The following is a 114,035-nucleotide window of genomic DNA, read 5'->3' on the forward strand; positions in this document are numbered from 1 at the left end:
GCTGAGCGACCGGCTGGACTACGTCGTTGGCGGGAAGGTTGCGGAGCTCTTCGACGAGGTGTTCGGCATCCGGACCGTCGACGACCTGTTGCGCCACTACCCCCGCAGCTACACCGAGGGCGCTAGCCGCTGGGACGCCGACGACGAACGGCCGCCCGCCGGTGAACACGTCACCATCATCGACACGATCGCTGACACCGAGACGTTTCCGATGAAGAAGAACCCGAAAAAGCTGTGTCACCGCATCACCCTCGGTTCCGGCCGCGCCAAGGTGACCGCCACGTTCTTCAACGCGAACTACCTCAAGAAGGACCTCACCAAAGGCACCAAGGTGATGCTCTCGGGCGAGGTCGGGTTCTTCAAGAACGTCATGCAGCTGACGCATCCGGCGTTCCTCCTTCTCGACCGGCAGGACGGGAAGAATCGCGGCACGGCATCGCTCAAGAGCATCGCCGATGCCTCGCATGCCAGCACCGGCGAAGACATCGCGGACGCGTATCAACGCCACTTCTTCCCGATCTATGCCGCCAGCGCCAAGCTGCAGAGCTGGACCATCTTCGCCTCCGTGCGCCAGGTGCTCGATGTGCTCGACCCGGTGCCGGATCCGCTACCGCAGGACCTGCGTGCGAAGTTCGGCCTGGTCTCCGAGGACGAGGCGTTGCGCGACATCCATCTCGCCGAGAGCGAGCCGCGGCGCCAGCGGGCCCGTGAGCGCCTGACCTTCGACGAGGCCGTCGGTCTGCAGTGGGCGCTGGTGGCCCGCCGCCACGGTGAATTGTCGGAGTCGGGACCGCCGGCGCCGCCACGTCCGGACGGTTCGGCCGCAGAACTGTTGGGGCGCTTGCCATTCGAGTTGACCGCGGGGCAGCGTGAAGTGCTCGGCGTGCTGTCCAACGGGCTCGCGGCCACCCGGCCGCTGAATCGTCTGCTGCAGGGCGAGGTGGGCTCCGGTAAGACGATCGTCTCGGTGCTGGCGATGCTGCAGATGGTTGACGCCGGATATCAGTGCGCGCTGCTGGCGCCCACGGAAGTGCTTGCCGCACAACATCTCCGATCGATTCGCGACGTGCTCGGTCCGTTGGCGATGGCGGGCCAGATGGGTGGTGCCGACAACGGCACCCGGCTGGCGCTGCTGAGCGGTTCGATGACCGCTGCACAGAAGAAGCAGATCCGCGCCGAGATCGCCGGCGGTGAGGTCGGTATCGTCGTCGGCACCCACGCGCTGCTGCAGGACGCGGTGGAATTCGACAACCTGGGCATGGTGGTGGTCGACGAACAACACCGCTTCGGTGTCGAGCAGCGAGATCAGTTGCGGGCCAAGGCTCGTCCCGGGGTGACACCGCACCTACTGGTGATGACGGCCACCCCGATACCGCGCACCGTCGCGCTCACCGTGTACGGGGACCTGGAAACCTCCACGCTGCGCGAACTGCCGCGCGGTCGCCAGCCGATCACCAGCAACGTCATCTTCGTCAAGGACAAGCCGGCGTGGCTCGGCCGGGCCTGGCAGCGCATCACCGAGGAGGTCGCCGCCGGCCGCCAGGCCTACGTGGTGGCGCCGCGCATCGACGAAAGCGACGACCCGGGTAATGAGCAGAACGCCAAGGCTCCGGAAACCGCCGAGGGTCTTTACGCCCGGCTGCGCTCCGGCGAGCTGGCGAACCTGCGGCTCGCCCTGATGCACGGGCGGCTGTCCGGCGAGGAGAAGGACGCCGCGATGGCGGGCTTTCGGGCCGGTGAGGTCGATGTGCTGGTGTGCACCACCGTCATTGAGGTGGGCGTCGACGTCCCCAACGCCACCGTCATGCTGGTGATGGACGCCGACCGGTTCGGGATCAGTCAGTTGCATCAGCTGCGCGGCCGGATCGGCCGTGGCCAGCACCCGAGCCTGTGCCTGTTCGCCAGCTGGTCCGCGCCGGACTCGTCGGCCGGCCGTCGTCTGTGCGCGGTGGCCGAGACGCTGGACGGCTTCGCCCTGGCCGATCTCGACCTCAAGGAGCGGCGCGAAGGAGACGTGTTGGGCCGCAACCAGTCCGGCAAGGCGATCACGCTTCGGCTGCTGTCCCTCGCGGACCATCTGGAGTACATCGAGGCCGCCAGGGACTTCTGCGTCCAGGCCTACGCCGACGACCGCGCGAACCCCGGATTGGCGGTGCTGGCCGCACGATTCACCGACACCGACCGCATCGAATACCTGGACAAGTCGTGACCGCCGGCGACGATGCAGAGCGTAGCGGTGAGGAGGAGCGGCGCAGGTGAATCGCAAAGTGCTGCTCTGGTTGGCCGCGGCGGCGGCACTCGCGCTACTGGTGGCCTACCAGACGGTGGGATCCTCAACCGCGCGGCATTCCGCCGAATACGCCGCGCGCGCTGATGTTCCGACGGTGCAGCCCGGCACCGACGTGCTCGCGGGCGTCGCCGTGGTGCCCCTGCGCCGGCACCGCTACGACTACCTGCGGTCGGCATTCGGCGACGCCTGGGACGACGACAACGACGCCCCGATGGGGCACAACGGCTGCGACACCCGCGACGACATCCTCAACCGCGATCTCGTCGACAAGACCTACGTGTCGATCAAGCGGTGCCCGGACGCCGTGGCCACCGGCACGCTGCACGACCCGTACACCAGCAAGACCATCGCCTTCGCGCGCGGCCCCAAGGTCGGCGAATCCGTTCAGATCGACCACATCGTCCCGCTGGCCTATGCGTGGGACATGGGCGCCAACGGCTGGCCCGCTCCCGAGCGGCTGCGGTTCGCCAATGATCCCGCCAACCTGCTGGCCGTCGACGGGCAGGCCAATCAGGACAAAGGCGATTCGCAACCGGCGCAGTGGATGCCGCCGAACGCGGCGTTCGCATGCCAGTACGCCATGCAGTTCATCGCCGTGCTGCGCGGTTACTCGCTGCCGGTGGATTTGGCGTCGACCGGCGTGCTGCGCCAGGCCGCGACGACCTGCCCGACGGGGTAGCCACCGGTTACAAGCCGTTACGCGCCTTCGTAGGTCTCCGGGTCCGGGCGCAGCCGAGTTCCGTCGTTGAGCCCGTTGAGCACGTCCATGTGCTCGTCGGCCAACTCGAAGTCGAACACGTCCATGTTGGAGGCGATGTGCTCGGCGTTGGCCGAGCGGAAGACGACCGCGTTGCCCAACTGCAGGTTCCACCGCAGCAGCACCTGCGCGGCGGTCTTGCCGTATTCGCCGGCAACCGAATTCACCGTCGGGTTGTCGTTCAGCTTGCCCAGCGCCAGCGACGTGTAGGACTGGGTGAGGACGTTGTGCTCGGCGTTGACCTTGCGCAGCGCTTCCTGATTGAGCAGCGGGTGCAGCTCGACCTGGTTGACCGCCGGGGTGACGAACGTGAGGTCGATGACCGTCGTCAGGTACTCCTCGGTGAAGTTGGAGACGCCGATCGAGCGGGCATGACCATTCCCGCGCGACTGGATCAGCCCGCCGAAGGAGTTCACGTAGGCGCCCAGCGCCGCGGCCGGCCAGTGGATCAGGTAGAGGTCGACGTAGTCCAGGCCGAGCCTCTCGAGGCTGGCGCTGCAGGCGTCCATCGCCCCCTTGAAACCCTGGTCGGCGGTTGCCAGCTTGGTGGTGACGAACAGCTCGGCGCGGGGAATGCCCGAGGCGGCGATGGCGCGCCCGACGGCGGCTTCATTCCCGTAGGCAGCCGCGGTGTCGATCAGCCTGCAGCCGATCTCCAGCGCCGCCGACACCGCGCGTTCGGTCTCGTCATCCGACAATTCCGCGACGCCCAGGCCAAGGGCCGGAATCGTGTTTTCGTCGTTGAGAGCAATTGAGGGTGCGGCGGGGCCCGACTCGCCAGTCAATTCATTCACCTGCCTGTGAAATTGAAGGTTCGAGATTGTGCACCGAGCCGTGTTCCGTCATCGAGTTCGCGGCGCTGCGTTCGAAATCGAACACGTCGAAGTCACTCGCAATCTGATGAAGGCTCACCGACCTGGGGACCACGATATTACCGAGCCGATAATCGCAACCAACCAACACCTGGGCAGGTGTCCATCCGCGCCGTCGGCGCCGGGGACGTCACCACGTACAGTGAGTCGCGCGGCGCACCGGGAACGGCAGCCGGTCGGCCGGTCTTCCGCGTGCTGGGATTGGCGGCCTGTTTGGTGGCCCCCGCGACCGGCAAGACTCCGAGACGGTGGGCGGCGGGACCGAATAACCGTTCGTCGGCGAGCATTAGCACGGGTTGTTGTTAAGGGGGGTTGCCCATGACCAGGCCTCTGTCAGGCGCACCGGAGCTCGAGCTGGGAGCCCACCGCGCCTCGGTGTCGCTGGCCAGTCGCATCCAGGGAACCTTCACCAGCGTCGGGGCCAAGGTCATCCCGTGGATCCCGACCGCCATCAGACGAGGGCTGGTCCGCGGCCGTTCCGTCATCATCGACGGCAACACGCTGGATCCCACGTTGCAGCTGATGCTGTCGGGTCTGCGCGCCGTCGGCATCGACGGGCTGGTCGTCGACGACGACCCGCAGGCTTCGCGCGCCCAGATGCGCGAGTCGACGGTGGGATTCCCCGGTCCGCAGATCCACGTCGACGTGGCCGAGCTGTCGCTGCCCGGCCCGGCCGGTGAGATCCCGGCCCGGCACTACCGTCCGGCCGGCGGCGAGGCGGCACCGCTGCTCGTCTTCTACCACGGCGGCGGCTGGTCGATCGGCGATCTGGATACCCACGACAACCTGTGCAGACTGACCTGCCGTGACGCCGGCATCCACGTGTTGTCGATCGACTACCGGCTGGCCCCCGAGCACCCCGCGCCGGCCGCCATCGAGGACGCCTACGCGGCCTTCACCTGGGCCTACGAGCACGCCGGCGAGCTGGGTGCGACGCCAGGGCGGGTCGCGGTCGGCGGGGACAGTGCCGGCGGCAACCTCGCCGCCGTCGTCAGCCAGATCGCGCGCGACGAGGGCGCCGCGGCGCCGGTGCTGCAATGGCTGATCTATCCGCGGACCGACTTCACCGCGCAGACCCGGTCGCTGACCCTGTTCTCGCGCGGCTTCCTGCTGACCAAGCGGGACATCGACTGGTTCGAATCACAGTATCTGCGGCGTTCGAAGCTCGACCGCACCGATCCGCGGGTATCGCCGGCGCTGGCCGAGTCGCTGAGCGAACTGGCGCCCGCGCTGATCGCGGTCGCGGGTTTCGATCCGCTGCGCGACGAAGGCGAGAGCTACGGCGAGGCGCTGCGGGCCGCTGGGGTCGCGGTCGACCTGCGGTACCTGGGTTCGCTGACCCATGGCTTCGCCAATCTGTTCCAGCTGGGCGGCGACAGCATGGTCGCGACCAGCGAGCTGATTTCGGCCCTGCGTGCACACCTGAGCCGGGTCTGATTCCGTGAGCGGTCGGCGCCGGTAACCTAAAGGCGCCTCGTCCGATCGCTTTGTCCCCAAACGGGCAGACCGACACCTCGTACCGAAAGATCAGGGAACCTGTGGCCGACAAACCCAAACGTCCCCCGCGATTCGACATGAAGGCGGCCTCTGGCGGAAAGTCGAACCGACTCGTCCAAATCGGCGGTACCGCCTTCGTGGTGATCTTCGCGGTCGCCCTCGTCTTCTACATCGTGACCTCGCACCACAAGAAGACCGGCCCCACCGGTGCGGGCGATACGGTGCGGGTGACGTCGAGCAAGCTGATCACCCAGCCCGGCAGCAGCAACCCCAAGGCCGTGGTGACCTTCTACGAGGACTTCCTATGCCCGGCCTGCGGTAACTTCGAGCGCACCTTCGGCCCGACGGTGTCCAAGCTCATCGACCTCGGCGCCATTGCGGCCGACTACTCGATGGTGTCGATCCTCGACAGCTCGAGGAACCAGAACTATTCGTCGCGCGCAGGCGCCGCGGCCCTGTGCGTCGCCGACGAATCGCAGGACGCGTTCCGGCGTTTCCACTCCGCGTTGTTCAGCACCGACATTCAGCCGAGTGAAACCGGCAAGACCTTCCCGGACAACGCGCGACTGATCGAACTGGCCCGCGAGGCCGGTGCGGCGGGCAAGGTGCCGGACTGCATCAACAGCGGCAAGTACCTGTCCAAGGTCACCGGCGAAGCGGCGACCGCTCATATCAACGCCACGCCGACCATCAAGATCAACGGCGATGACTACGACCCGTCGACACCCGATGCGCTGGTCAACAAGATCAAAGAAATCGTGGGCAACATCCCGGGCATCGACGGCGCGGTCGCGCCGGCCGCCATGTGACCGGTGCGGTGTCGACGCAAGCCGCCGATCCCACCGGCGACCTGACAGCGGACTCGTCTCCGGCGGCGCGAGTGCCGGCGCTGAGCGCCTGGTGGGTACTGCTCGCCGGTCTGATCGGCCTGGTCGCATCGATGACGCTGACGGTCGAGAAGATCGACATCCTGGAAAACCCGTCGTACGTCCCGTCCTGCAACATCAACCCGATCCTGTCCTGCGGCTCGGTGATGATCACGGCGCAGGCGTCGCTGCTGGGCTTCCCGAACCCATTGTTGGGGCTGGTGGCCTTCACCGTGGTGGTCGTCACCGGGCTGCTGGCGCTGGCGAAAGTGACTTTGCCCCAATGGTATTGGGTGGGACTGACGGTCGGGCTGGTGGTCGGCGCGGTGTTCGTGCACTGGCTGATCTTTCAGAGCCTGTACCGCATCGGCGCCTTGTGCCCGTACTGCATGGCGGTGTGGGTGATCACCGTGTCACTGCTGGTGGTGGTCGCCTCGATCGCTTATCGCCCGGTGCTGCAGCACCGCCACAGCGGTCCGGGGTGGGTGCTTTTCCAATGGCGGTGGTCGATCGCCGCATTGTGGTTCACCGCGCTGTTCCTACTGATCATGGCGCGGTTCTGGGACTACTGGTCGACGCTGCTGTAGGTATCTGCACGTGACCCGGATCATTGGCGGCGCGGCCGGGGGCCGTCGCATCGCGGTCCCGCCGCGCGGCACCAGGCCCACCACCGACCGGGTGCGCGAATCGCTCTTCAACATCCTGACCGCCCGCCTGGACATGACCGGCCTCACCGTGCTGGACCTCTACGCCGGTTCGGGCGCATTGGGATTGGAGGCGCTCTCACGCGGTGCCGCCGCCGCGCTCTTCGTGGAGTCGGACCCTCGCACCGGATCCGTCATCGCGCGCAACATCGAAACCGTGGGTCTGCCCGGCGCGACGCTGCGCCGGGCGGCGGTGGCGAGCGTATTGGCGGCCGGGACCGCGGCCGCGTTCGATCTGGTGCTGGCCGACCCGCCCTACGACGTCGACGCCGCCGAGGTCGAGGCCGTGCTTGCGGCGTTGCCGGCGCATGGCTGGGTGCACCAGGGCAGCGTTGCGGTGGTGGAGCGTGCGGCCGGCAGCTCACCGCTGAATTGGCCGGCCGGTTGGTCCGTGTGGCCGCAGCGGATTTACGGCGACACCCGTCTGGAACTGGCCGAGCGTCATTGAGGCAGGCGTGTACCGTCATTCGTCATGGCGCCGCTTTCAGCATCGCTTCGCTCTGCATCGTCGCGACGCGTGTCATGGCGCCGCTTTTCAGCATTGCTTCACTCTGCATCGTCGCGACGCGTGTCATGGCGTCGCTTTTCAGCATTGCTTCGCTCTGCATCGTCGCGACGCGTGTCATGATCGTTGACGTACGGAGACCACCCGCTGGCATCGGAGCGCCCGCGTGACGGGCGCGGTGTGCCCGGGTTCGTTCGACCCGGTGACGTTGGGCCACATCGACGTCTTTGAGCGCGCGTCGGCTCAGTTCGACGAGGTGGTGGTGGCGATCCTGACCAACCCCGCCAAAAAGGGCATGTTCGACCTCGACGAGCGGATCGCGATGATCAACGAATCGACGGCGCACCTGTCCAATCTGCGGGTGGAAGCCGGACAAGGTCTGGTCGTCGACTTCGTCAGGTCGCGGGGCATGACCGCCATCGTCAAGGGGCTGCGCACCGGCACCGATTTCGAATACGAGCTGCAGATGGCGCAGATGAACAAACACGTCGCCGGTGTGGACACCTTTTTCGTCGCGACCGCCCCGCGCTATTCGTTCGTGTCCTCGTCGCTGGCCAAAGAGGTCGCGATGCTCGGTGGTGACGTGTCCGAACTGCTGCCCGAACCGGTCAACCGTCGCTTGCGCGAAAGGCTTTCGGGCCGGCCCTGAAGGGGCCGATGGGCCGCTGAAACCCTTGCGCGGCAAGCCCTTCGACGAAGCCGGTGCCGACCTGGAGTGAATCCAGTCCACCGGAAATGGTCACGGACGCCCACGCAGAACGTATCTTGAAGATCTGATCTGCAGGAGGGGGTACGCGAGGTCGCCGACGTCGATAGGAGAACGGCAACCATGACGGTAGACAATCTGTTCGACGTACCCGAGGCCGCGGCCGATCTGGTCGCGCTGCTCGCCGACGAGGGGGTCGCGCACTTCTTCATCAACCCCGGAACCGATTCCGCGCCGATCCAGGAGGCGCTGGCGGCGGCGCGCGCCGCCGGCACGCCGAGCCCGCAGGCGGTGTTGTGCGTGCACGAGAGCATCGCCCTGGCGGCGGCCATCGGCCACCACATGGCCAGCGGCCGCCCCCAGGCGGTCATGGTGCACGTCGATGCCGGGACGCTGAACCTGGGCTGCCAACTGCACAACGCGCAGCGCAACGGGACTCCGGTGGTGTTGTTCGCCGGGCGGACGCCTTACAGTTCGGCGGCGCAGGTGCGCGGTCACCGCGATACCTACATCCATTGGCAGCAGGAGCAACTCGACCAGCCGGGCGTGGTGCGCAACTACGCCAAGTGGCACATGGAGGTTCCCCGCGGCCGCGAGCTGGCCCCCATCGTCCGCCGGGCGTTCCAGGTCGCCCAATCCTGCCCGTGCGGCCCCGCCTACGTGATGCTGCCGCGAGAGGCGTTGATGGAGCACGGCGTCGGTGCCCTGCCGCGCAGGCTGCCGCCGGCCATACCGCCCGGTCCCGATCCGGGTGCGCTGGGACGCTTGGCGGGGATCCTGGTGGCGGGCAAGCGGCTTGTCATCGTCACCGCCAGGACCGCTGCCGACCCGGGGACCGCGGCCGTGCTGGGCCGCATCGCGGAGTTGCTCGGTGCGCCGGTGATCGATCAGGGAGACCGCGCCAATTTGCCGTTGGGGCATCCGTTGCACGTGGTGGGCGACGCGGCGCCGCTGGAAAACGCCGACACCGTGCTGCTGTTGGACTCCGAAGTGCCCTGGGTGCCTGCGCAGCTGGCCCCGCCCGCGGATGCGCGCGTGGTGCAGATAGACGGCGATCCGGTCAAACCGAGCATGCCGTTGTGGTCCTATCCGGTCGAGGTCGCGTTGACCGCCGACACCCGCGTGGCGCTGGTGCTGCTCGAGCAGACCCTGTTGCGGCTCGCGACCGACGAGCTACGGGAGAAGTGGGCCGCACGCAGGCAGACGGCCGAGGCCGACATCGCCGGAAGCGACCGGGAAGCGATGCGCCGGGCCGCCTCCGATCGCCCGGCCGACGCACCCGACGCGATGCTGGCCGCGCTCAACCGCGCCTTGCCCGACGACGCGGTGGTGGTTCAGGAGGCCGTGACCAACCGGCCAGCCGTGGCCCGGCAGGTGCGGCGGCCGCCGGGACACTTCTTCGACACGGGCGCACCGGCATTGGGCTGGGCGCTCGGCGGCGCCTTCGGGGTAAAGCTTGCCCGGCCCGACGCGCCCGTCGTCGCCATATGCGGTGACGGATCGTTTCACTTCGGCGTGCCCACCGCCGCGTTGTGGTCGGCGCATCGCCATGGTGCGGCCTTCGTGACGGTCGTCTTGAACAACCAGTCGTATCTGGCCTCCAAGTTGCCGGTCATCGGGTTGTACCCGAATGGAGTGTCGGTGCGGGAGAACGACTTTCCCGAGACACGGCTCACCCCGGACACCGACTACGCCGCCCTGGCCACGGCCTGCGGGGGTAGCGGACGCGCCGTGCACACGCCGGCGGAGATGAGCGAGGCCGTCGAATGGGCGCTCGCCGAGGCCGACCAGGGGCGTTGCGTAGTGCTGGACGTGCGGTTGCCGCAACCCTGAGCCGGGTCAGTGCTGATGCTCGGGTTGGCCGGTGCCGGGGGAGCCGCCCATCATCCGCACCATCGGCAGACCTCCGGACGTGATGAACCGTGCGATCAGGATGGCCGCGAGCACCAGGAAGGCGATATTGAGCCAGGTCGTGTAGTTCCAGGAGATCGACGCCTCGATCACCGTCGCGTTGCGCTGCCTGGGAATGAGACGGGTTGTGCCGAAGATCAATTCGACCAGATACCCGGCGGCGACCATCGCGGCGTAGAAGGTGCCCAGCAACGTCAGCATCATTTTGGTGCCGTAGTACTTGCGGTAGATATTCAGGATCGGAAGGATCAACAGGTCGGCGTAGATGAAGGCGATGACGCCGCCGAAGCTGATGCCTCCGTTCCACAACACCGCGGCCAGCGGGACGTTGCCGATGGAGCACACGAACGACACCATCGCCACGATGGGCCCCACGATCGGTCCCCATAGCGCCGAGAGACCCGCGTGATCGGCCAAAAAGAAGGTCTGCCAAAACTTTTCGGGTACCCATGCGGCGACGGCGCCCGCGATCAACAAGCCCAGGACGAGGTCGCGCAGGATCGCCAACCACTCCATCACGAACACGTGGGAAACCGAGGTGAGGCCCGCCGGGGAGAACAGCCGTCGCCAGAACGAGCCGTCCCCTTGGATGGACATGTCCATGGCGGCATGGCCTTCCATCGAGCCGGCGATGCCCCGCTCGGCCTGCTCGCGGGCGGCGTCGACGAGCCGCGAACGCACGAACAGCCGGAACAAGACGGCCAGCACGATGATCATCAGTGGTCCGCCAACGAATTCGGCGGCGGTGAATTGCCAGCCCATCAACAGCGCCAGGATGATGCCCAATTCCACCACCAGGTTGGTGGAACCGATTTCGAAGGCCATCGCGGCGGTGAAGCTGGCGCCCTTGCGAAACAGCGATCGCGCCAACGCCACCGCGGCGTACGAGCACGACGACGATGCCGCTCCCAGCCCCGCGGAGACCGCCAGGGTGCGCGGGCGATCATCACCCATCAGCGACACGATTGTCGAGCGACGCACCACGGCCTGCACCACCGCCGAGAGGGCGAAGCCCAAGATCAGCGCCCACAAAATTTCCCACGTCATCGATCCCGCGAGCGTCAAAGCGTGCCCGATCGCTGATAGCACCGTCACTGTGTCCTCCTGCGGTAAACCATTCGCTTCGGCGGCGGCTGCGTCCAATCGTGGAGTATACCCCCATGGGGTATAGGGACGGGCGAAGCGTCGCCGCATTTGCAAGACTCCACCCCGCGTGGAGGACGGTCGAGGTAGTGCCTTTACCGCCCGGGACCTAGAATCGCTGGCAAATAGCCGGGCCCCGGCGTGTCGACGCAAACCTCGGGCCCTGCGCCCGTCCCGCACCGGCGGGGCCCCGGCGATGAATATGGATGAACCACCTCGCGCGGCCGTCGCGGTCGCGGTAACAGCGTGAATGGGCGCTTCTGATGACACTGGATTCCAGCGGTCGAGCCGAAAACGGCGCGCCGGGGCCTCTGAGGCGCCTCGAATGGGCAAATACCCGACACACCGGCGTCGCCACCACTGTCACAGGGACAACACCAGGCACACTGGTAACAACAGGATCTTTGCAGACGCCAGGAGGGTGTGGCCGTGTACCGAGTCTTTGAGGCGCTGGACGAACTCAGCGCCATCGTGGAAGAAGCCCGTGGCGTTCCGATGACGGCCGGCTGCGTGGTGCCACGCGGCGACGTGCTGGAACTGGTCGATGACATCAAAGATGCAATTCCGGGTGAACTGGATGACGCGCAGGACGTGCTGGACGCGCGCGATTCCATGCTGCAGGACGCCAAGGCGCACTCCGAGTCCATGGTGTCCTCGGCGACCACCGAGTCGGAGTCGATGCTCAACCACGCCCGCGCGGAGGCTGACCGGCTGCTGTCCGACGCCAAGGCGCAAGCCGACCGGATGGTGAGCGAAGCGCGTCAGCACAGCGAGCGGATGGTCGGGGAGGCCCGCGAAGAGTCGATGCGCATCGCCACGGCGGCCAAGCGCGAGTACGAGGCCAGCGTCGGTCGCGCCCAGGCCGAAGCCGACCGGCTGCTGGAAAACGGCAATATCTCCTACGAGAAAGCCGTGCAAGAGGGCATCAAGGAGCAGCAGCGCCTGGTATCGCAGAACAGCGTGGTGGAGGCGGCCAACGCCGAGGCCACGCGGCTCATCGACTCGGCGCACGCCGAGGCGGATCGGTTGCGCGGCGAGTGCGACATCTACGTCGACAACAAGCTCGCCGAGTTCGAGGAATTCCTCAACGGCACTCTGCGGTCGGTCGGGCGCGGTCGTCATCAATTGCGGACGGCCGCCGGAACCCACGACTACGCGGTGCGCTAGCCCGTCGAGGCTGTTTGCCGGGCGGCCTCGCCTGGAATTATGCGGTCGGCGCCGTAGGATTTCCGATATGACGCGGCAGCACAGCAGATCATCGGCCCGCGGCGCAGCGTCACGGCCTGCTGGGCCGATGGCGTTCGATATCACCAGACTCGGGCGGCGCCCCGGGGCAATGGTGACCCTGCGGAGAACCGTGTCCAGTCCGTCACGCATCGGACTGGACATGGTCGCGATCGAGGCCGGCGCCCCACTCGAGCTGGACTTACAGGTTCAATCGGTATCCGAAGGCGTCCTGGTGACCGGGACGGTGACCGCTCCCACCGCCGGCGAGTGTTCGCGTTGCCTGACTAAGCTCGAGGGCCACGTGCAGGTGCGGCTGACCGAACTGTTCGCCTACCCGGACAGCACCACCGAGGCGACCACCGAGGAAGACGAGGTGGGCCACATCGTCGACGACACCATCGACCTGCAGCAGTCCATCGTCGACGCCGTGGGACTGGAACTTCCGTTCTCGCCCGTGTGCACCCCGGACTGCCCGGGGCTGTGCCCCGAATGCGGTGTAGCGCTGGCGGCCGAGCCTGGCCATCAGCACGATCGCATCGATCCGCGGTGGGCGAAGTTGGCGGGCATCTTCACCGCCGAGTCGGACGAGTCGCGGAGTGAGCGGTGAGCTCACGGCAAGTTCTGCTCGAGGCTCTCGGGGTTGGGCTATCCGACGAAATGCTGTCCCTGGCGCTGACGCATCGCAGCTACGCCTACGAACACGGCGGCCTGCCGACCAATGAACGCCTGGAATTTCTGGGCGACGCCGTGCTGGGGCTGACCATCACCGACGAGCTCTACCACCGCCACCCCGACCGCAGCGAGGGTGACCTCGCCAAGCTGCGGGCCAGTGTGGTCAACACCCAGGCCCTGGCCGACGTCGCGCGCAAGCTGTGCGACGGGGGCCTCGGCGTCCATCTGCTGCTGGGGCGAGGGGAAGCGAACACCGGCGGCGCCGACAAATCGAGCATCCTGGCCGACGGGATGGAATCGCTGCTGGGCGCGATTTACCTCGATCACGGTATCGACGTTGCGCGCGAGGTGATTTTGCGGTTGTTCGGCCCGTTGCTGGACGCCGCGCCGACGCTGGGAGCCGGGCTGGACTGGAAGACCAGCCTGCAGGAACTGACCGCGGCGCGCGGCATGGGTGCGCCGTCCTACGTCGTCAGCTCCACGGGCCCCGATCATGACAAGGAATTCACCGCGGTCGTTGTGGTGGCGGACACCGAATACGGCACGGGCGTAGGCCGCTCCAAGAAGGAAGCCGAGCAGAAGGCCGCGGCGGCGACCTGGAAAACACTCGACGTGCTGGACCCCGCGGGGAAAACGTCCGTCTAATCGATGGTGATGACCCGCTGCGCCCGGCTTCGCCGCGCTTGCGATCATGCCTCAAACTCGATGGTGATGACCCGCTGCGCCCGGCTTCGCCGCGCTTGCGATCATGCCTCAAACTCGATGGTGATGACCCGCTGCGCCCGGCTTCGCCGCGCTTGCGATCATGCCTCAAACTCGATGGTGATGACCCGCTGCGCCCGGCTTCGCCGCGCTTGCGATCATCACTAAATGCCCGAACTGCCCGAAGTCGAGGTGGTGCGCCGCGGCTTGCACGCCCATGTCGTCGGCAAAACGATCACAGCTGTCCGGGTGCATCACCCGCGGGCGGCGCGTCGTCATGAAGCCGGACCCGCCGACCTCACCGCGCGGCTGCTGAATGCGCGGATCACCGGCACCGATCGGCGCGGCAAGTACCTGTGGCTGCTGCTCGACACGGAACCTGCCGGGCACGAATCGGATACGGCGTTGGTGGTCCACCTCGGCATGAGCGGACAGATGCTGCTCGGGGCGGTGCCGCGCGCCGACCACGTCCGGATCTCCGCGCTGCTCGACGACGGGACTGTGCTGAGTTTCGCCGACCAGCGCACCTTCGGTGGATGGATGCTCGCCGATCTGCTCGAGGTGGACGGAAGCGTGGTACCAGAGCCCGTCGCCCATTTGGCTCGCGACCCGCTAGACCCCCGGTTCGATGCGTATGCGGTGGTGAAAGTCTTGCGGCGCAAGCATTCCGAAATCAAGCGGCAGCTTCTCGATCAGCAGGTGGTATCCGGCATCGGCAACATCTACGCCGACGAGGCGCTGTGGAGGGCCAAACTCAACGGCGTCCGTTTGTCTGACACGCTGAACCGCAAGCAGTTGACCGCCGTGCTGGACGCGGCCGCCGCGGTGATGCGCGACGCGCTGGCCAAGGGCGGGACCTCGTTTGATTCGCTGTATGTCAACGTCAACGGCGAATCGGGATACTTCGAGCGGTCGCTGGACGCCTACGGCCGTGAGGGCGAAGCCTGCCGTCGCTGCGGAGCGGTGATGCGCCGGGAGAAGTTCATGAACCGTTCCTCGTTCTACTGCCCAAAATGTCAACCGCGACCGCGAAATTGAGCGGTTGTTCGGCGTCCTTAATCGAAGATGTCGCGGCGCAGCGTCCCAGTGGGCAACGCCGGGTCAACGAACCACTCGTGGCTGAAAAGCGCACCGAACACCTGGGGCGGCAACCGCAGTAGTAGCCCGAACAGCCGCGCGGCCAGACCGGAAGCGCCGATCTGAGACTGGTGCGCGCCGAAGGCGTCTCGTTTCTGGCGCGCAAAGCGAAAGACGTTGACCCGATGGGTGATGGTTGCGCGCGGAGCGTACGCGCCATGGACGATGTCGCGTTCGTACGGTCCCGGAAGCCGCAACAGGTGCGCGACATCGCTGACGCGAAGCAGCATTTCGCGCGGCATCGTCACCTCGAGCACCCGCGGGACGGCGGCGAGTTCGGCGGCCCGCTTGCCGACGTGGTGCACCTGGACGTGGTCGCGGTGGCCGTAGCCGCCGTTGGGCTGGTAGCTGAGCAGCACGTCGGCGTTTTCGTCGCGCAGGATACCGGCCAGCCGCGCAGCCGCCTCGTCGAGATCCGCGCGCCCGAATCGGGTGCGCCCGGGCGGATCCGGGTAGAACAGCGGGCCGTAGCCGCTGTCGGCATAGCCCAGGCACTCCACCCGATGTGCTCCGAGAATTCTTGCGCTCGAATGCAATTCGTCAAGGCGGTAGTCATCGTCCTCGTTGTGAACGCGCCCGTCGGTTGCCGTGACAACGACCACCCGGTGCCCGGCCGCAGCCGCCCGCGCGAGGGTGCCGCCGGTGAGTACGACCTCGTCGTCCGGGTGGGCGTGGAATGCGACGACGGTGGCCATGCAACACAGTATGCCCGTGCCTCAAAGTTGGGACGCCCGGTAGAAATAAGCCATGGCCGAACTATGGGTGGAACGCACCGGAACTCGCCGCTACACCGGATACAGCTCACGCGGAGCGCAGGTGCTGATCGGTTCTGAGGACGTCGACGACGTGTTTACGCCCGGTGAATTGCTCAAGATCGCGCTCGCGGCGTGCAGCGGGATGTCCAGCGATCTGCCGCTGGCCCGCCGGCTGGGCGACGACTACAAGGCGGTCGTCAAGGTCTCCGGCGCCGCCGACCGCGAGCAGGAACGCTATCCGTTGCTCGAGGAGACCCTGGAACTGGACCTATCGGAACTGGCCGACGACGAGAAGGAACGCCTGCTGATCGTGGTCAACCGGGCGATCGACCAGGTCTGCACCGTCGGGCGCACGCTCAAGTCCGGTACCGCCGTCAACTTCGAGGTCACCGATGTCGGAGCCTGACACGCGGCTCACCGCCCGGGTGCACGGGCAGGTCCAGGGGGTCGGTTTCCGCTGGTGGACGCGCTGCCGGGCGCTGGAGCTGGGCCTGACCGGTTACGCGGCCAACCAGGCCGACGGCAGCGTCCTGGTGGTCGCCCAGGGCCCGCGGCCGGCCGGCGAAAAACTGCTGCATCTGCTGGAAGGCGGTGCCGCGTGGCCGTCGCAACCCGGCCATGTCGACAAGGTCGTCGCCGACTGGTCGCAGCCGCAGGAGCGGTTCGAGGGTTTCGCCGAGCGCTGACAGGCTCGCCGCAGCCCGGCCCGGCCCGGCCCGGCGCGGGCCGCCACATCCGTCACAACAGCACCGGCCCGGGCTTCGATCGTCCAGTCCAGAACGTGATAGCGCTGGCGCTAGCACGCTTCGAGAAGCCACATTCACCCTCTCTCCGTGGCTGATGTGACCACTGTGACCAGTGCGTCGACCGCCCGCAGCGCCACCGTATTTCGGGCGAGCCGACACCCCTCGGTGCAGCCGTCCGGGCCGATTCGAGCGGTAGTCTGGCTCGCCGTGTACCTCAAGAGTCTGACGCTGAAGGGCTTCAAGTCCTTTGCTTCGCCGACGACTCTGCGCTTCGAACCGGGCATCACCGCCGTCGTCGGGCCCAACGGCTCGGGCAAATCCAATGTCGTCGACGCGCTGGCCTGGGTCATGGGGGAGCAGGGAGCAAAGACGCTGCGCGGCGGGAAGATGGAAGACGTCATCTTCGCCGGGACCTCGTCGCGGGCCCCGCTGGGCCGCGCCGAAGTCACCGTCACCATCGACAACTCCGACAACGCGCTGCCCATCGAATACTCCGAGGTGTCCATCACGCGGCGGATGTTCCGCGACGGTGCCAGCGAATACGAAATCAACGGCAGCAGTTGCCGTTTGATGGATGTTCAGGAGCTGCTGAGCGACTCCGGGATCGGCCGGGAGATGCACGTCATCGTCGGGCAGGGCAAGCTCGACGAGATTCTGCAGTCGCGCCCCGAAGACCGTCGGGCGTTCATCGAGGAAGCCGCCGGCGTGCTCAAGCACCGCAAGCGCAAGGAAAGAGCCCTCCGCAAACTCGACGCGATGTCGGCGAACCTGGCCCGGCTCACCGACCTGACCACCGAACTGCGCCGCCAACTCAAACCGCTGGGCCGCCAGGCCGAGGTAGCCCGTCGCGCCCAGACCATCCAGGCCGATCTGCGTGACGCCCGGCTGCGGCTGGCCGCCGACGACCTGGTCAATCGGCAAGGCGAGCGCGAGGCGATCTTCGAGGCCGAGGCCGCCATGCGCCGCGACCACGACCAGGCCGCCTCGCGACTGGCCGTGGCGTCCGAGGAGCTGACCGCGCACGAAATGGCGGTCGGTGAACTCTCGAGCCGAGCCGAGTCGGTTCAGCACACCTGGTTCGCGTTGTCCGCACTGGCCGAACGGGTCGCCGCGACCGTGCGCATCGCCAGCGAGCGGGCGCAGCACCTCGATGTGGAGCCGGTCGCCAGCAGCGACACCGACCCCGACGCACTGGAAGCCGAGGCCGAGCAGGTCGCGGTCGCCGAGCGCCAGCTGCTCGCCGAACTCTCCGGCGCGCGCACCCGGCTGGACGGCGCCCGCGCCGAACTGGCCGAGCGCGAGCGCGAAGCCGCCGAGGCCGACCAGGCCCACATGGCGGCCGTGCGTGCGGAGGCCGACCGGCGAGAAGGCCTGGCGCGGTTGACCGGTCAGGTGGAGACGATGCGGGCGCGCGTCGAATCGATCGACGACAGCGTTGCGCGCCTGTCCGAGCGCATCGAACAGGCCGCCGTCCGCGCGCAGCAGGCCAAGGTGGAATTCGAGACCGTCCAGGGGCGGGTCGGTGAACTCGATCAGGGCGAGGTGGGTCTCGACGAACACCACGAGCGCACGGTCGCCGCGTTGCGGCTGGCCGACGAGCGGGTGGCCGAACTGCAGTCCGCCGAGCGGGACGCCGAACGCCAGGTCGCCTCGTTGCGTGCCCGCATTGACGCCCTCGCGATCGGGCTGGAACGCAAGGACGGCGCCGCGTGGCTTACCCAATACCACGGCGGCACAGGGCTTTTGGGCCCCATGGCCAAAATGGTCAAGGTTCGTTCCGGCTATGAGGCGGCGCTGGCCGCGGTGCTGGGATCGGCGGCCGACGCACTGGCCGCCGAAAACTTCGGCGCGGCCCGTTCGGCCGTCGCCGCGCTCAAGGAAGCCGACGGCGGCCGCGCCGCGCTGGTGCTGGGTGACTGGCCCGCCGATCAGCCGCCGCCGCAGGCCGCCCCGACGGGTGCGCTGTGGGCGCTTGACCTGATCGACGTGCCGGCGCGGCTGCGCGGCGCGATCGCGGCCATGCTCTCCGGTGTCGCGGTGGTCGACGACCTGGACCAGGCGCTGGCCCTGGTGGCCGCGCATCCGCAGTTGCGCGCGGTCACGCTCGACGGTGACCTGGTGGGCGGCGGCTGGATAAGCGGCGGCTCGGACCGCAAGCTGTCCACGCTCGAGGTGACCTCGGAAATCGACAAGGCCAGCGGCGAACTGACCGCCGCGGAGGCCCGGGTGGCCCGGCTGAGCGCGGCGCTGTCCGGCGCGCTGGCCGAGCAGGCCGCCCGTCAGGACTCGGCCGAGCAGGCGCTGGCGGCGCTCAACGAATCCGACAGCGAGATCTCGGGGATGTACGAGCAGCTGGGCCGGCTCGGTCAGGACGCCCGGACGTCCGAAGACGAGTGGAGCAGGTTGCTGCGGCAACGCGAGGAACTCGAAGCGGGCCGGACCCAGACCGTCGCCGAAGTCACCGAACTGGAAACCCGGCTGCGCAACGCGCAGGAGACCCAGCAGGCGCCGACGGAAGAACCCGTGAACCGTCAGCAGATCGCCGCGGCCACCGAAACCGCTCGCAGCGTCGAGGTGGAGGCCCGGCTGGCGGTACGAACCGCCGAAGAGCGTGCGAATGCGGTGCGCGGGCGCGCGGATTCGTTGCGCCGCGCGGCCGCCGCCGAACGCGAAGCCCGGTTGCGGGCCCAGCAAGCGCGGGAGGCGCGGCTGCGCGCCGCCGCGGTGGCGGCGGCGGTGGCTGACTCCGGGCGGCGACTGGCGCAACGGTTGGACGGAGTCGTCGCCGACGCGTCCAAGGTCCGCGACGCGCTGGCCGCCGAACGCCAGCAGCGTGCGACCGCCATGGCCGCGGCGCGTGACGAGGTGCACGCGTTGAGCGCCCGAGTGGCCGCCCTGACCGACTCCTTGCACCGCGACGAGGTGGCCAACGCCCAGGCGGCGATGCGGATCGAGCAGCTCGAGCAGATGGTGCTGGAGCAGTTCGGCATGGCGCCGGCCGATCTGATCGCCGAGTACGGTCCGGAGAATCAGCTGCCACCGACCGATCTGGAAATGGCCGAATACGAGCAGGCCAAGGAGCGCGGTGAGCAGGTCTTCGCGCCCGCGCCGATTCCCTACGACCGGGCCACCCAGGAGCGGCGGGCCAAGCGCGCCGAGCGTGAGCTGGCCGAACTGGGCAGGGTCAACCCGCTGGCGCTGGAGGAGTTCGCCGCGCTCGAGGAGCGCTACAACTTCCTGTCCACCCAGCTCGAGGACGTCAAGGCCGCCCGCAAAGACCTGCTCGGTGTGGTCGACGAGGTCGACGCCCGCATCCTGCAGGTGTTCAGCGAGGCCTACACCGACGTCGAACGCGAGTTCTCCGACGTCTTCACCGTGCTGTTCCCGGGTGGTGAGGGGCGGCTGCGGTTGACCGATCCCGACAACATGCTGACCACCGGCATCGAGGTGGAGGCCCGTCCGCCGGGCAAGAAGGTGACCCGGCTCTCGCTGCTGTCCGGTGGCGAGAAGGCGCTGACGGCGGTGGCCATGCTGGTGGCGATCTTCCGGGCCCGCCCGTCGCCGTTCTACATCATGGACGAGGTCGAGGCCGCGCTCGACGACACCAACCTGCGGCGGCTCATCTCACTGTTCGAGCTGTTGCGGGCGCGCTCGCAGCTCATCATCATCACGCATCAGAAGCCGACGATGGAGGTCGCGGACGCGCTCTATGGCGTCACCATGCAGGGCGACGGCATTACCGCTGTCATCTCCCAGCGGATGCGTGGCCAACAGGTGGACCAGCTCGTCACGACCTGATCAACGGCGATCGCAAGCGCGGCGTAGCCGCGCGAAGCGGGTCGGCGTCATCTTGCGCGCGGCGATCGCAAGCGCGGCGTAGCGCGGCGTAGCCGGGCGAAGCGGGTCGCCGTCATCTTGCGAGGGCCGGTGACCAACCGGTAGCGGACCGCTTGAAACAATGTCAGCGTGTCCCAAGGTCTTTGGATCGCCATCGCGGTCGTCGCTGCCCTGGTCGTCATCGCCGCGCTGGTCGCAGGCCTGCTGCGGTATCGCCGGCGCCGCATCAGCTTCTCGACCCGTCCCGAACCCGGGGCGATCGACAGGTCCGGCGGCTACACCGCGTCCTCGGGCATCAGCTTCAGCCAGACCACGACGGCCGATCGGCTCGATACCACCGGGCTGCCCGCGGTAGGCGATGACGCGACCATTCCCCGCGACGCGCCGCGGCGCACCATCTCCGAGGTCGAACTCCCCGAACCCGAACCCGAACCTCCGGCCGCGCCGCCGTCGGACCTGCAGGCCCCTCCCGCGCCGCAGCCCCCTGCGCCGCAAGCTCCGGCACCCGAGACCCCGGCTGCTCCCGGCGCGCCCGAAACCACGGCCGCCCCCGAGATCGAGGAGATCGCACCCACCGAAGGCCGGCTGGAGCGGCTGCGCGGCAGGCTGGCCAGATCGCAGAATGCGCTCGGGCGCAGCGTGCTGGGCCTGATCGGCGGGGGCGACCTGGACGAGGACGCCTGGCAGGACGTCGAGGACACGCTGCTGGTCGCCGACCTGGGCCCGGTGGTCGCCGAATCCGTGATCGCCCAGCTGCGCAGCCGACTGGCCAGCAGCGACGTGCGCTCCGAGGCCGACGCGAAGGCCGTGCTGCGCGACGTGCTGATCAGGGAGTTGCAGCCCGGCATGGACCGGTCCATCCGGGCGCTGCCGCACGCCGACCACCCCTCGGTGCTGCTGGTCGTCGGCGTGAACGGCACCGGAAAAACCACCACCGTCGGCAAGTTGGCCCGGGTCCTGGTCGCCGACGGTCGACGCGTCGTTCTCGGGGCCGCCGACACCTTCCGCGCCGCGGCGGCCGATCAGCTGCAGACCTGGGCGTCGCGGGTGGGCGCGGAGGTGGTGCGCGGGGCCGAAGGCGCCGACCCGGCCTCGGTGGCGTTCGACGCCGTCGACAAGGGCATCGCCGCGGGTGCGGACGTGGTTCTCATCGACACCGCGGGGCGGCTGCACACCAAGGTCGGCCTGATGGATGAGCTCGACAAAGTTAAGCGGGTCGTAACACGGCGCGCCGCGGTCGACGAGGTGTTGCTGGTGCTCGACGCCACCATCGGACAGAACGGGCTGGCCCAGGCCCGGGTATTCGCCGAGGTGGTCGAGATCACCGGCGCCGTGCTGACCAAACTGGACGGAACGGCCAAGGGCGGCATCGTCTTTCGGGTTCAGCAGGAGCTCGGTGTGCCGGTCAAATTGGTTGGACTCGGGGAAGGCCCCGACGATCTGGCGCCGTTCGAACCGGCCGCTTTCGTCGACGCGCTGCTCGGCTGAAACCGCTTACACGACGAGCGGGACGTTAATCCCGCTGAAACACGGTGGCACCATCGCCGAAACAACGATTGCGCAATCTTCTGGTCAGGTCATCAGACGTGTGTCTGGCGGCCAACTGTTGGGCCGACCGGAGGAGATTGCGAGTGACATACCCGATACTGGGCCAGCCCAATACCGGCGATACCGCCTGGATGTTGGCCAGTTCCGCGCTGGTGTTGTTGATGACGCCGGGTCTGGCGTTTTTCTACGGCGGTATGGTGCGCGCCAGAAGCGTGCTGAACATGCTCATGATGAGCATCAGCGCGATGGGCGTGGTCACCGTGCTGTGGGTGCTCTACGGCTATTCGATGGCCTTCGGTGACGACGCCGGCGGCGTCGTCGGAAAGCCCACCTCGTTTTGGGGCCTGAAGGGCCTCATCGGCGTCAACTCGGTGGCCGCCGATCCGAGTAAAGGCGTTGCGGCAACAGACATCCCGCTGGCAGGCACCCTGCCCGCCACCGTGTTCGTGGCGTTCCAGCTGATGTTCGCGATCATCACGGTTGCCCTGATCTCTGGCGCGGTGTCCGACCGGTTGAAGTTCGGCGCGTGGCTGGTGTTCGCCGGTCTGTGGGCGACTTTCGTCTACTTCCCGGTCGCCCACTGGGTTTTCGCGTTCGACGGCTTCGCCTCCGAGAAGGGCGGCTGGATCGCCAACAAGCTGCACGCGATCGACTTCGCGGGCGGGACCGCGGTCCACATCAATTCCGGTATGGCGGGCCTGATGCTGGCGATTGTGTTGGGCAAGCGGCGCGGTTGGCCCACCACGTTGTTCCGGCCGCACAACCTGCCGTTCGTGATGCTCGGTGCCGGATTGCTGTGGTTCGGTTGGTACGGGTTCAACGCCGGATCGGCCACCAGCTCCAACGGTGTCGCCGGGTCGACCTTCATGACCACCACCGTCGCAACGGCCACCGCGATGCTGGGCTGGATGCTCACCGAACGCATCCGTGACGGCAAGGCGACGACGCTGGGCGCGGCGTCTGGCATCGTCGCGGGCCTGGTCGCCATCACGCCGTCCTGCTCCTCGGTCAACGTGCTGGGCGCACTGGTGGTGGGCCTGGTGGCCGGAGTGGTGTGTGCGCTGGCCGTCGGCCTGAAATTCAAGCTGGGCTTCGACGACTCGCTCGACGTGGTCGGGGTGCACCTGGTCGGCGGTCTGGCCGGCACGCTGCTGGTGGGTCTGCTCGCCGCGCCGGAGAGCCCCGCGATCAACGGCGTCACCGGCGTATCCAAGGGATTGTTCTACGGCGGCGGCTGGGATCAGCTCGAGCGGCAGGCAGTCGGCGCGTTCAGTGTCCTCATTTACTCTGGAGTGGTTACGCTGATCCTGGCGTTGATCCTGAAATACACCATGGGGCTTCGTCTCAGCCCAGAGGCGGAAGCCACGGGTATCGACGAGTCCGAGCACGCCGAGAGTGGTTACGATTTCGCCGTGGCTACCGGTTCGGTTCTACCGCCCCGGATCGCTGTGGCGGATACCCGCAACGGCCTGGAGGAGGAGCGAGTGGGCGACAAAGTGGAGGCAGAGCAGTCATGAAGCTGATCACCGCGATCGTAAAGCCGTTCACGCTCGATGACGTGAAGACCAGTCTGGAGGACGCGGGCGTCCTGGGGATGACGGTCAGCGAAATCCAGGGCTACGGGCGGCAGAAGGGTCACACCGAGGTCTACCGGGGCGCCGAATACTCGGTCGACTTCGTGCCCAAGGTGCGCATCGAGGTCGTTGTCGACGACTCCATCGTCGACAAGGTCGTGGACAGCATCGTCCGGGCGGCGCGCACCGGCAAGATCGGTGACGGCAAAGTGTGGGTGAGCCCGGTGGAAACCATTGTGCGGGTGCGCACCGGCGAGCGCGGAACCGATGCGCTGTGACATTCGCCCTCAATTGCTGATTCGACCCGGGTGGGCCGGGAGGGGATGACCCCGAACGACCCCGACTCGTCCGGGCAGCTGGCCGGGACAGGAAGCGCCTGCGGGGCAGTCGATCTGGCTGCCTCGCGGCGCCAACTGCTGTCTGAGGGCAGCAAGCTGCACGCCGCCGAACTGCGGCACGCCTGGCTGGATCTGCACGAATCGTGGTTGATGGCCAAGGCGGCCGAGATCGGGATCGCCGACGACAGTGGCTTCGCGATCGTCGGGATCGGCGGACTGGGCCGCCACGAGCTGTTGCCGTATTCCGATCTTGATCTAATGCTGTTGCACGACAACAAGTCCGATGACGTGCTGGGCAAGGTCGCCGACAAGTTGTGGTATCCGCTGTGGGACGCCAACGTTCGGCTCGACCACAGCGTGCGGACCGTGTCGGGGGCCCTCGGTGTCGCCAATGGCGACATGATCGTGGCGCTGGGCATGCTCGACGCCCGCCACATCGCCGGCGACGCCCGACTGTCCGACGAATTGATCGCCGGCGCACGACGGCAGTGGCGCAGCGCCATTCGCTCGCGGATGAACGAGCTCGTCGAAATGACGCAGGCCCGCTGGGACCGTTGTGGCCGCATCGCGCAGCGGGCCGAACCGGACCTGAAGTCGGGTCGCGGCGGCCTGCGCGATGTGCAACTGCTCGACGCGCTGGGTGTTGCCCAGCTGATCGACCGCCACGGCATGGCCCGTCCCGAATCACCCGGGGGTTCCCTCGACGACGCGCACCTGACGCTGCTCGACGTGCGCACCGAGCTGCACCGGGTGTCGGGACGTGGACGCGATCAGCTGCAGGCCCAATACGCCGACGAGATCAGCGCCGCCCTGCACATCGGGGACCGTTTCGACTTGGCGCGCAAGCTATCTGATGCCGGACGCACCATCGCCTACCACGCCGAGACGGGCATTCGGACCGCCGAGAACGCGCTGCCGCGCCGCGGGGTGACCGCCCTGGTGCGGCGGCCCAAGCGCCGCCCGTTGGACGAGGGCGTCGTCGAATATGCCGGAGAGATCGTGCTCGCCCGCGACGCACGTCCGGACACCGACGTGGGTTTGGTGTTGCGGGTGGCCGCCGCATCGGCCGATACCGGGTTGCCGATCGGTGCCGCCACGCTGAGCCGCCTGGCCGCCAGCGCGCCCGAGATGCCGGTGCCGTGGCCGCGAGAGGCGTTGGACGACTTGCTGGTTGTGCTGTCGGCCGGACCGACCACGGTGGCGACGATCGAGGCGCTGGACCGCACCGGGCTGTGGGGCCGGCTGCTGCCCGAATGGGACGCCATCCGCGACCTGCCGCCCCGCGACGTCGCGCACAAATGGACGGTGGACCGCCACGTCATCGAGACGGCCGTCAACGCCGCACCGCTGTCAACCCGGGTGGCGCGACCCGACCTGCTCGCGCTCGGCGCACTGCTGCACGACATCGGCAAGGGCCGCGGTGTCGACCACAGCGTGCTCGGCGCGGGCCTGGCGCTGGAGATCGGGCCCAGGCTGGGCATCGCACCGGTCGAGGTCGAGCTGCTCGCCCAACTGGTCCGCCACCACCTGCTGCTGCCGGTGGTGGCCACGCGCAGCGACCTGAATGATCCCAAAACCATTGAGCGCGTGGTGAAAGCGTTGCGCGGCGACGCGCTGTTGCTCGAAGTTCTGCATGCGCTGACCGAGGCGGACTCGAAGGCCACCGGTCCCGGTGTGTGGAGCGAATGGAAGGCGTCGCTGATCGAGGACCTGGTCCGGCGCTGCCGGCTGGTGATGGCCGGCGAGCCGCTGCCCGACGTTGAACCGGCTGCGCCGCAATATCTTTCGCTCGCATCCGATCGCGGCGTCCATGTGGACATCAAGCCCAGCGGCGGCGAACGCCTGGATGTGGTGATGGCCGCACCGGATCAGCGGGGGCTGGTATCGAAGGCCGCCGCGGTGCTGGCGCTGAATTCGCTGCGCATCCATTCGGCCTCGGCCAGCACCCACGAGGCCTTCGCGATCGTCGAATTCGTGGTGTCGCCGCTGTTCGGTTCACCACCGGAAGCGGGCCTGCTGCGCCAGCAGTTCACCGGCGCGCTGGCCGGCGACGTCGACGTCCTGGGCACGCTGGAGAAACGCGACAGCGACGCCGTGGGCGCCGCGACCAGCCGGGCCGGCGAGATCCAGGTCGGGGTGCCCGTCACGCGGTCGAGCGCGCCGCCCCGCATCCTATGGGTCGACTCGGCCTCGCCCGAGGTGTTGATCGTCGAAGTCCGCGCCATGGACCGACTCGGGCTGCTCGCGCTGCTGACCCGCGCGCTGGAACGTGCCGGCACCGACATCGTCTGGGCGAAGGTCAACACCTTCGGGTCGACGGCGGCCGACGTCTTCTGCGTGACGGTGTCGGAACAAGCGGTCGAGGCGGCCGGCGACGCCGAGCACGGCGCTCGCGATGGGGTCGAGCAGAGTCTGCTGGCCGTGTTGGGTGGCCCCGCCGTCGAGGTGCTCGAGGAACCCGTCGGCGACTAGGCGTGATGGCGGCGACCCGCTTCGCCCGGCTCCGCCGCGCTCGCGATCGCCACTAGGCCTGATGGCGGCGACCCGCTTCGCCCGGCTCCGCCGCGCTCGCGATCGCCACTAGACGTTGATGAGCGGCGACCCGCTCACGAATGCTCGGCGTTGAGCTGCCGCACGGCATCGATGCGCGCCCGCAGCTGTTCGCGGCTCGCCGCGGCTATCGGGGGGCCACCGCAGCGGCGCCGCAGTTCGTTGTGAATCCAGCCGTGCGGCTTGCCCGTCCGGTGGTGGGCGATCGAGACGAGGGTGTTGAGCTCGCGGCGTAGCTCCCGAAGCTGGCCGTGCACCGTGGCCGACGGGGCGTCGACGGCCGCCGGCGATCCGGCCTCCTTCTGCAATCGGGCCCGCTTCTGCAGCTGTTCGTCCTGACGCTGATGCAGCAGCGCACGCATCTGCTCGGCGTCGAGCAGCCCGGGAATGCCGAGGTAGTCCGCCTCCTCGTCGCTGCCGGCCGGAGTGGCGGTGCCGAACGATGACCCGTCGAAGATGAGCTGATCGAGTTCCGCGTCGGCACCCAACGAGGTGAACCCCTTGTCGAGGTCGCTCTTCTCGTCCTGCGTCTTGGTGGCGGGATCACCCTCGAGCGGGTCGCCCTCGGACGGGCGGTGCGGCTCGCCCAGCACGTGGTTGCGCTGGGCCTCCAGCTCGCTGGCCAGCTGCAGCAGGTTCGGCACCGACGGCACGAAGATGCTTGCGATTTCACCCTGGCGGCGCGACCGGACGAACCGGCCGATGGCCTGAGCGAAGAACAGCGGGGTGGATGCGCTGGTGGCGTAGATCCCGACCGACAGCCGCGGCACGTCGACGCCTTCGGAGACCATGCGCACCGCGACCAGCCAACGGGTGGTGCTCGCGGCGAACTCGCTGATGCGCGCCGACGAGCCGGGGTCGTCGGAGAGCACCAGCGTCGGCGCCTCGGACGTCAGCTTCGTCAGCAGGGTGGCATAGGCGCGCGCCGCGGTCTGATCCGAAGCGATGATCATGCCGCCGGCGTCGGGCACATGCGTGCGCAGCTGTCGCAGTCGTTGATCCGCGGCGGCGATCACCGCGGGCATCCATTCGCCGGCGGGGTCCAGCGCCGTGCGCCAGGCGCGCGCGGTCTGCTCGGCGGACAGCGGCTCGCCCAGTCGGGCCGCGTGCTCCTCGCCGGCACTGTCGCGCCACCGCGCCTCCCCGGAGTAGGCGAGGAAGACCACCGGCCGCACTACGCCGTCGGCGAGGGCGTCGGTGTAGCCGTAGGTGTGATCGGCCCGCGAACGCCGTATCCCGTCGGGACCGGACTCGTAGGTCACGAATGGGATGGGGCTGTCGTCGCTCCGAAAGGGCGTGCCCGTCAGGGCGAGCCGGCGGGTGGCGTCGCTGAAGGCCTCACGGATGGCGTCACCCCAAGTCTTGGCGTCACCCCCGTGGTGGATCTCGTCGAAGATGACCAGGGTCTTGCGCTGCTCGGTGCGTACCCGATGCAACGTCGGATGCGCGGCGACCTGGGCGTAGGTGACCATCACGCCGTGATACTCCGGCGCGATCCGCGCGTTGCTGTTGGAGAACCGCGGGTCCAGGGCCAGGCCGTAGCGCTGCGCGGCCTGCGCCCACTGAACCTTCAGGTGCTCGGTGGGCACCACCACGGTGACGTGGTCGACGGCCCGCTGGCCGAGCAGTTCGGCCGCCACCCGCAGGGCGAAGGTCGTTTTCCCCGAGCCCGGGGTGGCCACCGCCAGGAAATCGCGCGGCTGGCCCGCGAGGTACTTCACCAGCGCTCTGCGCTGCCAGCCGCGAAGCACGCCGGTGCCGCTGGTGTCGCTGGGATCGCTGTCGGCCCGCGCCTGGATGCTGCTGAGCGGCACCGACACAGGCCCCCCGTTCGTTGCTCGTCGACGCGGCTGACTCGATTGAGTCGCGGCTGTGAAATCTAGCACGCCAACGCTTTTCGGCGCAGTAACGACTCGACTGGCTATCGTGTCGGGCTCACCGTTTCGCGGGTCTGCAGCCATTCATGGATGCGTCCGGCAACGTCGGCCCAACCCGGTTCGAGCATCATGTTGTGGCCCATGGGAAAGAATTCCGGTTCGGTCCGGTAGGCGCGCGCCGTGTTGCGCACCTCGCGGACGCTGACGAAGCCGTCGTACTCGGCGCCCAGGACCAAAATCGGCGTGGTCACCCGCTTGGTTCGGACGCGGCGGACCATCGGATCGGTCATGGCGGCGCGAACACTCTCGGCTCCGGCGCGTTGCCGGCAGGATTCGACGACGGCCTCGGGCGTGTCGGGGCAGAACAGGTACTCGCGGGCCAGCGCCGGGGTGGCGAGGAATCTCAGCAGCGTGGGATCGCTCCACGATTCCACCGTCATCGACGGTCGGCGGCGCCAAACCCGCAACGCCAAGGTGAGCACGCCCTGCGGCGGCACGGAGCCCACCAGCACCGCGGCCGGAACGGTGCGATCTTCGAGGTAGCGCTGGATCACGAAGCCGCCCAGGGAGTGGCCGATGAGGATCGGCGCGCCACCCAGGTCGTCGGCGACCGTACGGACGTCGTCGATGTAGTCGGCGATGGACACCTTCGGTAACGGCTTGGGCGTGGGGCTGGCGCCGTGTCCGCGCAGGCTCATCGCGACCGCGCGGTAGCCGGCGTCGGCGAAGTAGTCCAGAAAGTGCTCCCAGCACCACGCGCCATGCCAGCCGCCGTGCACGAAGAGCAGCGGCACCGGGTGCGCTTCGCTGCAGGACCCCTTGTCGATCACCTCGAGCATGAGTCGATCCCTTCGCCATCTTCTTGGCGAAACATAAGCCACGGCGACGCTGCCCGGCGTGTCTTCTCTGTGATTTATGTGTCGCGTCACCCGCGCCCGGCAACCGGCCCGGGAGCGACCACTAGGCCTGATGAGCGGTACCTGCTGCGCCCGGCTTGACTTGGTGGCGCGGTTCCTCCTCGCCCCGCTTCGCGGTGCGCATCGTCACCTGCGCAGCCGCGCTTGCAGTACCACTAGGCTGGCGGGGTGTTTGAATCGCTGTCCGACCGATTGACCGGTGCCCTTCAGGGGCTACGCGGCAAGGGTCGACTGACCGACGCTGATATCGAGGCCACCACCCGCGAAATCCGGCTGGCGCTGCTGGAAGCCGACGTGTCGTTGCCCGTGGTGCGCGCCTTCGTCAACCGGATCAAGGACCGCGCCAAGGGCGCCGAGGTCTCCGGTGCCCTCAACCCGGCGCAGCAGGTCGTCAAGATCGTCAACGAAGAACTCATCGGCATCCTCGGTGGGGAGACCCGTCGGCTGGTGTTCGCCAAGACCCCGCCGACCGTGGTGATGCTCGCCGGTCTGCAGGGTTCCGGTAAGACGTCGCTGGCCGGCAAGTTGGCCGCGTGGCTGCGCGGACAGGGGCACACCCCGCTGCTGGTGGCGTGCGACCTGCAGCGCCCCGCCGCGGTCAACCAGCTGCAAGTCGTCGGTGAGCGCGCCGGGGTACCGGTCTTCGCGCCGCATCCCGGAGCGTCCCCGGAATCCGGGCCCGGCGACCCGGTCGCGGTCGCGGCGGCGGGGCTCGCCGAGGCGCAGGCCAAGCATTTCGACGTCGTCATCGTCGACACCGCCGGTCGGTTGGGTATCGACGACGAGCTGATGGCCCAGGCGGCGGCCATCCGCGACGCCGTCAACCCCGACGAAGTTCTGTTCGTGCTCGACGCCATGATCGGCCAGGACGCCGTCACCACCGCCGAGGCCTTCCGCGAGGGCGTCGGCTTCACCGGTGTGGTGCTGACCAAGCTCGACGGTGACGCCCGCGGCGGCGCGGCGCTCTCGGTGCGCGAGGTGACCGGCGTCCCAATCCTTTTCGCCTCCACCGGCGAGAAGCTGGAGGACTTCGACGTCTTCCACCCCGACCGGATGTCCAGCCGCATCCTGGGCATGGGCGACGTGCTGAGCCTGATCGAACAGGCCGAGCAGGTCTTCGACGCCGAACAGGCCGAGGCCGCCGCCGTCAAGATCGGCAGCGGCGAGCTCACGCTCGAGGATTTCCTGGAACAGATGCTGGCCATCCGCAAGATGGGCCCGATCGGCAATTTGCTGGGCATGCTGCCCGGCGCCGGCCAGATGAAGGACGCGCTGGCCCAGGTCGACGACCGCCAGCTCGACCGCCTGCAAGCCATCATCCGCGGCATGACCCCCGCGGAGCGCGCCGATCCGAAGATCATCAACGCGTCGCGGCGGCTGCGCATCGCCAACGGTTCGGGCGTCACGGTGTCCGAGGTCAACCAGCTGGTGGACCGCTTCTTCGAGGCCCGCAAGATGATGTCGTCCATGCTCGGCGGCATGGGCATCCCCGGTCTGGGCCGCAAGTCGGCGACGCGAAAGTCCAAGGGAGCAAAGGGCAAGGCGGGCAAGAAGGGCAAGAAGGGCGGGCGCGGGCCGACGCCGCCGAAGGCCCGCAACCCGCTGGGCGCCGCCACGCCGGGCATGCCGGGCGGCTTCCCGGACCTGTCGCAGATGCCCGAAGGCCTCAACGAGCTGCCGCCCGGTTTGGCCGACTTCGATCTGTCCAAGCTGAAGTTCCCGGGCAAGCCGTGACGATCGCGAGCGCGGCGGAGCCGGGCGAAGCGGGTCGTCACCATTGGACCGGAAGAAAGTAGCCGCCCGGTGCGCATGCACGTGCGGGGCGTGGGGCTGCCCGACGAGACCGAGATCGAGCTGTGGATCGTCGACGGCCGCATCAGCGCCGAACCGGTCGCCGGCGCCGACACCGTCTTCGACGGCGGCTGGATCGTGCCCGGACTGGTCGATGCCCACTGCCACGTCGGCCTCGGCGATCACGGCGAGATCCCGCTCGACGACGCGATCGCCCAGGCCGAGATCGAACGCGAGGTCGGGGCACTGCTGTTGCGGGACTGCGGCTCGCCCACCGACACCCGCAGCCTCGACGACCGCGACGACCTGCCCCGCATCATCCGGGCCGGAAAGCATCTCGCCCGGCCCAAGCGGTATGCGTCGGGCTTTTCGCGCGAACTGGAAGACGAATGGCAACTGCCGGAGGCGGTGGCGCAGGAGGCCAAGCGCGGCGACGGCTGGGTCAAGCTGGTGGGCGACTGGATCGACCGCAGCGTCGGCGATCTGGCCCCGCTGTGGTCCGACGATGTGCTCAAGGCCGCGATCGAAACCGCGCACGCCCACGGCGCCCGGGTCACCGCGCACGTCTTCAGTGAGGACGCGCTGCCCGGCCTGATCAACGCCGGCATCGACTGCATCGAGCACGGCACCGGCCTGGACGACGACACCATCGAGCTGATGGTCGAGCACGGCACCGTGCTGGTCCCGACGCTGGTCAACATCGTCGAGAACTTCCCCGGGATTGCCGACGCCGCCGCGAAATACCCGGCCTATGCCGCTCACATGCGCGACCTGCACGCTCGTGGGCCGTCCCGGATCGCCGCGGCCCGCGACGCGGGCGTGCCGATCTACGCCGGAAGCGACGCCGGCACCATGGTGGCGCCCGGACGCATCGCCGACGAGGTCCAGGCGCTCAAGAGCATCGGAATGAGCCCGACCGAGGCGCTGGGCGCGGCCTGCTGGGACGCGCGTCGCTGGCTCGGCCGGCCCGCGCTCGATCACGGCGCCTCGGCGGACCTGCTGTGTTACGCGCAAGACCCGCGCTCGGGCCCCGCCGTGCTGAACACTCCCGATCTGATCATGTTGCGCGGCAGAATCTTTCGTTCACCGGCCTAACCGCACGGCGCGCCGCCCTCGCACGGCGGTCCGCATCGCCGCCCGCCGCGCCGAGGTCACCGCCGTTGCGGTCCCAGCGCCGTTCGGCGGCGCACACTGACCACCAGCGCCGAACGCTGCTGTTGTTTCGCCGAGAAAAGATTGCGAGTGCTTGCTATCTATGTTAGCGTTCCGGCCATCAACGACATGGAGGAAACCATGGCCTACGACGTGATCATTCGCGACGGATTGTGGTTCGACGGCACCGGCAGCGCGCCGCTGACGCGCACGCTCGGTATCCGCGACGGCGTCGTGGCCGCGGTCTCCATAGAGCCGCTGGACGAGACCGGTTGCCCGGAGGTGATCGACGCTGCCGGAAAATGGGTGGTGCCCGGCTTCCTGGACGTGCACACCCATTACGACGCCGAGGTGCTGCTGGACCCAGGGCTGCGCGAGTCGGTGCGCCACGGCGTCACCACGGTACTGCTGGGCAACTGCTCGTTGTCGACCGTCTTTGCCGACTCGCAGGACGCCGCCGACCTGTTCAGCCGGGTGGAGGCGGTGCCTCGCGAATACGTCTTGAGCGCGTTGAGCTCCAAGCGGACCTGGTCGACGGCCGCGGAATACGTCAAGGCGATCGACGCCTTGGCGCTGGGTCCCAATGTCGGTTCGCTGCTTGGTCATTCGGACCTGCGGACTGCGGTGCTGGGACTGGATCGGGCCACCGACGCCACGGTTCGACCCACCGATGGTGAGCTGGAGAAGATGGCCGAACTGCTGGACGAGGCCCTCGATGCCGGGGTGCTCGGCATGTCCGGCATGGACGCGGCCATCGACAAGCTCGATGGCGAACGGTTCCGTTCGCGCGCCCTGCCGTCCACCTTCGCAACGTGGCGGGAACGGCGCCGGCTGATCAAGGTCCTGCGCAAGCGCGGCCGAATCCTGCAGAGCGCCCCCAACGTCGCGAAGCCGTCGACCGGGATGCTCTTCTTCCTGGCCAGCAGCCGGATACTCAACTGGGGCAAGGGTGTTCGGATGAGCATGCTGGTATCGGCGGACGCCAAATCGATGCCGCTCTCGGTATACGTGTTCGGCCCGGCGACTCGTCTGCTCAACAAGCTCCTGGGCGCCAGCGTGCGATTCCAGCACCTGCCGGTGCCGTTCGAGTTGTACTCCGACGGAATCGATCTGCCGGTCTTCGAGGAGTTCGGTGCCGGAACGGCCGCCCTGCACCTGCGGGACCAGTTGGAGCGCAACGAGTTACTGGCAGACAAGGAATATCGCCGGAAATTCCGGCGCGAATTCGACCGCATTAAGCTCGGACCGTCGCTGTGGCACCGCGACTTCCACGACGCGGTGATCGTCGAATGCCCGGATAAGTCGTTGGTCGGCAAGAGTTTTGGCGCGATCGCCGACGAGCGCAAGCTGCACCCGCTCGACGCATTCCTGGATGTGCTCGTCGAAAACGGTGAGCGCAATGTCCGGTGGACGACCACGGTGGCCAACCATCGCCCCAAGCTGCTGGACGCGCTCGCCAACGAAGGCAGCGTGCACATGGGCTTCTCCGACGCCGGGGCGCACCTGCGCAACATGGCCTTCTACAACTTCGGACTTCGGATGCTCAAGCGCGCCCGGGACGCCCAGGCGGCCGGTGCGCCCTTCATGTCGATCGAGCACGCCGTGCATCGGCTCACCGGTGAATTGGCGGAGTGGTTCGGCATCGACGCCGGCACGCTGCGCCGCGGCGACCGGGCGGACTTCGTGGTGATCGACCCCGCCGGTCTCAACGAATCCGTCGACGGCTATTACGAGGAAGCGGTGCCGTTCTACGGCGGCCTGCAGCGCATGGTCAACCGCAACGACGACGCCGTCGTCGCCACCGGAGTGGGCGGCGTGGTCGTCTTCCGTAAAGGTGAATTCCGCGACGGCTACGGGCAATCCGTGCGGTCGGGCCGCTACCTGCGGGCGGGGGAGCGCGCCCGTCGGCACCGCAGCGCGCTGAGCGTCACCGCCTGACATGGCCAGAACCCAGCAGCAACGGCGCGAAGAAACCGTCGGACGGCTGCTCGACGCATGCATCGCCACCATCATCGAGGTGGGTTACGCGCGCGCGTCCGCCGCGGTCATCACCAAGCGGGCCGGGGTGTCGGTCGGGGCGCTGTTCCGGCACTTCGACACCATGGGCGATTTCATGGCGGCCACGGCGTCCGAGGTGCTACGTCGCCAGCTGGAGTCGTTCACCAAGCGAGTGGCCGAAATACCCGCCGACCAACCGCCGCTCCAAGCGGCCCTGACCATCCTGCGCGACATCACCGGCGGCCCGGCCAACGCCGTCATCTATGAACTGCTGGTCGCTGCCCGCACCGACGAAAAGCTCAGGGAGACTTTGCAACACGAGCTGGGGCAGTACGCCGCGAAAATCCACGATGCCGCACGCGCGCTACCGGGCGCCGAACGCTTCCCCGAGGACACCTTTCCGGTGTTCGTGGCGCTGATGACCAATGTGTTCGACGGGGCGGCCGTGGTGGAAGGCGTTCTGCCGCAACCCGAAATCGCGGCCCGGCGCATTCCGGTGTTGATGGCGCTGCTGACCGCGGCGCTGCCGGACGCGGACTCCTGACGACGGGTTACAGCGAGCCGATGCCGGACTGCGGGCTTTGGGCGAATCCCCAGTCGAACAACGTCGCCGCCTGATCCCAGTACGTCGGTCCGCCCTCTTTGATCAGCCCGTACATCATGGCGATCACCAGCCGGCGGCCGCCGCGGGCGGCGGCCCCGACGAAGGTCTTGCGGGCGGCGTTGGTGAAGCCGGTCTTGCCGCCGATCGCGCCGGGATAGCGCTGCAACAGCTCGTCCTGGTTGGTGATCGGGTGATCGCCGTTATCGCCGGGGAACATCGCCGACGGCTCGGCGGTGATCTGCGCGAACACCGGGTTGGCCATCGCGGCGCGGAAGATGACCGCCAGGTCGTGCGCCGTCGACGCGCCCGACCCCCCGGGCCCGTCCAGACCCGACGGTGTCGCCGCATGCGTATTGGTGGCCCCCAGCGAGGCCGCCTTGGCGTTCATCTTGGCGACCGTGACGTCCGGGCCGCCCAGCATGTGCGCCAGGGTGTTGGCGGCGTCGTTGCCCGAGACCAGCAGCAGGCCGTCGAGAAGCTGGCGCGCGGTATAGGTGCGGCCCGGTTTGACGCCGACGCAGTTGCACTCCACCTGGGTGTCGGCGACGTCGGCGACGACGGTCGAGTCCAGGCTCACCGAGTCCAGGACCACCTGGGCCAACAGCGTCTTGATGGTGCTGGCCGGCGGGTGGGCGACGTTCTGGTCGCGCCCGGCCAGCACCTGGCCGCTGTCGAGATCGGCGATGATCCAGGTTTGCGCCGGGCCGTCGGGAATGGGGATCGAGCCGACCGGCTGGCTGTTGTCGGCCCACGCGGTGGACATGGTGACGGTGGCGGTGCAGGTACCCAGCGCGAGCAGGGTGACGGCTGCGGCCGTGAGCTTCCGCATGGCCGCAAAGTCTAACTTCCGCCCCTTTTCGGTGCGGATCTTCAGTACCCTCCGATGCATGTTGAGCCTGGCCGAAATCTCCGACCGCCTTGAGATCCAGCAGCTTCTGGTGGACTATTCCACCGCCATTGACCAGCGGCGATTCGACGACCTGGACCAGGTGTTCACGCCCGACGCCTACATCGACTACACGGCGTTGGGCGGCATCGAGGGCAACTATCCGCAGGTGAAGAAGTGGCTGGCCGAGGTGTTGCCCAACTTCCCGGTGTACGCGCACATGCTCGGCAACTTCTCGGTCCGGATCGACGGCGATAAGGCCTCGTCGCGGGTGATTTGCTTCAACCCGATGGTGCTGGGCGGCGACAAGGACCAGGTGCTGTTCTGCGGACTCTGGTACGACGACGAGTTCGTCCGCACCTCAGACGGCTGGCGCATGACGCGGCGATCCGAGACCAAGGTCTTCCAGAAAGTGATGTGAGCGCCGCCGGATCCCGATAGCGGCGACCCGCCGCACGCGATCGCCGCGCGATTTCTGCCGCGCCGCCTCGTTCTGGCACAATGGGCGGCTGTCCGCCGAGCGATCATGCATCGCCGACCGGTCATACACGCGAGGCAAAACCGGATCCGGGCATCGGGCCCCGATCGCTGAATTGCAGCGTGACACACACAGGAGAAATCGCTTAACCATGGCTGTGAAGATCAAGCTGACCCGGCTTGGCAAAATCCGCAATCCCCAGTACCGCATTGCCGTCGCCGACGCACGCACCCGGCGCGACGGTCGCTCCATCGAGGTCATCGGGCGCTACCACCCCAAGGAAGACCCGAGCCTCATCGAGATCAACTCCGAGCGCGCCCAGTACTGGTTATCCGTGGGTGCCCAGCCCACCGAGCCCGTCCTCAAGCTGCTGAAGATCACCGGCGACTGGCAGAAGTTCAAGGGCCTGCCGGGCACCGAAGGCCGCCTGAAGGTCGCGCCGGCCAAGCCCAGCAAGCTGGAGCTGTTCAACGCCGCGCTGGCCGAGGCCGACGGCGGACCGGCCACCGAGGCGGCGAAGCCGAAGAAGAAGGCCCCGGCCAAGAAGGCCGCGAAGGCCGCGGAAGAAACTGCCGAGCCGCGGGCCGCAGCCGAGACCCCGGCGGAGACCGCCGCTGCGGCCGAGGCGCCCGCCGAGGGCGGCGAGCAGGCCGAGCCGACCACCGAAAGCTGACCGCGGCGATGAGTACGGTTGTCGTTGACGCAGTTGAGCACCTGGTTCGCGGGATTGTCGACAACCCCGACGATGTCCGGGTGGACATGGTGACCAGCCGCCGTGGGCGGACGGTCGAGGTCCACGTGCATCCCGACGACTTGGGCAAGGTGATCGGCCGCGGAGGTCGCACGGCGACCGCATTGCGCACGCTGGTGGCCGGTATCGGCGGCCGCGGCATCCGTGTCGACGTGGTGGACACCGACCAGTAGCGGAGCGCTGCTCATGGAACTCCCTTGGAGTTGACCGTCGGGCGTGTGGTGAAAGCCCACGGCATCAGCGGCGAGCTGGTGGTGGAAATCCGCACCGACGATCCCGCCGCCCGATTCTCGCCCGGTAACACGTTGCGCGCCAAGCCCCCTCGTGGCGGCGCGGAACGCAGCTGTGTCATCGAGAGTGCGCGAGAGCACGGCGGGCGCATGCTGGTGCGGCTGGCCGGCGTCACCGACCGTGACGCCGCCGACGCGCTGCGCGGCACGCTGTTCCTCGTCGACTCCGAGGACCTGCCCGACATCGACGAGGCGGACACCTACTACGACCATCAGCTCGAAGGCCTGCGCGTCCGCACCATCGCGGGCGAACAGATCGGTGTCGTCGCCGAGGTGTTGCACACGGCGGCCGGTGAACTGTTGGCCGTGCGGCCCGACGCGGGCGCGACCGGCGGCGAGACGCGGGAAGTGTTGGTGCCGTTCGTGACTGCGATCGTCACGTCGGTGTCGCTGGACGACGGCACCGTCGAGATCGATCCGCCCGAAGGCCTGCTGGATCTGTAGCCGGGAATCTTCAAGATGAGAATCGACGTCGTCACGATCTTTCCGGCCTATCTGGATCCGCTGCGGCAATCGTTGCCGGGCAAGGCGATCCAGTCCGGCCTGGTCGATCTGCAGGTTCATGACCTGCGGCACTGGACCCATGACGTGCACCGCTCGGTCGACGACGCCCCCTACGGCGGTGGCCCGGGCATGGTGATGAAGGCGCCGGTGTGGGGCGAGGCACTCGATGAAGTCACCTCCGGCGACACCCTTTTGGTGGTACCGACGCCGGCCGGTCGATTGTTCACGCAGGCGACGGCCGCGCGCTTCAGCGCCGAGACCCACCTGGTGTTCGCGTGCGGTCGCTACGAGGGCATCGACCAGCGGGTCATCGAGGATGCCGCGCGGCGCATGCGGGTCGAAGAAGTCTCGATCGGCGACTACGTGCTGCCCGGCGGCGAGTCGGCCGCCGTGGTGATGATCGAGGCAGTGCTGCGGCTGCTCGACGGAGTTCTCGGCAATCCCGCCTCGCACCGCGAGGATTCGCACTCGCCGGCACTGGACCGGCGGCTGGAGGGGCCCAGCTACACCCGGCCGCCGACCTGGCGCGGGCTCGACGTCCCCGAGGTGCTGCTGTCGGGTGACCACGCGCGAGTCGCCGCGTGGCGCCGGGAGATCTCGCTGCGGCGCACCCGCGAGCGCCGCCCCGAACTGCTTGAGCCGGGCCATCGGCTGGAGCCCGACGACGACGCGGTCCGTTAGAGCCCGTGCCGCGGGGCCTCGACGCGGCCCTCGGGAAATATCGTCCTGACCGCGCGGGTGATGGTGTCGCGGGCGGTGGCGTCGTCGGCGGGCTGCAGGGATTGGACCACCATGATGTAGCGGCGGTCGGCCCCGATCACCCCGGTCGACAAATGCATCCAATCGTTGCCGATGCAGCACATCCAGCCCTGCTTGACCGCGACCGGTTCGGCGAACAGGCCGTCCGGGATGCCGAATCGCTGCGGGTAGCCGTCGAGCCCGTTGGGGGTGGACTGGGCCAGGTCGTTCACGATGATCTTGGCATCATCGGCCGGCAGGCCCCCGGAGCCGTCCAGCAGCATGTCGTAGTAGCGGATCAGGTCGGTCACCGAGCTCATGGTGTTCCACCAGCGCCCGTCGCTGGGCGGGGTGGTGGAGGCCAGCCCGTAGCGGGCGGCCACCTCGGTGATGATGGCGGCTCCGCCGCCCTGGCCCCAGAACCTTTCGGCCGCCCCGTCGTCCGATGACTGCAGCATGATGTCCAGAGCCTGGCGGTCGTCGGCGCTCAGTGGCGCCTTGCCCTCGGATTCGTGCAGCAGCAGATCGTCGGCGATGAACAGCTTCGCCACCGACGCGGTGCCGATGACCTGGCTGTTCCCGTTGGCGATCAGCTGATGGGTGCTGCGGTCGAGGATGGCCACCGACAGGGCGGCGCCGCTGCCGGCGGCCTCGTCGGCGGCCTGCTGGACGCGGGCCTGCAGCTGGCCAAATCCCGGGCTTGACAGGGCTTGAGACGGCTGCGGCGGGATGGCCGCCTCCAGCATCAGCGTGGCGGACTGCGGGGGAGCCGAGGTGGGTGGCGCGGAGATCACCCGAACGGGCGCGGTGATCGGCAGGCGGTACACCTTTGCCTGGACCAGTGCCTCGGAGCCGGCGGCAACCACCAACGTCACCGCCGCGGTGGCGGTGAACAGCGTCAGCGGACGTACCCGCATTCGTCTCCTCCGGCGTGACTCCGACACAGTGCACGAGAGGGCCCGTCGCGCCACCTGCACCGGCCGTCACGCAATGATGCGGGTAGCGCGTTCTGACCCCCGTCATATGTACCATTTACCAGCGCGTTTGGCGCGTTGTGAACCGCCGAGTTCCTGTGATTTCCGCGGCACGCGCCCTGTCTGGCACAATTGACCAGTTGTCTCCAGCGGTTGCAGGCCGGTTGGGCCGTTTCCCGCCTGCTGCGAGATGCGCCAGAAAGCCCGAAACCATCGGCTTGGCGACCGCCTCACACCTGCGTGGGGTAGCTGCCGTCGGCCGCGACCTCAAGGAAGTGTCTCGCACATGAACCGGCTGGACTTCGTCGATCAGGCGTCGCTGCGCGACGACATCCCGGTTTTCGGCCCGGGCGACACCATCAACGTGCACGTGAAGGTCATCGAGGGCGCCAAGGAGCGTATCCAGGTGTTCAAGGGGGCGGTGATCCGTCGCCAGGGCGGTGGCATCCGTGAGACCTTCACCGTGCGCAAGGAAAGCTATGGCGTCGGCGTGGAGCGGACCTTCCCGGTGCACTCGCCCAACATCGATCACATCGAGGTGGTGACCCGCGGTGACGTCCGCCGCGCGAAGCTGTACTACCTGCGTGAACTGCGCGGCAAGAAGGCCAAGATCAAGGAGAAGCGCTGAGCCGGGACGCCTTGGCGGCACTGCCGATTCGTCCCCGTCATCTCCGGGTGCGGATCGCTCGCCGGTTTAGGCGGCCACAACGTGCGCTGGCTACGCTGATCTCGTGACGGATACCGCGGATTCATCGAAGCCCGAGTCCCACACCGGCGAGTCAGATCCGAAGGTCTCTACCCGCAGCCCTGCGACGCGGCCCGACGACGCCGCGGCGACGACCGGATCGATCCCCGAACCGGGGCCGGTAGCGGAGACGCCCGCCGAAGGCGAATCGGAGGACCCCAAGCGTTCGACGTTGCGCGAATTCGCGCTCCTGGCGGTGATCGCCGTCGTCCTCTACTACGTCATGCTGACCTTCGTGGCCCGGCCCTACCTGATCCCGTCGGAATCCATGGAGCCGACGTTGCACGGGTGCACGGGCTGCGTCGGCGACCGGATCATGGTGGACAAGGTCAGCTACCGCTTCAGCGCGCCGCGCCCCGGTGACGTCATCGTCTTCAAGGGACCGCCGCCGTGGAATCTCGGCTACAAGTCGATCCGGTCCAACAACACCGTGCTGCGCTGGGTGCAAAACGCGCTGTCCTTCATCGGTTTCGTGCCGCCGGACGAGAACGACCTGGTCAAGCGGGTCATCGCGGTGGGTGGACAGACGGTGCAATGCCGGGCCGACACCGGGTTGACGGTCGACGGCAAGCCGCTCAAAGAGCCCTACCTGGATCGCACCACCATGGCCGCCGATCCGTCGGTGTACCCGTGCCTGGGCAGCGAATTCGGGCCGGTGGCCGTCCCGGTGGGGCGGCTGTGGGTGATGGGCGACAATCGGACGCACTCGGCGGACTCGCGCGCCCACTGCACCAGCGTGCCGGCCGAAGCCCTCCGGGGTGTGTTGTGCACCGGCGACCCGACGTCGGGAACCGTGCCGGTGTCCAACGTGATCGGGAAAGCCAGGTTCATCGTGTGGCCGCCATCCCGATGGGGTGGCGTGGGATCGGTGAACCCGCAGCAGAATAAGTAGCCATGGCCACGACGTGGCCGCCGCGGACGGTGATCCGCAAGTCGTCTGGAATGCGCACCCTGGAATCGGCGCTGTACCGCAGCGGGTTGGGGCCGGTGGCCGGCGTGGACGAGGTCGGCCGCGGCGCCTGCGCCGGACCGCTGGTGGTGGCGGCCTGCGTGCTTGGACCGGGGCGAATGGAAAGCCTTGCCGCCCTTGATGATTCCAAGAAGCTCACCGAGGCCGCCCGGGAAAAGCTGTTCCCGCTGATTCGCCGCTACGCGCTGGCCTACCACGTGGTGTTCATCCCGTCGACGGAGGTGGACCGGCGCGGTGTGCACGTCGCCAACATCGAAGGCATGCGCCGTGCCGTCGCCGGATTGTCCGTGCGGCCCGGGTACGTGCTGAGCGACGGTTTCCGGGTGCCCGGGCTGCCCGTCCCGTCGCTGCCGGTCATCGGTGGCGATGCGGTGGCGGCGTGTATCGCGGCGGCCAGCGTGCTGGCGAAGGTCAGCCGGGACCGGTTGATGGTCGCCATGGAGGCCGACCACCCCGGTTACGGCTTCGCGCTGCACAAGGGCTACAGCACGCCGGCGCACAGCACGGCGCTGGCCGAACTGGGCCCCTGCCCCGAACATCGTTATTCGTTCATCAACGTGCGGCGCGTGGCCACCAGGAACGGCAGCCGGGTAGTCGCCGACTGCCGACCGGACCCACCGCTGGAGCACGACGGATATCGGTGAGGAAAGATGGGATCAGGATTCCCACCCCGGCGAACCATGCGGGCAGCTAGCGCCGGGATGCCCGGGGAAAACTGTCTGGGAGAAGGACGTCTGAGCAGATGAGTGCAGAAGATCTCGAAAAGTATGAAACCGAGATGGAGCTCTCGCTGTACCGCGAATACAAGGACATCGTCGGCCAATTCAGCTACGTCGTGGAGACCGAACGGCGCTTCTACCTGGCCAACAGCGTGGAGATGACGCCGCGCAACGCCGACGGCGAGGTCTACTTCGAGCTGCGGCTGTCCGACGCCTGGGTGTGGGACATGTACCGGCCGGCGCGCTTCGTCAAGCAAGTCCGGGTGGTCACCTTCAAGGACGTCAACATCGAAGAGGTCGAGAAGCCGGAGCTGCGGCTTCCCGAATAGCCACCGCTAGGTATTCGGCGGAAGCTGGTTTTCGCCGGGCGCGGGTAACTGGCCGCGCTGCTCGATGACCTCCCGCGCAACGTCGGCCAGCTTGATGTTCAGCGCCTGGGAGTGGCGGCGCAGCAGGTCGAACGCGTCGTCCTCGCTCATTTCGTGCAGCAGCATCAGCATGCCGACGGCCTTGCCGATCTCGCGGTTGCTGAGCAGCCCGCGTCGCAGGCTTGCGGAATCTTCGCCCTTGTTGACCGCGTTGATGGCGACACTGGCGAACGCGGCCAGCACCGCCGCCCGCCCGGCGGACTCGGAGTCGAACATGTTCGGGGTGTCGCTGAACAGATTGAGCGCGGCCCCTTTGCGTTTGTCGACCAGAAGCCGAAACCCCATCGCGCCCCGCACCGGAGTCTCTGCGACCAGAACCTCCGCCAGCTTGGGCCACAGCGACGGCGTCGTCAGGTCCGTGTCGATCTGGGGCGTCTCTTCCTCGATGGCATCGATGCACGGGCCGTCGCCGGCACGCCGCTCGAGGTCGTCGATTGCCAGCGCCAACCGATCACTGGCACCGACCGTGACATATCTGTCGTTCTCGCGTACCAACAGGCTGGCGTGGTCACAGCCGCGGACGGTCAGGGTGGCGGCCACGCAGATGGCGGCATACATCTCGTTGGCATCCGAGCCCTGATAGATGATCTCGGCCAGCGCGGCGAACACCGTCGCGGGGTCGGCCTTCTCCCCGCCGGTCTTCGATTCGTACGCCATGCTGTTGCCTCGTTCCCTGCGGCGGTGCGATCGGCTTCGGATCGCCGTAAATTATGGGTCGCCGAGACCAGCCTTACACGCTGTTTGGTCTGGTTGCGGCCAATCAGGGCATCTTGCCGGTCACCGTCGACCCGCTGACGATGCGGAGTACGCGCACGTCCAACCTCTCGCGAATCGCGAGACATCGGAAAGATGGTTCCATCATGCGCCGAATGCGCGCGCCGGGCGGCCGGTGACGTTTGCACGCGGGGTTTCGGCCGACCGCGTGCAGGGAAGGACGTTCTGAATGGGAGTGACCGTCGCGGTGACCGGACCAACCGGGGAGATCGGCATCTCCGCGGTGACGGCGCTGGAACGCGAGCCCGCTGTCGACGCGATCATCGGGATGGCCCGCCGCCCGTTTGACCCGTCGTCACGAGGGTGGCTCAAGACCACCTATCAGCAAGGCGACATCCTGGACCGCGAGGCCGTCGACGCCCTGGTCGCGCAGGCCGACGTGGTGATCCATCTGGCCTTCATCATCATGGGTTCGCGCGATGAGAGCGCCCGGGTGAACCTTGAAGGCACCCGCAATCTGTTCGAGGCGACGGTGGCCGCCGAGCGGCCCCGGCGGCTGGTGTACACGTCGTCGGTGGCGGCGTACGGCTACCACTCCGACAACCCCGTCCCGCTGACCGAGGACGTGGCCGCCCGGGGGTCCGCCGAGCACTACTATTCCGAGCAGAAGGCGGCTTGCGAGGCGCTGCTCGCCGACATCACCAGGGATTCGCCGCTCGAGGTGTTCGTGCTGCGGCCGTGTGTCGTGGCGGGACCCAAAGCCACCGCCCTGGCCGACGCCATGCCGTGGAATCAACTGCCCGGCCCGATGCGTGCGGTGGTCAAGGCCGTCCCGATTTTGAAGCCGGTGGTGCCGGATCCGGGTTACCCGCTGCAACTGGTCCACCACGACGACGTCGCGACGGCGATCGCGCTGGCGGCCACCGCCCCGGCGCCGCCGGGGGTGTACAACATCGCAGGCGACGGGGTCGTGGCGGTAGCCGACGTGGCCAGGGCGCTGGGCGGCCGCCCGGTGCGGGTTCCCGCCGTCGCCGCCACGGCAGCCTCTGCGGCGATCTCGCGGGTGCCGCGGGTGCCGTCCATGCTGGAATGGCTGCACACCGCGCGGACGTCGATGGTGATGGACACCACCAAGGCCAAGACCCAACTGGGCTGGCGCCCGCTGCACTCCTCGGCAGAGACGTTGGAAGCGCTGGCGTCGGGAGTGTGAGAGCGCTGTTCGCGCTTCCGGTTTGCGGCGGCCGGTCGCCGGCCGGGGTAGTTTGATCCAATGGGTCTTCAGCGTTCCGCCGCTTCTCGCGACGCAGCCGCCGGCGGTGAAATCGCCTAGTGGGGCACGTAACTTCGCGCCGGCGGGTAACGCATCTGACCGCCGAGAAAGCGATCACCCGCCCCGAAACCCTGGTCGTCGAGGAACCGTTGGAGATCCGTGTCGACGGCGCGGCGGTCACCGTGACGATGCGCACGCCGGGATCCGATATTGAACTCGCCCAAGGCTTTCTGCTCACCGAAGGCGTCATCGCGGGCCGCGACGACGTGCACAGCATCCGGTATTGCGCCGGGCGCGACGATGTGGGTGCGAACACCTACAACGTCCTGGACGTGACGCTGGCCGCCGGGGTGGAAAAACCCGACCTCGATGTCACCCGCAACTTCTACACCACCTCGTCGTGCGGGGTCTGCGGCAAGGCGTCGCTGGACGCGGTGCGGCTGAGTAGCCGATTTTCCCCCGGCACCGATCACGCGACCGTCGCGGCGGCCACCCTCAAGGCGATGCCCAACCAATTACGTTCCGCACAAAAGGTTTTCGACAGCACCGGGGGTCTGCACGCCGCGGCGCTGTTCGAGGTGGACGGCGCCATGCTGGTGGTCCGCGAAGACGTCGGCAGACACAACGCGGTCGACAAGGTGATCGGCTGGGCGACCGAACACCAGCGGGTACCGCTGCAGGCCTCGGTGTTGCTGGTCAGCGGGCGCGCATCGTTCGAGTTGACGCAGAAGGCCGTGATGGCCGGGATTCCGGTGCTGGCGGCCGTGTCCGCGCCGTCGTCGCTGGCGGTCTCGCTGGCCGAGGAGGCCGGCATCACGCTGGTGGCGTTTCTGCGGGAGGACTCGATGAACATCTACACCAGGGCGGACCGGATCACCTAGCCGCACCCCCGTGTCACCCCACCGGCTGTGGATGGGCGTCGCACTGGGGATAACCGGCCGTTGCGGGTGGCCGCGGGTCGCGGCGAGGGCCCGTCCCGTCGGGGCCACCGGGCACCGTGACCCGCATGACAACCGAAACGACGATGACCCGGATCCAACTGGGGGCGATGGGTGAGGCGCTCGCCGTGGATCATCTGACGCGGATGGGATTGCGGATCCTGCACCGCAACTGGCGCTGCCGCTACGGCGAACTCGACATCATCGCCCGCGACGACGCCACTTCGACGGTGGTGTTCGTCGAGGTGAAGACCCGCACCGGCGACGGTTACGGGGGACTGGCACATGCCGTCACCCCGCCCAAGGTTCGGCGGTTGCGCAGGCTTGCCGGGCTGTGGCTGGCCGGTCAGGACCAGCACTGGGCGGCCATCCGGATAGACGTGATCGGCGTGCGGATCGGGCGCCGCCGCACCCCCGAGATCACCCACCTGCAAGGGATCGCCTGATGGCGCTGGGACGCGCGTTCTCCGTCGCGGTGCGCGGCGTGGACGGACAGATCGTGGAGATCGAAGCCGACATCACCTCCGGCCTGCCGGGCGTGCACCTGGTGGGCCTGCCCGACGCCGCGCTGCAGGAGTCACGCGACCGGGTCCGGGCGGCGGTCACCAACTGCGGCAACAGCTGGCCGATGGCGCGGCTCACCCTGGCGCTGTCGCCGGCGACGCTCCCCAAAATGGGCTCCGTCTACGACATCGCCCTGGCCGCCTCGGTGCTGTCGGCGCAGCGCAAGAACCCCTGGGACCGGCTGGAGAAAACGGTGCTGCTGGGCGAGCTGTCACTGGACGGCCGCGTGCGGCCGGTGCGCGGGGTGCTGCCCGCCGTGCTGGCCGCCAAACGCGACGGCTGGCCGGCCGTGGTGGTGCCGGTGGACAACCTGGCCGAGGCCAGCCTGGTCGACGGCATCGACGTGTGGGGCGTGCGCACCTTGGGGCAGCTGCAGAAGTGGCTCAGCGGCAGCGGCGTCCTGGACAGCAGGATCGAAGCGGAACCCACGGACGGGGAGCCCACGGCGGATCTGGTCGACGTGGTCGGGCAGACGCAGGCGCGGTTCGCGGTGGAGGTGGCCGCCGCCGGGGCGCACCACCTCATGCTCACCGGCCCGCCGGGAGTAGGCAAAACGATGCTCGCCCAACGTCTTCCGGGGTTGTTGCCGCCATTGACGGATGCCGAATCCCTGGAAGTCACCGCGATTCACTCGGTGGCCGGGTTGCTGTCGGGCAACACACCGCTGATCACCCGACCGCCGTTCGTCGCGCCACATCACAGTTCCAGCGTGGCCGCGCTCGTCGGCGGAGGGTCCGGGATGGCGCGCCCGGGCGCGGTCAGTCGAGCGCATCGCGGGGTGCTCTTCCTCGACGAATGCGCCGAGATCCGGGTCAGCGCGCTGGAAGCCCTGCGAACACCGTTGGAGGACGGCGAGATTCGCCTGGCCCGCCGCGATGGGGTGGCGTGTTATCCCGCCCGATTCCAGCTGGTGCTGGCCGCCAACCTGTGCCCATGCGCCCCGGCCGACCCGCAGGACTGCATCTGCGCGGCGGCGGCCAAACGCCGCTACCTGGGCAAGCTGTCGGGGCCGCTGCTGGATCGGGTGGACCTTCGCGTGCAGATGCATCAGGTGAAGGCCGGGGCGTTCGCGGGTGGAGACGGCGAATCGACGGCCCAGGTTCGCCACCGGGTGGCCCGGGCCCGCGCGGCCGCCGCCGAGCGCTGGCTACCCCACGGATTCCGTACCAATGGCGAGGTCAGCGGGACGCTGCTGCGCCGAAAATTCCGTCCCAGCAACGCGGCGATGGAGCCGCTGCAAAGGGCACTGGACCGCGGGCTGCTCAGTATCCGTGGCCTCGACCGCACGTTGCGGGTCGCCTGGAGCCTGGCCGACCTGGCGGGCCGCACCACACCCGGGACCGACGAAGTCGCTGCCGCACTCAGCTTCCGCCAACCCGGGGCGCAACGATGAGCGCCGCGACAACCAACCGGCCGGGCGCGTTACCAGCGTGCCATCGTCAGCCAATCGGTGTGCCCACCCCGCAGCGCTATCGCGACAGTCACCAGAATCGCGAACGCGCGGGCGAATTGGGCCATCGCACGGCCGCTTTCACCCCGCTGGTCCATCTCGCGCAACGCGATGCAGGCAAGACCAAAGCTGATGATGGGGATGGGAAAACCGATCCAGCTGACCAGGCTGAGCGCGAACGCCGCGACGGCCCAGGGGTTTTTCGGATGCTCGGACACGCGGTACACCATCGGCAGGTCGAGGATCATGGGTCGTTCCGTTCGTTGCGGGCCGGCGTGCGGCGACGGGCGGCTGACAACACCACGTTCGCGCGCGGGGCTCAAGGGATTCTTGGCGGATCCTTGGAGCGGGTGGCGAACCGATGACGACGGCGCTCGACGACCCCGCGAAGCGCGCCTGGGCCTATTTGTCCCGGGTGGCCGAGCCGCCCTGCGCCGAACTCGCCGCCCTGGTGCAGCGCGTCGGGCCGGTGGAGGCGGCCGAACGGGTCCGGCGTGGACTGGTCGACGATCACCTGGCCCGCCGCACCGCGGTCCGACGCGAAATCGACCGCAGCACGGCGGATCTCGAGATGCTCGCCCGGCGCGGCGGGCGGTTGATCACCCCCGACGACGACGAGTGGCCGGTGCTCGCGTTCACCGCATTCCGCGGTGCCGCACCGCGATCAGGCGGCGCGCCGATAGTTGCGCCGACGGTGTTGTGGGCGCTGGGACCGGTCCGGCTCGACGAGGTGGCGCACCGGGCGGCCGCCGTGGTCGGGACGCGCGCTTCGACCACCTACGGCGAGCACGTCGCCGGCGAATTGGCCGCCGGGTTGGCGCAGCGCGACGTGGCCGTCGTTTCGGGCGGCGCCTACGGCATCGATGGCGCGGCGCACCGCGCCGCGCTGGACTGTGACGGCATCACCGTGGCCGTGCTGGCCGGCGGGCTCGACGTTCCCTACCCGAGCGGTCACACGGCGCTGCTGCACCGCATCGGCCAGCATGGGCTGCTGTTCAGCGAATACGCGCCCGGTATCCGCCCGGCCCGCTACCGCTTCCTGACCCGCAATCGTCTGGTGGCCGCCGTGGTGGGCGCCGCTGTGGTGGTGGAGGCCGGGCTGCGCAGCGGCGCGGCCAACACCGCGGCCTGGGCGCGGGCGTTGGGGCGAGTGGTGGCCGCGGTGCCCGGACCCGTCACGTCCTCGGCGTCGGCGGGCTGCCATGCGCTGCTGCGCAACGGCGCCGAGCTGGTCACCCGGGCCGACCACGTCGTCGAGCTCATCGGCCACATCGGCGAACTGGCGGCCGACGAGCCGCACCCGGCGACGCCACTCGACGGCCTCAGCGACGCCGAGGGCCGGGTCTACGAGGCATTGCCGGGCCGGGGCGCCGCCACCGTCGACGAGATCGCGGTCGCTTCGGGAATGGTGCCCGAGTTGGTGCTGGGACCGCTGGCGATGCTCGAGCTGGCCGGGTTGGTGCAGCGCCAGGACGGGCGGTGGCGAATCGTCCGGGCGTCCGCAGGCCAAGCTGCATCAACGACGCGACTCGTATAGTCGACCGGGGGTCGGGGTTTGAATAGGAGGACAAGTGGCAGGTCGACCACTGCAATGCTTCGAAGTTGTCGGTACCGAACAACTCACACCGCACATGGTGCGGATAGTGCTCGGGAGCAAGGATTTTGACGCTTTCGTGCCCAGCAAGTTCACCGACTCCTACGTCAAGCTGGTGTTCGTCGCCGACGACGTGGACGTGGCCGGCTTGCCCGAGCCGCTGACCCTCGACAGCTTCGCCGACCTGCCCCCGGAGAAGAAACCTTCGGTGCGGACCCTCACCGTCCGCCGGGTCGAGGTCGAGAAGCGCCAAATCACGCTGGACATCGTCGTGCACGGCGAGCACGGCATGGCGGGCCAATGGGCGTCCACGGCCCAGCCGGGCCAGCCCATCTACCTGATGGGCCCCGGCGGCGCGTACACACCGGACCCGGCCGCCGACTGGCACCTGCTGGCCGGCGACGAATCGGCGCTGCCGGCCATCGCCGCTGCGCTGGAGGCGTTGCCGCCCAGCGCAGTCGGCAAGGCGTTCATCGAGGTCGCGGGCCAAGAGGACGAGATCCCGTTGACCGCACCGGACGGCGTCGAGGTGCATTGGGTCTACCGCGGCGGGCGTGCCGACTTGGTTCCGGAGGACCGCGCCGGCGATCACGCGCCGCTGATCGAAGCTGTCACCAGCGCCCCGTGGCCGCCGGGACAGGTGCACGTCTTCATCCACGGCGAGGCCCAGGCCGTCATGCACAATCTGCGGCCCTACATCCGCAAAGAGCGTGGCGTGGACGCCAAATGGGCGTCGATCTCGGGGTACTGGCGCCGCGGCCGCACCGAAGAGACGTTCCGGCAATGGAAGAAGGAACTGGCGCAGGCGGAATCCGGGGCCTCGTAGGGGCTCGTCAGCCTCCAGCGCCGAGCTGGCATCCTCTACCGCATGGCATTCGGCGACTACCAGAACGAGATTTACTTCCAGGGCCTGGGCGGGGTGGCACCCGCGCTGCCGATGGTCTTCGCGGAATTGGAGGCCCGGGCCGAGAAGGCCATGTCACCGTCGGTGTGGTCCTACGTCAGCGGTGGCGCCGGCGACGAACGCACGCAGCGGGCCAACCGGGAGGCGTTCGATCGCTGGGGCCTGATGCCACGCATGTTCGTCGGCGCCGCCGATCGCGACCTGTCGGTTCAGATGTTCGGCCTGACCTTGCCGTCGCCGGTGTTCATGGCGCCGATCGGTGTCATCGGTATCTGCGCGCAAGACGGCCACGGCGACCTGGCCACGGCACACGCGGCCGCCCGCACCGGTGTCCCGATGGTCGTTTCCACCCTGACCGCCGATCCGATGGAAGACGTCGCCGCGCAGTTCGGTGACACCCCCGGCTTCTTCCAGCTGTACACGCCGAAGGATCGTGAGCTGGCCGCCAGCCTGGTGCAGCGGGCCGAAGCGGCCGGCTTCAAGGGCATCATCGTCACCCTGGACACCTGGGTTCCGGGGTGGCGCCCGCGCGACCTCACCACGGCCAATTTCCCCCAGTTGCGGGGGCTTTGCCTGAGCAACTACACCAGCGATCCGGTCTTCCGCGCCAGCCTGCGGCGCCCGCCCGAGGAGGATCCGCAAGGCACTGTGCTGCAGTGGATTCAGACCTTCGGAAATCCCTTGACGTGGGACGACCTCGGCTGGCTGCGGTCGCTGACCGACCTGCCGCTCATCGTCAAGGGCATCTGCCACCCCGACGACGCGCGGCGCGCCAGGGACGGCGGCGTCGACGGCATCTACTGCTCCACCCACGGCGGGCGCCAGGCCAACGGGGGCCTGCCCGCCCTCGCCTGCCTGCCGGGGGTCGTCGAGGCGGCCGACGGGTTGCCGGTGCTCTTCGATTCGGGGATCCGCAGCGGCGCCGACGTCGTCAAGGCCCTGGCATTGGGCGCCGCGGCCGTGGGCATCGGCCGGCCATACGCCTACGGCCTGGCGCTCGGCGGCGTCGACGGCATCGTGCACGTGCTGCGCTCGATCCTGGCCGAAGCGGACCTCGTCATGGCCGTCGACGGCTATCCGACGCGCAAAGATCTCACCCCGGACACGCTTCGGCGCGTCGACTAACCAGCGGCGGGCCGGGGCTGCGACCGTGGGGGAGTGCAGGCGATTCTCGACGAGTTCGACGAGTACCTGGATTTGCAATGCGGCCGCTCGGCGCACACCCGTCGCGCCTATCTCGGCGACCTGCGCTCGCTGCTCGCCTTCATCGGCGACCGCGGCGCCGATCTGGACGGGCTGAGCCTGCCCCTGCTGCGCTCCTGGTTGTCCGCCGCGGCCGCGGCCGGTGTCGCCCGCACGACGCTCGCCCGGCGCACCTCGGCGGTGAAGGCCTTCACCGCGTGGGCCGTGCGGCGCGGCCTGCTGACGGTGGATCCGGCCGCCCGGCTGCAGGTCCCCAAGGCGCACCGCAACCTGCCCGCGGTGCTGCGCCAGGATCAAGCAGCCGACGCCATGGCCGCCGCCAAAGCCGGTGCGCAGCAAGGTGATCCGATGGCTTTGCGCGACCGGCTGATCGTCGAGATGCTGTACGCCACCGGGATCCGGGTCAGCGAGCTGTGCGGCCTGGACGTCGACGACGTCGACACCCACCATCGGCTGCTGCGCGTGCTCGGCAAGGGTGACAAGCAGCGCAGCGTGCCGTTCGGCAGGCCCGCCGGCGAGGCGCTCGACGCGTGGCTGACCGAGGGGCGCCCCGCCCTGGTCAGCGCGGAGTCGGGCCCGGCGCTGCTGCTGGGCGCGCGGGGGCGCCGGCTGGACGTTCGCCAGGCGCGCACGGTGGTGCACCAGACCGTCGGCGCGGTGGACGGCGCGCCGGACATGGGGCCGCACGGCCTGCGGCACAGCGCGGCCACGCACCTGCTCGAAGGCGGGGCTGACCTGCGCGTTGTCCAGGAGTTGCTCGGCCATACGAGCCTGGCGACCACCCAGCTCTACACCCACGTCGCGGTGTCCCGATTGCGCGCGGTGCACGATCAGGCCCATCCCCGAGCGTGACGCGCGGCGCGCTCAGCGATTCAGCGGTTTGAGCCGGATCGGCGTGGACTTCAGCAGGCCCAGCGGATCGACATAGCGGGCGCCCGACGCCGGCCCCCACATCGCCCCCCAATGCAGACATGCCGCGACCGGGCAGCCGGCGTGCCCGGCCGCCAACTCGCCGATCACGGTCGCGGCCGTCACCTGCTGGCCGACCCGCACCGCCGCCCGGACCGGTTCGTAACTGGTGTGCAATCCACCGGGATGGGCCAGCGACACCACCGGCCGTCCGGCCAGCAGCCCGGCGAACACCACCGTCGCGGCCCCCGCGGCGTACACCGGCTGACCGGCGCCACCGGCCAGGTCCACGCCCCGGTGACCGGGATGCCAGTCTTGGGCCGGGGCGTCGAACCCCCGGGCGACGGCCGGCGGTGGGCGCAACGGCCACTCCAGGCGGTCTTCGGCGGCAACCGCCGGCACCGCGCTGACCAGGCCCGCACATAACAGCAGCGCTCTCCACCGCATCCAGCCAGTTCAACGCGGCGCCGCCGCCCGGGCCACCCGGCGTCGCCGGTCTTGTGGACCAGCGGCCCGGTTGGGGAAGCGTGGCAAAACCACCTGCTGAGTCGGTGTAAACTGCTGGTCGCAGCTCGTTCGCGGGCTGACTTCGCGCGTCTGCATCGCGTCTCTGGTTCCACTAGGAGAACGCAATCGCATGCCGGGCGGTCCCGACCGGGTTTTCCGGCTGGGTCCGGCATCGCAGCAGCCGCCAGGGCCCGGCCTCACCCGATGCCAGGCGACAACCGACACAAGTAAGGCACAACCATGGCCGTCGTAACCATGAAGCAGCTGCTGGACAGCGGCACCCACTTCGGGCATCAGACCCGTCGCTGGAATCCCAAGATGAAGCGGTTCATCTTCACCGACCGCAACGGCATCTACATCATCGACCTGCAGCAGACGCTGACCTTCATCGACCAGGCGTACGAATTCGTCAAAGAGACCGTCGCCCACGGCGGCAGTGTGCTGTTCGTCGGCACCAAGAAGCAAGCGCAGGAATCGGTTGCCGCCGAGGCGACCCGCGTCGGAATGCCGTACGTGAACCAGCGCTGGCTGGGCGGCATGCTGACCAACTTCTCCACCGTGCACAAGCGGCTGCAGCGCCTCAAGGAACTCGAGGCGATGGAGCAGACCGGCGGATTCGAGGGCCGCACCAAGAAGGAAATCTTGATGCTGACCCGCGAGAAGAACAAGCTGGAGCGCAGCCTCGGCGGTATCCGCGACATGGCCAAGGTGCCGTCGGCCATCTGGGTCGTCGACACCAATAAGGAGCACCTCGCGGTCGCGGAGGCTCGCAAGCTGAACATCCCGATCATCGCGATCCTGGACACCAACTGCGACCCCGACGAGGTCGACTACCCGATCCCCGGCAACGACGACGCTATCCGTTCGGCCGCGTTGCTGACCAAGGTGATCGCCTCCGCCGTCGCCGAGGGCCTGCAGGCCCGCGCCGGCGTCGGCCGTGGCGACGGCAAGCCCGAGGCCGAGGCCGCCGAGCCGCTCGCCGAATGGGAGCAGGAGCTGCTGGCCTCCGCTACCGCCACCGCCCCCACCGACGCCGCTGCGGGCACCCCCGAACCAACCACTGACCCCTCATAGGAAGGCTGATATGGCGAACTTCACCGCTGCCGACGTCAAGCGGCTTCGGGAACTCACCGGCGCCGGCATGCTCGACTGCAAGAACGCGCTGGCCGAAAACGGCGGCGATTTCGACAAGGCCGTCGAGGCGCTGCGGATCAAGGGCGCCAAAGACGTCGGCAAGCGCGCCGAGCGTGCGACGGCCGAAGGTTTGGTCGCGGCGCAGGGCGGCGCGCTGATCGAGCTGAACAGCGAGACCGACTTCGTCGCCAAGAACGCGGAGTTCCAGGCGCTGGCCGACCAGATCGTGGCGGCGGCCGTGTCGTCGAAGGCCAAGGACGTCGACGAGCTCAAGGCCGCCGGCATCGGTAACAAGACCGTCGAGCAGGCAATTGCGGAGCTGTCGGCCAAGATTGGCGAGAAGTTGGAGTTGCGCCGCGTCGCGAACTTCGACGGCACCGTCGAGACCTACCTGCACCGGCGGGCGGCCGACCTGCCGCCCGCGGTCGGCGTGCTGGTCGAATACTCGGGCGGCGGAACCCCCGCGGATAAAGACGCCGCACACGCCGTCGCTCTGCAGATCGCCGCGCTCAAGGCCCGCTACCTGTCCCGCGACGACGTGCCCGAGGACGTGGTGGCCAGTGAGCGTCGTATCGCCGAGGAAACCGCCAAGGCGGAGGGCAAGCCGGAGCAGGCCCTGCCCAAGATCGTCGAGGGCCGGCTGACTGGCTTCTTCAAGGACGCGGTGCTGTTCGAGCAGCCGTCGGTGTCCGACAGCAAGAAGACCGTCAAGGCGCTGCTCGACGACGCCGGTGTCACGGTGACGCGGTTCGTCCGCTTCGAGGTGGGCCAGGCCTAACCCGCCCCGCATCGACCCGTCCGGGCCGCGGACAAGCCGGGAAACCTCCCGGTGGCGCGGGTGCGCGGGTTAGCGTCAGTGCTATGCGACACGTGCACGCGTTCGGCGACGATGCCCTTGGCGATCTGGACGCGACCGGCCTCGCCGATGCCCTTCGGTGCGGCCGGGTGGGCAGGGCCGAGGTCGTCGAGGCCGCAATCGCCCGCACCGAGGCCGTCGACCCGCTGCTAAACGGGTTGGCGTACGCGGCTTTTGAGCAAGCGCGGGCGGCGGCAGCGGACCCTTTGAGCGGTTACTTCGGCGGCGTCCCGACATTCATCAAGGACAACGTCGACGTCGCCGGACAGCCCACGATGCACGGCACCGACGCGTGGACGCGCTGGAATGCAGTCGCCGACAGCGTGTTCACCCGGCTGTACCTGGCCACCGGGCTGACCTCGGTGGGCAAGACGCAGTTGTCCGAATTCGGGTTCAGCGCGGCGGCCGAACACCCGCGGCTGGGCCCGGTCCGCAACCCGTGGGACACCGAATACACGGCCGGGGCGTCGTCGTCGGGTTCGGGCGCGTTCGTCGCCGCCGGTGTGGTGCCCATGGCGCACGCCAACGACGGCGGCGGCTCGATCCGGATTCCCGCCGCATGCAACGGATTGGTCGGACTCAAACCATCGCGCGGGCGATTGCCCTTGGACGTGACGCTGCGCCGGATGCCGGTCGGTGTCGTCGTCAACGGCGTGGTGACCCGTTCGGTCCGCGACACAGCGGCCTTTTACCGCGAGGCCGAGCGGATCTGGCGTAACCCCAAGCTGGCACCGGTCGGGGACGTTACCGCGCCCGGTCGCCAGCGGCTGCGGATCGCGGTGCTGACCCGTTCGGTGCAGCGCGAGTGCAGTCCCCAGGTGCGGGAGCTGACCCTGAAGTCCGCCGGCCTGCTCGAGGAGCTGGGCCACCGTGTCGAACACGTCGACGAGCCTCCTGTCGCGGCCAGTTTCGTCGACGACTTCGTGATGTATTGGGGGTTTTTGGCGCTGGCCCAGGTACGCGGAGGGCGCCACATGTTCGGCGAGACCTTCGATCGCAGCAAGTTGGACAGCCTGACGCTGGGTCTTCTGCGGCACACCAGCCGCAACCTGCACCGCCTTCCGATGGCGATCGTGCGGCTGCGCCGGGCGCGCAGGCGCACCGCGCAGTTCTTCCGTACCTACGACGCGGTGCTCACACCGACCCTCGCCGACGAGACGCCCCGCATCGGATTCCTGGCGCCGACCGATTACCAGCAGGTGATCAGCCGCCTGATCGATTGGGTCTCGTTCACCCCGCTGCACAACGTCACCGGTGAACCCGCGATCTCACTGCCGTTGGCCCGGTCCGCTCACGGCATGCCGGTGGGCATGATGTTGTCGGCCGACATGGGGCAGGAAGCGCTGCTGCTCGAATTGGCCTATGAGCTCGAAGAGGCGCAGCCGTGGGCGCGCATCCACGCCGCCGCGTAGTCCGACCCGCTCGCGATCGCCGCTAGTCCGAGCCGAGTTTCTCGAGCATCCTTTTGAATTCGCGCTGCTGAGTTTCGGTGAGCTTGCCCAGGATGCGGGCGTCGGCGCCGCGGACCGCTCCTTCGGCGCGCTTGAGCAGGGCGCGGCCCTGGCCGGTCAGGTTGGCCGGGAGCGCGCGTCCCGAGGACACCGATGACGGGCGCGCCACCGCCCCGACTTCTTCCAGCTTGCGCAGCACCGTGTTCATCGCCTGCGGGGTGACGTTGGTGTGGCGGGACAACTCGGCGCTCGACATTCCCGGGAACATCGAAAGGATGCGCAGGCAAACGAATTCGGGCAGGGTCAGGCCGAGCGGACCCAACACGGCGGCAACCTCGGGTCGCAGCACCGCTCCCACCCGGTAGAGCAGGTAACCCAGCGGAGCATCGTCGGCCTGAATCATGTCAACGATATTGACATATTTCTACCGGTCCGATGCGCACATTGTTCAGACCGTGATTGTCCGCGCCGCAACGGGGTAACCGACCGGTTACCTGAAGCGCTTGTGGCACACGGGGAGGTTCGATGCCGAAGACGACAAAAGGCGGCGCTGCCAAAAAGAGCGAATTGCCCAGCACTTTGCAACGTTCCAGCGCCAAGGCGCAGCGTACGTTTGCGAAAACCCACGATGCGGCAGCCGACGAGTACGGCAGCGAGGAGCGCGCCCACCGGGTGGCCTACTCCGCTGTCAAGCACAGTTTCGAAAAGGTCGGCGATCACTGGGAGTCCAAAGACGAGAAGGGCCCATCCGACGATCGGGCCAAGAGCGGTGGCCCGCGGCCAACCGGTCAGTCGGCCGAGGGCGTCGACGCCAACGCCAGCAAAAAGCACCTGCTCGACGTGGCCCGCCGCCTCGACATCGCCGGCCGGTCCACCATGAACAAATCGGAGTTGGTCGACGCGATCAAGAAGCACAACCGCCGGGTCCGGGGCCGCTGAGCCGGCGGCGCGTCGCACCCACACGCGGCCCCGCCGGGCCGGCAACTTGGAGGCCATCGCCACACGCAGTCCGATGGCCAACGAACCGGGTGGAAACCGAGTCCGTCGGAGTTTCCGTGGAAAGTGCTGCGATGCAACGTCTTTCGCTAGAGAATCGGTCGCCCCCCGGTCACGGCCACCCGCGCCCCGGAGATGTAACTGGCGTCATCGGAGGCCAACAACACGTAGATCGGCGCGAGTTCGGCGGGCTGTCCGGCGCGGCCCAGCGGTACGTTGTCGCCGAAAGATTCCACGCTGTCCGGCGGCATGGTCGACGGGATCAACGGTGTCCAGATCGGCCCGGGCGCCACGCTGTTCACTCGAATTCCTTTGTCGCCCAAGAGCTGGGCCAGGCTGGCGGAGAAATTCGCGATGGCCGCCTTCGTCGCCGCGTAGGGCGCCAGAGTGGGATTGGGTGTGTCGGAATTGACCGACGAGCTGCCGATAATCGACGAGCCGGGGCCCATGTGCGGCACCGCAGCCTTCGCGAGGTAAAAATACGCACCGATGTTGAGCCTGAAGGTGTACTCCCACTCCTCGTCGCTGATCTCGTCGAGGCTCTTGCGCATCATCTGGTAGGCGGAGTTGTTGACCAGGATGTCCACGCCGCCCAATTCCTGCACCGCCCGGTCCACGACGGCGCGGCAGTGTGCAGCATCTGAGAGATCGCCGGGCACCAGCACGCATTTGCGCCCGGCATCGGTGACGTAACGGGCGACGTCACGCGCGTCGTCGTCCTCATTGAGGTAGGCGATCAATACGTCAGCACCTTCGCGCGCGAAGGCGATCGCGACAGCCCGCCCGATGCCGCTATCGCCGCCGGTGATGATCGCCTTTTTGCCCTGCAATTTTCCCGAACCCTGGTAACTGTTTTCCCCACAGTCGGGAATGGGTTCCATCTGCGCCTGTACGCCGGGAACTGATTGTTGTTGCGCCACAAAGCCCATGCGATTTCCTTACCGATTCAAGATTGGTGTGTGATTCATGATCCGGACAACCAGGGGAGTCGTCGGCACTAACCAGGGACTGCTTTACGATTCGCGCGGCACCGGACCGACCGTAGGAACATCCGGGTCGTCGTCGGCGGGGGGCTCCGGATCGCGCCATTCCTCGCTACGACTGGATCGGTTGCCTCGAATCGTGCCCTCCAGTTCCTCCTTCAGCGCATCGTCCTCGCGTGAACTGTGTTTGGAGTTTCCGCGTTGCACCTCCGGCGCCCCCTTCGCGATCTGTCTCGATTGCCGCCCTGCCACGGGGCCCGGGACACGACGATTGCCATGTGCAGGCCTCAGCGCACCGACTACCCGTCAGTGCACGACCTACCCGTCAGTGCACGACCTAATCGCTGCCGCCCGGTGTGAGTGTTGATGCAGTTGTTATGAACTGATGCCAAAGACGCTGTCCAAGAATGCAACATCTTTTCGCGGTTAACCGGCCAGTATGTGCGAATACGCAGGCGCAGATGTTTAGAGCGGAAACCAGCGGGCTATTTGCTGCTTATATCTCTATGCCCTTCCGGGGGGCAATTGTTCGACACGAAAGGAATGGACAGTGAAGGTCACCAAGACTGCCGTTGCGACAGCTGCCACTGCCGGTGGGATAGCGCTGGCAAGTATTTTCGCGGCGACTCCCGCTTCTGCTGCGCCCAACATTCAGGGGTTCGGCACCAGCGAACAACTCGTGGACGGGCCGCTGATCACCAATTACACGGTGAGCAACCTGCAGCCCAGTAATGTCACCATTCCCGGCTACACGCCCAAGGGGACGCTCTACCAGGCCGACATCAGCGCCAGGTCGGACGGCGGGCTGGTCACCCCGATGGTCAACGACTTCATCGCCCGTGGGCCCAACGGCCAGAACTACCGGGTGATCGACAAGGTGGGGACCCCGAACGGGCTCAACCCGGCGCCGATCTCACCGGGCAATGAGTCGACCGGCACGCTGTACTTCGACGTGACCGGGGCACCCCCGAACGGCGTCGTCTACAACGACGGAACGCAAGACATTCTGATCTGGACGTCCAACGTGGAGGGTGGCTCGGCGCCCGGCGCGCCGAACAGCCCGGCACCGGGTGCTCCGCCTGCGCCCGCACCGCCGGCACACACTTAAGCCGCTTGTGAAATCTCCCCGCGCCACGCCAGGTGGCGCGGGGAGATTTGCATACGGGGGAATCGTGGGCGCCCGAACCGGGTACTCGACTACTCATGAGTAACCCGGATCACAGGCCGGCGCAGGTACGTGCCCAAGCGCAGCAGCACGCCGAGCAAGCCCGCGAGGCAATGGAAGAACGACGCAGCAAACAAAGTGGCGGTCTAAGCGGCTGGGTGGCCGAGCGCGCGGCCAGATGGGATCTTTCCGGCCAGGACGAGATCACCCTGCAGCGTCAGAAGTATCTGTGGAACGTCCTGGTGGACTATTGGTTCCGCATGGAGATCGACGGCTGGGAGAACCTTCCCGAGTCACCACCGGCGCTGTTGGTGGGGATTCACTCCGGCGCGCCGTTCGTGTGGGATGCGTGGACCGTCGGCCTGCAATGGTGGCGGCGATTCGGACAGGATCGCCCCCTGCACGGCACCGCGCATGACGCATTGATGGCAATTCCCTTGTTCGGGCGTTATTTCCGGTCCATGGGGGTGCTGCCGGCCGCCCCGGACGCGATTGCCACCGCATTGGCGGAAGGGCGTGACGTGGCGCTGTGGCCCGGCGGCGAGGTGGACTCGCTACGCCCGTGGACCGAGCGCGATCAGGCCAACCTCGCGGGACGGACCGGCTTCGTCAAGATGGCCATTCGTGCCGGCGTGCCGATCGTGCCCATCGCCACCGTCGGCGGCGCCGACGCGATGCCGGTGCTGATCCGCGGCGACCGGTTGTCGAAAGCGCTGCGCTTGGACCGGATCTTGCGGCTGAAGGTGTTCCCAGTGGCCGTCTCGTTGCCATGGGGGATCGCGCCGGCGGCGCTTCCGCAGCTGCCCCTGCCGGCCAAGATCAGAACCCGGTTCATGCCCGCGGTGGAACTCGACAACGATCCCGAGCGCGCGCAGGACGACGAATACGTCGAACGCAAATACCATGAGGTCCAAGACGCCATTCAGGAAGGGATGGATGCGCTGGCGCGCAAGCGCGCATTCCCGTTGTTCGGCTGACTGAGCACCAAAGGCGTTGTGGCCGAGGGACTTAGGCCTCCCACGCATCCGGGTTCAGCCGATCCGCGGCGGGCGTTGTGGTCCGCATCGGCGTCAGCATCGAGTCGGCGACGACCCATTCGGGTTGCGGTGGTGTCGCCGCCCGGTAGCCGACTCCCCGCACGGTGTCGACCATGAATTGGTGCCGGGTGCCGAGCTTGGCGCGCAGCCGTCGAATGTGAACATCGACGGTACGCACCTTGCCGGTACTGTCGTGGCCCCACGCCTCCTGCATCAGCCGGGTTCGGGTAAATGCCTGACCGGCATGCTGCACAAGGAAATTCAGCAATTTGAACTCGGTGAGCGTCAGCCCCAGGTCGTTGCCGCCCAGCGATGCGGTGAAACTGGCCGGATGCAGAAGAAGGTCGCCGAACTTCAGCGTGCCGTCGACCGCGCTGCGCCGGCGGCCGATCGCAAGCCGCAGCCGTGCCTGCAACTCTTCGGCGCCGGTACCGGGCAGCATCACGTCATCGAAGTTGCAGTCGACGTCGACCGCCGCGCAATCCGCCGGTGCCACCAGGGCCACCACCGCGGTGCCGGGGTTGTCGGTCGTCAGTCGATGGCTGACAGCCTGGGCCACCGCCATGTTGCTGCGCGCATCCACGATCGCGACGTCGGCCGCGGCGTAATGCCCGTCGGTCTCGGCCGTCAAGGTGACGCGGCGCATCGGCTGCGCGAACGTGGCCAACTCCGGTAGGGCTGATTCGAAATCATCCTCATCGGTGAGCACTACCACGTCCAACAACATCTCCAAACCTCGGTCCCGGCTTCCCCCCCGGTCCGTAGGCACCTCCGCGGAGATGTCTTACAGCGCTACGCCCGCATACCCGGCCAGCTGAAAACTATGCAACTCAAGGCGCCCACTCAGCTCAAAGAAAGACGATGGGCCCGGCCCGTATCAACGGACCAGGCCCATCGTTCAGCCTGCTACTGGTTCGACTTCTGGCGCTCCTCGGCAGCCTCGGCGCCGCCACGCGCGGCTTCAGCTTCGGCTTCCTTCTTTGCCGCGTCGCGCTGCGCTTCGGCCTTGTCCTGCTGCGCCTGGCCCTCGCGGGTGAGGTCATCGCGTCCGGCCACCGCGCCTACTGCCTCTTTGGTCTTTCCCTTGACGTCCTCGACGACGCCCTTGACAGCTTCGGCAGGTCCCGACTTGTTTTCTTCAGCCATGGAAGTGTTCCTCCTCGTTGGCGTACTTTGAGCGATCCACGCTCAGCGGCGATCACGAGCGATCGACCCGGTCATACGGCGAGGCTGGCCCTCATTGCTTAAGACCACCCAATTCTGCCGCGTTGTTGCGGATTCCCAAGGCAACCGTCGCTCAAACGCGAGCCCGAAGAAAGCGCGCCGGTGCCGACATATTCGGTACCGAGAGACTCGAAAATTGGTCCGGCGGGCCAACTACGCGCATAATGCACCCCGCCGCCGCCGCATTGTGCTGCGATGAGGCAGGATGTGAAATGCCGTTCCGGATGGAGATCGTCCGGGATGGCACTCTCATGCGAGGAGTCTGATGACGGAGTCCAGGGAGCCCCAAGTCGCCGGCTCGGCGGCTCCGAGGCCGGAGCCGGCAACCACCAGCAACGGCCCATCGACATCTGCACCGGACAACGGACTGGCTTCCGGCCCGTCGCTGAACCGGGCCAGGTATTCGCGAGTGCTGCTCAAGCTGGGCGGCGAAATGTTCGGCGGCGGCCAGGTCGGCTTGGATCCCGATGTCGTGGCGCGCGTGGCCCGACAGATCGCCGAGGTGGTCCGCGACGGTGTCCAGGTCGCCGTCGTGATCGGCGGTGGCAATTTCTTTCGGGGCGCGCAGCTGCAGCAGCGCGGCATGGAACGCACCCGTTCGGACTACATGGGCATGTTGGGCACCGTCATGAACAGCCTCGCGCTGCAGGACTTCCTGGAGAAGGAAGGCATTGTCACCCGGGTCCAGACCGCGATCACCATGGGACAGGTGGCCGAGCCCTATCTACCGCTGCGCGCTGTACGCCACCTGGAGAAGGGGCGCGTGGTGATCTTCGGAGCCGGCATGGGGCTGCCGTACTTCTCCACCGACACCACGGCCGCGCAGCGCGCCCTGGAGATCGGCGCCGAGGTGGTCTTGATGGCCAAGGCGGTCGACGGCGTGTTTTCTGCCGATCCCCGGCAGTATCCCGATGCCGAATTGATCGCCGCGATCAGTCATCGTGAGGTCATCGACCGCGGGCTACGCGTGGCCGATGCCACCGCCTTCAGCCTCTGCATGGACAATGGCATGCCGATCCTGGTGTTCAACCTGCTGACCAATGGCAATATCGCCCGAGCGGTCGCTGGTGAGAAGATCGGGACTCTGGTCACCACCTGAGGGGAAGACGCGATGATTTGCGCTTGCGAAAATCTGCAGCACAGCAATGAGGAGGAGCGGCGCACATGATCGACGAGGCTCTCTTCGATGCGGAAGAGAAAATGGAGAAGGCCGTAGCGGTTGCGCGCGACGACTTGTCGACCATCCGGACCGGGCGCGCCAACCCGGGCATGTTCTCGCGGATCGTCATCGACTACTACGGCTCGGCCACGCCCATCACCCAACTGGCCAGCATCAACGTGCCCGAGGCGCGCCTTGTCGTCATCAAGCCCTATGAAGCCAGTCAGGTGGGCGCGATCGAGACGGCGATCCGCAACTCCGACCTCGGCGTCAACCCCACCAACGACGGCACCCTGATCCGGGTAGCCGTGCCGCAGCTCACCGAGGAACGCCGGCGAGAGCTGGTCAAACAGGCCAAGGGCAAGGGGGAGGACGCCAAGGTCTCGGTGCGCAATATCCGCCGCAAGGCGATGGAGGAGCTGCACCGGATCCGCAAGGACGGCGAGGCCGGCGAGGACGAGGTCGGCCGGGCCGAAAAGGAACTGGACAAGTCGACCCATCAGTACATCACCCAGATCGAAGAGCTGGTCAAGCACAAAGAAGGCGAACTGCTGGAGGTCTAGCGACCGCCCAGCAGCTAAGTTCATCCAGGCCAGTGGCTACCTCAGATCCCGGCGCAGGCAATCCGCCCGACCAGCCGGCACGCGCCGCCAAGGAGACGATCGAGGAGCCGGGCAAGAAAACGTCCCGCGCCGGACGTGACCTGCGCGCCGCCATCGCCGTGGGCGCCGGTATCGGTGGTGTTCTAGTCGTGACGCTGGTCTTCGCGCCGCGGTTCTGGGTGCCCATCGTCGCGCTCGCCATCGTGGTGGCCACCCACGAAGTGGTTCGGCGATTGCGCGAAGCCGGGTACCTCATACCCGTCATCCCGCTGCTGGCCGGGGGCCAGCTCACGGTCTGGCTGACCTGGCCGTTTCACGCCGCGGGCGCCTTGGCCGGCTTCGGCGTCACCGTGGTGGTCTGCAATGTGTGGCGGCTGTTCATGCAGGACAACAGCAAACGCTCCGAGCCGTTCGACGGTTCGCCGTCGGCCAACTACCTCAGGGACGCCTCGGCCACCGTGTTCCTGGCCGCGTGGGTGCCGCTGTTCGCGTCCTTCGGCGTGCTGCTGGTCTACCCGCACGACGGGGCAGGGCGGGTGTTCTGCCTGATGATCACCGTCGTCGCCTCCGACACCGGCGGATATGCGGTGGGGGCGCTCTTCGGCAAGCACCCGATGGTCCCGGCGATCAGTCCCAAGAAGTCCTGGGAGGGATTCGCCGGATCTCTGGTGCTCGGGATCACCGCGGCGACCCTGACGGCGACCTTCCTGGCTCACAAACCGCCGTGGATCGGTGTGCTGCTGGGCGTTGTCCTGGTGCTGACCAGCACGCTCGGCGATCTGGTGGAATCCCAGGTCAAGCGCGACCTCGGCATCAAGGACATGGGCCGGCTGCTGCCCGGCCACGGCGGCCTGATGGATCGGCTCGATGGGGTCCTGCCTTCGGCGGTCGCGGCCTGGGCGCTGCTGACACTCGTTCCCTAGCCGAACGTGACCGATACTGGACGGGTCATGGTTCAACAACTGGTTTTTTCCGAGCCGCGCCCGGCCAAGCCGCCGCGGCACCTGGCCGATCTCGACGAGGACGGTCGCGCGTCCGCCGTCGCAGAGCTGGGCTTGCCGGCGTTTCGCGCCAAGCAGTTGGCGCATCAGTACTACGGCAGGCTGATCGCCGATCCGCGGCAGATGACCGATCTTCCGGCGGGATTGCGCGACACCATCGCCGAGACGATGTTCCCGATCCTGATCACGGCCGCCTCCGAGGTGACGTGCGATGCCGGCCAGACGCGAAAGACGTTGTGGCGGGCGCTCGATGGGGTCACCGTCGAGTCGGTGCTGATGCGCTATCCGCAACGCAACACGGTGTGCATCTCGTCGCAGGCCGGGTGCGGCATGGCGTGTCCGTTCTGCGCGACCGGTCAGGGGGGGCTGAGTCGCAACCTGTCGACGGCCGAGATCCTCGAGCAGGTGCGCGCCGGCGCTGCGGCCCTGCGCGACGACTTCGGGGACCGGCTGTCCAACGTGGTGTTCATGGGCATGGGGGAGCCGCTGGCCAACTACGCGCGCGTGGTAGCCGCGGTGCGGCGCATCATCGCCGCGCCGCCACACGGCTTCGGCATCTCGGCCCGGTCGGTGACCGTGTCGACGGTGGGTCTGGCCTCCGCCATCCGCAAGCTCGCCGACGAACGGCTCGGTGTCACTTTGGCGCTGTCGCTGCACGCGCCCGACGACGAACTGCGGGACACGCTGGTGCCGGTCAACAACCGGTGGAAGATCACCGAGGCCCTTGACGCCGCGCGGTATTACGCCGACGTCACCGGCCGGCGCGTGTCGGTGGAGTACGCGTTGATTCGCGACGTCAACGACCAGCCTTGGCGCGCAGACCTTTTGGGACAGCGGCTGCACCGCGCGCTCGGGCCGTTGGTGCACGTGAACCTGATTCCGCTCAATCCGACGCCGGGAAGTGAGTGGGACGCCAGCCCCAAGGCGGTCGAGCGGGAGTTCGTCCGGCGGGTGCGCGCCAAGGGGGTTTCGTGCACGGTGCGCGACACCCGCGGCCGCGAGATCAGCGCCGCCTGCGGGCAGCTGGCCTTCGAGAGCAAGTAGCAGGCGGGTAGCTGGATGAACCGAGAGGGCGACGCGCACGTCTTTAAGGCATAACGCCAGCAACCGGGGGTGCGCCTTGATTCGCTTGTTTTCTCCACTCAAACTGTTTGCCGCGGCCGTTTTCGCCGCTGCACTGATATTGGTACTGGGCGGTGCGCCGCGAGCGGCGGCCGCCGACGACCGACTGCAATTCGCCGGGACGACGCTGAGCGGTGCACCGTTCAATGGGGCCAGTTTGCAGGGCAAGCCCGCGGTGCTGTGGTTCTGGGCGCCGTTCTGCCCGTTCTGCAATGCCGAAGCTCCCGGCGTCAGCCAGGTTGCGGCCGCCAATCCCGGTGTCACCTTCGTCGGCATCGCCGGGCACTCGGATGTCGGCGCGGAACAGAACTTCGTCTCCAAGTACGGCCTGCACTTCACCAACCTCAACGACGCCGACGGATCCCTCTGGGCCCGCTACAACGTCCCCTGGCAGCCCGCCTACGTGTTCTACCGCGCGGACGGCAGCTCGACGTTCGTCAACAACCCGACCTCGGCCATGTCGCAGCAGGAGCTCTCCGATCGGGTCTTTGGCCTGAGGTCCTGACTCGGTGGACCGGGGTCTGGTCGGCTTGGCCTTCGCGGCCGGATTGGTGGCCGCGCTGAACCCGTGTGGGTTTGCCATGCTGCCCGCCTATCTACTGCTGGTGGTGCGCGGCCAGCGCCCCGGCGAACACTCGGGCGTGGCCGCCGCCGGGCGTGCCCTGGCGGCCACTGTGGGGATGGCGCTGGGCTTCCTGACGGTGTTCGGCGTGTTCGGCGCGCTGACCGTATCGGCGGGCACAACCGTGCAGCGGTTTTTGCCCTATGCCACCGTGGTGGTCGGCGTGGTGCTGGTCGTGCTCGGGGTCTGGCTGCTGTCGGGCCGAGCGCTGTCGGCCCTGACCCCGCGTCCGCTGGGCCCGCGGTGGGCCCCCACCGCTCGGCTGGGCTCCATGTACGGCTACGGCATCAGTTACGCGATCGCCTCGCTGTCGTGCACCATCGGGCCGTTTCTGGCCGCCACCGCTGCCGGCCTGCGCGGCGGATCGCTCGTCACCGAACTGGCGATCTACCTCGCCTACAGCGCGGGGCTGACCCTCGTCGTGGGTGTGCTCGCGGTCGCGGCGGCGACGGCGAGCTCGGCGATGGTGGACCGGTTGCGCCGGCTCCTGCCGTTCGTCAACCGGGTCGGTGGCGCGCTGCTGGTGCTGGTCGGGCTGTACGTTGCCTATTACGGCGGCTACGAGGTGCGCCTGTTCGGCGCGAACGGCAACCCGCGGGACGCGGTGATCATTGCGGCCGGGCGCCTGCAGGGCGCGGTGGCCGGCTGGGTGCATCAACAGGGCATATGGCCGTGGGTGATGGCCGTGCTCGCGCTGGCGGTCGTCGTGCTCGGTGGTGCCTGGCGTCGCCGGACGCAACGCTAGGGCGCTCCGAACCGGGCTAACTGCTACCTGATCCAGCCGCGGCGGCGGCCCCACAGGTCGCGAATCAGGAAAACGAGGACCAGCGCCGCAAACCCGATCAGGAACCAGTTCTCGATGTGGCCGACGTGGTTGCCGCGCAGCATCGCCAGCAGGAATCCGAAGCCGATCAGGCCGGCAATGTGCCAGGTGCGGTGGTTGATCCTGCTCCACCCCCACGCTGCCGACGGCACCTCGACGGCGTCGACGCCGGTGAAGTGCTCCACCTCGGTACTGGCCACGGCGAATCCCCTTCGGATCGGATTGCTTGTCGAACCCAAATTCTGGCACACCCCCCGTCGGGCCCGCGGGGCATGGCCCCCGCCGGTGCCGGGCGGCGCACAATGAATGAGTGACCAACCCGACGACCGACGGGCAAACGCGGGACCGGCTGCGTGTGCTGGTGCTGGGCAGCACCGGCTCCATCGGCACCCAGGCGCTCGACGTCATCGCGGCCAATCCGGACCGTTTCGAGGTGGTCGGCCTGGCCGCGGGAGGCGCCAACCTGGACACGCTGTTGCGGCAGCGCGCCGCGACCGGTGTGACCAACATCGCGGTCGCCGACGAACGCGCGGCGCAGCGCGCCGGCGACATACCCTTTTTCGGCCCCGACGCGGCGACCCGGCTGGTCCAGGAGACCAACGCCGACGTCGTCCTCAACGCGCTGGTGGGGGCGTTGGGCCTGCGGCCCACGTTGGCCGCGCTGGAGTCGGGCGCCCGGCTGGCGCTGGCCAATAAGGAATCACTGATCGCCGGTGGTCCGCTGGTGCTGCGAGCCGCCAAGCCGGGGCAGATCGTGCCCGTCGATTCCGAACATTCCGCGCTGGCGCAATGCCTGCGTGGCGGGGCCCCCGAAGAAGTCGCCAAGCTGGTGCTGACCGCTTCTGGCGGCCCGTTCCGCGGCTGGACCGCCGCCCAGCTCGAGGACGTCACCCCGGAGCAGGCCGGCGCCCACCCGACGTGGTCGATGGGCCCGATGAACACCCTGAACTCGGCCTCGCTGGTCAACAAGGGTCTGGAGCTCATCGAGACCCACCTGCTGTTCGGCATTCCGTATGACCGCATCGAGGTCGTCGTGCACCCCCAGTCGATTGTTCATTCGATGGTCACCTTCGTCGACGGCTCGACCCTCGCGCAGGCCAGCCCCCCGGACATGCGGCTGCCGATTTCGCTGGCCCTTGGCTGGCCACAGCGCGTCCCCGGCGCGGCGGCCGGCTGCGACTTCAGCAAGGCCTCTAGCTGGGAATTCGAGCCGCTGGACCATGACGTTTTTCCCGCCGTCGAGTTGGCCCGGCATGCCGGACAGGCCGGTGGCTGCATGACGGCCGTCTACAACGCGGCCAACGAGGAGGCGGCGCAGGCCTTCCTCGCGGGCCGGGTCGGTTTCCCCGGGATTGTCAAAACCATCGCCGACGTGCTGCACGCCGCCGACCAATGGGCGCCCAAATTTGGCGAAGTACCCGCTAACGTGGATGAGGTACTCGACGCGCAGCGCTGGGCACGTGAGCGGGCGCAGCGTTCCGTCGCACAAGCCCAGCCCGCCGGCGTGTCAGCAAAAGCCTCCGGAATCGTGTGAGAAAGGTCCTGCAGCGGAGATGATGTTCGCTATCGGCATTGTGCTGTTCGCACTGGCCATCCTGATTTCGGTGGCTCTGCACGAGTGCGGGCACATGTGGGTTGCGCGCGCGACCGGCATGAAGGTGCGACGGTATTTCGTCGGTTTCGGCCCCACGCTGTGGTCGACCCGCCGCGGTGAGATCGAATACGGCGTCAAAGCCATTCCGCTCGGCGGCTTCTGCGATATCGCGGGGATGACCTCGGTGGAGGAACTGGCGCCCGACGAGGCCGACCGCGCCATGTTCAAGCAGGCGGTCTGGAAGCGGGTCGCGGTGCTGTTCGCCGGCCCTGCCGCGAACTTCGTCATCTGCCTGGTGCTGCTCTACGGCATCGCGCTGATCTGGGGGCTGCCCAACCTGCACCCGCCCACCCAGGCGGTCGTCGGCGAAACCGCTTGTGTGGCACCGGAAGTGGCTCCGGGCAAGATCGCGGACTGCGCCGGTCCGGGGCCGGCGGCGCTGGCCGGAATCCGGTCCGGCGACGTCATCGTCAAGGTGGGGGACACCCCGGTGTCCACCTTTGAGGACATGGCCGCCGCCATCCGCAAGGTGCACGGCAACGTCCCGATCGTCGCCGAGCGCAACGGCACTCGGATCACCACGTACGTCGACGTCACGACCACCCAGCGCTACCTGACCAACGGGGCCGGCGGGCAGGGCGGTCAGCCGCAACCCTCGACGGTCGGCGCCATCGGCGTCGGCGCCGTCAAAGTCGCGCCGGCGCACTACGGGGTGTTCAGCGCGATCCCGGCCACCGTCGCGTTCGCCGGCGACCTCACCGGCGAGGTGGGCAAGGCGCTCGTCACGATCCCGACGAAGGTCGGTGCGCTGGTGCACGCCATCGGCGGCGGGCAGCGCGACCCCCAGACGCCGATGAGCGTCGTCGGGGCCAGCATCATTGGCGGCGACACGGTCGACCACGGGTTGTGGGTGGCGTTCTGGTTCTTCCTGGCCCAGCTGAACCTCATCCTGGGCGCGATCAACCTGGTGCCGCTGTTGCCCTTCGACGGCGGTCACATCGCCATCGCGGTGTTCGAGAAGATCCGTAACCTGGTGCGGTCGGCCCGGGGCATGGTCGCGGCCGCCCCGGTGAACTACCTCAAACTCATGCCGGCGACGTACGTCGTGCTGGTGTTCGTGGTCGGCTACATGCTGCTGACCGTGACCGCCGATCTCGTCAACCCGATCAGGCTCTTCCAGTAATGAAACCGAAGGAATCAACACAGTGACCATTGGCCTGGGCATGCCGGAAGCTCCGGCGCCCACGCTTGCCCCTCGACGCACGACGCGCCAGTTGATGGTTCGCGACGTCGGCGTCGGCAGCGACTACCCGATTTCGGTGCAGTCGATGTGCACCACCAAGACGCATGACGTCAACACGACGCTGCAGCAGATCGCCGAGTTGACCGCGGCGGGCTGCGACATCGTCCGGGTGGCCTGCCCGCGTCAGGAGGACGCCGACGCGCTGGGCGAGATCGCCCGGCACAGCCAGATCCCGGTGATCGCCGACATCCACTTTCAGCCGAAGTACATCTTCGCCGCCATCGACGCCGGATGTGCTGCGGTGCGGGTGAATCCGGGCAACATCAAGGAGTTCGACGGCCGCGTGGGCGAGGTCGCCAAGGCCGCCGCCGCGGCGGGCATCCCGATTCGCATCGGCGTCAACGCGGGCTCGCTGGACAAGCGGTTCATGGAGAAGTACGGCAAGGCCACCCCCGAGGCGCTGGTCGAGTCCGCGCTGTGGGAGGCCTCGCTGTTCGAAGACCACGGCTTCGGCGACATCAAGATCAGCGTCAAGCACAACGACCCCGTGGTGATGGTCGCCGCCTACGAGCAACTGGCCGAACAATGCGACTACCCGCTGCACCTGGGCGTCACCGAGGCCGGGCCTGCCTTCCAGGGCACCATCAAGTCGGCGGTGGCCTTCGGCGCGCTGCTGTCGCGCGGGATCGGCGACACCATCAGGGTGTCCCTGTCGGCGCCGCCGGTCGAGGAAGTCAAGGTCGGCATCCAGATCCTCGAATCGCTGAACCTACGCCCGCGCGGGCTGGAGATCGTGTCGTGCCCGTCGTGCGGTCGCGCCCAGGTCGACGTCTACACGCTGGCCAACGAGGTCACCGCCGGACTGGACGGTCTGGACGTGCCGCTGCGCGTCGCCGTGATGGGATGTGTCGTCAACGGTCCGGGCGAGGCCCGCGAGGCCGACCTCGGCGTCGCATCGGGAAATGGCAAGGGCCAGATCTTCGTTCGCGGCGAAGTGATCAAGACCGTGCCCGAAGCCCAGATAGTCGAGACGCTGATCGAAGAGGCAATGCGGCTCGCCGCTGAAATGGGTACGGAGATCAACAGCGATGAGGGACCGGAAGCAACATCCAGCGGTTCACCTGTAGTCACCGTAAGCTGATAAAGGCCAGCGCCCGGTACTGGTCCGAGAGTTCGCACCACAGAGAGTTCGCCATATGTCGGCTCCGCCCCTGTTCCGCCTTGTCGGTGAGCGACGGGTGTCCGTGGTGCGCGACGCGGCCGCTGTGTGGCGGGTGCTCGACGGCGATCCCGTCGCGTCATGCATGGTCGCGGCCCGGGTGGCCGACCACGGAATCGACCCCAATTCGATCGGCGGCGAACTGTGGACGCTGCGCGGCGCTGACGAATCCCTGTGCTTCGCCGGCGCCAACTTGATCCCGCTGCGCGGTTCGCCGGCCGATCTGAGCGCGTTCGCCGACGAGGCCATGCGCGGGACGCGGCGCTGCTCGTCGCTGGTCGGCAGGGCCGACCTGGTGATGCCGATGTGGGAGCGGCTCGAGGCGGCCTGGGGCCCGGCTCGTGACGTGCGCGACCGCCAGCCACTGCTGGCGTTGTCCAACCACCCCAGCTGCGACCTCGACACCGGTGTGCGGCAGGTCCGGCCCGAAGAGCTGGACGCCTACCTGGTGGCCGCCGTCGACATGTTCATCGGCGAAGTGGGTGTTGACCCGCGGCTCGGCGACGGCGGACGCGGCTACCGGCGGCGGGTGGCCAGCTTGATCACGGCCGGGCGCGCCTGGGCGCGGTTCGAACACGGCCAGGTCGTCTTCAAGGCCGAGGTGGGCTCGCAGTCCCCGAGCGTGGGCCAGATCCAGGGGGTGTGGGTGCACCCGGAGTGGCGCGGACTGGGCCTGGGCACCGCCGGTACCGCTACGGTCGCCGCGGTGATCGTCGGCACCGGGCGAACCGCCAGCCTCTACGTCAACGACTTCAACACAGTGGCGCGCGCCGCCTACGCCCGCGTGGGCTTCACCGAGATCGGCACCTTCGCGACGGTGCTACTCGACTAGCGCCGCTGCGTGCGGACCGACCCGCGGGTATGCGGCTGCCCGCACATTCGGCACAAAATGGCCGCGCTAGAGCGCATAACGGTCCGGTCTCGGTGTGTCTGCGCTGCTGTTGATGCTGCAGTTCTTAACATCAGCACCGATGGTAACTACAACAACACTGGCCTCATCCGCCTCCGGGCTGCTTCTGGTCGCGGCCGTCGCCCTGTCCGGATGCACGCCGCGGCCCGATGGCCCGGGCCCGGCCGCGGAGAAGTTCTTCCGCGCCCTGGCCGTCGGCGACACCGCGACCGCCGCGCAGCTCAGCGACAGCCCCAATGAGGCCCGCGAAGCCCTGAACGCGGCGTGGTCCGGTCTGCAGGCATCCCACCTCGACGCGCAACTCCTGAACTCGAAGTACGCCGAGGACAGCGGCACGGTCGGCTACCGCTTCACCTGGCACCTGCCCAAGAACCGGACCTGGACCTACGACGGCCAGCTGAGGATGGCCCGCGACGAGGGGCACTGGGCGGTGCGGTGGACCACCACCGCGCTGCACGCCAAGCTGGGCGAGCACCAGACGTTCGCGTTGCGCGCCGATCGACCGCACCGCGCGTCGGTCAACGAGCTCGGCGGCAGCGACGTGCTGGTGCCGGGTTACCTGTACCACTACACGCTGGACGCCACCCAGGCCGGACCCGCCCTGATCGGGACGGCGCACGCGATCGTCGACGTGCTGCACCCCTTCAACGGGGCCCTCAACGATCCGCAGCTGCTCGCCGAACAAGCCAGCTCGACGCCCCACCCGGTGGATCTGGGGGTGACGCTGCACCCGGACGACAACGACAAAGTCTTCCCGCTGGTCGGGCGGCTACCCGGTGTCGTGGTCACGCCCCAACCCGAAATGCTGCCCACCGACCCGCATTTCGCGCCGGCGGTCATCTCCGCGGTGAAGAAGGCCGTGGTTGACCAACTCGACGGCGAGGCGGGCTGGCGGGTGGTGAGCGTCAACCAGAACGGCGTCGAGGTCGAGGTGCTGCACGAGGTCGAAGGATCGCCGGCGCCGTCGGTGTCGATCACATTGGACCGGGTGGTGCAGAACGCCGCCCAGCGCGCGGTCGACAACAAGGGTGGCAAGGCGATGATCGTCGTGATCAAACCGTCGACCGGAGAGATCCTCGCGATCGCGCAGAACGGCGGGGCTGACGCGGACGGTTTGCCCGCCACCAACGGCCTGTTCCCACCGGGGTCGACGTTCAAGATGATCACCGCGGGCGCTGCCGTCGACCGCGGCATGGTCACGCCCAACTCGATGCTCGGCTGCCCGGGCCACCTCGACATCGGGCACCGCACCATCCCCAACTACGGCGGCTTCGATCTCGGCGTGGTGTCGCTGTCGCGGGCATTCGCCAGCTCGTGCAACACGACGTTCGCGGAGTTGGGCAGCCGGATGCCGCCCCGCGGTCTGACCCAGACGGCCGCCCAATACGGGATCGGCCTCGACTATGCGGTGGACGGCGTCACCACCGTGACGGGGTCGGTGCCGCCGACGGTGGACCTGGCCGAGCGCACCGAGGACGGTTTCGGCCAGGGCAAGGTGCTGGCCAGCCCGTTCGGCATGGCCCTGGTGGCGGCCACGGTCGCCGCAGGCAAGACACCCGTGCCGCAACTCATCGCCGGCCGGCAGACCGCGGTCCAAGGGGACACCACGCCGATCAGCCCGACGATGATCGATGCGCTGCGGCCCATGATGCGGCTGGTGGTGACCAACGGGACCGCCAAGGAGATCGCCGGCTGCGGCGAAATCTATGGGAAGACCGGTGAGGCCGAGTTCCCGGGCGGATCGCACTCCTGGTTCGCCGGCTACCGCGGCGACCTGGCCTTCGCCTCACTGATCGTCGGGGGCGGCAGCTCAGAGTGGGCGGTTCGGATGACGAAATTCATGTTCGAAGCGCTGCCGCCGAACTTCCTGGCTTAGCGCCGGTCGCAAGCGCGCCGAGTACCCCGCGCCGCATCGGCGGTAAATTGCGAACATGACGGATGCCGGCGGCGACATGGTGGCTTTGCGGGTCTCCGACGCCGACCGCAATGGCACGATGCGGCGACTGCACAACGCCGTCGCGCTCGGGCTGATCGATATCGACGAGTTCGAACAGCGCTCGTCGCAGGTGTCCTACGCCCGGACCCGAGGTGAGTTGGACGGTCTGGTCGGCGATCTGCCGGGACCGGGCGCCATCGTCACCTCCGCGGCCGACCGGGTGGAACTGCGGGGATGGGCGGGTTCGCTGAAGCGCCACGGCGAATGGATGGTGCCCAGCCGCCTGGCGCTGGTCCGTCGGCTGGGTTCGGTGGAACTCGACCTGACCAAGGCCCGCTTCGCCGGGCCGGTGGTGGTCATCGAACTCGATATGAGATTCGGCTCGGTGGAGATCCGATTGCCCGACGGCGCCGGCGCGTCGATCGACGACGTCGAGGTCTACGTGGGCAGTGCCAGCGACCGGCGCAAAGACCCACCTGGTGAGGGCAGGCCGCACGTCGTGTTGACCGGGCGGGTGGTGTGCGGCTCGGTGGTCATCCGGGGGCCGCGCCGCTCGTTCTTGCGCCGCCAGCGGCTCTGATCGGGCAGCAGGGCCGCGGTTAAGCTGGTCGCATGCCTGCTCGCACCGCGCTTTCCCCCGGAGAGTTGTCCCCGACTCTGCCGGTGCCCGGCCGTATCCCGCGGCCGGAATACGTCGGCAAGTCCACTGCCCAAGAGGGCAGCGAACCGTGGGTGCAGACACCCGAGGTGATCGAGAAGATGCGCGTCGCCGGCCGGATCGCGGCCGGCGCGCTGGTGGAGGCGGGCAAAGCCGTCGCACCCGGGGTGACCACCGACGAACTGGACCGCATCGCCCACGAGTACATGGTCGACCACGGCGCCTACCCCTCCACGCTGGGCTACAAGGGCTACCCGAAGTCGTGCTGCACGTCGCTCAATGAGGTCATCTGCCACGGGATCCCCGACTCGACGGTGATCGCCGACGGCGACATCGTCAACATCGACGTCACGGCCTACATCGACGGCGTGCACGGCGACACCAACGCGACCTTCCTGGCCGGCGATGTCGCGCAAGAACACCGGCTGCTGGTGGAGCGAACCCGGGAGGCGACGATGCGCGCCATCAACGCCGTCAAGCCCGGTCGTGCGCTCTCGGTGGTCGGCCGCGTCATCGAGTCATACGCAAACCGGTTCGGCTACAACGTCGTTCGTGATTTCACCGGTCACGGTATCGGTACCACCTTCCACAACGGCCTGGTCGTCCTGCACTACGACCAGCCGTCGGTGTCCACCATCATGCAACCGGGGATGACGTTCACCATCGAACCGATGATCAACCTCGGCAGCCTGGACTACGAGATCTGGGATGACGGCTGGACGGTGGTCACCAGGGACCGCAAGTGGACCGCGCAGTTCGAGCACACCCTGCTGGTCACCGACACCGGCGTCGAAATCCTCACCTTGCCATGACGTTTGCCGCGCGTCCGCTCGCCGGATGACCGGAGCCCTGCTGGTCGCGGGCACCAGCTCCGACGCCGGGAAATCGGTGGTGGTGGCGGGCCTGTGCCGGTTGTTGGCCCGGCGCGGGGTCCGGGTCGCCCCGTTCAAGGCGCAGAACATGTCCAACAACTCCGTGGTGACCGTCGAAGGCGGCGAGATCGGCCGCGCCCAGGCGATCCAGGCGCGCGCGGCCGGGCTGGAACCCAGCGTGCGATTCAACCCCATCCTGCTCAAGCCGGGCAGTGACCGCACCTCGCAGCTGGTGATCAAAGGTCAGGTCGCCGACTCAGTCAGCGCGAAAAGCTATGTCCGGCACCGCGATCGGCTCGCATCCCTCGTCCTGGACGAATTGACCTGCCTGCGTGACGAATTCGATGTGGTGATCTGTGAGGGGGCGGGTTCGCCGGCCGAGATCAACCTGCGCGCCACCGACCTGGCCAACATGGGACTGGCCCAGGCCGCGAAGTTGCCGGTGCTCCTGGTCGGCGACATCGACCGCGGCGGCCTGCTGGCGCACCTGTTCGGGACGGTGGCGGTGCTCGAGCCCGACGACCAGGCGCTGATCGCCGGTTTCATCGTCAACAAGTTCCGCGGTGACCCCGCGCTGCTCGAACCCGGGTTGCGCCTGCTGCACGACATGACCGGCCGGCCCACCTACGGTGTGCTGCCGTATGCCGACGAACTGTGGCTGGACGCCGAAGACTCGCTGTCGGTGGTCGCGCACCGCGTCATCGGCACGCCCGCACCCCCGTGCGGCGACGAGTGGCTGCGGGTGGCCGCGGTGCGGCTGCCGCGGATTTCCAACTCCACCGACGTCGAGGCGCTGGCCTGCGAACCGGGTGTGCTGGTGCGCTGGGTGACCGACCCCGCCGACATCACCGACACCGACCTGGTCGTCCTCCCCGGCAGCAAAGCCACCGTCGCCGACCTGTCCTGGCTGCGCGATCACGGCCTGGCCGCCGCGATCACGGCGCACGCCCGTGCCGGCAAGCCGGTGCTGGGAATCTGCGGAGGTTTTCAGATGCTGTGCAGTCGCCTAGACGATCCGGTGGAATCCGGGGCCACGGGAGTGCCCGGGCTGGGGCTGCTCGACGTTGACATCGCGTTCCATCCCGACAAGACCGTGTGCCGCTGGCAGCGGCCGCACGACGGCCCGTTGGCCGGATACGAGATCCATCACGGGCGGGTCACCCGCTGCGGCGAGGAGCGCTGGTTCGACTCCGATGCTGATCCGCAGCCGCAGGGAGTGGTGCGCGGCGCGGTCTTTGGGACCCACTGGCACGGCGTGCTCGACAACGACGAGTTCCGTCGCGCGTGGCTCACCCGGGTCGCCGACGCGGCCGGCCGCGGCGGCTTCATGGTCGGCGACACCAACGTCGCCGCCCGCCGCGATGCCCAACTCGACGTCGCCGCGGATCTGCTGGCGTCCCATCTCGATATCGAGGGTATTCTCAGCCTGCTTGATGGTCCACCGCCACAGCGACCTCATCTTGCAAGTCACTTGCGGCCGTAAGACATTCGCGCCGATCGTGGCGTGAACGTCGCTGTTGACGGTGCGGCCCAAAAACCAGGTCTGCGTACCAGATGCCGAAGAATCGTCGCGCACACCTGCCGTTTGGTTGTAGCGTGCTGGGGTGTCCTCGATGATGACCACTCTGGACGGGTTCCCCGTGCCGGTGGTCGTGGCCGGTCCGGAGAACGGCGTCGTCGTCGTCATACTGGGCGACGAGGACCGCGTCCCGGCGGCGTACGACGCCGTCTGCGAACGCCTGCACACCGCATCGCTTCGGACGGTCGTGGTCGGGTTCGATCCGCGCCTGACTCCCAAGTCGGTCATCGGCATCCTCGACGCGCTGGGCATCGGGTGGGCCGTGGTCATGGGCGACCGGGCCGGCGCCGAGCTCGCCTGGGAATTGACCGCGACGCGGCTGGGCCGGTTCGTCGGATTGGTGGTGATCGACCGCGGCCATCCGCGGGCAGCCGATTACGAAGGCGCCATCACCGACGGACATTGCCCCCCGGTGGAGATCGGCACCACCGTGCTGGTCAGCTCGCCGGCCGCCCGGGCGGTGGCTCAGGCCAGCCAGCGCTACGTCTATTCCGATTACCGGGTGGTGCACCTGGGGCGGCGCAGCGTGCAGGAGTCCACGGCGCAGCTGGCCGCCGAGATCATTTTGCGCACCAGCACCTGGTAGCGCCTGGTTGACTGACGGTCATGGCCTCCGAAGATCGTGCTGTGACCGATCCCGCTGCTGCGATGCTGTCGTTGACCGCACTCGAACGGCTGGTAGGCACCGGCGAGGTGGACACCGTCATCGTGGCGTTCGCCGACATGCAGGGCCGGCTGGCCGGGAAGCGGATCGACGCGCGGTTGTTCGTCGACGAGGTGGCCGCCCACGGCGCCGAGTGCTGCGGATATCTGCTCGCGGTCGACGTCGACATGAACACCGTGAGCGGCTACGCGATGTCGAGCTGGGACACCGGATACGGCGACACAGTGATGACGCCCGACCTGTCCACCCTGCGGCGGATCCCCTGGCTGGCCGGGACGGCGTTGGTGATCGCCGATCTGGGCTGGGCCGACGGCGGCCCGGTCACCGTGTCACCGCGGGCCATCCTGCGCCGCCAGCTCGACCGGTTGGCCGAGCGCGGCCTGGCCGCCGACGTCGCCACCGAGCTGGAATTCATCGTGTTCGACGAGCCCTATCGCCAGGCGTGGGCCGACGGCTACCGCGGGTTGACCCCGGCCAGCGACTACAACATCGACTACGCGATCTCGGCGTCGTCGCGCATGGAACCGCTGCTGCGCGACATCCGGCGGGGAATGATCGGCGCCGGCCTGCACTTCGAAGCCGTCAAGGGCGAATGCAACAGGGGGCAGCAGGAAATCGGTTTCCGGTACGCCGACGCGTTGGTCACCTGCGACAACCACGTCATCTACAAGAACGGCGCCAAAGAGATTGCCGACCAGCACGGCAAGAGCCTGACGTTCATGGCGAAATACGATGAGCGGGAAGGGAACAGCTGTCACGTTCACCTCTCGCTGCGTGACCTGCAGGGCGGTGCGGTGTTCGCCGATCCCAGCCGCCCGCACGGCATGTCGCCGGCATTTTGCAGTTTCCTGGCCGGCCTGCTGGCCACCCTGGGTGACCTCACGCTGTTCTATGCGCCGAACATCAACTCCTACAAGCGATTCGCCGACGGCAGTTTCGCGCCCACCGCGCTGGCATGCGGATTGGACAATCGCACCTGCGCGCTGCGGGTGGTCGGTCATGGTCCCAACATCCGGGTCGAGTGCCGGGTTCCCGGCGGTGACGTCAACCCGTATCTGGCGGTGGCGGCCATCGTCGCCGGCGGGCTGTACGGTATCGAACGGGGCCTGGAATTGCCGGAGCCCTGCACGGGAAATGCCTACCAGGCTCCCGGCGTCGAGCGGCTGCCCGCCACCCTGGCCGAGGCGGCCTCGGTGTTCGAGCAATCGAGGGTCGCGCGGGACGTGTTCGGCGACGACGTCGTTGCCCACTACCTGAACAACGCCCGGGTGGAGTTGGCGGCATTCAACGCGACGGTCACCGATTGGGAGAGGATGCGTGGGTTTGAACGCCTCTAGATCTGATGGTGGCGACCCGCTGCGTCCGGCCGCACCGCGCCCGGTGGTCGGCCTGACGACGTATCTGGAGCGGGTGCAGACCGGCGCCTGGGACATCCGCGCCGGGTACCTGCCCGCCGACTACTTCGAAGGCGTCATCCTGGCCGGCGGAACCGCGGTGTTGCTGCCGCCGCAGCCGGTGGACGCCCAGACCGTCGACTCGGTGCTGGACAGCCTGCACGCGCTGGTGATCACCGGGGGATACGACCTGGACCCCGCCAGCTACGGCCAGCAACCGCACCCGACCACCGACCCGCCCCGCACCGACCGCGACGCGTGGGAGTTCGCGCTGTTGCGGGGCGCGCTGCAGCGGGGACTGCCGGTGCTGGGAATCTGCCGCGGCGCACAGGTGCTCAACGTCGCGCTGGGCGGCACGCTGCATCAGCACCTGCCCGACGTGCTCGGGCACAGCGGGCATCGGGCGGGCAACGGCGTGTTCACCAGATTGCCGGTGCGTACCGTGGCGGGCAGCCGGCTGGCCGCACTGGTCGGGGAGTCCGCCGATGCGCCTAGCTATCACCATCAGGCCATCGACAGGGTGGGGGACGGCCTGGTGGTCAGCGCGTGGGATGCCGACGGCGTCGTCGAGGCGCTGGAGCTGCCCGGGGACAGGTTCGTGCTTGCCGTGCAATGGCATCCGGAACAGTCGCTGGAGGACCTGCGGTTGTTTGCCGCGATCGTGGACGCAGCGCGGTCATACGCGGGACGCGTGAGCTGAGTTGAGCACGGCGCAGCTGATCAACCCGGCGACCGAGGAGGTGCTGCGCTCGGTCGAGCACGCCGACACCGCCGCCGTCGACGACGCGGTGGACCGGGCGCGGGCGGCCCAGCGCAGGTGGGCGCGGTTGGCCCCGGCCGAACGGGCCGCCGGCCTGCGGGCCTTCGCGGCCGCCGTCGACGCGCATCGCGACGAGCTGGCGGCACTCGAAGTCGCCAACTCCGGGCACCCCATCGCGTCGGCCGAGTGGGAGGCCGGCCACGTCCGCGACGTGTTGAACTTCTACGCGGCCAGCCCGGAACGGTTGTCCGGCAAGCAAATTCCCGTGGCCGGCGGGCTGGACGTCACGTTCAACGAACCGATGGGCGTGGTCGGCGTGATCACCCCGTGGAACTTCCCGATGATGATCGCGTCGTGGGGTTTCGCACCGGCCCTGGCCGCCGGCAACGCCGTGCTGGTCAAACCCGCCGAGTGGACCCCACTGACCACGATCCGGCTCGCCGAACTGGCGGCCGAATCGGGACTGGACGCCGACCTGCTGCAGGTGCTGCCCGGCGAGGGCGCGGTGGTGGGGCAGCGGTTCGTCACCAACCCCGGGGTCCGCAAGATTGTGTTCACCGGGTCGACACAGGTCGGCAAAAAAGTGATGGCCGGCGCGGCCGATCAGGTCAAGCGGGTCACGCTGGAGCTCGGCGGCAAGAGCGCCAACATCGTCTTCGCCGACTGCGACCTCGAGCGCGCCGCCGCGAGCGCACCGGCCGGGGTGTTCGACAACGCGGGGCAGGACTGCTGTGCGCGCAGCCGGATCCTGGTGCAGCGCAGCGTCTATGACCGGTTCATGGAGCTGCTCGAGCCCGCCGTCACCCGCGTCGTCGTCGGCGACCCGGCATCCCGGGACACCGAGATGGGTCCGCTGGTGTCGGCGACGCACCGCGACAAGGTCGCGTCGTATGTGCCCGACGGCGCCCCCGTCGCTTTTCGTGGCACCGTGCCGGCCGGCCGCGGATTCTGGTTTCCACCAACGGTTCTCACCCCGCAGCGCACCGATCGCTGCGTCACCGACGAGATCTTCGGCCCGGTCGTCACCGTGCTGGCCTTCGACGACGAACACGATGCCATCACGCTGGCCAACGACACCAGCTACGGGCTGTCCGGATCGATCTGGACCAACGACCTGTCCCGCGCGCTGCGCGTCTGCAGGGCGGTCGAAGCCGGGAACCTGTCGGTGAATTCGCACTCGTCGGTTCGGTTCAACACCCCGTTCGGCGGCTTCAAGCAGTCGGGGCTGGGCCGTGAGCTGGGCCCGGATGCGCCGTTGCACTTCACCGAGACCAAGAACGTGTTCATCGCGATCGGAGAGGAGTAGGTGGTGACGGTCGATCTCACCCAACGATTGGCGGGCCGCGTGGCTGTCGTCACCGGCGCCGGCGGCGGCATCGGGCTGGCCGCGGCGCGACGGATGCGCGCCGAGGGCGCCACCATCGTGGTGGGCGACATCGACGCCGACGCCGGTGGCGCGGCCGCCGACGAACTATCCGGCTTGTTCGTGCCCACCGACGTGTCCGACGAGGGCGCGGTCAACGCCCTGTTCGACACCGCGGCGCAGGCCCACGGGCGCATCGACATCGCGTTCAACAACGCCGGCATCTCACCACCCGAGGACGACCTCATCGAAAACACCGAACTGCCGGCGTGGCAACGCGTCCAGGACGTCAACCTCAAGTCGGTGTACCTGTGCTGCCGGGCTGCCTTGCGGTACATGGTTCCCGCGCAGCAAGGTTCGATCATCAACACGGCGTCGTTCGTCGCCGTCCTGGGGTCGGCGACCTCGCAGATCTCCTACACCGCATCCAAGGGCGGGGTGCTGGCCATGTCACGCGAGCTGGGTGTGCAGTTCGCCCGGCAAGGCATCCGGGTGAACGCGCTGTGCCCCGGGCCGGTCAACACCCCGCTGCTGCAAGAGCTTTTCGCCAACGACCCCGAACGGGCCGCGCGCCGGCTGGTGCACGTGCCGGTGGGCCGCTTCGCCGACCCCGACGAAATCGCCTCAGCGGTAGCGTTTTTGGCCAGCGACGACGCGTCATTCATCACCGCTTCGACGTTCATGGTCGACGGCGGGATCAGCGCGGCCTATGTCACCCCGATTTAGCCACCGTACTCATTGGCCGCCTGTGAGCCGGGCGCCTCGCTGACCGCGACCAGGCGGATGGGCTCGCCAGCCCGGTCCCCGCGCAACCGCTCCATCATCGGGGCGGCGGCCGACCAGGCGCGCGGCACCGACAGCGCGCCGAGCGGTGTCGCGCGGCCGAAGCGCGTGTTCACGCTGTTAGTGCCGGCCGGCTTTGGGAAGAGCGATTGCAGGGCCGCCGTCTTGTTCAAGGAATTCAGGTTGCCGATCGCGAAATCTGACGGCGCGGTCACCGAATTCAATTTCGACAGCGACACGGTCACCGGGGAAAGGGACGCTTCGATCGTTTTCAGTGGCGAAGACGACAGATGTCGGAGAGCGTCGGGTATCGCCGACATCACGTCGCCGCCGGCCGACACGACGTCCGGCGCCGACTGCAGGGCCCAATTAGGTTTGGCCACAACGGTATTGCCGGGCGGAGCGGGGAAGGGAGTGATCGTCGCGGCACCGACCGCTGCCCCGGCGTAGGCGTACATGGCGTCGGCGTTTTGCGCCCACATCGCGTCGTACTCGGCATCGACGTTCGCGATCGTCGTGCTGTTGTGGCCCAGACAATTCGTCGACACCAGCGACCTTCGTTGCGTGCGGTTGGCCGTGATCGCCGATGGCGGCACCGTTGCCGTGAAGGCCGACTGGTGCGCTTCGGCCGCCGCCTCGAGCTGGTAGGCCGTGTGCTCGCTTCGGGCTGCGACGGCGTCGAGCCAGTCAACGTACAGTGCGGCGGCTTCGGTGAGCGGGCTCTCGTGGCCGCACGCCAGCTTTGCCGTCACCGCCCGGTAGTCGGCCGCCGCGGTGAAGAGCCGCGTTGCCAACGTGTCCCACGCCGCGGCGGCGCGCTTCATCGATCCCGGGCCGGGGCCCGAGTACATCAGCCCGGAGTTGATTTCCGGAGGTAGCGTCGCGAAATCCATTACAGCCTCTGCCTGACTGCGGTATGAGTTGTGCCCGAAAACATGAGGAGTCCTCTTTCACGAGATAGCCACGGGGGTTACAAGCCGTTGGGCGATTACGTGTTGCGGAAAACGGGCGCAGCCCTCAGCGGCGGGCGACGCAGATCTGGGTCAAGATATCTCGATCGGACGGAATGGCCGCGGGTGCACGGGATTGGACGCCGCCGGGCGCAAACCCTATCGGGATGAACGACAACGACGCCGGCGTGAGCATCGATTGTGGTGACAAGCGGTTCCACAGCTGGGGCCGTTCCTTCGTCGCCCAGGTGCTGTGGAACGGCTTGTTGTTGGTTTTGTTGGCCGGCGCCGCGGACCGCGAAATCGCCAGGGCGGGCGGGCTACTGGCTGACGGGCGACCGGGCGTCGGCCCGGCGGACGCGCCGATGTTTCCCGCGGACCACGCCGCGGGCTCCGGCAGCGCCGTCGCGGCGAAGCCGGATCGCAGCGCCGAGCCGGTGATCAGGGCGACGAACACCCCCAGCGCTGCGACAGTCGCGATGGCCCGCTGCCATCGCCGAGTGTCGCCAACACCCCGGAACATCACAGTGCACCGAATGTATAACGCCGAACCTGGTGAACGGTTCCAGCGAGCTGTGAACTCAATCCGAGTCTGTTGTGTATTTCCGCACGTAGCGCGCTTGTCGACGGTCAGTGATCGGCAGGACGGGGATCGATGAGCTCGTTGAAGTCGGCGACGGAGTGAATGCCGTGGACATAGCTGAACGACCCTTGATCGAGCACTTCATGTGCGGCACGCACGACGGCGGTCAGCCCGGTGCGGCAAAACGAGGTGCCGATCGACACCCTGCGCACCCCGAAATCCTTGAGCTGGGCGAGGGTGAAGCGGGTCGGCCCGAACCCGGCAACGTAGTTAAACGGTTTGGTGACGCTGCTGCAGGCCAGGCGCAGCGCCGCTTCGTCGGGCAGGCCGGGCGCGTACAGGACATCGGCGCCGGCCGCTTCAAAAGCCTGCAGCCGCGACACCGTGTCGTCGAGGTCGGGCCGCCCGCGGATGAAGTTCTCCGAGCGGGCGGTCAAAGTGAAGGGGTAGGGCAGCGCTCGGGCGGCTTCCACGGCGGCCTGAATGCGCTCGATCGCCAGCTCACGCGCGAAGATCGGCGCGTCGGAGTCATAGGTCGCGTCTTCGATCGAGGCCCCGGCCAGACCGGCCTCACCCGCCCGGCGCACGGTTTCGGCCACCGCCTCGGGGGCCTCGCCGAATCCGTTCTCCAGATCCGCGGTCACCGCAAGGGCTGTCGCCCCGACGATGGTGCGGGCGTGTTCGAGCGCTTCGTCCCTGCTGACCGCGCCGTCACCGTCACGTCTGCCCAATGAGAACGCCAGGCCGGCACTGGTGGTCGCCAGTGCTTGGAACCCGAGGTTCGCGAACAACCGGGCGGTTCCGATGTCCCAGGGATTGGGGAGCACGAGGATCTCGTCGCCGGTGTGGAGGCGACGGAATTGTTCGCCGCGACGGGTCCGTTCGGTGTCATCCATAACCAGTCCGATCTGGGGAGTCTGCCCGCAGGTGTATCACCGGCCACCGACAACCTGCGGGTGCTACGGCCCGAAAACGATGAGCGGAATTGCCATCTCCGCCGCGGTGGCTCCGCCGTGGAAGCCGACCAGACGAGCCGTCTCCGGCGGCTCATGCGCGCTGGCCAGCACCGCCGTGTCGCCAGAACAGATGACCACCACATCGCCGAGCCGCTCCAGATGTTGCTCGGCGACCGGCCCGAACATGCCGGTGGCCACCGCCTGCTCGCGGCGGTACACACTGGCCCGGCCGTCCAGCAGCTCGCCCCAAACGGCTTGCACGTCCGGCGCGGCGCCCGGCTCGGCATGCAGGTACCGCACCCGCGGCTCACCCGCCACCACCCGGATGCCCTCGCCCAGCCGCGGGTCGGTGTCGAGGTCGATACGCGTCTCGGGTGGCACATTGAGGCCGCCATGGTCGGCGGTCACCAGCAGCGCCGCGTTCGACGGCAGCCCGTCCAGCACGCGCGACAACAGTGCATCGACGTTCGCCGCCGCGGCATGCCATTGCGGTGAGCCGATACCGAACACATGGGCGGCGGTGTCGAGTTCGGCGGTGTAGCCGTACACCAGCCCGGGCGCCGCGCGCAGCTCATCGATCACCAGCCGCGCGTAGTCATCGCTGGGTTTGATCGGGTGGAATTCGGCGCCGCGGTACGCGGCTTCGGTCAGTCCGCTGCCGAGGAAGAGCGCCGGCAGCAAGGCGCGAGCGCTGATGCCGGCCGCCTTGAGCCGCTCGAACCAGGTCGGCAGCGGCTGCCACACGGCGGGGGGCGGGTCATCGCGCCACCGGACGTGGTTGAGCACCCGATCGGTGCCGGGCACCCGCAGCGTGAAGCCCAGAATCCCGTGCTCGCCGGGCGGTGCGCCGGTGCCCAGCGACACCAGGCTGGTCGGCGTGGTCGACGGGAAGGTGCAGTCCAGTTGGGTCAGCCGCCCCGTGCCGCTGGTCAGCACCGAGGCGAGCAGGGGCGCACTGCCGGCCAGCTGCGGAAGCAGATGCCATCCCAGCCCGTCGACGAGCACCACCAGCACCCGGTCGATCCGCTCGGTGCCGATGCAGTCCGTCACCGCCAGCTTGTCGACGGCGTCCCGGACTCCTAGCAGGGCGGCCGCGGCGGGAAGGACGTCGCAGAGAGAACCGAGCACCGGGCCAGTCTGGCGTCGAAACTAGGTGCGCGCCAGTCGGTGGCCGGTCACCAGCAGCTGCCGGTTCGTGCTGTCGGTCAGCGCACAAAGCTGGGCCGGCGACAGCCGGCCGCACAACCGGCCCCAGTGCACCGCCACCACATCGCCGACGGCCACATCGGGCACCGCGCTGTACCCGTCGGCCCACACCTCGAGCACCCGCGCCGACGGCTTCGACAGCGTCAGCGCCTGACCGTCCCAGGCCAGTCTCCGGCACAACACCTCGACACGGTCTCCATCGCGGGAAAGCACTGTCCCAGAGGTGATTCGGCAGTTATCCAGCACACTCAGCGGCTGCTCAACCACACCGCGGCCCAAAAAGCGCGTCCACGGATATACCCCGAACACGTGGAAGCAGTGATTGCCGGCGGCCTCGCACGCCAGGTCCGGCGTGAGATGTGACCAGTAACGGCCCGCCTGCGGGCCGATGATCGCCAACAAGGCGTCGAAGAACTTCCGGGACTCCAGCTTCGCCGCCACACCGCCGCCGAGCCAATACGATTCGACCAGCCGGTAATCCAGCGGGTCAGCGATCCCGGTCAACTCCGACAGGACCCGCAGATACGGCCACGCCCCGGAAAATCCGGTCGCCGCCCTACGCACGTCGGCGACCGATCCGTCCCGCAGGGTCGCACCCAGCGGCGGACCGCAATAGCCGAGCGCGTTGGGCGCGTAGGCGTAGCGGGCGAACATCTCCGCGCCGCGGGCATCCGGATCGGCCAAAAATCACCCCCGCCCGGACTGGCCCACCAGCTTGACCGCGTCCCGGTGCATGCGGCCGAAGTTGTAGTAGGCCGCACACGCCCCTTCCGGTGAGACCATGCACGTCCCGATCGGGGTCTCGGGAGTGCAAGCGGTGCCGAAAACCTTGCATTCCCAAGGCTTGAGCACACCCTTGAGCACCTCGCCGCACTGACAGGCCTTCGGGTCGGCGACCCGCACGCCGGGCATCGCGAACCGCAGCTCGGCGTCGAATTCGGCGAAGTCGTCGTGCAGCCGCAGGGCGCTTTGGGAGATGAAACCCAGCCCGCGCCATTCGAAGTGCGGACGCAGCGCAAACACCTTGCCCATCAGCGCCAGTGCCGCGGGGTTGCCGTGCTCGGGTACCACGCGCTTGTATTGGTTCTCCACCTCGCAGCGGCCCTCGCGGATCTGGCGCAGCAGCATCGCGACGGAGGCCAGGATGTCCAGCGGCTCGAAACCGGCCACCACCAACGGCTTTCGATACACCTCGGGAACGAACCGGTAGGGCCGGTTGCCCACCACGGTGGACACGTGCCCGGGGCCGATGAAACCCGACAGCCGCAGGTCCGGTGACTCCAGGATGGCCCTGATGGGCGGCACGATCGTGACGTGGTTGCAGAACACGCTGAAGTTGGGCAGGCCCAGCTCGCGCGCCCGCATGCACGTCACCGCGGTCGACGGCGCGGTCGTCTCGAAACCGATGGCGAAGAACACCACCTGCTTGTCAGGGTTGTCGACCGCGATCTTCAACGCATCCAGCGGCGAATAGACGAAGCGCACGTCGGCTCCGCGGGCCTTGGCGTCCAGCAGGCTGCCGTGCGAGCCGGGCACCCGCATCATGTCCCCGAAGCAGGTGAAGATCACGTCGGGCTGGCCCGCCAGCCACATCGCGTCGTCGATGCGTCCCATCGGGATCACGCAAACCGGGCAGCCCGGGCCGTGCACCAGCTCGACGTTGTCGGGCAGCAGGTGTTCGATGCCGTGCCGGTAGATGGTGTGCGTGTGCCCGCCGCACACCTCCATGAACTTGAACTCCTCACCGCCGGTCCCGGCCAGATGCTCGATGGCCACCAGCAGCTTGCGCGCCGCGGCCGGGTCGCGGAATTCGTCAACGAATTTCATTGCCGCTCCTAGGGTCAGATAATGGCCGACGAGTCGAAGGCTTGCATTTCGACTGCGTAGGTGTCGCCGAGTTTTTTGATGGCGGCCAAGGTCAGCAGCGCCTCGGTTTCGTCGATCTTGGCCATCGCGAACCCGACGTGCACCAGCACCCAGTCGTCCGGTGCGGGCATGTCGTTTTCCAGCAGCCGCACGCTGATGGTCCGCTGCACGCCGCTGACGTCCACCTTCGCCAAACAATTGGCAGCATCGGTGATTTCGACGATCCGGCCCGGAATTCCCAGACACATGAGAGTTATCTCCCCTCTCTCCTCGTGGCCACCCGCTGCGCCCGGCTCCGCCGTGCTCGCGATCGCCACGTCTTCTAACAGATTCGCGGTAACGGATCCCCGACGAGCATGTCGACGATCCGGGTGCCGCCGAAGCCGGTGCGCAGCACGACGGCTTCGGCGGGTTCGGTGACGATTTCCCCGACCTCGGCCGCCTCGGCGCCCAATGGATGTGAGCGCAGCGCGTCCAGCCCGGCCTGGGCCTCCTGTGGCGCGACGACGGCGACGAACTTGCCCTCGTTGGCGACATACAGCGGATCGATGCCGAGCAGCTCGCAGGCGCCATTGACCATGGGCGCCACCGGGAGCCGCGCCTCTTCGAGCAGTACCCCGAGGCCGCAGGCCTGGGCCAACTCGTTGCACACGGTGCCGACTCCGCCGCGCGTCGCATCACGCATCCATCGGGTGGACGGGGCGGCCGCCATCAACAGCTCCACCAACGGGCTCACCGACGCGGTGTCGGAGGCGATGTCGGCCTCGATGGCCAGATCGCCCCTGGCGAGCATCACCGCCATGCCGTGGTCACCCATCGACCCCGACAACAGCACCTTGTCTCCGGCACGCACCGACTGCGCCGACAGCACCCGGCCCGCCGGGATGACACCGGTTCCGGCGGTGGTGATGAACAGTCCGTCGGCCGCGCCCCTGGGTACCACCTTGGTGTCGCCGGTGACGATCTGCACGCCGGCGGCCGTGGCCGCCGCGGCCATGTCGGCGACGATCTCCTTCAATTCGGCGATCGGGAAACCCTCTTCGAGCACGAATGCCGCCGAGATCCAGGACGGGACGGCGCCGGCCACCGCCAGGTCGTTGCAGGTGCCGTGGATGGCGAGTTCACCGATGGACCCCCCGGGGAACCGGCGGGGCTGCACCACAAACGAATCCGTCGACATCGCCACCCGCTCGCCGCTGGGCAAGGCCAGGACGGCGCCGTCGCCCAGCGACTCGAGCAGCGGGTTACGAAACGCCTCCACGAACACGGCGTCCACCAGTGCCGCGGACGCCTTGCCGCCGGCCCCGTGCGCCAGGGTCACATGGTCATCGAGCAGCCGGGGGCGCCGCCGCCGGAACGACTCGATCCGCTCGATCACGTCGCCTTCGCCGAACCGCGGTCCCGACGAAAGGTATTCACCCGCCGGCTTGTTCATGCGGCCCCCAACCCTTCTTGGTCGGCTCCGAGGCATTCGTGGACGGCCGACCACAACTGGTAACCCAGCAGCGCTTGCGATTCCTGAATCCGGTGCACGCTTTGCGAACGAACGACGAAGCAGGCGTCCACATTTCGGTTGTTCACAAAGGCGCCGCCGTCATAGCCGCCGAAACCGATGGTGTACAGGCCGCGCTGGCGTGCCTCGGCCAGTGCGGTCAGCAGGTTGGGTGAATTCCCACTGGTCGACATCGCGATCGCGATGTCGCCCTCCTTCGCGCGGGCGATCAGTTGCCGGGCGAACACGAGCTCGAATCCGACGTCGTTGCCCAGTGCGGTCAGGATCGCCTGATCGGCGGTCAACGACCACGCCGGCAGGGGCTTGCCGAGCGGTGGCCGCGCGAACAACCTCGCCAGCGTGGTGCAGTCGGTGCAGCTGCCGCCGTTGCCGAAGGTGAACATCCGTCCACCGGCGACGAATCGGCGCGCCAGCTCGGAGGCGGCCGTCGCCAGCAGGTCGGCGTTGGCCTCCAGCGTGGAACGCCGCAACGCCAGGCTTTCGGACGCTTTGGCTTGGGCGGACGCGGCCAGGTCGGCGAGCAAGGCCGACGGGTCGTCTTCCTCGGCGTCGATGAACGGGTACAAGAAGTTGGTGGGTTCGTCGCTGGGGCTCATGAAACCCCTCCTCGCTCTTCCTCGTCGTCGATGCGGCTGATCGCCGTGCCGGCATGCACCAGCAGCAGCTCGCCGGACACCACCGGATCGACGAGTGTGGTGATCACGTCCTCGATTCCCCGGGCGGTGCGGACCCTTGCCTGACCGTCGACCGAAGCGCTCACCACTTCGCCCAGCCGACCTTCATCGCTACACGTCACACAGACGGTGTCGTCGTCCTCGCAACGTGCGGGTTTCAGCAATCCGGAGTGCTCGAAACACACGTGGGTCAGTTCCCACAGCAGGTGGTAGAACAGCACGAACCCACCCGTGGCGGGGACGCGCGGATCGGGATCATCGAGCCAGAGCACGTGATCGGCCATGGCGGCCGGGGGCGCGTCGCCGCTGCCGATCCAGATCGTGGTGGCGCCCCAGGCCGGGCCGCGGCGCATCACCGAGCGCACTTGCGGGTCGTCCGCGCCGGAGATCGCGACGACGATGTCGCCGGGCCGCACCGATACCCGCACCAGATCCACCAGATCGGGTCCGGTCAGCGCCACCGCCGGCAGGGCCCGCTTGCCCATGATCACCGGATGCACGAATTCGACCGCGATGTGCAGCGCATGGGGCTCCCACGACGGTGCGATGGACCACATGGTGGCGCCCGCGGCGAATCGCTTGGCCAGCGTCAGTGCGGTGGCAGCGAGGTCTTCGGCCAGTTCGGCGCTCAGCCCGCGATCGATGGCGGTGGTGATCATCGCGTCATCGCCTCCTCCTGTGCGATCAGCACCGACACCGCGGCCTGACCCAGGGCCAGCCCGCCGTCGTTGGGCGGCACGGTGCGATGGGTGAGGACCTCAAATCCGTTCTGCTGCAGCCGGGTACGGCAGGCCCGCAGTAACAGCACGTTCTGGAACACCCCGCCGGTGAGGCCCACCAGTGCAGTGCCGGCCGCCACCTGGGTGACCACCTCGGTGACGGCAACGGCGACGGCCTGGTGAAACGCCGCGGCGAGCAACGCCGGTGATGTCCCGGCGTACAGCGCCGCGACCATGGTCTGCACCATCGGGGCCGGATCGATCACCCCGTCGTGGCGCACCGTCAGCGGCAACGACGGCTGCGTGCACGTCACATCGGCCGACTGCGCCAGCGCCTCGAGCTCGATCGCCGCTTGCCCCTCGTAGTCGATGCGGTGCCGCACCCCGAGCAGGGAGGCCACGGCGTCGAACAGCCGACCCATGCTCGAACACGGCACGCAGCCCGTCCCGGTCTCCAATTGCGAACGGGTGAGCCGCAGTTCGTCGAGGGTCGCTGCGGCGACCGGCGCCAGGTCGGGAGTCCAGTCGATGTCGGCCGTCCACAGCTGGGACAGGGCCATCCGCCATGGATTACGCACCGCGGCGTCGCCGCCGGGCAGCGGCATTGCCAACAGGTGTCCGGCCCGAACGAAACGGTGGCTTCGGGTTCCGAGGGACAGGATCTCACCGCCCCAGATCGTCTCGTCACAGCCGTAACCGGTGCCGTCGAAGGAGACCCCGACCATGGGTTCGCCGAGGCGCCCGTGTTCGGCCAGCAGCGACACCACGTGGGCGTGGTGGTGCTGCACCAGGTCCAGCGGGCGCTCGTCCGCGTGGCGCTCGGCCCAGCTTCGGGTGTGATAGCCGGGATGCAGGTCTGCGGCCAAACGGACCGGCCTGCCACGGATTTCGCTGAGCTGGGCCACCGCGCGCTCGAACGCGCGCAGCGTCTCCCAGGTCGCCATGTCACCGATGTGGCCGGACAGGTAGGCCCGGCTGCCGTCGGTGAGGCAGAAGGTGTTCTTCAATTCCCCGCCCACGGCCAGCACGGCGGGTGCCTCGAGCTTCAAATCGACCGGCAGCGGCGCGTAACCGCGGGACCGCCGTATCGGCAGCTCCTGGGCGCCTTCCTCGTCGTGGACGACGCGCACCACCGAGTCGTCACAGGGCACATGGATTGGCCGGTCATGGTCGAGGACCGCGTCGCACAGCCCCGGAAGTCGTTGCACGGCATCGTCATCGGTGAAGCAGATGGGCTCGTCGGAACGGTTGGCGCTGGTGAGCACCAGCGCGTCGGGCACCGGTGCGGCGCTGCCCGGCACCGGTGCCAGCAGCAGGTGATGAATGGGGGAGTACGGCAGCATCAGCCCCAGCAGCGGGCTGCCGGGGGCGACGCCCTCGGCGACCCGCGCGCCGGGACGCCGCCGCAGCAACACGATCGGACGGGCCGGACCGGACAGCACCGCGGCCTCGCTGTCGTCGACGTAGGCGTAGCGGCGCGCCACGTCGAGATCGCGGACCAGCATGGCAAACGGCTTGGCGCCACGAGCTTTGCGTGCCCGCAATGCGGCGACCGCCGTGGCGTCGTCGACGGCGCAGGCCAGGTGATAACCGCCGATTCCCTTGATGGCCACCACGGCACCGGATGCCAGCGCGATCTGGGTGGCGGTCAGGGCCGCATCCGAGCCGCTCACCTTGCCGGCCGACGATGTGAACCACAGCGTCGGCCCGCAGTCCGGGCAGGCGATCGGCTGGGCGTGGAATCGGCGATCCGCGGGGTCGTGGTATTCGGCGGCGCAGCGCGCACACATGGTGAACGCCGACATTGTGGTGGCCGGCCGGTCATACGGCAGTTCTGTGATGATGGTGAACCGCGGCCCGCAGTTGGTGCAGGTCACGAACGGATGCCGGTAGCGGCGGTCGAGCGGGTCGAACAGTTCGGCGATGCAGTCCTCGCACACCGCGATGTCGGGCGGGATCGGGGTGGTCGTGCCGGAGACTAATTGGCTTGGCACAATTCGGAATTGGGGTGCGCATGCGGGTTCGACCGTGACGTCGACGATGCGGACGTCGGCGATCCGCGCCAGCGGCGGCGCCTCGGCGCGCAGCCGGTGCCCGAACTCCGCCACCCGGGCGGACGGGCCCTGCACCTCGAGGAAGACCGCACCGGAGTTGTTGCCGACGAATCCGGTCAGACCCAGCTCTGTCGCGATCCGATGCACGAACGGACGGAAGCCGACCCCCTGGACCACGCCGGTCACCATGACGTGCTGCCGCACTGGGGTGTCGGACGCGCCGGGCCGCAGCCGCACCGGGGCTTCAACCATGTCGGTCATGTCAACCGGCCTCCGGGCGCAGTGCCGTACCGGTGCGGCCCCGGCCCATCAGTTCCAACCCGGCCATGGCCTGTTCGGCCCCGGCCTGATCCGTCTTCTCGACGACGAAGCCCATGTGAATGATCACCCAGTCACCGGGCGCGAACGTCTCATCCGGCAACATGCCGACGTTGACCTTGCGCTGTTCGCCGGTGACGTTGACCAGTGCGAGCTGTCCCTCGAAACCGTCCAGCATTCCGATGACCTGCCCCGGTATGCCCAAACACATGGCTCAGCACCCCTCTTCGGCTGCCGAAGGTGCGTGCAACGCGGCCACGATCTCTTCCACGGCCCGCGCCGCCCGGGGAACGGCCTGTGCGACCGGTTCGGTCAGGCCGATGCCCTCCTGGACGCTGCCCGCCTCACAACCGACGACCACGGTGTAGGGCGGATGGCCGCCCAGCGCCCGCAGGCTGGCGAAGACCGCGGCCGGATCCATGCTGTGACCGTCCAGGCCGTTCGTCTCGGGCGACGAAGCGTGGTCGGCCTGAAAGACGTGCAATGTGCCGGGACGGCCCTGGCTGGGCACGGCGTCGACCAGAACCAGCGTGTCCCACTCCTCGAGTAGGTCATAGGCCAGGTGCATGCCCCTGATTCCGTAGTCGATGACCTGAACGGTCGGATCGTCTTGGGGCAGTTCGGCATTGCGGACCACTTCCGAGCCGAAGCCGTCGTCTCCGAGGAAGATGTTGCCTATCCCGGCTACCAGGATGCGCGATGTCATGGTGGAACCCGCGTCGGCTACATCCGCCTCAGCTTGAGATAGCGGCGGGCGTCCGGCACGGATATCACGCCGAGTGCCAAGGCGACCGCGACCGCCAGCGCGACGATGGCGATGAAGATCCAACCTAGGATTTCCATGGTGAACTCCTTTCAGGGGTTTGAGCTGTGCTGCGACTGCAGCGGCTCGACTTCGTCGGGGGAGAAGTACAGGTAGCGGCCGTACCAGTCGTGCAGTTCTGCGGCCGGGTCCTCATCGACGACGACGCCGACGTGCTTGTTGCCCTCGACGTCCTCGTGCACCGACGTGACGCGGGCGATCTTGCCGGCGACGAAGATGTCCTGGGCGTCGGCGTTGCGCCGCGGCCGCAGCCGGACCTTGCTACCCCGGGCTATCCGGATGCCGTTCACCAGCACCGCGTCGATCTCGGGGCGTACGGCGTTGTCGGCCAGTGGATCCCACCAATCCACCCCGTCGGGGATCTCCGGTACCAGGCCGGCGGAAGCATTGAGCCCGTGCGGATCGCGTAGCACGCCGTGCAGCCGCGCCATGGCCTCGGGCGACATGGCGTCACATTCGTCGATGATCCGTGCGGCCCGCGGATCGGTTGCCCTCGCTTGTGCCTTCTCGTCGTCCGTCATGGTCATCACGCGCAGGGTGAGGATCTCGTCGATCTCCGTGCAGTCGTACAGGGCGGTGTCGCTCTGGTCGGCGACCTCGGGGTGGTCGTAGAGGATGATCGGTGAGATCAGCAGCACGTCGTCGGTGCCCGGCGGGCCGGCCAGCACCGGGAAGCAGCGATGCTGGGCGCACCGGGATACCGCATCGGTCGCGGTCTGCGGCGGCTCGAGCAGCGAGACGAACCGGCCGCCAAGCACTTCGGCGACGAGGTGTGTTCCGATCATGGATCGCGCGATGGCGTCCACCTTGTCGCGTGCGGGCGCGCCGATGTTGACCACCCGCACCGAGACCCGCCGCAGGTCGCCCTCGGACTCGCTGGTGACCGTCAGCACGCCCCGTATCTCGCGTCGTTCGCGAACCAGCCTGCCGTCGTCGAGGACTTCGATGTCGGTTTCCGCGTCGGCCGTCACCGGTAGCGACCAGGGTTGATCGTCGAACGCAAGGGGCCCGAAAGACATTTCGCATTCCACCGCTTCGTCCCAGGTCAGCCACGACCCGGCCCGGGTCCGCAGCTCGTCGACGGCCTCGAAATTGCCGTCACCGGTGTCCCGTTCGACCCGCCGGTGCTGCAACTGCAGGAAGCGCACCACCAGCGTCAGGGCTCGGGCACCGTCGACCAGGAATTCTGCGGAAAGGGTGTCGTCTTCACCCAGGCCGGCATCGGCCGCGCCGCACGGACCCAAAACACCGAACTGCCAACGTGATTGGTTCTTGCTCGACGTTCCCCGATACGGGTAGAGGAGATAGCCTTCGTAGAGCACCGCATCGGCAACGGCGCGGGCCCGATCCCAGCTCGATGTCATCGCGTCACCTCGTGATCGACGGCGGTGTCCAGCAACGAGGTGACCGCGTGGTCGAAGTCGAGCATTCCGTGGGCCGACTTGTAACCGGCCAGCGCCGCGACGGTCTCGTGGCTCAGCCGAACCCATCCGCTGTTGGGATAGTGCTGTGCGACCAGATCACGCCAGACCGTGACCGGCATCGCGTAACTGTCCTCGCAGTCCCAGGACACCTGCTGGACCGAGAACCCGCGCTCGGAGTTGACGAAAATCGTTCCGCTGAAAAGAAACTGTAGTGGCACCGTCCCATCGCGCAGCGCGTGCAGATACTTGGCGGCGGCGACCTCGAAGTCGTAGGTGCAATCCAGGGACAGGTTCGCGGTCGTGTGACCGGTGAACCCGGGCACCATCGCGGTGCAATGCTGCCACAGGAAGGTGCGCTGGGTGTTCGCCCAGCGTTCGCGGGCGCCGAACAAGTCCGTCAGCCCCGCCGCCTCGTCATCGGAGTAGGAGCGGCGCAGCGGCTCGATGCGGACCTGGCACCGCAGGGCGATGGCATGCACCGGGTCGTCGCCGCCGGCGGTGACGCCGACGCGTGCGGTAAGTACCGGGCTGACGCTGTACGGTTCGGCCATCACATCCAGGACCGCGAAGCTCACAGTCATCGGCGGGCCGTTCATCGCGGTGTCTTTACGGCGCGGGCGGCAAGCCGGTCGAAGAAGCCGTCGATGAATTCGCGGGCCTGCTGGCCGCCGTCGAAGCCGCGCCACAACACGCGCAAGCGTCCGACGAATTCGTAGCATGCATCGATCGGGACCAGATAGGTTTGGGGCTCTGATAATTCGCCATCCTGGGCGCCATCGGCGACCCGCACGAGCAGCGCCTCCACATCGTCGGTCAGCAGGCTCACCCGCGGGTCGGTGCCGCGGATGGTCTCCCAGACCTCCATGTCCAGCTCGGATTCGCATGCCCCGGCGGGTCCCGGGTAGAAGGCGACGGTGTGCCCCAGGGCGGAGTTGGTGAAGAAGAAGGCGACCCCGACCGGGATCTGCAGTGCCTCCCACACCAGGCGATCCAGCGCGAAATCGGGAAACGACAGATACCGGTCCGGCACCGCGCGGTACCGCAGGTCGGCTGCCGAGTCGGTGAACAGCAGATAACAGGCGCGGCAGACGCACATGAGTTGGCGGCCAGCCACATTGACCACGTGCTGATGCTCATCGGCGATCGACTCCGCGCACATCTCACAGCGCTCGCCCGCCGGCTCGGGGGTGCGCCGGTCGCTCCTGATGCGGCTCAGGACCTCGAACGGGCTACTCATGCCCGCGCGCCCATCACGTCGGGCCGCAACGCCAGCGAAAGCAGGCCGTCGCGGGTCAGCAGCGGAATCGGATCGAGGTGGTCCGCCGACCCACCGGCTGGGCCGGCGCCCGCATGGACGACGTCGAAATCCGTCCCACAGCCCGCGCAGCACAGCATTTGGCCGTGCAGTTGCGAACCCGCGAGCGAGTCGTCACACACCGGGCAGTGATCCCGGTAAACGAACGTCTGGTCACCGACCCGGCAGGCCAGCACGGTCACCCCGTCGATCACGTAACCCGCGACTTCGCCGGGCGCCAACTCGGCCAGCTCGGGGGCCGGGTGCCAGGTGGTCGGCCCCGGACCGTCCGAATGCAGGTGCGCCAGTAGCGATTCGGCGGGAATGACGCTCGCCGGAGTGGTTGTGCCCGCGGCGGTCACCACCTCGATCGAGGAGATCTCCGGTGCCGCCGCGCGAACCGCATCCTGCACGGCCAGCTCCAGCGTCACCGCCGACGACGGGCAGCTCTTACAGCTGCCTGCGAAAGCCAGCCGCACGGTGAATTCTTCCGGGCGTCCGCCCGGAACGACCTCGAGCAGGTCGACGTCTCCACCGTGCGAACCCAGGTAGGGCCGCACCCGATCCAGCGCGTCGGAGACCCTGCGGTGCACGCTGTGCGGATGCAGGCCGTGCACCAGGAGCAGGCTGGCCACCAGGTCGTCGGTGGCCAGCCGCTCGACCAGCCCCCCGTCCGGTCCGGGATCGCCGGCCATCCGCATGATCCGCTCCAGCCCGGCGCCGTAAAGCCCGACTATTTCGCGAACCAGTTGCTGCGCACGGTCATACGCGGCGGTCCCACCTGCTGCGCAGGAATCCAGCAGTGTCTGGATCCGATCGCCCGCTGTGCGCCACTGCGTGTCGGTCTCGGGGTTACCCGGGCGATCCGCCATGTGTCACTCCCCGACGGGTGACTGGGTTGGCGTGTGCAGTCTGTCCAGGGACTTGCCCTTCCCCAGGTACATGTGCACGCCACACGGCAGGCATGGGTCGAAGCTGCGCACCGTGCGCATGACGTCGATTCCCTTGAAGTTGTCCCGGCCGTTCTCCTCGAAGATCGGCTGCCCCTGCACCGCATCCTCGTACGGACCCGGTGTGCCATAACTGTCGCGCGGACTCGCGTTCCACGGGGTCGGCGGGTACGGGTGATAGTTGGCGATCTTGCCGTCCCGGATCACCATGTGGTGGCTGAGCACACCGCGCACCGCCTCGGTGAAGCCGCAGCCGATGGCCTCGTCGGGAACGGTGAACTTCTCCCACGTCTTGGTTCGTCCCGCGCGGATTTCCCCCAATGCCTTCTCGGCGAAGTGCAGCGCGCACGCCGCCGCGTAGGCCTGGAAGTAGGTGCGGGCCCGGTCGCGTTCGATCGTGTTGCTGCCGTACGTGGGGATCTTCCATTCCAGTTCGACGGGTCCCTTCAGGACCGTCTTGGGCAGGTTGATCTTGACGCTGCTGCCGGTCGCCTTGACGTAGCCGATGTCGACCAGGCCGGCCAGGGCGGTCGCCCACAGCCGGGCCAGCGGACCACCGCCGGTGTCCAGGGCCAGGTTATCCTTGCCGTCGAACCAGCGTGGCGACATCACCCAGGTGTATTTACCGCCCTCCATGTCCCGCTTCTGCGGGTGCGGGTTGGTGTGCTGGTTCCATGGGTGACGCCGGTCCACCGCGTTGCCCAGCGGATCGGTCTTGACGAACATCTCCTGATCGGTCCAATCGTCGTAATACGAACTGCCCAACAGGATCCGGATGCCGAGGTTGATGTCCACCAGCGAGTGGGTGACCAGCTTGCCGTCGACCACCACGCCCGGGGTGACGAACATCGCGTTACCCCAACGTTCCATGTCCTTGTATTCGAAGTTGCACACCTCGGGGTCCTGGAAGGAACCCCAGCAGCCGAGCAGGGTGCGGCGCAGCCCGACCTTCTCGTAACCGGGCAGCGCCTCGTAGAAAAAGTCGAACAGGTCGTCGTGCATGGGCACGACCTTCTTCATGAACTCGACGTAGCGCATCAAGCGCGTCATGTAGTCGGTCATCAGCTGGATGGTCGCCACGGTGCCGACCCCGCCGGGATACAGGGTGGAGGGGTGCACGTGGCGGCCCTCCATGAGGCAGAACATTTCCCGCGTCGTCCGGCTCACTTGCAGTGCTTCACGGTAGAACTCGCCGCTGAACGGGTTGAGCGAGCGCATGATGTCCGCGATCGTCTTGTACCCGTGGGCGTCTGCGTGCGGGGCCGGTGTCTTCTCGGCCAGCGAGAGCACACTCGGGTTGGTCTCGGCGACCATCTTCTCGCAGAAGTCCACGCCGACCAGGTTCTCCTGAAAGATGTTGTGGTCGAACATATATTCCGCGGCCTCGCCGAGGTTGACGATCCACTCACCCAGATGCGGCGGCTTGACCCCGTAGGCCATGTTCTGCGCGTAGCACGAACAGGTGGCGTGGTTGTCGCCGCAGATGCCGCAGATGCGACTGGTGATGAAGTGGGCGTCGCGGGGATCCTTGCCCTTCATGAAGATCGAGTAGCCACGAAAGATCGACGAGGTGCTGTGACACTCGACGACTTCTCGGTTCTCGAAGTCAATTTTGGTGTAGATGCCCAGGCTGCCCACGATCCGGGTGATGGGATCCCAGGCCATATCGACCAGTTGGCCGGGCTTCCGCTCGGCGTGGGTGGGTTCAGGAACGATGGTTGTCATTGCGCTACTTCTTCCCGCTTTGGCTGCTGTCACCGTTGGCTGATGCGGCGACGGCTCTTCGGCTACGAATTTGAGAAAGAAGCACGCCGACCCGGTAGGAGACCTACCAGGTGCGGCGCGCTCCAGTGGTGAGTTGGTCGCCGTTGTGGCGCCACCGCGGCTCTTTGTCGACGGTGCGTTCCGTGATACCCCTCAGACTGCGAATCACGGCTCCGTACAAACCCGACGCGGTGCTCGACAACTTGCCGCCCGGTGGCTCGTCCATGAATGGCATGAACTTGTCCGGGAACCCCGGCATCGTGCAGCCAATGCAGATGCCGCCGACGTTGGGGCAACCCCCGACGCCGTTGATCCACCCGCGCTTGGGCACATTGCATTTGACAACAGGTCCCCAACAGCCAAGCTTCACAATGCATTTCGGCGATCCGTACTCGGTTGCGAAGTCGCCCTGCTCGTAGTAGCCGGCTCGATCGCAACCCTCGTGCACGGTCTTGCCGAACAACCACTGAGGGCGCAGCGCATCGTCGAGCGGGATCATCGGCGCCTGACCCGTCGCCATGTAGAGCAGGTACGTCAGCGTCTCCGACAGGTTGTCCGGCTGGATCGGGCAGCCGGGCACGCACACGATCGGAATGCCCGCCTTGCTCTTCCAATCCCAGCCGAGGTAATCCGGCACGCCCATCGCGCCCGTCGGGTTACCGGCCATCGCGTGGATTCCCCCGTAGGTGGCGCAGGTCCCGACCGCCACGATGGCGGTGGCCTTGGGCGCCAACCGGTCGAGCCACTCGCTGGTGGTCATCGGCTGCCCGGTGGCCGGGTCATTGCCGAAGCCGCACCAGTAGCCCTCGTCCTTGATCTTCTCGTTCGGGATGGATCCTTCGACAACGAGCACAAAGGGTTCCAACTCCCCGCGGTCGGCTTTGAAGAACCACTCCAGGAAGTCGTCCGCGCCTCCGTTGGGTCCGCATTCGAAGTCGATCAGGGGCCAGTGCACGGCGACCTGGGGGAGCCCCGGCAGGGCCCCCAAGGCGATCTCCTCGACACTGGGCTGGGTGGCAGCAGTCAACGCCACCGAATCACCGTCACAACTAAGGCCCGCGTTGATCCATAGAACATGGATCAATGTTTGTTCTGCCTTGACTGCTGCTTCCGTTGGCATGCTGCAGCTTTCCGGAGCCGGGCTGGGGCTCCTGCGCCGCCGGAGTCGACCATCGGCCCACTTGCGCAGCGCTATTTTTTGGGTCTACTCCCGCTATCGTGCGTTGTCAACGGTTCGACATTACTCATTAGTAGGCACATGTTGCATAGCAACGAAAAGTCATGTCGCGCCTGGGTGATTCGTCGCTTCCGGCTAACCGTCCCGGGGCGGTCATCCTGCGAACGTTTCGCAGGAGCGTTGACCGAGCAGCGCTCGGGCCAGTGCCGTCAGGCGCCGTCTGTGGCGAAGCGCCGCAGCCAGCCGAACCACGCGGCCATACCATCGCCGGTGCGGGCGCTGACCGGCAAGATCGTCGCTGCCGCATTGACTTTGCGAACATGGGCGATGTACGTGTCGACGTCCACGTCAAGGTGGGGCACCAAGTCGATCTTGTTGAGCAGCACCACGTCCACCGACCGGAACATCACCGGATACTTCAGCGGCTTGTCCTCGCCCTCGGTCACCGAATAGACCATGGCCTTGGCGTGCTCGCCGACGTCGAATTCCGCCGGACAGACCAGATTGCCGACGTTCTCGATGACCACCAGGTCCAGCGCGGCGAGGTCGAGGCCGGGCAGCGCGCGGTTGACCATGGGAGCGTCGAGGTGGCATTCGCCGCCAAACCCGTTGCTGGTGTTGAGCAGTGATACCTGGGCGCCGCGGCCGCTGAGCTTGGCCGCGTCCAGGTCCGTGGCGATATCACCCTCGATCACCCCGATTGCCAGTTCGCCGGCGAGTTCGTCGAGGGTTGCCTGCAAGATGGTGGTCTTGCCCGATCCCGGAGAGCTCATCAGGTTGAGGGTGCGCACCCCGTTGCTCTCGAACGCCGCCCGGTTGGCGTCGGCTGACAGGTCGTTCTCGGCGAAGATCGCCTCCAGCACGTCGATGCGCTGACTGCCGGTCTGATAGCGGCTGTGGTCGCCGTGATCGTGGTCGTGCGGAAGGTGATCGTGGGAGTGGGCGTGCACGGTCCCGTCGTCGTGCCGATGAAATCTACCCATTGTCAACGCCTTTCACGACACATCCAATGATGTCACCAAGAATTCGTTGCCGCGCAGCACCTCGACGTCGGAACTGTCGCACCGCGGACACCAGATCGACCACGGCGAGGTGATCTCGGATTGCCCGGCGCATGCACGACACTTGACTTCTGCGCTGACGCATTCGAGTTCAAGTTCGGCATCCGGCATGTCCTCGGCATCGCGGACCAGTGTCCAGCAGAAGGACAGCGACTCCGGCACCACCTGACGAAGCGCGCCGACCCGCACCCGCACCACGTCGACGTGGCGGCCGTCGGCATGATTCTTGACGACACCGGCGATCGCTTCGCACAGCGACAGCTCGTGCACCGCCGGTCACCGCCGATCCGAGAGCTGGGCGCAAGCCAAGGAGCCCATGAGCACTGTTCTACACCCGAACGGCGGTTTGTGGTCAGCCTCTTGGCGGTCGGCTCACGAGGTCCACTTCTCTTCGATGCGTCCGTAGCGCCAGACGAGCAGGGCCACCGCCCACGTGATGACGAACATGGCGACGACGGCGAAGCCGATCGCGTTGAGGTCCAACGCGCCGATCCAGCTCCAGAACGCGCCCCGCCAACCGAACTGGTCGGCGAACAGGACGAGCAGTTCGACGCTGCCGATCAGCAGGGCGACCGCCACCGATAGCGCGGTGATGGTGATGTTGTAGTAGATCTTGCGCACCGGGTTGGAAAAGGCCCAGCCGTAGGCGAAATTCATGAACGAGCCGTCGATGGTGTCCAGCAGGCACATGCCGGCGGTGAACAGCACCGGCAGGCACATGATGGCGTACCAGGGCAGCCCGGCCGCGGCGCTGGTGCCGGCCAGCACCAGTAGCGCGATCTCGGTAGCGGTGTCGAAACCCAGCCCGAACAACAACCCGACGGGATAGCAGTGCCAGGACTTGGTGATCGACTTGGTGAAGCGGCCGAGCAACCGGTTCATCAGTCCGCGACCGTCCAGTTGCCGCTCCAATTCGGCCGCGTCGGTGTCGGGATCGTATTCGCCCCGGCGCAATCGCGCGAAGACTCGCAGGATGCCGACCAGAACGATGATATTGAGCAGGGCGACCGCGTACAGGAACACACCCGAGACGCTGGTGCCGATCAACCCGGTGTAGTGGTGCAGCGTCGACGAGTCGTCTTCGACCGGGCCGACGACCGTCTTCACGCCGCAGGCCAGCAGCAGCGCCAATCCGAAGACCACCGTGGAGTGGCCCAGGGAGAAAAAGAAGCCCACGGCCAGCGGGCGCTGGCGAGAGTTCATCAGCTTGCGGGTGGTGTTGTCGATCGCGGCGATATGGTCGGCGTCAAAGGCGTGCCGCATGCCCAGGGTATAGGCCGTCACTCCGATGCCGACGCCAAAAGCTTTGCCGCCCAAGCTGTATTGCGCCGGCGCCACGAAGAGCACCATGGTGAACCAGCCGAGCAGATGCAGCGCGGCGATCACCGTCAGCATCGCTGCCACTCGCCACCACTCCGCCGGCGTCAGGGCGCCGAGAAGCCTGGTCGTCCATGACGGCCGCCAGTCGATCTCGGTGCTGGCCACTGGGGTCCTTCCGGCGCGCGTCCTTGCGGTATGGGCAAAGAACAACCGGCACGACTGTAAGTTCCTCAACTTGCCAGATGCAAGTGAGTTGCAGGAATCGCGGGCCGCGATCGCGCCGAACACTGGCGATCCCGCCGCTTGGGGGCGACACTGAACCGGTGACGCCTAAGCCGTCGGTACTGGATGCGTCGGTCACCGAGAGGATCGGCGACTTCCTGCGCGCCCGGGGCCTGCGGCGGATGACCTCGCGGATCCAGGTGCTGGCGGTGCTGGAGCCCGTCAGCGGTCACCTGCCGGTCGCCGAGATCTACAAACGGATGCGGGAGTGTCTGCCGCCAGACACCCATGCGCCCGACGTGGCGACCGTCTACCGCACGGTTACCACCCTGGTCGATCAGGGCGTGCTGCACGCGTTGACGCTCGACGGCGGTGTGACGACCTACGGGCTGGCTACCGCGCCGCACCATCACGCGGTATGTACGAAGTGCGGCACCATCATCGAGGTGCCCGCCCGGCAGCTGAGTTCGGCGCTCGAGCACGCGATGGCGGGCAGTTCCTTCGCGCTGTCGGAGGCGGCCGGGCTGACGTTGCACGGTCTGTGCCCGCAGTGCCAGGACGAGCGGCCCGCCGCGCGGCCGCGCCGGCACTGAGGTCAGGCCAGACCCAGTAGCGCGTTCTCCACCACCTCGGGCGGCGCCGGATGGATCCAGTACTGACCACGGGCCATCTGCGGCGCGGTGAGCCCGAAGCTCATCGCCTGGATCAACGGCTGGATGATCGACGAAGCCTGAGGTCCCATGATGTGCGCGCCCAGCAGGCGTCCGGTGCCGTGTTCGGCGATGAGCTTGACGATCCCGGTGGTGTCCTCCGACGCCCAGCCGTAGGCGACGTCACCGTAGTCCTGGATCTTCACCGAGACCTTGAAACCCTCTGCAATGGCCTGGTTTTCGGTCAACCCGACGTAGGCGATCTGGGGATCGGTGAACACCGCCGAGGGCACATAGCGGTGGTCGGTGACGGCCATCGCCTCGGTGTCGTCCCAGTCGCAGAAGAGATTGTGCTGCACGACGCGAGCCTCGTGATTGGCCACGTGCTTGAGCTGATACGGAGACGAGACGTCGCCGAGGGCGAAAACGCCGCGCGCCGTGGTCCTCTGGTACTGGTCGACGGCCACGACGCCGTCTTCGACCGTGACGCCGGCCTGCTCGAGGTCGAGCTGATCGGCGTTGGAGACCCGGCCGGTCGCCACCAGCAGCGCGTTGGCGTGCACGGTGCGACCGTCGTCGAGTTGCACCGCAACGCCCGAACCCTGGTTCTCGGCGCCCACAACATTGCGGTGGGTGTGCAGTTCCCATTTGCTCGACGCGATACGAGTGAAGCGCTCGCCGAGGATGTCGTCGCAATGCCGCAGCAGTGTGGAGCCCCGAATCACCAGGGTGACGCGCGAACCCAGCGAGGAAAAGATATGGGCGAATTCGGCCGCCACGAAGCCACCCCCAACGATCACCAGATGCTCTGGCAGTTCGGGGATTCGCATGATCGTGTCGCTGGTGTAGTACCGGGCGCCGCATTCGAAAATCGCCGGGGGAACCACGGCCCGTGCCCCCGCGGCGATCACTACCTGATCGGCGGTGAACTCGTCGCCGGCATCGGTGCGCAGCAGGTAGCGGCCGTCGGCCTGAACCGCACCAAAACTGGTGTGCTGCTTGTACACATCGATGTTGGGCGCGGCGCTGCGATAATCCTCACCGCCGACCCCGATCGGATCGATGCGCCCGAAGACCCGCGAGACGATGTCGTCCCAGCGCACCCGGTCGATGCGTGCGTCGATACCGAAGCGCGCCGCATCCCGGATCGTCTGGGCGACCTCGGCGGCGTAGACGAACATCTTGGTCGGGATGCACCCGACGTTCAGGCAGGTGCCGCCGAAGGTACCCTGTTCGCAGATCGCCACCCGCTTTTCGGCGAAGCGGTCATCGAGAACGCTGTTGCCCGAACCGGTTCCGATGATCGCGACGTCGTAAGTCTCCAAGCCGTCACCCCTTTCGCAGCGATGCCGAGACGTCATTGTCGGCGCGCAGGTAGCCGTCCAGCCAGAGATCCAGTTCCCGATAGGCGACTTCGCGCGGCCCCCGCAACGACAAGAACACGTCGTGTTTGGCGTCCGCCACCGGAACGACGGTGCTGCGGTTGCCGACACAGCCGGCCCAGCGGGCGATCTGGGTGACGTCGAGAACCGCGTCGCCGCACTGCATGGACACCGAATCGGTGCTTTCCTGCACGCTGTGATCCGATCGCAGGATCAGGTTCGGCACGCCGACGTCGAGACCGCGATGCAGGCGGGCCTGCCCGCGGCGGACGGCGTGCAGCCAACCGAAGGTGATCGGGAAGCCGCCAACGGGTTTCCACTGCAGGTTGTACTCGAATTCCCCGCCATAGTCGCGGTGCAAGCTGGTTCCGTAGCCGCCCTCACTCGGCGACCGGGCCACGCCCTTGGCGCGCACCCGAGACAGGCCGGCGATCAGCGTCACGATCACGGAATGCCGCAGGACGGGTGGGCCGGGCAGCTCCAGAAACGGGCTGTTGAGCACCAGGCCGCCAACGGCGGCGTGGGCGGTCGGGTTTCGCCGGCGCAATCGGTCCAGCCACAACGACGCGATCAGCCCGCCCGCCGAATGCGCGTACACCAGGACCTTCGCCCGATGGCCGGGCTGGCCCGGCGCCGCATCTTCGGCAATGGCGGCCAGCGCCTGATCGAGTTCGGTCTCGTAATTGGTGAGGTCGGTGATGAAGTGCGGTGTCTGGCCGTCGCGCCGCGACCGGCCGCACTTGTGAAGGTCCAGCGCGTAGAACGTAAGGCCGCGAGCCGCGAAATGATCGGCCAGTTCGGTGTGGAAGAAGTAGTCGGTATAGCCGTGCACCGCCAGCACCGCATTTCCGAAGGCCGCCGTCTCGCGCCCCGACTGTTCCGGCTCGGGTCCGCGCCGTATCAGGGTCGCGACGATCTCGCCCTCACCGGCCGGATCGGAGCCGAGCGCGATGGTGCGCTGCCAATAACCGGGGAGGACATCGGGTACCCAGCCGCTCACTTCGCCGGTCACCCTGCCAGTCACGAGGCCAGCTTAGAGCTTTTGCTGGGCACGGGGCGCCGCACGTCGTTCATGGCCACTTTGCCTCGGGATAGCCTGGGGATCGGCCCAGTCGAGGGAAGGACCAGCAAGCCGGTGTCATCGCTAGCCAGAACCACGCGGACGGACGTCGTGCTGGTGGGCGCGGGCATCATGAGTGCGACGCTGGGCGCGTTGCTGCGCCGGCTGCAACCGGACTGGTCGATGACCTTCGTGGAGCGGCTCGATGCCGTCGCCGCCGAGAGCAGCAGCCCGTGGAACAACGCCGGCACCGGGCATTCGGCGCTGTGCGAGTTGAACTACACGCCGCAGCGCGCCGACGGCTCCATCGACATCAGCAAAGCGGTGCGCATCAACGAGCAATTCCAGGTGACCCGCCAGTTCTGGGCCTACGCCGTCGAGACCGGGATCCTGACCGATCGGGGCTTCCTCACCGCGATCCCGCATGCGAGCTTCGTGCGGGGGGCGCAGCGCGTCGACTATCTGCGGCGACGGCAACGGGCCTTGGCGCCCAACCCGCTGTTCGCCGGCATCGAATTGATCGACGACGCGCAAGAGTTCGCCCGCCGATTACCGTTCATGGCGGCCAAACGGGACTTCTCCGAACCCACGGCGCTCAACTGGGCCGCCCACGGCACCGACGTCGACTTCGGCGCCCTGTCGCGACAACTCGTCGGGTTCAGCCTGCGCAGCGGCGCGACCGGCCTGTTCGGCCACGAGGTCCGCAGCCTGTCCCGCCAGTCCGACGGCAGCTGGACGCTGCTGATCCGCAACCGTCGCACCGGCGAAAAGCGCCGTCTGAACGCCAAATTCGTCTTTGTCGGGGCCGGCGGTGACGCGCTGCCGCTGTTGCAGAAGTCCGGCATCGACGAGGTCAAAGGTTTCGCGGGATTCCCGATCGGCGGCCGGTTCCTGCGCGCCGACAACCCGGCGCTCACCGCCGCGCACCGGGCCAAGGTATACGGGGTGCCCGCACCGGGCGCCCCGCCGCTGGGCGCGCTGCATCTAGACCTGCGCTACGTCAACGGCAAGCCGTGGCTGGTGTTCGGCCCGTACGCCGGCTGGTCGCCGAAGTTCTTGAAACATGGGCACTTCACCGATCTGCCCCGCTCGGTGAAGCCGGACAACCTGGCCTCACTGCTCGGTGTCGGCATCACGCAGCTGACGCTGCTGCGATACCTGATCGGCCAGCTGCGGTTGTCCGGACCGGGCCGGCTTCGCATGCTGCGCGAATTCGCCCCCACCGCAGTGGATTCGGACTGGGAGCTGACGGTGGCCGGTCAGCGTGTGCAGGTGATCCGGCGGGACAAACGCAGGGGCGGGGTGCTCGATTTCGACACCACCGTCGTGGGCTCCGCCGACGGAAGCATCGCGGGGCTGCTCGGCGGCTCTCCCGGAGCGTCGACGGCGGTGCCCATCATGCTCGGCGTGCTGGAACGATGCTTTGCCGGCCGGTTTCCCTCGTGGCTGCCGGCGCTCAAAGAGATGGTTCCATCGCTGGGGGCGACGCTGTCGGATGAGCCGGCGCTGTACGACGAAGTATTTTCCTGGGGAACGAAAACGCTGGGATTGGGCGTGTCATGACCCGCGCCGACCACGATGCAGAGCGAAGCGATGAGGAGGAGCGCCGCCAGTGACAGAAGCACTGCGACGTATTTGGGCCAAAGACCTTGATGCCCAAACACTTTACAAGCTACTCAAGCTCAGGGTGGAGGTGTTCGTCGTCGAACAGGCGATCCCGTATCCGGAGCTGGACGGGCGTGACCTCCTCGCCGAAACCCGGCACTTCTGGCTGGAAACCCCCGACGGCGAGGTGATCTCCACACTGCGGCTGATGGAGGAGCACGCCGGAGGCGAGAAGGCGTTCCGGATCGGGCGGCTGTGCACCAAACGCAATGCGCGCGGTCAGGGCCACACCACCCGACTGTTGCGCGCGGCCCTGGCCGAGGTGGGTGACTACCCGTGCCGGATCAATGCGCAGACCTATCTGGCGGACATGTACGCCCAGCACGGATTCGTTCGCGACGGCGACGATTTCCTCGACGACGGCGTTCCGCACGTGCCCATGTTGCGGCCCGGTTCGGGTTTGGCGGCCAAGCCGTGACGCCCTACCCGTTCAGCGCGATCGTCGGGCACGAGCAGCTGCGCCTGGCCCTGTTGCTGTGTGCCGTGCGGCCCGAGATCGGCGGCGCGCTCATCCGCGGCGAAAAGGGCACCGCCAAGTCGACGGCCGTGCGCGGCCTCGCGGCCTTGTTGTCCGACGCCACCGGCAGCGATGCCGGCCTGGTCGAAATGCCGCTCGGGGCAACCGAAGACCGGGTGATCGGCTCGCTGGACCTGCAGCGGGTACTGCGCGACGGTGAGCACGCGTTTTCGCCGGGCCTGCTGGCCCGCGCGCACGGCGGCGTGCTCTACGTCGACGAGGTCAACCTGCTGCACGATCATCTGGTCGATGTGCTGCTCGACGCCGCGGCGATGGGGCGGGTACACATTGAACGCGACGGCATCTCGCATTCACACGAGGCCCGCTTCGTGTTGATCGGCACCATGAATCCCGAAGAGGGCGAACTGCGTCCACAGCTGCTGGACCGGTTCGGACTCACCGTCGACGTTCACGCATCTCGCGACGTCGACGTGCGGGTGCAGGTCATCCGGCAGCGGATGGCTTACGAGGCCGACCCGGATGGTTTCGCCGAGCGTTATGCCGACGCAGACGCCGAGCTGGCCCGGCGCATCGCCGCGGCGCGCGCGCTGGTCGATGAGGTGGTGTTGCCCGACAACGAATTACGGCGCATCGCGGCGCTGTGTGCGGCGTTCGACGTCGACGGAATGCGCGCCGATCTGGTGGTGGCCCGCACCGCCGTCGCGCACGCCGCCTGGCGCGGCGCACACATGGTCGAGGAAGACGACATCCGGCTGGCCGCGGAACTAGCGTTGCCACATCGGCGCCGCCGCGATCCGTTCGACGATCCGGGCATCGACCGCGACCAGCTGGACGAAGCGCTGGCGCAGGCCGGCTCCGATCCGGAACCCGATCCCGACCCACCCGGCGGTGGTCAGTCCACGCAAACGGAACAGGAACCGCCACAACAGAACTCATCGGAAGGCGCCAAGCCGCAGCGCCCGCAGAGCAGGCCCAGTGCGCCGCCGTCGAAAACCTTCCCAACCCGCGCGCTGCGCGTTCCGGGTGTCGGGGAAGGCGCGCCCGGACGGCGGTCGCGGGCCCGCAACGCCAGCGGCAGCGTGATCGCCGCCACCGACGCGGACGACACGAGTTGCGGCGGGCACGGACTGCACCTGTTCGCCACCCTGCTGTCGGCCGCCGAGCGTGCCGGGGCGGGGCCGCTGCGACCACAGCCCGATGATGTGCGCCGCGCCGTGCGCGAGGGACGCGAAGGCAATCTGGTGATCTTCGTCGTGGACGCGTCGGGCTCGATGGCCGCACGCGATCGCATGGCCGCGGTCAGCGGTGCCACGCTGTCGCTGCTGCGCGACGCTTACCAGCGGCGCGACAAGGTTGCCGTGATCACGTTCCGTCACCAGGAGGCGCGGCTGCTGTTGCCGCCGACCTCGTCGGCGCACATCGCAGGACGGCGACTGGCCCGTTTCGACACCGGCGGCAAGACGCCGCTGGCCGAAGGCCTGCTGGCCGCGCGTGAGCTCATCGTGAGGGAGAAGGCGCGTGACCGGGCGCGGCGTTCCCTGGTGGTGGTGCTGACCGACGGCCGGGCCACCGCCGGGCGGGATCCGTTGGGCCGCACCCGAATCGCGGCGGCGAGGTTGGTCGCCGAGGGCACCGCCACGGTGGTCGTCGACTGCGAAACGTCCTTTGTGCGACTGGGCCTGGCCGAGCAACTGGCCCGCCAACTCGGCGCTCCGGCCATCCGGCTGGAGCAGTTGCACGCGGATTCCCTGACGCGTGCGGTGCGCGACGCGGCCTGAACCTGTCGGAGCGGAAAGGGTAAGCGCTGATGCCACAAGGTGTTCCACTGCAAGTTCCCGATGACGGCCTGACCACCCGGGCGCGGCGCCACACGCCCGTGCTGGCCGTGCACACCGGTGCCGGCAAGGGAAAGTCCACCGCCGCATTTGGAATGGCTTTGCGCGCCTGGAATGCCGGACTGTCCGTCGCGGTCTTCCAGTTCGTCAAAAGCGCCAAGTGGAAGGTGGGCGAGGAGGCGGTCTTCGCTCAGCTGAGCCAAGTGCACGATCAGCATTCGATCGGTGGGCCCGTCGAATGGCACAAGATGGGGGCGGGCTGGTCCTGGACCCGCAAGGCGGGCAGCGACGTCGATCACGCGGCGGCGGCGGCCGATGGATGGGACGAGATCGCGCGCCGGCTGGGCGATCAGCGTCACGACTTCTACGTGCTGGACGAGTTCACCTATCCGCTGAAGTGGGGATGGGTGGACGTCGACGAGGTGGTGGCGGCGTTGCTGGCGCGACCCGGTCATCAACACGTGGTCATCACCGGACGCGACGCCCCGCAGCGCCTCGTCGACGCGGCCGACCTGGTCACCGAGATGACCAAGGTCAAGCACCCGATGGACGTCGGGCGTAAGGGGCAGAAGGGCATCGAGTGGTGAGTGTTCCCGCCGTCGTCATCGCCGCTCCCTCGTCCGGCAGCGGAAAGACCACGGTGGCAACGGGTTTGATCGGTGCGCTGCGCCAGGCGGGTCACGCCGTGGCGCCGTTCAAGGTCGGCCCGGACTTCATCGATCCGGGCTACCACAGCCTTGCCGCCGGCCGGCCCGGCCGCAACCTCGACCCGGTACTGGTGGGGGAGAGCCTGATTGGCCCCCTGTACGCCCACGGCGCACAAGGCGCGGACATCGCCGTGGTCGAAGGGGTGATGGGGCTGTTCGACGGCCGGATCGGGTCCGCTGCCACGACTCCCGCGGCGGGATCAACGGCCCACGTCGCCGGCCTGCTGGGCGCGCCCGTCGTCCTGGTCGTCGATTCCCGCGGGCAGAGCCAGAGCATCGCCGCACTGTTGCACGGCTTCTCCACATTCGACACCGCGACCCGTGTCGCCGGTGTGATCCTCAACCGGGTCGGATCGGCCCGGCATGAGCAGGTGCTGCGGCAGGCCTGCGAGCACGCCGGTGTCCCGGTACTGGGCGCCATCCCTCGCGTGGCCGAATTAGAGCTGCCGACAAGGTATTTGGGCCTCGTTACCGCCGTGGAGTACGGGCAGCGGGCGCGCCTGGCGGTAGAGGCGATGACCGCCTTGGTCGCTCGACACGTCGACCTGTCGGCGATCGCTGCCGTCGCCGGCGGCCGGGTCGCGCAGCCGCCCTGGGATCCCGCGGCGGCCGTGGGGCAGACGCCCGACGGGAGCGCCACTGTCGCGGTGGCGGCCGGGAAGGCATTCAGTTTCGGCTACGCAGAACACGCGGAGCTGCTGGCGGCGGCCGGTGCCGACGTTGTCGAATTCGATCCGCTCGTCGACCCGTTGCCCGACGGCACCGATGCGGTGCTGCTGCCCGGCGGTTTTCCCGAACAGTTCACCGCAGAGCTCTCGGCCAACGACGTCGTGCGCCGGCAGATCAAAGAGTTGGCCGTCGCCGGGGCGCCGATACACGCCGAGTGCGCCGGGCTGATCTATCTGGTCTCCGACCTCGACGGCCATCCCATGTGCGGCGTGCTGGCGGGGGAGGCACGGTTCACTTCGCACCTGACCCTGGCGTATCGCGATGCCGTCGCCGTCGCGGATTCCTCGTTGTATACCGCAGGCCAGCGGGCGGTGGGGCATGAATTCCACCGCACCACAGTCACATTCAGCGAGGACTATCAGCCCGCCTGGATGTACCAGGTCGTCGGCCCCGACCGGCAGAGCGCTGCGGTGCGCGACGGGGCCGTGCACGCCGGTGTGCACGCGTCGTATCTGCATACCCATCCGGCGGCCGCCCCGGAGGCTGTGGCGAGCTTCGTCACACACGCGATCGCCACTAGGTCGATGGTGGCGACCCGCTGCGCCCGGCTTCGCCGCGCTGGCGATCGCCACTAGGCCGATGGTGGCGACCCGCTGCGCCCGGCTTCGCCGCGCTGGCGATCGCCACTAGGTCGATGGTGGCGACCCGCTGCGCCCGGCTTCGCCGCGCTGGCGATCGCCACTAGGCTTGCCGGGTGACCGAGAGCGCCTACCTTGTGGGGCTGCGGCTGACCGGCAAAAAGGTCGTCGTGGTCGGCGGCGGCACCGTTGCCCAGCGCCGGCTGCCCTTGCTCATCGCCAGCGGCGCCGACGTCCATGTCATCTCCCGCAGCGCCACCAGGTCCGTCGAAGCGATGACGGGAATCACGCTGGCATTGCGCGAATACCGCGCCGGCGACCTCGACGGGGCCTGGTACGCGATCGCGGCCACCGACGACCCCGAGGTGAACGAGGCCGTGGTCGCCGAGGCCGAAAGCCGCCGCATCTTCTGCGTCCGCGCCGACGTCGCCGTCGAGGGGACCGCAGTAACCCCAGCGTCTTTCGACTATGCCGGGCTGTCGGTCGGAGTCCTGGCCGGCGGCGAACACCGCCGGTCGGCGGCGATCCGCTCGGCCATCCGTGAGGCGCTACAGACCGGGCTCATCACGCCCGAGAGCCCGCTGGGCTCCGACGTCGTCAAGGGTGGCGTCGCGCTAGTCGGCGGCGGTCCCGGCGACCCGGAACTGATCACCGTGCGCGGCCGCCGTCTGCTGGCCCAGGCCGACGTCGTGGTGGCCGACCGTCTCGCACCACCGGAACTGCTCGCCGAATTGCCCCCGCACGTCGAAGTCATCGACGCCGCCAAGATCCCGTACGGACGGGCCATGGCCCAGGACGCGATCAACGACGTGATGATCGAGCGCGCCCGGGCCGGCAGCTTCGTGGTCCGCCTCAAAGGCGGGGACCCCTTCGTGTTCGCCCGCGGCTATGAGGAGGTGCTCGCCTGCGTTGAGGCCGGGATTCCGGTGACGGTGGTGCCCGGTGTGACAAGTGCCATAGGAGTGCCCGCTTTGGCGGGTGTTCCCGTCACGCATCGGGCGATCAATCACGAGTTTGTGGTGGTCAGCGGCCATCTGCCGCCCGGTCATCCCGAATCGTTAGTGAATTGGGATGCGCTCGCCGCGATGTCAGGAACGATCGTTTTGCTGATGGCGGTCGAACGCATCGAACTTTTCGTCGACGCTCTGATTAAAGGCGGTCGACCTGGGGATACTCCAGTGCTGGTCGTTCAGCACGGAACGACCGCCGCTCAACACACTTTGCGGGCTACGCTGGCCGACACGCCCGAGAAGATCCGGGCGGACGGTATCCGACCTCCCGCGATCGTCGTGATCGGCGCTGTGGCGGCTTTCGGGCTTTAAACGGTTCTTAAGATTACTGTAAGGTAACCCTTTATGACGGCTCTCAACGATGCAGAGCGCGCGGTGCAACATCTTGCTTCAGCGCGCCCCGATCGTCCGGCCCCGGTACGCGCTGGGGAGACCGCCTCCAACCCCCCGGCGCAGACCGCCTCAACGCGCATCAGCAAGTACTACCCGGCGTGGCTGCCCTCTCGACGCTTCATCGCGGCCGTTATCGCCATTGGTGGTATGCAGCTGCTCGCGACGATGGACAGCACCGTCGCCATCGTCGCGCTCCCCAAGATCCAAAACGAGCTGAGCCTGTCCGACGCGGGGCGCAGCTGGGTCATCACCGCCTACGTGCTGACGTTCGGCGGGCTGATGCTGCTAGGCGGTCGCCTCGGCGACACCATCGGACGCAAACGCACCTTCATCGTCGGTGTCGCGCTGTTCACCATCTCGTCTGTGCTGTGCGCGGTCGCCTGGGACGAGGCGACCATGGTCATCGCGCGTCTGTCGCAGGGCGTCGGGTCGGCCATCGCCTCGCCGACCGGTCTGGCGCTGGTGGCGACCACCTTCCCCAAGGGGCCGGCGCGTAACTTCGCGACCGCCGTGTTCGCCGCGATGACGGCGATCGGGTCGGTGATGGGCCTGGTGGTCGGCGGAGCGCTCACCGAGGTGTCATGGCGGCTGGCGTTCCTGGTGAACGTGCCGATCGGCCTGGTGATGATGTACCTGGCCCGCACCGCGCTGCGGGAAACCAACCGCGAGCGAATGAAGCTCGACGCCACCGGTGCCATGCTGGCCACCCTGACCTGCACCGCGGCCGTGTTCGCCTTCTCGATGGGGCCGGAAAAGGGCTGGGTGTCGATCACCACCATCGGCTCGGGAGTGGTGGCAATGGGTGCCGCACTCGCGTTCATCATCGTGGAACGCACCGCGCAGAACCCCGTGGTCCCGTTCGACCTGTTCCGTGACCGCAACCGGTTGGTCACGTTCACCGCGATCTTTTTGGCCGGCGGACTCATGTTCAGCCTGACGGTGTCCATCGGTCTGTACGTCCAGGACATCCTCGGTTACAGCGCGCTGCGCGCAGGCGTCGGCTTCATCCCCTTCGTCATCGCGATGGGAATCGGCCTCGGCGTTTCCTCGCAGCTGGTGTCCCGGTTCTCGCCGCGGGTGTTGACCATCGGCGGCGGGATCCTGCTGTTCTGGGCGATGTTGTACGGCTGGGCATTCATGCACCGCGGCGCCGCCTACTTCCCCAACCTGGTGCTGCCCATCGTGGTCGGCGGGATCGGCATCGGCATGGCTGTTGTGCCACTGACGTTGTCGGCCATCGCCGGCGTGGGTTTCGATCAGATCGGCCCCGTATCGGCGGTCACGCTGATGCTGCAGAGCCTGGGTGGGCCGC

The 114,035-nt window shown here is 67.9% G+C and carries 110 protein-coding genes and 4 pseudogenes (2 of these 114 running past the window's edge); 73 read left to right on the forward strand and 41 right to left on the reverse strand.

The features are described 5' to 3' along the window. Window positions 1-2,209, forward strand: partial view of an ATP-dependent DNA helicase RecG gene (gene recG / locus A5782_RS02205; RefSeq protein WP_067094460.1) — the 3' portion only. The gene continues 8 nt to the left of window position 1, outside the view; only the last 2,209 of its 2,217 coding nucleotides appear in the window; its start codon lies beyond the left edge, outside the window; the stop codon is at window positions 2,207-2,209. A gap of 46 nt (window positions 2,210-2,255) precedes the next feature. Next, the gene (locus A5782_RS02210) at window positions 2,256-2,969 is read left to right on the forward strand and encodes an HNH endonuclease family protein (protein WP_067094463.1); all 714 of its coding nucleotides are present in this window, start codon (window positions 2,256-2,258) and stop codon (window positions 2,967-2,969) included. A 17-nt stretch (window positions 2,970-2,986) separates the two neighbouring features. Here A5782_RS02210 and A5782_RS02215 read toward each other — a convergent pair whose 3' ends face one another. Further along, the gene (locus tag A5782_RS02215; protein ID WP_067094783.1) at window positions 2,987-3,832 is read right to left on the reverse strand and encodes an aldo/keto reductase; all 846 of its coding nucleotides are present in this window, start codon (window positions 3,830-3,832) and stop codon (window positions 2,987-2,989) included. A 5-nt stretch (window positions 3,833-3,837) separates the two neighbouring features. Beyond that, window positions 3,838-4,034: pseudogene (locus A5782_RS27150) on the reverse strand (oxidoreductase); the annotation flags it as partial. A 203-nt stretch (window positions 4,035-4,237) separates the two neighbouring features. On the opposite strand from A5782_RS27150, the gene A5782_RS02220 reads away from it, so the two are divergent. The 4 genes from A5782_RS02220 (at window position 4,238) to rsmD (ending at window position 7,434) form a co-directional block, all read left to right on the forward strand. After that, entirely contained in the window at window positions 4,238-5,356 is a 1,119-nt protein-coding gene (locus tag A5782_RS02220; RefSeq protein ID WP_067094467.1) for an alpha/beta hydrolase, read from the forward strand. A 101-nt stretch (window positions 5,357-5,457) separates the two neighbouring features. Further along, complete coding sequence (locus A5782_RS02225; RefSeq protein ID WP_067094472.1) at window positions 5,458-6,225, forward strand: DsbA family protein; 768 nt, start codon at window positions 5,458-5,460, stop codon at window positions 6,223-6,225. Then, entirely contained in the window at window positions 6,222-6,869 is a 648-nt protein-coding gene (locus A5782_RS02230; protein WP_067094476.1) for a vitamin K epoxide reductase family protein, read from the forward strand. Before A5782_RS02225 ends, A5782_RS02230 begins: the two co-directional genes overlap by 4 nt. Before the next feature lie 10 nt (window positions 6,870-6,879). Beyond that, window positions 6,880-7,434: a 16S rRNA (guanine(966)-N(2))-methyltransferase RsmD gene (gene rsmD / locus A5782_RS02235; protein ID WP_067094479.1), complete on the forward strand. Its 555-nt coding sequence runs from the start codon at window positions 6,880-6,882 to the stop codon at window positions 7,432-7,434. A 22-nt stretch (window positions 7,435-7,456) separates the two neighbouring features. On the opposite strand, the gene A5782_RS25945 is transcribed toward rsmD, so the two are convergent. Beyond that, entirely contained in the window at window positions 7,457-7,612 is a 156-nt protein-coding gene (locus A5782_RS25945) for a hypothetical protein (protein WP_156623764.1), read from the reverse strand. Window positions 7,613-7,657: 45 nt separating this feature from the next. Between A5782_RS25945 and coaD the strand changes: the two genes are divergently transcribed. Both coaD and A5782_RS02245 read left to right on the forward strand, forming a co-directional pair. Beyond that, complete coding sequence (gene coaD / locus A5782_RS02240) at window positions 7,658-8,140, forward strand: pantetheine-phosphate adenylyltransferase (protein WP_067094483.1); 483 nt, start codon at window positions 7,658-7,660, stop codon at window positions 8,138-8,140. Between the two features lie 180 nt (window positions 8,141-8,320). Further along, complete coding sequence (locus tag A5782_RS02245; protein ID WP_067094486.1) at window positions 8,321-10,030, forward strand: thiamine pyrophosphate-requiring protein; 1,710 nt, start codon at window positions 8,321-8,323, stop codon at window positions 10,028-10,030. Between the two features lie 6 nt (window positions 10,031-10,036). Here A5782_RS02245 and A5782_RS02250 read toward each other — a convergent pair whose 3' ends face one another. After that, window positions 10,037-11,251, reverse strand: coding sequence for a permease (locus A5782_RS02250; protein WP_197694080.1), 1,215 nt, complete (start codon window positions 11,249-11,251; stop codon window positions 10,037-10,039). 429 nt (window positions 11,252-11,680) lie between these two features. On the opposite strand from A5782_RS02250, the gene sepIVA reads away from it, so the two are divergent. The 4 genes from sepIVA to mutM all read left to right on the forward strand — a co-directional run bounded on the left by sepIVA (window position 11,681) and on the right by mutM (window position 14,890). Then, window positions 11,681-12,418, forward strand: a complete 738-nt coding sequence (sepIVA, locus tag A5782_RS02255; RefSeq protein WP_067094786.1) for a cell division protein SepIVA — start codon at window positions 11,681-11,683, stop codon at window positions 12,416-12,418. A 67-nt stretch (window positions 12,419-12,485) separates the two neighbouring features. Further along, a complete protein-coding gene (locus A5782_RS02260) occupies window positions 12,486-13,085 on the forward strand; it encodes a DUF177 domain-containing protein (RefSeq protein ID WP_197694081.1) in 600 nt (199 codons plus the stop codon). A gap of 50 nt (window positions 13,086-13,135) precedes the next feature. Continuing rightward, window positions 13,136-13,795: a ribonuclease III gene (gene rnc, locus A5782_RS02265; protein ID WP_231986574.1), complete on the forward strand. Its 660-nt coding sequence runs from the start codon at window positions 13,136-13,138 to the stop codon at window positions 13,793-13,795. A 225-nt stretch (window positions 13,796-14,020) separates the two neighbouring features. Next, window positions 14,021-14,890 (forward strand): DNA-formamidopyrimidine glycosylase, encoded by an 870-nt coding sequence (mutM, locus tag A5782_RS02270; RefSeq protein ID WP_067094498.1) that lies wholly within the window; start codon window positions 14,021-14,023, stop codon window positions 14,888-14,890. A 17-nt stretch (window positions 14,891-14,907) separates the two neighbouring features. Here mutM and A5782_RS02275 read toward each other — a convergent pair whose 3' ends face one another. Beyond that, window positions 14,908-15,684, reverse strand: coding sequence for a PIG-L deacetylase family protein (locus A5782_RS02275; protein WP_067094501.1), 777 nt, complete (start codon window positions 15,682-15,684; stop codon window positions 14,908-14,910). 52 nt (window positions 15,685-15,736) lie between these two features. On the opposite strand from A5782_RS02275, the gene A5782_RS02280 reads away from it, so the two are divergent. The 7 genes from A5782_RS02280 (at window position 15,737) to A5782_RS02310 (ending at window position 26,259) form a co-directional block, all read left to right on the forward strand. Then, window positions 15,737-16,150 carry an OsmC family protein gene (locus A5782_RS02280; RefSeq protein WP_067094504.1) on the forward strand — a complete coding sequence of 138 codons (414 nt, stop codon included), beginning with the start codon at window positions 15,737-15,739 and terminating at the stop codon, window positions 16,148-16,150. Next, window positions 16,137-16,430: an acylphosphatase gene (locus tag A5782_RS02285; protein WP_067094508.1), complete on the forward strand. Its 294-nt coding sequence runs from the start codon at window positions 16,137-16,139 to the stop codon at window positions 16,428-16,430. Before A5782_RS02280 ends, A5782_RS02285 begins: the two co-directional genes overlap by 14 nt. Window positions 16,431-16,697: 267 nt before the next feature. Further along, entirely contained in the window at window positions 16,698-20,288 is a 3,591-nt protein-coding gene (gene smc / locus A5782_RS02290) for a chromosome segregation protein SMC (RefSeq protein ID WP_067094790.1), read from the forward strand. A gap of 168 nt (window positions 20,289-20,456) precedes the next feature. Continuing rightward, window positions 20,457-21,815, forward strand: coding sequence for a signal recognition particle-docking protein FtsY (gene ftsY / locus A5782_RS02295; RefSeq protein ID WP_067094511.1), 1,359 nt, complete (start codon window positions 20,457-20,459; stop codon window positions 21,813-21,815). Window positions 21,816-22,006: 191 nt separating this feature from the next. Then, the gene (locus A5782_RS02300) at window positions 22,007-23,392 is read left to right on the forward strand and encodes an ammonium transporter (protein WP_067094793.1); all 1,386 of its coding nucleotides are present in this window, start codon (window positions 22,007-22,009) and stop codon (window positions 23,390-23,392) included. Further along, complete coding sequence (glnB, locus tag A5782_RS02305; protein ID WP_003878721.1) at window positions 23,389-23,727, forward strand: nitrogen regulatory protein P-II; 339 nt, start codon at window positions 23,389-23,391, stop codon at window positions 23,725-23,727. Before A5782_RS02300 ends, glnB begins: the two co-directional genes overlap by 4 nt. Before the next feature lie 45 nt (window positions 23,728-23,772). Next, window positions 23,773-26,259, forward strand: coding sequence for a [protein-PII] uridylyltransferase (locus A5782_RS02310; protein WP_082942745.1), 2,487 nt, complete (start codon window positions 23,773-23,775; stop codon window positions 26,257-26,259). Between the two features lie 134 nt (window positions 26,260-26,393). On the opposite strand, the gene A5782_RS02315 is transcribed toward A5782_RS02310, so the two are convergent. Then, window positions 26,394-28,157 carry a DEAD/DEAH box helicase gene (locus A5782_RS02315; protein ID WP_067094514.1) on the reverse strand — a complete coding sequence of 588 codons (1,764 nt, stop codon included), beginning with the start codon at window positions 28,155-28,157 and terminating at the stop codon, window positions 26,394-26,396. Window positions 28,158-28,258: 101 nt separating this feature from the next. Next, on the reverse strand, window positions 28,259-29,053 hold the full coding sequence (locus A5782_RS02320) for an alpha/beta hydrolase (RefSeq protein WP_067094517.1): 795 nt from the start codon (window positions 29,051-29,053) through the stop codon (window positions 28,259-28,261). A 246-nt stretch (window positions 29,054-29,299) separates the two neighbouring features. Here A5782_RS02320 and ffh point away from each other — a divergent pair, with 246 nt between their 5' ends. The 4 genes and pseudogenes from ffh (at window position 29,300) to A5782_RS02340 (ending at window position 34,616) form a co-directional block, all read left to right on the forward strand. Then, on the forward strand, window positions 29,300-30,865 hold the full coding sequence (gene ffh / locus A5782_RS02325; RefSeq protein ID WP_067094520.1) for a signal recognition particle protein: 1,566 nt from the start codon (window positions 29,300-29,302) through the stop codon (window positions 30,863-30,865). 75 nt (window positions 30,866-30,940) lie between these two features. Next, the gene (locus A5782_RS02330) at window positions 30,941-32,017 is read left to right on the forward strand and encodes an amidohydrolase family protein (protein WP_156623769.1); all 1,077 of its coding nucleotides are present in this window, start codon (window positions 30,941-30,943) and stop codon (window positions 32,015-32,017) included. 160 nt (window positions 32,018-32,177) lie between these two features. Then, window positions 32,178-34,012, forward strand: a pseudogene (locus A5782_RS02335) (amidohydrolase family protein). A gap of 1 nt (window position 34,013) precedes the next feature. Then, window positions 34,014-34,616, forward strand: coding sequence for a TetR/AcrR family transcriptional regulator (locus A5782_RS02340; protein WP_067094531.1), 603 nt, complete (start codon window positions 34,014-34,016; stop codon window positions 34,614-34,616). A gap of 7 nt (window positions 34,617-34,623) precedes the next feature. Here the strand turns inward: A5782_RS02340 and A5782_RS02345 are convergent, their stop codons facing one another. Further along, window positions 34,624-35,505, reverse strand: a complete 882-nt coding sequence (locus A5782_RS02345; protein WP_067094802.1) for a D-alanyl-D-alanine carboxypeptidase family protein — start codon at window positions 35,503-35,505, stop codon at window positions 34,624-34,626. Between the two features lie 58 nt (window positions 35,506-35,563). Here A5782_RS02345 and A5782_RS02350 point away from each other — a divergent pair, with 58 nt between their 5' ends. From A5782_RS02350 to trmD, 5 genes are all read left to right on the forward strand, one after another. Beyond that, the gene (locus A5782_RS02350; protein WP_067094537.1) at window positions 35,564-35,983 is read left to right on the forward strand and encodes a nuclear transport factor 2 family protein; all 420 of its coding nucleotides are present in this window, start codon (window positions 35,564-35,566) and stop codon (window positions 35,981-35,983) included. A gap of 208 nt (window positions 35,984-36,191) precedes the next feature. Continuing rightward, complete coding sequence (gene rpsP / locus A5782_RS02355) at window positions 36,192-36,713, forward strand: 30S ribosomal protein S16 (protein WP_067094540.1); 522 nt, start codon at window positions 36,192-36,194, stop codon at window positions 36,711-36,713. 8 nt (window positions 36,714-36,721) lie between these two features. Continuing rightward, complete coding sequence (locus A5782_RS02360) at window positions 36,722-36,964, forward strand: RNA-binding protein (RefSeq protein ID WP_003878715.1); 243 nt, start codon at window positions 36,722-36,724, stop codon at window positions 36,962-36,964. Window positions 36,965-36,988: 24 nt separating this feature from the next. Continuing rightward, complete coding sequence (rimM, locus tag A5782_RS02365) at window positions 36,989-37,525, forward strand: ribosome maturation factor RimM (RefSeq protein WP_067094543.1); 537 nt, start codon at window positions 36,989-36,991, stop codon at window positions 37,523-37,525. 15 nt (window positions 37,526-37,540) lie between these two features. Next, entirely contained in the window at window positions 37,541-38,266 is a 726-nt protein-coding gene (gene trmD / locus A5782_RS02370; RefSeq protein WP_067094547.1) for a tRNA (guanosine(37)-N1)-methyltransferase TrmD, read from the forward strand. Here trmD and A5782_RS02375 read toward each other — a convergent pair. Beyond that, window positions 38,263-39,240, reverse strand: a complete 978-nt coding sequence (locus A5782_RS02375) for a hypothetical protein (protein WP_067094551.1) — start codon at window positions 39,238-39,240, stop codon at window positions 38,263-38,265. The genes trmD and A5782_RS02375 overlap by 4 nt on opposite strands. Window positions 39,241-39,583: 343 nt before the next feature. Here A5782_RS02375 and rplS point away from each other — a divergent pair, with 343 nt between their 5' ends. The 4 genes and pseudogenes from rplS (at window position 39,584) to A5782_RS02395 (ending at window position 42,060) form a co-directional block, all read left to right on the forward strand. Then, window positions 39,584-39,925: a 50S ribosomal protein L19 gene (gene rplS, locus A5782_RS02380; protein ID WP_007171386.1), complete on the forward strand. Its 342-nt coding sequence runs from the start codon at window positions 39,584-39,586 to the stop codon at window positions 39,923-39,925. Window positions 39,926-40,145: 220 nt separating this feature from the next. Further along, window positions 40,146-40,934 carry a signal peptidase I gene (gene lepB, locus A5782_RS02385; RefSeq protein WP_369815575.1) on the forward strand — a complete coding sequence of 263 codons (789 nt, stop codon included), beginning with the start codon at window positions 40,146-40,148 and terminating at the stop codon, window positions 40,932-40,934. 2 nt (window positions 40,935-40,936) lie between these two features. Then, window positions 40,937-41,750 (forward strand): annotated as a pseudogene (locus A5782_RS02390) (ribonuclease HII). A gap of 4 nt (window positions 41,751-41,754) precedes the next feature. Continuing rightward, window positions 41,755-42,060 carry a DUF2469 domain-containing protein gene (locus tag A5782_RS02395; protein ID WP_003875077.1) on the forward strand — a complete coding sequence of 102 codons (306 nt, stop codon included), beginning with the start codon at window positions 41,755-41,757 and terminating at the stop codon, window positions 42,058-42,060. A 6-nt stretch (window positions 42,061-42,066) separates the two neighbouring features. Here the strand turns inward: A5782_RS02395 and A5782_RS02400 are convergent, their stop codons facing one another. Beyond that, window positions 42,067-42,816, reverse strand: a complete 750-nt coding sequence (locus tag A5782_RS02400; RefSeq protein ID WP_067094560.1) for a GAF and ANTAR domain-containing protein — start codon at window positions 42,814-42,816, stop codon at window positions 42,067-42,069. A 286-nt stretch (window positions 42,817-43,102) separates the two neighbouring features. On the opposite strand from A5782_RS02400, the gene A5782_RS02410 reads away from it, so the two are divergent. From A5782_RS02410 to A5782_RS02425, 4 genes are all read left to right on the forward strand, one after another. Further along, a complete protein-coding gene (locus A5782_RS02410) occupies window positions 43,103-44,083 on the forward strand; it encodes an NAD-dependent epimerase/dehydratase family protein (RefSeq protein WP_067094567.1) in 981 nt (326 codons plus the stop codon). 119 nt (window positions 44,084-44,202) lie between these two features. After that, on the forward strand, window positions 44,203-45,024 hold the full coding sequence (gene fdhD, locus A5782_RS02415) for a formate dehydrogenase accessory sulfurtransferase FdhD (RefSeq protein ID WP_067094570.1): 822 nt from the start codon (window positions 44,203-44,205) through the stop codon (window positions 45,022-45,024). Window positions 45,025-45,149: 125 nt separating this feature from the next. Then, window positions 45,150-45,527 carry a YraN family protein gene (locus tag A5782_RS02420; RefSeq protein WP_067094573.1) on the forward strand — a complete coding sequence of 126 codons (378 nt, stop codon included), beginning with the start codon at window positions 45,150-45,152 and terminating at the stop codon, window positions 45,525-45,527. Next, complete coding sequence (locus tag A5782_RS02425; protein WP_067094578.1) at window positions 45,527-47,038, forward strand: YifB family Mg chelatase-like AAA ATPase; 1,512 nt, start codon at window positions 45,527-45,529, stop codon at window positions 47,036-47,038. Before A5782_RS02420 ends, A5782_RS02425 begins: the two co-directional genes overlap by 1 nt. Before the next feature lie 29 nt (window positions 47,039-47,067). On the opposite strand, the gene A5782_RS02430 is transcribed toward A5782_RS02425, so the two are convergent. Continuing rightward, entirely contained in the window at window positions 47,068-47,343 is a 276-nt protein-coding gene (locus A5782_RS02430) for a DUF4190 domain-containing protein (RefSeq protein WP_067094581.1), read from the reverse strand. A gap of 113 nt (window positions 47,344-47,456) precedes the next feature. On the opposite strand from A5782_RS02430, the gene dprA reads away from it, so the two are divergent. The 4 genes from dprA to A5782_RS02450 are packed head-to-tail and all read left to right on the forward strand — an operon-like array spanning window position 47,457 to window position 51,648. After that, a complete protein-coding gene (gene dprA / locus A5782_RS02435) occupies window positions 47,457-48,632 on the forward strand; it encodes a DNA-processing protein DprA (RefSeq protein WP_067094585.1) in 1,176 nt (391 codons plus the stop codon). Window positions 48,633-48,666: 34 nt separating this feature from the next. After that, window positions 48,667-49,515: a siderophore-interacting protein gene (locus A5782_RS02440; RefSeq protein WP_067094588.1), complete on the forward strand. Its 849-nt coding sequence runs from the start codon at window positions 48,667-48,669 to the stop codon at window positions 49,513-49,515. A 42-nt stretch (window positions 49,516-49,557) separates the two neighbouring features. Next, entirely contained in the window at window positions 49,558-50,718 is a 1,161-nt protein-coding gene (locus A5782_RS02445; protein ID WP_067094591.1) for an alpha-hydroxy-acid oxidizing protein, read from the forward strand. 33 nt (window positions 50,719-50,751) lie between these two features. After that, window positions 50,752-51,648 (forward strand): tyrosine recombinase XerC, encoded by an 897-nt coding sequence (locus A5782_RS02450; RefSeq protein WP_067094594.1) that lies wholly within the window; start codon window positions 50,752-50,754, stop codon window positions 51,646-51,648. 18 nt (window positions 51,649-51,666) lie between these two features. On the opposite strand, the pseudogene A5782_RS02455 reads toward A5782_RS02450, so the two are convergent. Continuing rightward, window positions 51,667-52,137: pseudogene (locus tag A5782_RS02455) on the reverse strand (M23 family metallopeptidase); the annotation flags it as partial. 315 nt (window positions 52,138-52,452) lie between these two features. On the opposite strand from A5782_RS02455, the gene rpsB reads away from it, so the two are divergent. The 3 genes from rpsB to A5782_RS02470 all read left to right on the forward strand — a co-directional run bounded on the left by rpsB (window position 52,453) and on the right by A5782_RS02470 (window position 55,614). Further along, a complete protein-coding gene (rpsB, locus tag A5782_RS02460) occupies window positions 52,453-53,286 on the forward strand; it encodes a 30S ribosomal protein S2 (protein ID WP_067094602.1) in 834 nt (277 codons plus the stop codon). A 10-nt stretch (window positions 53,287-53,296) separates the two neighbouring features. Next, the gene (gene tsf, locus A5782_RS02465) at window positions 53,297-54,124 is read left to right on the forward strand and encodes a translation elongation factor Ts (RefSeq protein ID WP_067094605.1); all 828 of its coding nucleotides are present in this window, start codon (window positions 53,297-53,299) and stop codon (window positions 54,122-54,124) included. An 83-nt stretch (window positions 54,125-54,207) separates the two neighbouring features. After that, window positions 54,208-55,614, forward strand: coding sequence for an amidase (locus A5782_RS02470; RefSeq protein WP_067094607.1), 1,407 nt, complete (start codon window positions 54,208-54,210; stop codon window positions 55,612-55,614). A 22-nt stretch (window positions 55,615-55,636) separates the two neighbouring features. Here A5782_RS02470 and A5782_RS02475 read toward each other — a convergent pair whose 3' ends face one another. Beyond that, window positions 55,637-56,056, reverse strand: a complete 420-nt coding sequence (locus A5782_RS02475; RefSeq protein WP_067094608.1) for a MarR family winged helix-turn-helix transcriptional regulator — start codon at window positions 56,054-56,056, stop codon at window positions 55,637-55,639. A gap of 122 nt (window positions 56,057-56,178) precedes the next feature. Between A5782_RS02475 and A5782_RS02480 the strand changes: the two genes are divergently transcribed. Then, on the forward strand, window positions 56,179-56,592 hold the full coding sequence (locus A5782_RS02480; RefSeq protein ID WP_067094609.1) for a ChaB family protein: 414 nt from the start codon (window positions 56,179-56,181) through the stop codon (window positions 56,590-56,592). A 146-nt stretch (window positions 56,593-56,738) separates the two neighbouring features. Here the strand turns inward: A5782_RS02480 and A5782_RS02485 are convergent, their stop codons facing one another. Then, the gene (locus A5782_RS02485; protein WP_067094612.1) at window positions 56,739-57,578 is read right to left on the reverse strand and encodes an SDR family oxidoreductase; all 840 of its coding nucleotides are present in this window, start codon (window positions 57,576-57,578) and stop codon (window positions 56,739-56,741) included. Between the two features lie 604 nt (window positions 57,579-58,182). Between A5782_RS02485 and A5782_RS02490 the strand changes: the two genes are divergently transcribed. Continuing rightward, window positions 58,183-58,740 (forward strand): MPT63 family protein, encoded by a 558-nt coding sequence (locus A5782_RS02490; protein WP_067094615.1) that lies wholly within the window; start codon window positions 58,183-58,185, stop codon window positions 58,738-58,740. A 95-nt stretch (window positions 58,741-58,835) separates the two neighbouring features. Further along, window positions 58,836-59,774 (forward strand): lysophospholipid acyltransferase family protein, encoded by a 939-nt coding sequence (locus A5782_RS02495; RefSeq protein WP_067094618.1) that lies wholly within the window; start codon window positions 58,836-58,838, stop codon window positions 59,772-59,774. Between the two features lie 31 nt (window positions 59,775-59,805). On the opposite strand, the gene A5782_RS02500 is transcribed toward A5782_RS02495, so the two are convergent. Continuing rightward, the gene (locus tag A5782_RS02500; protein WP_067094621.1) at window positions 59,806-60,561 is read right to left on the reverse strand and encodes a response regulator transcription factor; all 756 of its coding nucleotides are present in this window, start codon (window positions 60,559-60,561) and stop codon (window positions 59,806-59,808) included. Between the two features lie 179 nt (window positions 60,562-60,740). Further along, window positions 60,741-60,980 carry a general stress protein CsbD gene (locus A5782_RS02505; RefSeq protein ID WP_067094624.1) on the reverse strand — a complete coding sequence of 80 codons (240 nt, stop codon included), beginning with the start codon at window positions 60,978-60,980 and terminating at the stop codon, window positions 60,741-60,743. Between the two features lie 343 nt (window positions 60,981-61,323). Between A5782_RS02505 and pyrH the strand changes: the two genes are divergently transcribed. The 6 genes from pyrH (at window position 61,324) to A5782_RS02535 (ending at window position 66,309) form a co-directional block, all read left to right on the forward strand. After that, entirely contained in the window at window positions 61,324-62,157 is an 834-nt protein-coding gene (pyrH, locus tag A5782_RS02510; protein WP_067094628.1) for a UMP kinase, read from the forward strand. A gap of 65 nt (window positions 62,158-62,222) precedes the next feature. Then, a complete protein-coding gene (frr, locus tag A5782_RS02515; protein ID WP_067094631.1) occupies window positions 62,223-62,780 on the forward strand; it encodes a ribosome recycling factor in 558 nt (185 codons plus the stop codon). A gap of 32 nt (window positions 62,781-62,812) precedes the next feature. Continuing rightward, window positions 62,813-63,742 carry a phosphatidate cytidylyltransferase gene (locus tag A5782_RS02520; protein ID WP_067094634.1) on the forward strand — a complete coding sequence of 310 codons (930 nt, stop codon included), beginning with the start codon at window positions 62,813-62,815 and terminating at the stop codon, window positions 63,740-63,742. A gap of 27 nt (window positions 63,743-63,769) precedes the next feature. Then, entirely contained in the window at window positions 63,770-64,864 is a 1,095-nt protein-coding gene (rlmN, locus tag A5782_RS02525) for a 23S rRNA (adenine(2503)-C(2))-methyltransferase RlmN (RefSeq protein WP_067094637.1), read from the forward strand. Between the two features lie 76 nt (window positions 64,865-64,940). Beyond that, the gene (locus A5782_RS02530; RefSeq protein WP_067094640.1) at window positions 64,941-65,447 is read left to right on the forward strand and encodes a protein disulfide oxidoreductase; all 507 of its coding nucleotides are present in this window, start codon (window positions 64,941-64,943) and stop codon (window positions 65,445-65,447) included. Window positions 65,448-65,451: 4 nt separating this feature from the next. Continuing rightward, the gene (locus A5782_RS02535; protein WP_067094643.1) at window positions 65,452-66,309 is read left to right on the forward strand and encodes a cytochrome c biogenesis CcdA family protein; all 858 of its coding nucleotides are present in this window, start codon (window positions 65,452-65,454) and stop codon (window positions 66,307-66,309) included. 23 nt (window positions 66,310-66,332) lie between these two features. Here A5782_RS02535 and A5782_RS02540 read toward each other — a convergent pair whose 3' ends face one another. Continuing rightward, a complete protein-coding gene (locus A5782_RS02540; protein ID WP_067094646.1) occupies window positions 66,333-66,587 on the reverse strand; it encodes a DUF2631 domain-containing protein in 255 nt (84 codons plus the stop codon). A gap of 110 nt (window positions 66,588-66,697) precedes the next feature. Between A5782_RS02540 and dxr the strand changes: the two genes are divergently transcribed. The 13 genes from dxr to A5782_RS02605 all read left to right on the forward strand — a co-directional run bounded on the left by dxr (window position 66,698) and on the right by A5782_RS02605 (window position 81,305). Beyond that, complete coding sequence (gene dxr / locus A5782_RS02545) at window positions 66,698-67,921, forward strand: 1-deoxy-D-xylulose-5-phosphate reductoisomerase (protein WP_067094649.1); 1,224 nt, start codon at window positions 66,698-66,700, stop codon at window positions 67,919-67,921. Between the two features lie 19 nt (window positions 67,922-67,940). After that, a complete protein-coding gene (locus tag A5782_RS02550; protein ID WP_067094651.1) occupies window positions 67,941-69,164 on the forward strand; it encodes an RIP metalloprotease in 1,224 nt (407 codons plus the stop codon). A gap of 22 nt (window positions 69,165-69,186) precedes the next feature. Beyond that, window positions 69,187-70,365, forward strand: coding sequence for a flavodoxin-dependent (E)-4-hydroxy-3-methylbut-2-enyl-diphosphate synthase (ispG, locus tag A5782_RS02555; RefSeq protein ID WP_067094654.1), 1,179 nt, complete (start codon window positions 69,187-69,189; stop codon window positions 70,363-70,365). A 55-nt stretch (window positions 70,366-70,420) separates the two neighbouring features. Continuing rightward, entirely contained in the window at window positions 70,421-71,275 is an 855-nt protein-coding gene (locus A5782_RS02560; RefSeq protein WP_067094657.1) for a GNAT family N-acetyltransferase, read from the forward strand. Window positions 71,276-71,414: 139 nt separating this feature from the next. After that, window positions 71,415-73,229, forward strand: a complete 1,815-nt coding sequence (locus A5782_RS02565; RefSeq protein ID WP_067094660.1) for a penicillin-binding transpeptidase domain-containing protein — start codon at window positions 71,415-71,417, stop codon at window positions 73,227-73,229. Window positions 73,230-73,284: 55 nt separating this feature from the next. After that, a complete protein-coding gene (locus A5782_RS02570; protein WP_067094663.1) occupies window positions 73,285-73,869 on the forward strand; it encodes a DUF1707 domain-containing protein in 585 nt (194 codons plus the stop codon). Between the two features lie 32 nt (window positions 73,870-73,901). Continuing rightward, a complete protein-coding gene (gene map, locus A5782_RS02575; protein ID WP_067094666.1) occupies window positions 73,902-74,759 on the forward strand; it encodes a type I methionyl aminopeptidase in 858 nt (285 codons plus the stop codon). A 25-nt stretch (window positions 74,760-74,784) separates the two neighbouring features. Further along, on the forward strand, window positions 74,785-76,302 hold the full coding sequence (locus tag A5782_RS02580) for a cobyric acid synthase (RefSeq protein ID WP_067094669.1): 1,518 nt from the start codon (window positions 74,785-74,787) through the stop codon (window positions 76,300-76,302). A 130-nt stretch (window positions 76,303-76,432) separates the two neighbouring features. Continuing rightward, complete coding sequence (locus A5782_RS02585; RefSeq protein WP_067094805.1) at window positions 76,433-76,984, forward strand: alpha/beta hydrolase; 552 nt, start codon at window positions 76,433-76,435, stop codon at window positions 76,982-76,984. Window positions 76,985-77,004: 20 nt separating this feature from the next. Beyond that, window positions 77,005-78,399 carry a glutamine synthetase family protein gene (locus A5782_RS02590; RefSeq protein WP_067094673.1) on the forward strand — a complete coding sequence of 465 codons (1,395 nt, stop codon included), beginning with the start codon at window positions 77,005-77,007 and terminating at the stop codon, window positions 78,397-78,399. Next, on the forward strand, window positions 78,365-79,156 hold the full coding sequence (locus A5782_RS02595; protein ID WP_231986576.1) for a gamma-glutamyl-gamma-aminobutyrate hydrolase family protein: 792 nt from the start codon (window positions 78,365-78,367) through the stop codon (window positions 79,154-79,156). The genes A5782_RS02590 and A5782_RS02595 overlap by 35 nt, the downstream gene beginning before the upstream one ends. A gap of 1 nt (window position 79,157) precedes the next feature. Further along, entirely contained in the window at window positions 79,158-80,522 is a 1,365-nt protein-coding gene (locus A5782_RS02600; protein WP_067094679.1) for an aldehyde dehydrogenase, read from the forward strand. 3 nt (window positions 80,523-80,525) lie between these two features. Next, window positions 80,526-81,305 (forward strand): 3-oxoacyl-ACP reductase, encoded by a 780-nt coding sequence (locus A5782_RS02605; protein ID WP_067094808.1) that lies wholly within the window; start codon window positions 80,526-80,528, stop codon window positions 81,303-81,305. On the opposite strand, the gene A5782_RS02610 is transcribed toward A5782_RS02605, so the two are convergent. The 22 genes from A5782_RS02610 to A5782_RS02715 form a co-directional block, all read right to left on the reverse strand. Beyond that, entirely contained in the window at window positions 81,302-82,255 is a 954-nt protein-coding gene (locus A5782_RS02610; protein WP_067094682.1) for a PPE family protein, read from the reverse strand. The genes A5782_RS02605 and A5782_RS02610 overlap by 4 nt on opposite strands. 124 nt (window positions 82,256-82,379) lie before the next feature. Continuing rightward, a complete protein-coding gene (locus tag A5782_RS02615) occupies window positions 82,380-82,835 on the reverse strand; it encodes a hypothetical protein (protein ID WP_231986572.1) in 456 nt (151 codons plus the stop codon). 107 nt (window positions 82,836-82,942) lie between these two features. Next, the gene (locus A5782_RS02620) at window positions 82,943-83,791 is read right to left on the reverse strand and encodes an oxaloacetate decarboxylase (protein ID WP_067094688.1); all 849 of its coding nucleotides are present in this window, start codon (window positions 83,789-83,791) and stop codon (window positions 82,943-82,945) included. 63 nt (window positions 83,792-83,854) lie between these two features. Beyond that, window positions 83,855-84,979 carry an alkaline phosphatase family protein gene (locus A5782_RS02625; RefSeq protein WP_067094691.1) on the reverse strand — a complete coding sequence of 375 codons (1,125 nt, stop codon included), beginning with the start codon at window positions 84,977-84,979 and terminating at the stop codon, window positions 83,855-83,857. Window positions 84,980-85,000: 21 nt separating this feature from the next. Then, window positions 85,001-85,741 (reverse strand): DUF6390 family protein, encoded by a 741-nt coding sequence (locus A5782_RS02630; RefSeq protein ID WP_255360766.1) that lies wholly within the window; start codon window positions 85,739-85,741, stop codon window positions 85,001-85,003. A gap of 3 nt (window positions 85,742-85,744) precedes the next feature. After that, a complete protein-coding gene (hypD, locus tag A5782_RS02635; protein ID WP_067094694.1) occupies window positions 85,745-86,884 on the reverse strand; it encodes a hydrogenase formation protein HypD in 1,140 nt (379 codons plus the stop codon). Between the two features lie 14 nt (window positions 86,885-86,898). Then, window positions 86,899-87,171, reverse strand: a complete 273-nt coding sequence (locus A5782_RS02640) for a HypC/HybG/HupF family hydrogenase formation chaperone (protein WP_067094697.1) — start codon at window positions 87,169-87,171, stop codon at window positions 86,899-86,901. 74 nt (window positions 87,172-87,245) lie between these two features. Further along, a complete protein-coding gene (gene hypE, locus A5782_RS02645; RefSeq protein ID WP_067094700.1) occupies window positions 87,246-88,358 on the reverse strand; it encodes a hydrogenase expression/formation protein HypE in 1,113 nt (370 codons plus the stop codon). Beyond that, window positions 88,355-89,032, reverse strand: coding sequence for an SIS domain-containing protein (locus A5782_RS02650; RefSeq protein WP_067094703.1), 678 nt, complete (start codon window positions 89,030-89,032; stop codon window positions 88,355-88,357). The genes hypE and A5782_RS02650 overlap by 4 nt, the downstream gene beginning before the upstream one ends. Then, a complete protein-coding gene (locus A5782_RS02655; protein WP_067094706.1) occupies window positions 89,029-89,769 on the reverse strand; it encodes a HypC/HybG/HupF family hydrogenase formation chaperone in 741 nt (246 codons plus the stop codon). The genes A5782_RS02650 and A5782_RS02655 overlap by 4 nt, the downstream gene beginning before the upstream one ends. Beyond that, complete coding sequence (hypF, locus tag A5782_RS02660) at window positions 89,766-92,135, reverse strand: carbamoyltransferase HypF (protein ID WP_067094814.1); 2,370 nt, start codon at window positions 92,133-92,135, stop codon at window positions 89,766-89,768. Before hypF ends, A5782_RS02655 begins: the two co-directional genes overlap by 4 nt. Window positions 92,136-92,145: 10 nt before the next feature. After that, window positions 92,146-92,412: a HypC/HybG/HupF family hydrogenase formation chaperone gene (locus A5782_RS02665; protein WP_067094709.1), complete on the reverse strand. Its 267-nt coding sequence runs from the start codon at window positions 92,410-92,412 to the stop codon at window positions 92,146-92,148. 3 nt (window positions 92,413-92,415) lie between these two features. Then, complete coding sequence (locus A5782_RS02670) at window positions 92,416-92,907, reverse strand: hydrogenase maturation protease (protein ID WP_067094714.1); 492 nt, start codon at window positions 92,905-92,907, stop codon at window positions 92,416-92,418. A gap of 149 nt (window positions 92,908-93,056) precedes the next feature. Beyond that, window positions 93,057-94,388 carry a hypothetical protein gene (locus A5782_RS02675; protein WP_067094717.1) on the reverse strand — a complete coding sequence of 444 codons (1,332 nt, stop codon included), beginning with the start codon at window positions 94,386-94,388 and terminating at the stop codon, window positions 93,057-93,059. After that, window positions 94,385-95,029, reverse strand: coding sequence for a DUF6084 family protein (locus A5782_RS02680; RefSeq protein ID WP_067094817.1), 645 nt, complete (start codon window positions 95,027-95,029; stop codon window positions 94,385-94,387). The genes A5782_RS02675 and A5782_RS02680 overlap by 4 nt, the downstream gene beginning before the upstream one ends. Before the next feature lie 11 nt (window positions 95,030-95,040). Continuing rightward, complete coding sequence (locus tag A5782_RS02685) at window positions 95,041-95,685, reverse strand: DUF5947 family protein (protein WP_067094720.1); 645 nt, start codon at window positions 95,683-95,685, stop codon at window positions 95,041-95,043. Next, the gene (locus tag A5782_RS02690) at window positions 95,682-96,614 is read right to left on the reverse strand and encodes a NifU family protein (protein ID WP_067094723.1); all 933 of its coding nucleotides are present in this window, start codon (window positions 96,612-96,614) and stop codon (window positions 95,682-95,684) included. The genes A5782_RS02685 and A5782_RS02690 overlap by 4 nt, the downstream gene beginning before the upstream one ends. 3 nt (window positions 96,615-96,617) lie before the next feature. Continuing rightward, window positions 96,618-98,417, reverse strand: coding sequence for a nickel-dependent hydrogenase large subunit (locus tag A5782_RS02695; protein ID WP_067094726.1), 1,800 nt, complete (start codon window positions 98,415-98,417; stop codon window positions 96,618-96,620). A 103-nt stretch (window positions 98,418-98,520) separates the two neighbouring features. Next, window positions 98,521-99,576 carry a hydrogenase expression protein HypE gene (locus A5782_RS02700; RefSeq protein WP_067094729.1) on the reverse strand — a complete coding sequence of 352 codons (1,056 nt, stop codon included), beginning with the start codon at window positions 99,574-99,576 and terminating at the stop codon, window positions 98,521-98,523. 266 nt (window positions 99,577-99,842) lie between these two features. Continuing rightward, window positions 99,843-100,616: a hydrogenase nickel incorporation protein HypB gene (gene hypB, locus A5782_RS02705; protein ID WP_067094732.1), complete on the reverse strand. Its 774-nt coding sequence runs from the start codon at window positions 100,614-100,616 to the stop codon at window positions 99,843-99,845. Window positions 100,617-100,628: 12 nt separating this feature from the next. Then, window positions 100,629-100,964: a hydrogenase maturation nickel metallochaperone HypA gene (locus A5782_RS02710; protein WP_067094735.1), complete on the reverse strand. Its 336-nt coding sequence runs from the start codon at window positions 100,962-100,964 to the stop codon at window positions 100,629-100,631. 102 nt (window positions 100,965-101,066) lie between these two features. Beyond that, window positions 101,067-102,179: a HoxN/HupN/NixA family nickel/cobalt transporter gene (locus A5782_RS02715; protein ID WP_067094738.1), complete on the reverse strand. Its 1,113-nt coding sequence runs from the start codon at window positions 102,177-102,179 to the stop codon at window positions 101,067-101,069. Window positions 102,180-102,337: 158 nt separating this feature from the next. On the opposite strand from A5782_RS02715, the gene A5782_RS02720 reads away from it, so the two are divergent. Continuing rightward, on the forward strand, window positions 102,338-102,829 hold the full coding sequence (locus A5782_RS02720) for a Fur family transcriptional regulator (protein WP_067094740.1): 492 nt from the start codon (window positions 102,338-102,340) through the stop codon (window positions 102,827-102,829). 2 nt (window positions 102,830-102,831) lie between these two features. Here A5782_RS02720 and mtr read toward each other — a convergent pair whose 3' ends face one another. Beyond that, window positions 102,832-104,211, reverse strand: a complete 1,380-nt coding sequence (gene mtr / locus A5782_RS02725; protein ID WP_067094743.1) for a mycothione reductase — start codon at window positions 104,209-104,211, stop codon at window positions 102,832-102,834. A 4-nt stretch (window positions 104,212-104,215) separates the two neighbouring features. Continuing rightward, window positions 104,216-105,268: an alpha/beta hydrolase gene (locus A5782_RS02730; RefSeq protein ID WP_067094823.1), complete on the reverse strand. Its 1,053-nt coding sequence runs from the start codon at window positions 105,266-105,268 to the stop codon at window positions 104,216-104,218. Window positions 105,269-105,460: 192 nt separating this feature from the next. Between A5782_RS02730 and mqo the strand changes: the two genes are divergently transcribed. The 7 genes from mqo to A5782_RS02765 all read left to right on the forward strand — a co-directional run. Further along, entirely contained in the window at window positions 105,461-106,891 is a 1,431-nt protein-coding gene (gene mqo / locus A5782_RS02735; protein WP_067094820.1) for a malate dehydrogenase (quinone), read from the forward strand. A gap of 49 nt (window positions 106,892-106,940) precedes the next feature. Continuing rightward, window positions 106,941-107,411: a GNAT family N-acetyltransferase gene (locus A5782_RS02740; RefSeq protein ID WP_067094746.1), complete on the forward strand. Its 471-nt coding sequence runs from the start codon at window positions 106,941-106,943 to the stop codon at window positions 107,409-107,411. After that, entirely contained in the window at window positions 107,408-109,249 is a 1,842-nt protein-coding gene (locus tag A5782_RS02745; protein ID WP_067094749.1) for a magnesium chelatase subunit D family protein, read from the forward strand. The genes A5782_RS02740 and A5782_RS02745 overlap by 4 nt, the downstream gene beginning before the upstream one ends. 29 nt (window positions 109,250-109,278) lie before the next feature. Further along, window positions 109,279-109,893 (forward strand): cob(I)yrinic acid a,c-diamide adenosyltransferase, encoded by a 615-nt coding sequence (gene cobO, locus A5782_RS02750; RefSeq protein ID WP_067094752.1) that lies wholly within the window; start codon window positions 109,279-109,281, stop codon window positions 109,891-109,893. Further along, window positions 109,887-111,317 carry a cobyrinate a,c-diamide synthase gene (locus A5782_RS02755; protein WP_082942749.1) on the forward strand — a complete coding sequence of 477 codons (1,431 nt, stop codon included), beginning with the start codon at window positions 109,887-109,889 and terminating at the stop codon, window positions 111,315-111,317. Before cobO ends, A5782_RS02755 begins: the two co-directional genes overlap by 7 nt. A 119-nt stretch (window positions 111,318-111,436) precedes the next feature. Then, the gene (gene cobA, locus A5782_RS02760) at window positions 111,437-112,642 is read left to right on the forward strand and encodes a uroporphyrinogen-III C-methyltransferase (protein WP_067094757.1); all 1,206 of its coding nucleotides are present in this window, start codon (window positions 111,437-111,439) and stop codon (window positions 112,640-112,642) included. A 33-nt stretch (window positions 112,643-112,675) separates the two neighbouring features. Next, on the forward strand, window positions 112,676-114,035 hold the 5' portion of the coding sequence (locus A5782_RS02765; protein ID WP_067094760.1) for an MFS transporter. The gene runs 248 nt beyond the window's last position; only the first 1,360 of its 1,608 coding nucleotides appear in the window; it begins with the start codon at window positions 112,676-112,678; its stop codon lies off the right edge, out of view.

The organism is Mycobacterium sp. 852002-40037_SCH5390672 (assembly GCF_001665875.1).
Lineage (GTDB): Bacteria > Actinomycetota > Actinomycetes > Mycobacteriales > Mycobacteriaceae > Mycobacterium.

What these genes read in the sequence shown, in the direction of transcription:
- A5782_RS02220 (WP_067094467.1), top strand. Translation starts at nt 4,238, where the DNA reads ATGACCAGGCCTCTGTCAGGCGCACCGGAGCTCGAGCTGGGAGCCCAC.
- A5782_RS25945 (WP_156623764.1), bottom strand. Translation starts at nt 7,612, where the DNA reads ATGACACGCGTCGCGACGATGCAGAGCGAAGCAATGCTGAAAAGCGAC.
- A5782_RS02245 (WP_067094486.1), top strand. Translation starts at nt 8,321, where the DNA reads ATGACGGTAGACAATCTGTTCGACGTACCCGAGGCCGCGGCCGATCTG.
- A5782_RS02260 (WP_197694081.1), top strand. Translation starts at nt 12,486, where the DNA reads ATGACGCGGCAGCACAGCAGATCATCGGCCCGCGGCGCAGCGTCACGG.
- rnc (WP_231986574.1), top strand. Translation starts at nt 13,136, where the DNA reads ATGCTGTCCCTGGCGCTGACGCATCGCAGCTACGCCTACGAACACGGC.
- mutM (WP_067094498.1), top strand. Translation starts at nt 14,021, where the DNA reads ATGCCCGAACTGCCCGAAGTCGAGGTGGTGCGCCGCGGCTTGCACGCC.
- A5782_RS02275 (WP_067094501.1), bottom strand. Translation starts at nt 15,684, where the DNA reads ATGGCCACCGTCGTCGCATTCCACGCCCACCCGGACGACGAGGTCGTA.
- A5782_RS02280 (WP_067094504.1), top strand. Translation starts at nt 15,737, where the DNA reads ATGGCCGAACTATGGGTGGAACGCACCGGAACTCGCCGCTACACCGGA.
- A5782_RS02285 (WP_067094508.1), top strand. Translation starts at nt 16,137, where the DNA reads ATGTCGGAGCCTGACACGCGGCTCACCGCCCGGGTGCACGGGCAGGTC.
- A5782_RS02300 (WP_067094793.1), top strand. Translation starts at nt 22,007, where the DNA reads ATGTTGGCCAGTTCCGCGCTGGTGTTGTTGATGACGCCGGGTCTGGCG.
- glnB (WP_003878721.1), top strand. Translation starts at nt 23,389, where the DNA reads ATGAAGCTGATCACCGCGATCGTAAAGCCGTTCACGCTCGATGACGTG.
- A5782_RS02310 (WP_082942745.1), top strand. Translation starts at nt 23,773, where the DNA reads ATGACCCCGAACGACCCCGACTCGTCCGGGCAGCTGGCCGGGACAGGA.
- A5782_RS02320 (WP_067094517.1), bottom strand. Translation starts at nt 29,053, where the DNA reads ATGCTCGAGGTGATCGACAAGGGGTCCTGCAGCGAAGCGCACCCGGTG.
- A5782_RS02330 (WP_156623769.1), top strand. Translation starts at nt 30,941, where the DNA reads ATGCACGTGCGGGGCGTGGGGCTGCCCGACGAGACCGAGATCGAGCTG.
- A5782_RS02340 (WP_067094531.1), top strand. Translation starts at nt 34,014, where the DNA reads ATGGCCAGAACCCAGCAGCAACGGCGCGAAGAAACCGTCGGACGGCTG.
- A5782_RS02345 (WP_067094802.1), bottom strand. Translation starts at nt 35,505, where the DNA reads ATGCGGAAGCTCACGGCCGCAGCCGTCACCCTGCTCGCGCTGGGTACC.
- A5782_RS02350 (WP_067094537.1), top strand. Translation starts at nt 35,564, where the DNA reads ATGTTGAGCCTGGCCGAAATCTCCGACCGCCTTGAGATCCAGCAGCTT.
- rpsP (WP_067094540.1), top strand. Translation starts at nt 36,192, where the DNA reads ATGGCTGTGAAGATCAAGCTGACCCGGCTTGGCAAAATCCGCAATCCC.
- A5782_RS02360 (WP_003878715.1), top strand. Translation starts at nt 36,722, where the DNA reads ATGAGTACGGTTGTCGTTGACGCAGTTGAGCACCTGGTTCGCGGGATT.
- trmD (WP_067094547.1), top strand. Translation starts at nt 37,541, where the DNA reads ATGAGAATCGACGTCGTCACGATCTTTCCGGCCTATCTGGATCCGCTG.
- A5782_RS02375 (WP_067094551.1), bottom strand. Translation starts at nt 39,240, where the DNA reads ATGCGGGTACGTCCGCTGACGCTGTTCACCGCCACCGCGGCGGTGACG.
- rplS (WP_007171386.1), top strand. Translation starts at nt 39,584, where the DNA reads ATGAACCGGCTGGACTTCGTCGATCAGGCGTCGCTGCGCGACGACATC.
- A5782_RS02395 (WP_003875077.1), top strand. Translation starts at nt 41,755, where the DNA reads ATGAGTGCAGAAGATCTCGAAAAGTATGAAACCGAGATGGAGCTCTCG.
- A5782_RS02400 (WP_067094560.1), bottom strand. Translation starts at nt 42,816, where the DNA reads ATGGCGTACGAATCGAAGACCGGCGGGGAGAAGGCCGACCCCGCGACG.
- A5782_RS02410 (WP_067094567.1), top strand. Translation starts at nt 43,103, where the DNA reads ATGGGAGTGACCGTCGCGGTGACCGGACCAACCGGGGAGATCGGCATC.
- A5782_RS02420 (WP_067094573.1), top strand. Translation starts at nt 45,150, where the DNA reads ATGACAACCGAAACGACGATGACCCGGATCCAACTGGGGGCGATGGGT.
- A5782_RS02425 (WP_067094578.1), top strand. Translation starts at nt 45,527, where the DNA reads ATGGCGCTGGGACGCGCGTTCTCCGTCGCGGTGCGCGGCGTGGACGGA.
- A5782_RS02430 (WP_067094581.1), bottom strand. Translation starts at nt 47,343, where the DNA reads ATGATCCTCGACCTGCCGATGGTGTACCGCGTGTCCGAGCATCCGAAA.
- dprA (WP_067094585.1), top strand. Translation starts at nt 47,457, where the DNA reads ATGACGACGGCGCTCGACGACCCCGCGAAGCGCGCCTGGGCCTATTTG.
- A5782_RS02445 (WP_067094591.1), top strand. Translation starts at nt 49,558, where the DNA reads ATGGCATTCGGCGACTACCAGAACGAGATTTACTTCCAGGGCCTGGGC.
- rpsB (WP_067094602.1), top strand. Translation starts at nt 52,453, where the DNA reads ATGGCCGTCGTAACCATGAAGCAGCTGCTGGACAGCGGCACCCACTTC.
- tsf (WP_067094605.1), top strand. Translation starts at nt 53,297, where the DNA reads ATGGCGAACTTCACCGCTGCCGACGTCAAGCGGCTTCGGGAACTCACC.
- A5782_RS02470 (WP_067094607.1), top strand. Translation starts at nt 54,208, where the DNA reads ATGCGACACGTGCACGCGTTCGGCGACGATGCCCTTGGCGATCTGGAC.
- A5782_RS02475 (WP_067094608.1), bottom strand. Translation starts at nt 56,056, where the DNA reads ATGATTCAGGCCGACGATGCTCCGCTGGGTTACCTGCTCTACCGGGTG.
- A5782_RS02480 (WP_067094609.1), top strand. Translation starts at nt 56,179, where the DNA reads ATGCCGAAGACGACAAAAGGCGGCGCTGCCAAAAAGAGCGAATTGCCC.
- A5782_RS02485 (WP_067094612.1), bottom strand. Translation starts at nt 57,578, where the DNA reads ATGGGCTTTGTGGCGCAACAACAATCAGTTCCCGGCGTACAGGCGCAG.
- A5782_RS02495 (WP_067094618.1), top strand. Translation starts at nt 58,836, where the DNA reads ATGAGTAACCCGGATCACAGGCCGGCGCAGGTACGTGCCCAAGCGCAG.
- A5782_RS02500 (WP_067094621.1), bottom strand. Translation starts at nt 60,561, where the DNA reads ATGTTGTTGGACGTGGTAGTGCTCACCGATGAGGATGATTTCGAATCA.
- A5782_RS02505 (WP_067094624.1), bottom strand. Translation starts at nt 60,980, where the DNA reads ATGGCTGAAGAAAACAAGTCGGGACCTGCCGAAGCTGTCAAGGGCGTC.
- pyrH (WP_067094628.1), top strand. Translation starts at nt 61,324, where the DNA reads ATGACGGAGTCCAGGGAGCCCCAAGTCGCCGGCTCGGCGGCTCCGAGG.
- frr (WP_067094631.1), top strand. Translation starts at nt 62,223, where the DNA reads ATGATCGACGAGGCTCTCTTCGATGCGGAAGAGAAAATGGAGAAGGCC.
- rlmN (WP_067094637.1), top strand. Translation starts at nt 63,770, where the DNA reads ATGGTTCAACAACTGGTTTTTTCCGAGCCGCGCCCGGCCAAGCCGCCG.
- A5782_RS02550 (WP_067094651.1), top strand. Translation starts at nt 67,941, where the DNA reads ATGATGTTCGCTATCGGCATTGTGCTGTTCGCACTGGCCATCCTGATT.
- A5782_RS02560 (WP_067094657.1), top strand. Translation starts at nt 70,421, where the DNA reads ATGTCGGCTCCGCCCCTGTTCCGCCTTGTCGGTGAGCGACGGGTGTCC.
- A5782_RS02565 (WP_067094660.1), top strand. Translation starts at nt 71,415, where the DNA reads ATGGTAACTACAACAACACTGGCCTCATCCGCCTCCGGGCTGCTTCTG.
- A5782_RS02570 (WP_067094663.1), top strand. Translation starts at nt 73,285, where the DNA reads ATGACGGATGCCGGCGGCGACATGGTGGCTTTGCGGGTCTCCGACGCC.
- map (WP_067094666.1), top strand. Translation starts at nt 73,902, where the DNA reads ATGCCTGCTCGCACCGCGCTTTCCCCCGGAGAGTTGTCCCCGACTCTG.
- A5782_RS02580 (WP_067094669.1), top strand. Translation starts at nt 74,785, where the DNA reads ATGACCGGAGCCCTGCTGGTCGCGGGCACCAGCTCCGACGCCGGGAAA.
- A5782_RS02585 (WP_067094805.1), top strand. Translation starts at nt 76,433, where the DNA reads ATGATGACCACTCTGGACGGGTTCCCCGTGCCGGTGGTCGTGGCCGGT.
- A5782_RS02590 (WP_067094673.1), top strand. Translation starts at nt 77,005, where the DNA reads ATGGCCTCCGAAGATCGTGCTGTGACCGATCCCGCTGCTGCGATGCTG.
- A5782_RS02610 (WP_067094682.1), bottom strand. Translation starts at nt 82,255, where the DNA reads ATGGATTTCGCGACGCTACCTCCGGAAATCAACTCCGGGCTGATGTAC.
- A5782_RS02615 (WP_231986572.1), bottom strand. Translation starts at nt 82,835, where the DNA reads ATGTTCCGGGGTGTTGGCGACACTCGGCGATGGCAGCGGGCCATCGCG.
- A5782_RS02620 (WP_067094688.1), bottom strand. Translation starts at nt 83,791, where the DNA reads ATGGATGACACCGAACGGACCCGTCGCGGCGAACAATTCCGTCGCCTC.
- hypD (WP_067094694.1), bottom strand. Translation starts at nt 86,884, where the DNA reads ATGAAATTCGTTGACGAATTCCGCGACCCGGCCGCGGCGCGCAAGCTG.
- A5782_RS02640 (WP_067094697.1), bottom strand. Translation starts at nt 87,171, where the DNA reads ATGTGTCTGGGAATTCCGGGCCGGATCGTCGAAATCACCGATGCTGCC.
- hypE (WP_067094700.1), bottom strand. Translation starts at nt 88,358, where the DNA reads ATGAACAAGCCGGCGGGTGAATACCTTTCGTCGGGACCGCGGTTCGGC.
- A5782_RS02650 (WP_067094703.1), bottom strand. Translation starts at nt 89,032, where the DNA reads ATGAGCCCCAGCGACGAACCCACCAACTTCTTGTACCCGTTCATCGAC.
- A5782_RS02655 (WP_067094706.1), bottom strand. Translation starts at nt 89,769, where the DNA reads ATGATCACCACCGCCATCGATCGCGGGCTGAGCGCCGAACTGGCCGAA.
- hypF (WP_067094814.1), bottom strand. Translation starts at nt 92,135, where the DNA reads ATGGTTGAAGCCCCGGTGCGGCTGCGGCCCGGCGCGTCCGACACCCCA.
- A5782_RS02665 (WP_067094709.1), bottom strand. Translation starts at nt 92,412, where the DNA reads ATGTGTTTGGGCATACCGGGGCAGGTCATCGGAATGCTGGACGGTTTC.
- A5782_RS02670 (WP_067094714.1), bottom strand. Translation starts at nt 92,907, where the DNA reads ATGACATCGCGCATCCTGGTAGCCGGGATAGGCAACATCTTCCTCGGA.
- A5782_RS02675 (WP_067094717.1), bottom strand. Translation starts at nt 94,388, where the DNA reads ATGACATCGAGCTGGGATCGGGCCCGCGCCGTTGCCGATGCGGTGCTC.
- A5782_RS02680 (WP_067094817.1), bottom strand. Translation starts at nt 95,029, where the DNA reads ATGACTGTGAGCTTCGCGGTCCTGGATGTGATGGCCGAACCGTACAGC.
- A5782_RS02685 (WP_067094720.1), bottom strand. Translation starts at nt 95,685, where the DNA reads ATGAGTAGCCCGTTCGAGGTCCTGAGCCGCATCAGGAGCGACCGGCGC.
- A5782_RS02690 (WP_067094723.1), bottom strand. Translation starts at nt 96,614, where the DNA reads ATGGCGGATCGCCCGGGTAACCCCGAGACCGACACGCAGTGGCGCACA.
- A5782_RS02695 (WP_067094726.1), bottom strand. Translation starts at nt 98,417, where the DNA reads ATGACAACCATCGTTCCTGAACCCACCCACGCCGAGCGGAAGCCCGGC.
- A5782_RS02700 (WP_067094729.1), bottom strand. Translation starts at nt 99,576, where the DNA reads ATGCCAACGGAAGCAGCAGTCAAGGCAGAACAAACATTGATCCATGTT.
- hypB (WP_067094732.1), bottom strand. Translation starts at nt 100,616, where the DNA reads ATGGGTAGATTTCATCGGCACGACGACGGGACCGTGCACGCCCACTCC.
- mqo (WP_067094820.1), top strand. Translation starts at nt 105,461, where the DNA reads ATGAGTGCGACGCTGGGCGCGTTGCTGCGCCGGCTGCAACCGGACTGG.
- cobO (WP_067094752.1), top strand. Translation starts at nt 109,279, where the DNA reads ATGCCACAAGGTGTTCCACTGCAAGTTCCCGATGACGGCCTGACCACC.